Origin of the sequence: Microbacterium sp. P03 (assembly GCF_043556235.1) — a bacterium.
Taxonomy (GTDB): domain Bacteria; phylum Actinomycetota; class Actinomycetes; order Actinomycetales; family Microbacteriaceae; genus Microbacterium.
On the sequence record NZ_JBIGIM010000001.1, the window covers coordinates 619,313 to 731,039 of the forward strand.

104 protein-coding genes, 2 tRNA genes and 1 riboswitch (2 of these 107 cut by a window edge) are annotated in these 111,727 nt (G+C 67.3%); of the genes, 58 read left to right on the top strand and 48 right to left on the bottom strand.

Annotation, left to right across the window (positions count from 1 at the left end; translation table 11 throughout):
• Together ACFXOO_RS02990 and ACFXOO_RS02995 are read left to right on the top strand one after the other, a co-directional pair.
• Positions 1 to 535: the 3' portion of a M23 family metallopeptidase gene (locus ACFXOO_RS02990; protein ID WP_394562724.1), read on the top strand. 404 nt of this gene lie to the left of the window's left edge; 535 of the gene's 939 nt are visible here — the last part of the coding sequence; its start codon lies off the left edge, out of view; its stop codon occupies positions 533 to 535.
• A gap of 349 nt (positions 536 to 884) precedes the next feature.
• The gene (locus ACFXOO_RS02995) at positions 885 to 1,382 is read left to right on the top strand and encodes an HNH endonuclease (protein WP_378837846.1); all 498 of its coding nucleotides are present in this window, start codon (positions 885 to 887) and stop codon (positions 1,380 to 1,382) included.
• Between the two features lie 15 nt (positions 1,383 to 1,397).
• Here the strand turns inward: ACFXOO_RS02995 and ACFXOO_RS03000 are convergent, their stop codons facing one another.
• Genes ACFXOO_RS03000 through msrB form a run of 3 tightly spaced genes read right to left on the bottom strand, consistent with a single transcriptional unit; the run spans position 1,398 to position 3,155 of the window.
• Positions 1,398 to 2,102, bottom strand: coding sequence for a spermidine synthase (locus ACFXOO_RS03000; protein WP_378837849.1), 705 nt, complete (start codon positions 2,100 to 2,102; stop codon positions 1,398 to 1,400).
• Positions 2,103 to 2,112: 10 nt separating this feature from the next.
• Positions 2,113 to 2,670 (bottom strand): peptide-methionine (S)-S-oxide reductase MsrA, encoded by a 558-nt coding sequence (gene msrA / locus ACFXOO_RS03005; protein WP_378837851.1) that lies wholly within the window; start codon positions 2,668 to 2,670, stop codon positions 2,113 to 2,115.
• Complete coding sequence (gene msrB / locus ACFXOO_RS03010; protein WP_394562725.1) at positions 2,667 to 3,155, bottom strand: peptide-methionine (R)-S-oxide reductase MsrB; 489 nt, start codon at positions 3,153 to 3,155, stop codon at positions 2,667 to 2,669. Before msrB ends, msrA begins: the two co-directional genes overlap by 4 nt.
• Before the next feature lie 225 nt (positions 3,156 to 3,380).
• Between msrB and ACFXOO_RS03015 the strand changes: the two genes are divergently transcribed.
• From ACFXOO_RS03015 to ACFXOO_RS03025, 3 genes are all read left to right on the top strand, one after another.
• Positions 3,381 to 4,172, top strand: coding sequence for a hypothetical protein (locus ACFXOO_RS03015; protein WP_394563185.1), 792 nt, complete (start codon positions 3,381 to 3,383; stop codon positions 4,170 to 4,172).
• Between the two features lies 1 nt (position 4,173).
• Complete coding sequence (locus ACFXOO_RS03020) at positions 4,174 to 5,874, top strand: DNA polymerase Y family protein (RefSeq protein WP_378837857.1); 1,701 nt, start codon at positions 4,174 to 4,176, stop codon at positions 5,872 to 5,874.
• Positions 5,875 to 5,982: 108 nt separating this feature from the next.
• Positions 5,983 to 9,423: an error-prone DNA polymerase gene (locus ACFXOO_RS03025; RefSeq protein WP_394562726.1), complete on the top strand. Its 3,441-nt coding sequence runs from the start codon at positions 5,983 to 5,985 to the stop codon at positions 9,421 to 9,423.
• 2 nt (positions 9,424 to 9,425) lie between these two features.
• On the opposite strand, the gene ACFXOO_RS03030 is transcribed toward ACFXOO_RS03025, so the two are convergent.
• Together ACFXOO_RS03030 and ACFXOO_RS03035 are read right to left on the bottom strand one after the other, a co-directional pair.
• Positions 9,426 to 10,400 carry a zinc-binding dehydrogenase gene (locus ACFXOO_RS03030; protein WP_378851705.1) on the bottom strand — a complete coding sequence of 325 codons (975 nt, stop codon included), beginning with the start codon at positions 10,398 to 10,400 and terminating at the stop codon, positions 9,426 to 9,428.
• Between the two features lie 124 nt (positions 10,401 to 10,524).
• Positions 10,525 to 10,992 (bottom strand): MarR family winged helix-turn-helix transcriptional regulator, encoded by a 468-nt coding sequence (locus ACFXOO_RS03035; protein WP_378837865.1) that lies wholly within the window; start codon positions 10,990 to 10,992, stop codon positions 10,525 to 10,527.
• A 158-nt stretch (positions 10,993 to 11,150) separates the two neighbouring features.
• Between ACFXOO_RS03035 and poxB the strand changes: the two genes are divergently transcribed.
• The 3 genes from poxB to msuE are packed head-to-tail and all read left to right on the top strand — an operon-like array spanning position 11,151 to position 14,464.
• Positions 11,151 to 12,884, top strand: a complete 1,734-nt coding sequence (gene poxB, locus ACFXOO_RS03040; RefSeq protein WP_378851700.1) for a ubiquinone-dependent pyruvate dehydrogenase — start codon at positions 11,151 to 11,153, stop codon at positions 12,882 to 12,884.
• Positions 12,885 to 12,888: 4 nt separating this feature from the next.
• Complete coding sequence (locus ACFXOO_RS03045) at positions 12,889 to 13,779, top strand: sulfurtransferase (protein ID WP_394562727.1); 891 nt, start codon at positions 12,889 to 12,891, stop codon at positions 13,777 to 13,779.
• 55 nt (positions 13,780 to 13,834) lie between these two features.
• The gene (gene msuE / locus ACFXOO_RS03050; protein WP_378837873.1) at positions 13,835 to 14,464 is read left to right on the top strand and encodes an FMN reductase; all 630 of its coding nucleotides are present in this window, start codon (positions 13,835 to 13,837) and stop codon (positions 14,462 to 14,464) included.
• Between the two features lie 13 nt (positions 14,465 to 14,477).
• Here the strand turns inward: msuE and ACFXOO_RS03055 are convergent, their stop codons facing one another.
• Positions 14,478 to 15,182: a TIGR00266 family protein gene (locus ACFXOO_RS03055; RefSeq protein ID WP_394562728.1), complete on the bottom strand. Its 705-nt coding sequence runs from the start codon at positions 15,180 to 15,182 to the stop codon at positions 14,478 to 14,480.
• Between the two features lie 144 nt (positions 15,183 to 15,326).
• Between ACFXOO_RS03055 and ACFXOO_RS03060 the strand changes: the two genes are divergently transcribed.
• The 4 genes from ACFXOO_RS03060 to ACFXOO_RS03075 are packed head-to-tail and all read left to right on the top strand — an operon-like array spanning position 15,327 to position 17,642.
• Positions 15,327 to 15,656 carry a PadR family transcriptional regulator gene (locus ACFXOO_RS03060; RefSeq protein ID WP_378837878.1) on the top strand — a complete coding sequence of 110 codons (330 nt, stop codon included), beginning with the start codon at positions 15,327 to 15,329 and terminating at the stop codon, positions 15,654 to 15,656.
• A 2-nt stretch (positions 15,657 to 15,658) separates the two neighbouring features.
• Positions 15,659 to 16,033, top strand: a complete 375-nt coding sequence (locus ACFXOO_RS03065) for a DUF1048 domain-containing protein (protein WP_394562729.1) — start codon at positions 15,659 to 15,661, stop codon at positions 16,031 to 16,033.
• Entirely contained in the window at positions 16,030 to 16,851 is an 822-nt protein-coding gene (locus ACFXOO_RS03070) for an ABC transporter ATP-binding protein (RefSeq protein WP_394562730.1), read from the top strand. Before ACFXOO_RS03065 ends, ACFXOO_RS03070 begins: the two co-directional genes overlap by 4 nt.
• On the top strand, positions 16,848 to 17,642 hold the full coding sequence (locus tag ACFXOO_RS03075) for an ABC transporter permease (RefSeq protein WP_394562731.1): 795 nt from the start codon (positions 16,848 to 16,850) through the stop codon (positions 17,640 to 17,642). The genes ACFXOO_RS03070 and ACFXOO_RS03075 overlap by 4 nt, the downstream gene beginning before the upstream one ends.
• A 97-nt stretch (positions 17,643 to 17,739) precedes the next feature.
• Here ACFXOO_RS03075 and ACFXOO_RS03080 read toward each other — a convergent pair whose 3' ends face one another.
• Entirely contained in the window at positions 17,740 to 19,020 is a 1,281-nt protein-coding gene (locus tag ACFXOO_RS03080; RefSeq protein WP_394562732.1) for an MFS transporter, read from the bottom strand.
• A gap of 70 nt (positions 19,021 to 19,090) precedes the next feature.
• On the opposite strand from ACFXOO_RS03080, the gene ACFXOO_RS03085 reads away from it, so the two are divergent.
• Both ACFXOO_RS03085 and ACFXOO_RS03090 read left to right on the top strand, forming a co-directional pair.
• Positions 19,091 to 19,705 carry a TetR/AcrR family transcriptional regulator gene (locus tag ACFXOO_RS03085; protein WP_394562733.1) on the top strand — a complete coding sequence of 205 codons (615 nt, stop codon included), beginning with the start codon at positions 19,091 to 19,093 and terminating at the stop codon, positions 19,703 to 19,705.
• A 1-nt stretch (position 19,706) separates the two neighbouring features.
• Complete coding sequence (locus ACFXOO_RS03090) at positions 19,707 to 20,132, top strand: bleomycin resistance protein (RefSeq protein WP_394562734.1); 426 nt, start codon at positions 19,707 to 19,709, stop codon at positions 20,130 to 20,132.
• A gap of 72 nt (positions 20,133 to 20,204) precedes the next feature.
• Here the strand turns inward: ACFXOO_RS03090 and ACFXOO_RS03095 are convergent, their stop codons facing one another.
• Both ACFXOO_RS03095 and ACFXOO_RS03100 read right to left on the bottom strand, forming a co-directional pair.
• The gene (locus ACFXOO_RS03095; protein ID WP_394562735.1) at positions 20,205 to 20,933 is read right to left on the bottom strand and encodes a hypothetical protein; all 729 of its coding nucleotides are present in this window, start codon (positions 20,931 to 20,933) and stop codon (positions 20,205 to 20,207) included.
• Positions 20,920 to 21,444: a sigma-70 family RNA polymerase sigma factor gene (locus tag ACFXOO_RS03100; protein WP_378837898.1), complete on the bottom strand. Its 525-nt coding sequence runs from the start codon at positions 21,442 to 21,444 to the stop codon at positions 20,920 to 20,922. The genes ACFXOO_RS03095 and ACFXOO_RS03100 overlap by 14 nt, the downstream gene beginning before the upstream one ends.
• Before the next feature lie 229 nt (positions 21,445 to 21,673).
• Here ACFXOO_RS03100 and ACFXOO_RS03105 point away from each other — a divergent pair, with 229 nt between their 5' ends.
• The 3 genes from ACFXOO_RS03105 to ACFXOO_RS03115 all read left to right on the top strand — a co-directional run bounded on the left by ACFXOO_RS03105 (position 21,674) and on the right by ACFXOO_RS03115 (position 23,165).
• Complete coding sequence (locus tag ACFXOO_RS03105; protein ID WP_394562736.1) at positions 21,674 to 22,384, top strand: CHRD domain-containing protein; 711 nt, start codon at positions 21,674 to 21,676, stop codon at positions 22,382 to 22,384.
• 44 nt (positions 22,385 to 22,428) lie between these two features.
• Positions 22,429 to 23,043 carry a class F sortase gene (locus ACFXOO_RS03110; protein WP_394562737.1) on the top strand — a complete coding sequence of 205 codons (615 nt, stop codon included), beginning with the start codon at positions 22,429 to 22,431 and terminating at the stop codon, positions 23,041 to 23,043.
• 50 nt (positions 23,044 to 23,093) lie between these two features.
• Positions 23,094 to 23,165: transfer RNA gene (locus ACFXOO_RS03115), tRNA-Arg, on the top strand.
• Positions 23,166 to 23,374: 209 nt separating this feature from the next.
• On the opposite strand, the gene ACFXOO_RS03120 is transcribed toward ACFXOO_RS03115, so the two are convergent.
• Complete coding sequence (locus ACFXOO_RS03120; RefSeq protein WP_394562738.1) at positions 23,375 to 24,505, bottom strand: tyrosine-type recombinase/integrase; 1,131 nt, start codon at positions 24,503 to 24,505, stop codon at positions 23,375 to 23,377.
• Between the two features lie 591 nt (positions 24,506 to 25,096).
• Between ACFXOO_RS03120 and ACFXOO_RS03125 the strand changes: the two genes are divergently transcribed.
• A complete protein-coding gene (locus ACFXOO_RS03125) occupies positions 25,097 to 26,383 on the top strand; it encodes a hypothetical protein (protein ID WP_394562739.1) in 1,287 nt (428 codons plus the stop codon).
• Here the strand turns inward: ACFXOO_RS03125 and ACFXOO_RS03130 are convergent.
• The 4 genes from ACFXOO_RS03130 to ACFXOO_RS03145 form a co-directional block, all read right to left on the bottom strand.
• The gene (locus ACFXOO_RS03130; protein ID WP_394562740.1) at positions 26,380 to 27,267 is read right to left on the bottom strand and encodes a phospholipid scramblase-related protein; all 888 of its coding nucleotides are present in this window, start codon (positions 27,265 to 27,267) and stop codon (positions 26,380 to 26,382) included. The two genes, ACFXOO_RS03125 and ACFXOO_RS03130, sit on opposite strands and share 4 nt — an antisense overlap.
• 164 nt (positions 27,268 to 27,431) lie before the next feature.
• A complete protein-coding gene (locus tag ACFXOO_RS03135; protein WP_394562741.1) occupies positions 27,432 to 27,941 on the bottom strand; it encodes a hypothetical protein in 510 nt (169 codons plus the stop codon).
• Between the two features lie 58 nt (positions 27,942 to 27,999).
• Entirely contained in the window at positions 28,000 to 28,515 is a 516-nt protein-coding gene (locus ACFXOO_RS03140) for a hypothetical protein (RefSeq protein ID WP_394562742.1), read from the bottom strand.
• Complete coding sequence (locus ACFXOO_RS03145) at positions 28,512 to 29,573, bottom strand: sigma factor-like helix-turn-helix DNA-binding protein (RefSeq protein WP_394562743.1); 1,062 nt, start codon at positions 29,571 to 29,573, stop codon at positions 28,512 to 28,514. The genes ACFXOO_RS03140 and ACFXOO_RS03145 overlap by 4 nt, the downstream gene beginning before the upstream one ends.
• Before the next feature lie 283 nt (positions 29,574 to 29,856).
• On the opposite strand from ACFXOO_RS03145, the gene ACFXOO_RS03150 reads away from it, so the two are divergent.
• From ACFXOO_RS03150 to ACFXOO_RS03180, 7 genes are all read left to right on the top strand, one after another.
• Entirely contained in the window at positions 29,857 to 31,260 is a 1,404-nt protein-coding gene (locus ACFXOO_RS03150; protein ID WP_394562744.1) for a hypothetical protein, read from the top strand.
• Positions 31,260 to 31,856 carry a hypothetical protein gene (locus ACFXOO_RS03155; RefSeq protein WP_394562745.1) on the top strand — a complete coding sequence of 199 codons (597 nt, stop codon included), beginning with the start codon at positions 31,260 to 31,262 and terminating at the stop codon, positions 31,854 to 31,856. The genes ACFXOO_RS03150 and ACFXOO_RS03155 overlap by 1 nt, the downstream gene beginning before the upstream one ends.
• Positions 31,856 to 32,992 carry a hypothetical protein gene (locus tag ACFXOO_RS03160; protein WP_394562746.1) on the top strand — a complete coding sequence of 379 codons (1,137 nt, stop codon included), beginning with the start codon at positions 31,856 to 31,858 and terminating at the stop codon, positions 32,990 to 32,992. Before ACFXOO_RS03155 ends, ACFXOO_RS03160 begins: the two co-directional genes overlap by 1 nt.
• 15 nt (positions 32,993 to 33,007) lie before the next feature.
• Positions 33,008 to 37,036: an Eco57I restriction-modification methylase domain-containing protein gene (locus ACFXOO_RS03165; protein WP_394562747.1), complete on the top strand. Its 4,029-nt coding sequence runs from the start codon at positions 33,008 to 33,010 to the stop codon at positions 37,034 to 37,036.
• 44 nt (positions 37,037 to 37,080) lie between these two features.
• Positions 37,081 to 40,476 (top strand): SNF2-related protein, encoded by a 3,396-nt coding sequence (locus ACFXOO_RS03170; RefSeq protein WP_394562748.1) that lies wholly within the window; start codon positions 37,081 to 37,083, stop codon positions 40,474 to 40,476.
• Positions 40,473 to 47,150 (top strand): DUF4011 domain-containing protein, encoded by a 6,678-nt coding sequence (locus ACFXOO_RS03175; protein ID WP_394562749.1) that lies wholly within the window; start codon positions 40,473 to 40,475, stop codon positions 47,148 to 47,150. The genes ACFXOO_RS03170 and ACFXOO_RS03175 overlap by 4 nt, the downstream gene beginning before the upstream one ends.
• Positions 47,151 to 47,241: 91 nt before the next feature.
• Positions 47,242 to 48,531, top strand: a complete 1,290-nt coding sequence (locus tag ACFXOO_RS03180) for a VWA domain-containing protein (protein WP_394562750.1) — start codon at positions 47,242 to 47,244, stop codon at positions 48,529 to 48,531.
• 8 nt (positions 48,532 to 48,539) lie between these two features.
• Here ACFXOO_RS03180 and ACFXOO_RS03185 read toward each other — a convergent pair whose 3' ends face one another.
• Positions 48,540 to 48,983, bottom strand: coding sequence for a helix-turn-helix domain-containing protein (locus ACFXOO_RS03185; protein ID WP_394562751.1), 444 nt, complete (start codon positions 48,981 to 48,983; stop codon positions 48,540 to 48,542).
• Positions 48,984 to 49,121: 138 nt separating this feature from the next.
• Between ACFXOO_RS03185 and ACFXOO_RS03190 the strand changes: the two genes are divergently transcribed.
• From ACFXOO_RS03190 to ACFXOO_RS03205, 4 genes are all read left to right on the top strand, one after another.
• Complete coding sequence (locus ACFXOO_RS03190) at positions 49,122 to 50,321, top strand: DUF2130 domain-containing protein (RefSeq protein ID WP_394562752.1); 1,200 nt, start codon at positions 49,122 to 49,124, stop codon at positions 50,319 to 50,321.
• 1,349 nt (positions 50,322 to 51,670) lie between these two features.
• Positions 51,671 to 54,415 (top strand): AAA family ATPase, encoded by a 2,745-nt coding sequence (locus ACFXOO_RS03195; RefSeq protein WP_394562753.1) that lies wholly within the window; start codon positions 51,671 to 51,673, stop codon positions 54,413 to 54,415.
• Positions 54,416 to 54,733: 318 nt separating this feature from the next.
• The gene (locus tag ACFXOO_RS03200; RefSeq protein WP_394562754.1) at positions 54,734 to 55,165 is read left to right on the top strand and encodes a Pycsar system effector family protein; all 432 of its coding nucleotides are present in this window, start codon (positions 54,734 to 54,736) and stop codon (positions 55,163 to 55,165) included.
• 1 nt (position 55,166) lies between these two features.
• On the top strand, positions 55,167 to 55,895 hold the full coding sequence (locus tag ACFXOO_RS03205; protein ID WP_394562755.1) for an adenylate/guanylate cyclase domain-containing protein: 729 nt from the start codon (positions 55,167 to 55,169) through the stop codon (positions 55,893 to 55,895).
• Between the two features lie 26 nt (positions 55,896 to 55,921).
• Here the strand turns inward: ACFXOO_RS03205 and ACFXOO_RS03210 are convergent, their stop codons facing one another.
• From ACFXOO_RS03210 to ACFXOO_RS03220, 3 genes are all read right to left on the bottom strand, one after another.
• Positions 55,922 to 56,830 (bottom strand): hypothetical protein, encoded by a 909-nt coding sequence (locus ACFXOO_RS03210; RefSeq protein ID WP_394562756.1) that lies wholly within the window; start codon positions 56,828 to 56,830, stop codon positions 55,922 to 55,924.
• A 14-nt stretch (positions 56,831 to 56,844) separates the two neighbouring features.
• Positions 56,845 to 58,599, bottom strand: a complete 1,755-nt coding sequence (locus tag ACFXOO_RS03215) for an AAA family ATPase (RefSeq protein WP_394562757.1) — start codon at positions 58,597 to 58,599, stop codon at positions 56,845 to 56,847.
• 418 nt (positions 58,600 to 59,017) lie between these two features.
• On the bottom strand, positions 59,018 to 59,197 hold the full coding sequence (locus ACFXOO_RS03220; protein WP_394562758.1) for a helix-turn-helix domain-containing protein: 180 nt from the start codon (positions 59,195 to 59,197) through the stop codon (positions 59,018 to 59,020).
• A 112-nt stretch (positions 59,198 to 59,309) separates the two neighbouring features.
• Between ACFXOO_RS03220 and ACFXOO_RS03225 the strand changes: the two genes are divergently transcribed.
• Positions 59,310 to 59,924 carry a hypothetical protein gene (locus ACFXOO_RS03225; RefSeq protein ID WP_394562759.1) on the top strand — a complete coding sequence of 205 codons (615 nt, stop codon included), beginning with the start codon at positions 59,310 to 59,312 and terminating at the stop codon, positions 59,922 to 59,924.
• A gap of 469 nt (positions 59,925 to 60,393) precedes the next feature.
• Here ACFXOO_RS03225 and ACFXOO_RS03230 read toward each other — a convergent pair whose 3' ends face one another.
• Entirely contained in the window at positions 60,394 to 62,049 is a 1,656-nt protein-coding gene (locus ACFXOO_RS03230) for a phage tail sheath family protein (protein WP_394562760.1), read from the bottom strand.
• A gap of 158 nt (positions 62,050 to 62,207) precedes the next feature.
• Between ACFXOO_RS03230 and ACFXOO_RS03235 the strand changes: the two genes are divergently transcribed.
• A complete protein-coding gene (locus ACFXOO_RS03235; RefSeq protein WP_394562761.1) occupies positions 62,208 to 62,879 on the top strand; it encodes a hypothetical protein in 672 nt (223 codons plus the stop codon).
• 121 nt (positions 62,880 to 63,000) lie between these two features.
• On the top strand, positions 63,001 to 64,053 hold the full coding sequence (locus tag ACFXOO_RS03240; RefSeq protein ID WP_394562762.1) for an alpha/beta hydrolase: 1,053 nt from the start codon (positions 63,001 to 63,003) through the stop codon (positions 64,051 to 64,053).
• A gap of 12 nt (positions 64,054 to 64,065) precedes the next feature.
• On the opposite strand, the gene ACFXOO_RS03245 is transcribed toward ACFXOO_RS03240, so the two are convergent.
• On the bottom strand, positions 64,066 to 64,413 hold the full coding sequence (locus ACFXOO_RS03245; protein ID WP_378837962.1) for a hypothetical protein: 348 nt from the start codon (positions 64,411 to 64,413) through the stop codon (positions 64,066 to 64,068).
• Positions 64,414 to 64,527: 114 nt separating this feature from the next.
• Here ACFXOO_RS03245 and ACFXOO_RS03250 point away from each other — a divergent pair, with 114 nt between their 5' ends.
• From ACFXOO_RS03250 to ACFXOO_RS03265, 4 genes are all read left to right on the top strand, one after another.
• Entirely contained in the window at positions 64,528 to 65,223 is a 696-nt protein-coding gene (locus tag ACFXOO_RS03250; protein ID WP_378837965.1) for a GAF and ANTAR domain-containing protein, read from the top strand.
• Positions 65,224 to 65,245: 22 nt separating this feature from the next.
• Positions 65,246 to 65,953 (top strand): GAF domain-containing protein, encoded by a 708-nt coding sequence (locus tag ACFXOO_RS03255; RefSeq protein ID WP_378837968.1) that lies wholly within the window; start codon positions 65,246 to 65,248, stop codon positions 65,951 to 65,953.
• A 177-nt stretch (positions 65,954 to 66,130) separates the two neighbouring features.
• A complete protein-coding gene (locus ACFXOO_RS03260; protein WP_394562763.1) occupies positions 66,131 to 66,400 on the top strand; it encodes a hypothetical protein in 270 nt (89 codons plus the stop codon).
• 134 nt (positions 66,401 to 66,534) lie between these two features.
• Positions 66,535 to 66,885, top strand: coding sequence for a hypothetical protein (locus ACFXOO_RS03265; RefSeq protein WP_378851588.1), 351 nt, complete (start codon positions 66,535 to 66,537; stop codon positions 66,883 to 66,885).
• On the opposite strand, the gene ACFXOO_RS03270 is transcribed toward ACFXOO_RS03265, so the two are convergent.
• From ACFXOO_RS03270 to ACFXOO_RS03285, 4 genes are all read right to left on the bottom strand, one after another.
• Positions 66,886 to 67,677, bottom strand: coding sequence for an SDR family NAD(P)-dependent oxidoreductase (locus ACFXOO_RS03270; protein ID WP_394563187.1), 792 nt, complete (start codon positions 67,675 to 67,677; stop codon positions 66,886 to 66,888). It abuts the gene before it with no gap.
• Positions 67,678 to 67,757: 80 nt separating this feature from the next.
• Positions 67,758 to 68,462, bottom strand: a complete 705-nt coding sequence (locus ACFXOO_RS03275) for an ANTAR domain-containing protein (RefSeq protein ID WP_394562764.1) — start codon at positions 68,460 to 68,462, stop codon at positions 67,758 to 67,760.
• A gap of 230 nt (positions 68,463 to 68,692) precedes the next feature.
• On the bottom strand, positions 68,693 to 69,508 hold the full coding sequence (locus ACFXOO_RS03280; protein ID WP_394562765.1) for a cytochrome c oxidase assembly protein: 816 nt from the start codon (positions 69,506 to 69,508) through the stop codon (positions 68,693 to 68,695).
• Between the two features lie 4 nt (positions 69,509 to 69,512).
• Positions 69,513 to 70,001: a DUF2243 domain-containing protein gene (locus ACFXOO_RS03285; RefSeq protein ID WP_394562766.1), complete on the bottom strand. Its 489-nt coding sequence runs from the start codon at positions 69,999 to 70,001 to the stop codon at positions 69,513 to 69,515.
• Between the two features lie 228 nt (positions 70,002 to 70,229).
• On the opposite strand from ACFXOO_RS03285, the gene ACFXOO_RS03290 reads away from it, so the two are divergent.
• The 4 genes from ACFXOO_RS03290 to ACFXOO_RS03305 all read left to right on the top strand — a co-directional run bounded on the left by ACFXOO_RS03290 (position 70,230) and on the right by ACFXOO_RS03305 (position 74,391).
• Entirely contained in the window at positions 70,230 to 71,807 is a 1,578-nt protein-coding gene (locus tag ACFXOO_RS03290) for a Mur ligase family protein (RefSeq protein ID WP_394562767.1), read from the top strand.
• Between the two features lie 105 nt (positions 71,808 to 71,912).
• Positions 71,913 to 72,173, top strand: a complete 261-nt coding sequence (locus ACFXOO_RS03295; RefSeq protein WP_378837991.1) for a DUF6458 family protein — start codon at positions 71,913 to 71,915, stop codon at positions 72,171 to 72,173.
• Positions 72,157 to 73,614, top strand: coding sequence for a protein kinase (locus tag ACFXOO_RS03300; protein WP_394562768.1), 1,458 nt, complete (start codon positions 72,157 to 72,159; stop codon positions 73,612 to 73,614). The genes ACFXOO_RS03295 and ACFXOO_RS03300 overlap by 17 nt, the downstream gene beginning before the upstream one ends.
• A 66-nt stretch (positions 73,615 to 73,680) precedes the next feature.
• Positions 73,681 to 74,391 (top strand): DUF1345 domain-containing protein, encoded by a 711-nt coding sequence (locus tag ACFXOO_RS03305; protein WP_394562769.1) that lies wholly within the window; start codon positions 73,681 to 73,683, stop codon positions 74,389 to 74,391.
• A gap of 140 nt (positions 74,392 to 74,531) precedes the next feature.
• Here ACFXOO_RS03305 and ACFXOO_RS03310 read toward each other — a convergent pair whose 3' ends face one another.
• The 4 genes from ACFXOO_RS03310 to ACFXOO_RS03325 all read right to left on the bottom strand — a co-directional run bounded on the left by ACFXOO_RS03310 (position 74,532) and on the right by ACFXOO_RS03325 (position 76,552).
• Positions 74,532 to 74,903, bottom strand: coding sequence for a phage baseplate assembly protein V (locus ACFXOO_RS03310; RefSeq protein WP_394562770.1), 372 nt, complete (start codon positions 74,901 to 74,903; stop codon positions 74,532 to 74,534).
• A gap of 43 nt (positions 74,904 to 74,946) precedes the next feature.
• Positions 74,947 to 75,660: a YidC/Oxa1 family membrane protein insertase gene (locus tag ACFXOO_RS03315; RefSeq protein ID WP_394562771.1), complete on the bottom strand. Its 714-nt coding sequence runs from the start codon at positions 75,658 to 75,660 to the stop codon at positions 74,947 to 74,949.
• A gap of 166 nt (positions 75,661 to 75,826) precedes the next feature.
• The gene (locus ACFXOO_RS03320) at positions 75,827 to 76,105 is read right to left on the bottom strand and encodes a DUF6412 domain-containing protein (RefSeq protein WP_378851564.1); all 279 of its coding nucleotides are present in this window, start codon (positions 76,103 to 76,105) and stop codon (positions 75,827 to 75,829) included.
• Positions 76,106 to 76,168: 63 nt separating this feature from the next.
• Positions 76,169 to 76,552: a DUF1801 domain-containing protein gene (locus ACFXOO_RS03325; RefSeq protein WP_378851561.1), complete on the bottom strand. Its 384-nt coding sequence runs from the start codon at positions 76,550 to 76,552 to the stop codon at positions 76,169 to 76,171.
• Between the two features lie 66 nt (positions 76,553 to 76,618).
• Here ACFXOO_RS03325 and ACFXOO_RS03330 point away from each other — a divergent pair, with 66 nt between their 5' ends.
• The gene (locus tag ACFXOO_RS03330; RefSeq protein ID WP_394562772.1) at positions 76,619 to 77,695 is read left to right on the top strand and encodes an AI-2E family transporter; all 1,077 of its coding nucleotides are present in this window, start codon (positions 76,619 to 76,621) and stop codon (positions 77,693 to 77,695) included.
• A 51-nt stretch (positions 77,696 to 77,746) separates the two neighbouring features.
• Entirely contained in the window at positions 77,747 to 78,127 is a 381-nt protein-coding gene (locus ACFXOO_RS03335) for a YciI family protein (RefSeq protein ID WP_378838012.1), read from the top strand.
• Between the two features lie 19 nt (positions 78,128 to 78,146).
• Here the strand turns inward: ACFXOO_RS03335 and ACFXOO_RS03340 are convergent, their stop codons facing one another.
• On the bottom strand, positions 78,147 to 78,467 hold the full coding sequence (locus ACFXOO_RS03340; protein WP_378838628.1) for a DMT family transporter: 321 nt from the start codon (positions 78,465 to 78,467) through the stop codon (positions 78,147 to 78,149).
• Between the two features lie 11 nt (positions 78,468 to 78,478).
• A riboswitch (guanidine-III (ykkC-III) riboswitch) is annotated at positions 78,479 to 78,540 on the bottom strand.
• A 136-nt stretch (positions 78,541 to 78,676) separates the two neighbouring features.
• On the bottom strand, positions 78,677 to 79,537 hold the full coding sequence (locus ACFXOO_RS03345; RefSeq protein ID WP_394562773.1) for a hypothetical protein: 861 nt from the start codon (positions 79,535 to 79,537) through the stop codon (positions 78,677 to 78,679).
• A gap of 237 nt (positions 79,538 to 79,774) precedes the next feature.
• On the opposite strand from ACFXOO_RS03345, the gene ACFXOO_RS03350 reads away from it, so the two are divergent.
• Genes ACFXOO_RS03350 through ACFXOO_RS03360 form a run of 3 tightly spaced genes read left to right on the top strand, consistent with a single transcriptional unit; the run spans position 79,775 to position 82,343 of the window.
• Positions 79,775 to 80,248 (top strand): hypothetical protein, encoded by a 474-nt coding sequence (locus tag ACFXOO_RS03350; RefSeq protein ID WP_394562774.1) that lies wholly within the window; start codon positions 79,775 to 79,777, stop codon positions 80,246 to 80,248.
• Between the two features lie 2 nt (positions 80,249 to 80,250).
• A complete protein-coding gene (locus ACFXOO_RS03355) occupies positions 80,251 to 81,723 on the top strand; it encodes a sensor histidine kinase (protein WP_394562775.1) in 1,473 nt (490 codons plus the stop codon).
• Positions 81,720 to 82,343, top strand: coding sequence for a response regulator (locus ACFXOO_RS03360; RefSeq protein WP_378838021.1), 624 nt, complete (start codon positions 81,720 to 81,722; stop codon positions 82,341 to 82,343). The genes ACFXOO_RS03355 and ACFXOO_RS03360 overlap by 4 nt, the downstream gene beginning before the upstream one ends.
• A gap of 44 nt (positions 82,344 to 82,387) precedes the next feature.
• Here the strand turns inward: ACFXOO_RS03360 and ACFXOO_RS03365 are convergent, their stop codons facing one another.
• Entirely contained in the window at positions 82,388 to 82,735 is a 348-nt protein-coding gene (locus ACFXOO_RS03365) for an Lsr2 family protein (RefSeq protein ID WP_378838024.1), read from the bottom strand.
• Between the two features lie 111 nt (positions 82,736 to 82,846).
• Positions 82,847 to 83,710, bottom strand: coding sequence for a LuxR C-terminal-related transcriptional regulator (locus ACFXOO_RS03370; protein ID WP_394562776.1), 864 nt, complete (start codon positions 83,708 to 83,710; stop codon positions 82,847 to 82,849).
• A gap of 186 nt (positions 83,711 to 83,896) precedes the next feature.
• On the opposite strand from ACFXOO_RS03370, the gene ACFXOO_RS03375 reads away from it, so the two are divergent.
• On the top strand, positions 83,897 to 84,244 hold the full coding sequence (locus ACFXOO_RS03375) for a DUF485 domain-containing protein (protein ID WP_394562777.1): 348 nt from the start codon (positions 83,897 to 83,899) through the stop codon (positions 84,242 to 84,244).
• On the top strand, positions 84,241 to 85,863 hold the full coding sequence (locus tag ACFXOO_RS03380) for a cation acetate symporter (protein ID WP_394562778.1): 1,623 nt from the start codon (positions 84,241 to 84,243) through the stop codon (positions 85,861 to 85,863). The genes ACFXOO_RS03375 and ACFXOO_RS03380 overlap by 4 nt, the downstream gene beginning before the upstream one ends.
• A 110-nt stretch (positions 85,864 to 85,973) precedes the next feature.
• On the opposite strand, the gene ACFXOO_RS03385 is transcribed toward ACFXOO_RS03380, so the two are convergent.
• A complete protein-coding gene (locus tag ACFXOO_RS03385; protein WP_378851539.1) occupies positions 85,974 to 86,543 on the bottom strand; it encodes a methylated-DNA--[protein]-cysteine S-methyltransferase in 570 nt (189 codons plus the stop codon).
• A gap of 177 nt (positions 86,544 to 86,720) precedes the next feature.
• Between ACFXOO_RS03385 and ACFXOO_RS03390 the strand changes: the two genes are divergently transcribed.
• Positions 86,721 to 90,455, top strand: coding sequence for an AAA family ATPase (locus ACFXOO_RS03390; protein WP_378838630.1), 3,735 nt, complete (start codon positions 86,721 to 86,723; stop codon positions 90,453 to 90,455).
• Positions 90,456 to 90,636: 181 nt separating this feature from the next.
• Here ACFXOO_RS03390 and mscL read toward each other — a convergent pair whose 3' ends face one another.
• The 3 genes from mscL to ACFXOO_RS03405 are packed head-to-tail and all read right to left on the bottom strand — an operon-like array spanning position 90,637 to position 92,122.
• Complete coding sequence (gene mscL / locus ACFXOO_RS03395) at positions 90,637 to 91,077, bottom strand: large conductance mechanosensitive channel protein MscL (protein ID WP_378851533.1); 441 nt, start codon at positions 91,075 to 91,077, stop codon at positions 90,637 to 90,639.
• 30 nt (positions 91,078 to 91,107) lie between these two features.
• Entirely contained in the window at positions 91,108 to 91,506 is a 399-nt protein-coding gene (locus tag ACFXOO_RS03400) for an FmdB family zinc ribbon protein (RefSeq protein WP_394562779.1), read from the bottom strand.
• A 19-nt stretch (positions 91,507 to 91,525) separates the two neighbouring features.
• A complete protein-coding gene (locus ACFXOO_RS03405) occupies positions 91,526 to 92,122 on the bottom strand; it encodes a 5-formyltetrahydrofolate cyclo-ligase (RefSeq protein ID WP_394562780.1) in 597 nt (198 codons plus the stop codon).
• A 62-nt stretch (positions 92,123 to 92,184) separates the two neighbouring features.
• On the opposite strand from ACFXOO_RS03405, the gene galU reads away from it, so the two are divergent.
• The 5 genes from galU to ACFXOO_RS03430 all read left to right on the top strand — a co-directional run bounded on the left by galU (position 92,185) and on the right by ACFXOO_RS03430 (position 95,705).
• Positions 92,185 to 93,072 carry a UTP--glucose-1-phosphate uridylyltransferase GalU gene (gene galU, locus ACFXOO_RS03410; RefSeq protein WP_394562781.1) on the top strand — a complete coding sequence of 296 codons (888 nt, stop codon included), beginning with the start codon at positions 92,185 to 92,187 and terminating at the stop codon, positions 93,070 to 93,072.
• 63 nt (positions 93,073 to 93,135) lie between these two features.
• Positions 93,136 to 93,765 carry a GNAT family N-acetyltransferase gene (locus ACFXOO_RS03415; protein WP_378838039.1) on the top strand — a complete coding sequence of 210 codons (630 nt, stop codon included), beginning with the start codon at positions 93,136 to 93,138 and terminating at the stop codon, positions 93,763 to 93,765.
• 144 nt (positions 93,766 to 93,909) lie between these two features.
• Complete coding sequence (locus ACFXOO_RS03420; RefSeq protein WP_394562782.1) at positions 93,910 to 94,779, top strand: large exoprotein; 870 nt, start codon at positions 93,910 to 93,912, stop codon at positions 94,777 to 94,779.
• A gap of 66 nt (positions 94,780 to 94,845) precedes the next feature.
• Positions 94,846 to 94,921: transfer RNA gene (locus ACFXOO_RS03425), tRNA-Ala, on the top strand.
• 100 nt (positions 94,922 to 95,021) lie between these two features.
• Complete coding sequence (locus ACFXOO_RS03430; RefSeq protein ID WP_394562783.1) at positions 95,022 to 95,705, top strand: DUF1345 domain-containing protein; 684 nt, start codon at positions 95,022 to 95,024, stop codon at positions 95,703 to 95,705.
• Between the two features lie 9 nt (positions 95,706 to 95,714).
• Here ACFXOO_RS03430 and ACFXOO_RS03435 read toward each other — a convergent pair whose 3' ends face one another.
• Complete coding sequence (locus ACFXOO_RS03435; protein WP_394562784.1) at positions 95,715 to 97,307, bottom strand: AMP-binding protein; 1,593 nt, start codon at positions 97,305 to 97,307, stop codon at positions 95,715 to 95,717.
• Positions 97,308 to 97,486: 179 nt separating this feature from the next.
• On the bottom strand, positions 97,487 to 98,557 hold the full coding sequence (locus ACFXOO_RS03440) for a Glu/Leu/Phe/Val dehydrogenase dimerization domain-containing protein (RefSeq protein WP_394562785.1): 1,071 nt from the start codon (positions 98,555 to 98,557) through the stop codon (positions 97,487 to 97,489).
• Between the two features lie 441 nt (positions 98,558 to 98,998).
• Between ACFXOO_RS03440 and ACFXOO_RS03445 the strand changes: the two genes are divergently transcribed.
• Positions 98,999 to 99,886 carry a hypothetical protein gene (locus ACFXOO_RS03445; protein ID WP_394562786.1) on the top strand — a complete coding sequence of 296 codons (888 nt, stop codon included), beginning with the start codon at positions 98,999 to 99,001 and terminating at the stop codon, positions 99,884 to 99,886.
• Positions 99,887 to 99,976: 90 nt separating this feature from the next.
• On the opposite strand, the gene ACFXOO_RS03450 is transcribed toward ACFXOO_RS03445, so the two are convergent.
• The gene (locus tag ACFXOO_RS03450; RefSeq protein WP_378838054.1) at positions 99,977 to 100,420 is read right to left on the bottom strand and encodes a pyridoxamine 5'-phosphate oxidase family protein; all 444 of its coding nucleotides are present in this window, start codon (positions 100,418 to 100,420) and stop codon (positions 99,977 to 99,979) included.
• 51 nt (positions 100,421 to 100,471) lie between these two features.
• Between ACFXOO_RS03450 and ACFXOO_RS03455 the strand changes: the two genes are divergently transcribed.
• Positions 100,472 to 100,972: a YbaK/EbsC family protein gene (locus ACFXOO_RS03455; RefSeq protein ID WP_394562787.1), complete on the top strand. Its 501-nt coding sequence runs from the start codon at positions 100,472 to 100,474 to the stop codon at positions 100,970 to 100,972.
• Positions 100,973 to 100,975: 3 nt separating this feature from the next.
• Here ACFXOO_RS03455 and ACFXOO_RS03460 read toward each other — a convergent pair whose 3' ends face one another.
• Genes ACFXOO_RS03460 through ACFXOO_RS03475 form a run of 4 tightly spaced genes read right to left on the bottom strand, consistent with a single transcriptional unit; the run spans position 100,976 to position 106,149 of the window.
• Positions 100,976 to 102,856: a glycogen debranching N-terminal domain-containing protein gene (locus tag ACFXOO_RS03460; protein WP_394562788.1), complete on the bottom strand. Its 1,881-nt coding sequence runs from the start codon at positions 102,854 to 102,856 to the stop codon at positions 100,976 to 100,978.
• Positions 102,853 to 103,767, bottom strand: coding sequence for a carbohydrate ABC transporter permease (locus tag ACFXOO_RS03465; protein ID WP_394562789.1), 915 nt, complete (start codon positions 103,765 to 103,767; stop codon positions 102,853 to 102,855). Before ACFXOO_RS03465 ends, ACFXOO_RS03460 begins: the two co-directional genes overlap by 4 nt.
• A complete protein-coding gene (locus ACFXOO_RS03470) occupies positions 103,764 to 104,885 on the bottom strand; it encodes a carbohydrate ABC transporter permease (RefSeq protein WP_394562790.1) in 1,122 nt (373 codons plus the stop codon). Before ACFXOO_RS03470 ends, ACFXOO_RS03465 begins: the two co-directional genes overlap by 4 nt.
• A 1-nt stretch (position 104,886) precedes the next feature.
• Entirely contained in the window at positions 104,887 to 106,149 is a 1,263-nt protein-coding gene (locus ACFXOO_RS03475) for an extracellular solute-binding protein (protein ID WP_378838066.1), read from the bottom strand.
• 114 nt (positions 106,150 to 106,263) lie between these two features.
• Between ACFXOO_RS03475 and ACFXOO_RS03480 the strand changes: the two genes are divergently transcribed.
• A complete protein-coding gene (locus ACFXOO_RS03480) occupies positions 106,264 to 107,274 on the top strand; it encodes a LacI family DNA-binding transcriptional regulator (protein ID WP_378838632.1) in 1,011 nt (336 codons plus the stop codon).
• A gap of 21 nt (positions 107,275 to 107,295) precedes the next feature.
• Here ACFXOO_RS03480 and ACFXOO_RS03485 read toward each other — a convergent pair whose 3' ends face one another.
• Genes ACFXOO_RS03485 through ACFXOO_RS03495 form a run of 3 tightly spaced genes read right to left on the bottom strand, consistent with a single transcriptional unit; the run spans position 107,296 to position 109,482 of the window.
• The gene (locus tag ACFXOO_RS03485; protein WP_394562791.1) at positions 107,296 to 107,772 is read right to left on the bottom strand and encodes a SixA phosphatase family protein; all 477 of its coding nucleotides are present in this window, start codon (positions 107,770 to 107,772) and stop codon (positions 107,296 to 107,298) included.
• A gap of 41 nt (positions 107,773 to 107,813) precedes the next feature.
• A complete protein-coding gene (locus ACFXOO_RS03490) occupies positions 107,814 to 108,158 on the bottom strand; it encodes a gamma-glutamylcyclotransferase family protein (RefSeq protein ID WP_394562792.1) in 345 nt (114 codons plus the stop codon).
• 31 nt (positions 108,159 to 108,189) lie between these two features.
• The gene (locus ACFXOO_RS03495) at positions 108,190 to 109,482 is read right to left on the bottom strand and encodes a DUF445 domain-containing protein (RefSeq protein WP_394562793.1); all 1,293 of its coding nucleotides are present in this window, start codon (positions 109,480 to 109,482) and stop codon (positions 108,190 to 108,192) included.
• A gap of 69 nt (positions 109,483 to 109,551) precedes the next feature.
• Between ACFXOO_RS03495 and ACFXOO_RS03500 the strand changes: the two genes are divergently transcribed.
• Positions 109,552 to 109,824, top strand: a complete 273-nt coding sequence (locus tag ACFXOO_RS03500; RefSeq protein WP_378838074.1) for a metal-sensitive transcriptional regulator — start codon at positions 109,552 to 109,554, stop codon at positions 109,822 to 109,824.
• Between the two features lie 9 nt (positions 109,825 to 109,833).
• Here the strand turns inward: ACFXOO_RS03500 and ACFXOO_RS03505 are convergent, their stop codons facing one another.
• Positions 109,834 to 110,994 carry an acyl-CoA dehydrogenase family protein gene (locus ACFXOO_RS03505; protein ID WP_378851499.1) on the bottom strand — a complete coding sequence of 387 codons (1,161 nt, stop codon included), beginning with the start codon at positions 110,992 to 110,994 and terminating at the stop codon, positions 109,834 to 109,836.
• A gap of 149 nt (positions 110,995 to 111,143) precedes the next feature.
• Between ACFXOO_RS03505 and ACFXOO_RS03510 the strand changes: the two genes are divergently transcribed.
• Positions 111,144 to 111,566 (top strand): pilus assembly protein CpaE, encoded by a 423-nt coding sequence (locus ACFXOO_RS03510; protein ID WP_378838078.1) that lies wholly within the window; start codon positions 111,144 to 111,146, stop codon positions 111,564 to 111,566.
• A 24-nt stretch (positions 111,567 to 111,590) separates the two neighbouring features.
• Here the strand turns inward: ACFXOO_RS03510 and ACFXOO_RS03515 are convergent, their stop codons facing one another.
• Positions 111,591 to 111,727 carry the 3' portion of an intradiol ring-cleavage dioxygenase gene (locus tag ACFXOO_RS03515; RefSeq protein WP_394562794.1) on the bottom strand. 793 nt of this gene lie beyond the right edge of the window, so only the last 137 of its 930 coding nucleotides appear in the window; its start codon lies off the right edge, out of view; the stop codon is at positions 111,591 to 111,593.

Genomic DNA, 111,727 nt, shown 5'->3' on the forward strand with positions numbered 1-111,727 from the left:
CGAGGCCGCCGCCGCCGCCGCCGAGGCCCGTGCCAAGGCCGCCGCCGCCGCCGCGGCATCCTCAGCCGCGTCCTCCTCCTCGTCTTCCTCCTCCGTCGCAGCCAGCTACAGCGTCGACCTGAACATGGTCTCGCCGGGCACCGGCGAGGTGCGCTGGCCGCTTCTCAACTTCACCAAGGGTCGCGGCCTCTGGGATTCCGGCTACCACCAGGGCGTCGACCTCCTCGCCCCGGCGATGACGCCCATCTACGCGGCCGCGGCCGGCGTCGTGAAGGTCTCGCAGGAGAGCTACGGCGGCTACGGTGTCGCGATCTCGATCGACCACGTGCTCGGCGGCCAGCAGGTCAACACCCTGTACGGCCACATGACCTACGGCACCCGTCAGGTGCAGGTCGGCCAGACCGTCGCCGCCGGCCAGCTCATCGGCTTTGTCGGCAGCACGGGAAGCTCGACGGCGAACCACACCCACTTCGAGGTGCACATCAACGGCGGCGTCGTCGACCCCTGGGCGTGGCTCGAAGCCAACGCCGGCTGATCCGCGCGAGGCGGCATCCGCTCGTCCTCGCCGTCGAGGCTGCGTGTTGGCCGACACGCCACCCGTGATTCACCTCCGAACGGCGCAGGGTCCCTTCGGCGTGCATTACCCTGAAATCCGACGCTGAGAAGAAGGCGGAGGGCGCCGATGGACAGCACACCACGCATCCGAACCATGGATGCGCTCGGCCTGCTCGTCCTTCGGCATCGTGTGATCGGGTGCTGCGACGTAGTCGCGGCGTCCAGGCGCTGTCCATGAGACAGCGCCTTTTTTCATACCCCTCCACCGCTTGATCGTCGTCGAATCGAAGATCCGGGAAGCCGTCCCGGCCATTCGAGAGGATGAGGGAATGCGCACACTGGTGCTCAACGCGGGCTACGAGCCGCTCGCCGTGGTGTCTTACAAGCGAGCGCTCGTGCTCGTGATGAACGACAAAGCCACCGTGATCGAACGCATGGAGGGCGAACCTGTCTGGGCCGCCCGTGGTTCCTACGACAGACCGGCGGTGATCCTGCTCTCGCGCTACGTGCGCGTCCCCGGCGCAGGACACGTGCCCGTGACCCGCCGAGGCGTGCTGCGGCGCGACCTGCACCACTGCGCCTACTGCGGCAAGACCGCCTCGACGATCGACCATGTCCTTCCGCGCTCGCGCGGGGGAGCGGACACGTGGGAGAACCTCGTGGCGTGCTGCCTGCGGTGCAACAACGTCAAGGGCGACCGCACGCCGCAGGAGATGAACTGGAACCTGCTCTTCACTCCGCGACCACCTCGTGGCGCGCAGTGGACCGTGCGCGGCACCGAGCGGGCGGACCCCCGTTGGAGCCCGTACCTGGAGCTGGCCGCGTAGACGCCCGCCGCGGTCTTACGCGGTGGGCCGGCGGCCGATGTAGACGGTGTTGGACGACACGCCCCCGGTGAGCGGATTGTCGAAGTCGACGACGTGTGCGGCAGTGTCGACGAAGACCGATTCGAGGTCGGCCTGGAACGCGGCATCCGGTGGGTCATCCGACCACAGCGCGAAGATGCCGCCATCGACGAGGTGCCGAGCCAGCGACCGGAGGCCGGCGGTCGTATAGAGGTCGGCGTGGCTCGGATCGAGCTGGTGGCGCGGCGAGTGGTCGACGTCGAGCAGGATCGCATCGTAACGGGAGCCCTCCGGCGCACGTCGCACGACGGCGAAGAAGTCGTCGAGGGTGAGTGTCGTGCGGCTGTCGCCGACGAGCTCCGCCGACACCGGCAGCAGCGTGCGCTCGTGCCAGCCGATGACGGCGGGCAGTGCGTCGATCACGGTGAGCGAGCCGACCCGAGGATCGCGCAGCGCGGCGACCGCGGTGTAGCCGAGCCCCAGGCCGCCGACCAGGACGGTCAGGCGTTCGCCCGTCGTCGCCGCGAGCCCCAGTGTGGCGAGGGCCTCTTCCGCGACGGTGAACAGGCTCGACATCAGGTATTCGTCTCCGAGCTTGACCTCGTAGACGTCGTGGGCGACCGCCGGTTCGAAGCGCCGTCGCAGCGTGAGATCCCCCATCGGGGTCGGCTGCCAGTCGAGCTCTTCGAACCGGGCGATCACGGGCGCGGTCCTAGACCGCGGTGGTGGCGTTGCGGCGGGGGAGCACCCAGCCCGCGCGCGGGAAGTGGCACGTGTACCCGTGGGGGTAGCGGATCAGGTAGTCCTGGTGCTCGGGCTCGGCCTCCCAGAAGGGGCCCGCGGGCTCGATCGTGGTGACGGCCTTGCCCGGCCACAGACCCGAGGCGTCGACGTCGGCGATCGTCTCGCGCGCGATCTGCTCCTGCTCGGGCGAGAGCGGGAAGATCGTCGAACGGTAGCTCGATCCGACGTCGTTGCCCTGACGGTTGAGCGTCGACGGGTCGTGGATCTGGAAGAAGAACGCCAGGATGTCGCGGTACGTCGTCTTCGTCGGGTCGAACACGATCTCGACGGACTCGGCGTGCCCGGAGTGGTTCCGGTAGGTGGCGTGGTCGTTCTTGCCGCCGGTGTAGCCGACGCGGGTGCTGAGCACACCGGGCTGGCGGCGGATCAGGTCTTCCATGCCCCAGAAGCAGCCACCGGCGAGCACTGCGGTCTCGGTACCGGGGGTGCGGGTGATGGCTCCGGTGTCGGTCTTTCCACTGGTCATGATGCGGTCTCCTCGTTCATGCGGTCGCTGGGCTGATCGGAGTGGGCGAACAGGGCGCGGTACTCACCGTAACCCTGCTCCTCGAGCTGTGCGACGGGGACGAAGCGCAGCGCGGCGGAATTCATGCAGTAGCGCAGGCCGCCGGCATCCCGCGGACCGTCGTCGAAGACGTGGCCCAGGTGGCTGTCGGCACCGGCGGAACGCACCTCGGTGCGCTTCATCCAGAGCATGCCGTCGATCTTCTCGGTGACGGCGTCGGCGGCCAGCGGACGCGTGAAGCTCGGCCATCCGGTGCCGCTGTCGTACTTGTCGATCGATGAGAACAGCGGCTGACCCGAGACGACGTCGACGTAGATGCCGTCTTCGTGGGTGTTCCAGTACTCGTTGCGGAACGGCGGCTCGGTGCCGTCCTGCTGCGTGACGGTGTACTGGCTGGGGGTGAGGCGACTGAGTGCGTCGGCAGTCGCGCGGTAGTCCTGTGACACGGTTTCCTCCTGGGTCGACCTTCGTCGACATCGGTTGTACGCGGCTGGCTGCAGCGTCATAGAGGAGAACGGCGGAGGGCGGCGTTTTGGTCCCGTCAAGCTGAAAGCGGGCCGTGAGTTTGGTGACGGATGCTACGCCCGGCGATGTCGGAGGTCGGGACTAGTTTCGAATCTCAGGTAGAGGATATAGAACATCTGTTCTAGCCTGAGGGAGTGAGTCCGATCATGCTGCAGAACGCCACCGCCCGTGCGGAGCAGGGTGCAGCGCGCGCGGACGTTCATTCTGAAGCGAGTCGGCTGCGTGCGCAACTGGAGCGGGTGCAGGGCCGTCGGCTCGACGAGCCGGTGCTGCCGACGCATCCCGCGCTCGCCGGCCTGCTCCCCGGCGGGGGGCTGAAGCCCGGTTCGGCGTATTCGCTGCCCGCCTCGGTCTCGCTCCTGCTCGCGCTGCTCGCGCAGCCTTCTCAGCAGGGCTCGTGGTGCGCGGTGATCGGAATGCCCGAACTCGGCGCCGAAGCGGCCGAGAGGCTGGGGGTCGACCTCGACCGGCTCGTCCTCATCCCCGACCCCGGGCCGCGCTGGCTGGCCGTCGCCGCCACCGTCGCCGACGTGCTGCCCATCGTCGCCGTGCGCCCCCAGGGGCGGGCGACCGGGGCAGAAGCGTCACGGCTGGGGGCTCGGCTGCGCGATCGCGGTTCGGTGCTTCTGGTGGAGGGCCCGTGGGCGCAGGCGGAGGCCACGCTGCGCGTCGATCAGCCCGAGTGGACCGGTCTCGGCGACGGGTTCGGCTACCTCGCGGGACGGGCGCTGACGGTCACCGCGTCGAGCAGGAGATGGCCGGTGCCCCGGCGTTCGCGGATGCTGCTGCCCGCCCCCGACGGCACCGTCTCGGTGGTGCCCGACGAGCGGGTGCAGATCTCGGCGGTGCCGAACGCGGTGCCGATCAACGCGATGCCGAAGACGGCGCAGGATCGGTTCGCGGCGGACGATTCCCTCGACATCCGGGCGGTGGGCTGACATGCCGGACATCTCCGAAGACAGGAACGCCCCGGTGCGCAGCATCGTGCTGTGGTTCCCGGACTGGCCGGTCACCGCTCTCGCCCGCGACGGGGAGGCGAGCAGCGAAGGGCGCTCCGTGAGCGATGGTGTGCTCGATCTCCCGGCCGCGGAGCGCCCGATCGCCGTCGTCGAGCACAACGCCGTCGTGGCGTGCTCGGCAGCAGCTCGCGCCGAAGGTGTGCGGCGGGGTCAGCGACGACGTGACGCGCAAGCCCGCTGCCCTCGCCTCGACATCGTCGCGGCCGATCATGCGCGCGACAATCGGGCGTTCGCGCCGGTCGTGTCGCTGCTCGAAGAGCGTGCCCCTGGAGTGCAGATCGTACGCGCGGGTCTGTGCGCGCTGCGGGCGCGAGGACCCGCGCGGTACTACGGCGGCGAGGCCGAGGCCGTGCGCGTGCTGCTGGACGTCCTCGCCGCTCATGGCCTCACCGGCGTGCGTGTCGGTGTCGCCGACGGCCCGTTCACGGCCGAGCAGGCAGCACGCAGCGCCGGCGCGGCGGGCGCCGGACCGCTGCGGATCGTCCCCCCGGGGACGGCCGCCGCGTTCCTTGCCCCGCTGCCCGTCACCGTGCTCGACGACGCTCTGACCGGGCTCGCCACCGGGCTCGACCTTCCCGAGCTGCTCGCCCGACTCGGCGTGCACACGCTGGGGGAGTTCGCGGCGTTGGCCCCGGAACGCGTGCGCGAGCGGTTCGGAGGGCGCGGCATCCGTCTGCACTCCCTGGCCGCCGGTCACGATTCCCGCGCCGTCGAGCCACGGGTGCCGCCCCCGGAACTCCACCGCGAAGTGGCTTTCGAGCCCCCTCTCGAACTGGCCGATCAGGTCGCGTTCGGAATGCGCATCGCCGCCGACGAGTTCCTCACCGGGCTCGCGGCGGAACGGCTCGTCTGCACCGAGCTGCGGGTCGTGCTGGTCGGCGAGCGGGGCGAGCGCAACGAACGGGTGTGGCTGCATCCGGCGTCGTTCGACGCTGCGGCGGTCGTCGACCGTGTGCGCTGGCAGCTGGGCGAGGCGCTGGAGGACGCGCAGAAGAAGGCGCAGCGCGAAGGCTCCCGCGGCGGACGCGAGGGTGACGTGCCGGTGCCCCGCGGACTCGCCAGCGGGGTGGCGCTCGTGCGGATCGAACCGGCGGCGGTGGATGCTGCGTCCCACCACGCTCCGGCCATCTTCGGTTCGGGGCCGGAGGAGCGCGTGCACCACGCCCTCTCGCGCGTGCAGGCGATGCTGGGGCACCGCGGTGTCGTCACCACGGCGATCGGGGGTGGTCGCTGGTTGGCGGAACGGCAGGTGCTCGTGCCGTGGGGCGATCGTGCCGTGGTCGCCAAAGAACGCGCGCGACCGTGGCCGGGGAGCCTGCCCGACCCGCTGCCCACGACGGTCTTCGCCGAGCCGCGCGCGGTCGAAGTGACCGCGGCGGACGGCGCCGCGATCGCGGTCGATGACCGCGGCACCCTCGTGGCCGCACCCGCGATGATGCGCGAAGGGGGTCGTCGGCGCGAGGTGGTGGCGTGGGCGGGCCCGTGGCCCGTGGTCGAGAGGAGCTGGGATGCGGTGCGCCGCCGTCGGGCGCATCGATTCCAGGTCGTCGACGCCGACCAGATCGCCTGGCTGCTGGTGTGCGAAGACGGTGCCTGGCAGGCGGAGGCCCGCTATGACTGAGGGCGGCGTTTCGTCTCGTCGCTGCGCTCCTCGCTCAACGATCGGGGGCGGGGGTCCGGTCGTTGAGCGAGCGCAGCGAGACGGAACGCAGCCGACGGGAGGCACCTGATGGGTTTCCACAACCCCTCGGTGCCGTGGTCGGAGCTCGAGAAGCTGCTCAGCGACACCCGCCGCCCCGGCGACGTGCCGGCGGGGGCCGACGGCGGCGACAGCCCCGCATGGTCCCGCAAACGCGGGCCCTACGTCGCGCCCTCGATCGAGCGTCCGGACGATGTCGTGCCGTACGCCGAGCTGCACGCGCATTCGTCGTACTCCTTCCTCGACGGCGCGTCGTCTCCCGAAGACCTCGCCGAAGAGGCGGAGCGGCTCGGGCTGCACGCGCTGGCGGTCACCGACCACGACGGCTTCTACGGCATCGTGCGCTTCGCCGAAGCAGCCGAGACGCTGCAGCTGAAGACCGTGTTCGGCGCCGAGCTCTCGCTCGAACTGCCCGGGCCCCAGAACGGCGAACCCGATCCCGTCGGTGCGCACCTGTTGGTGCTCGCCCGGGGCGAAGAGGGCTATCACCGTCTCGCCGGCGCGATCACGCATGCCCAGCTCGCCGGTGGGGAGAAGGGGCGTCCCCGCTACGACCTCGAACACCTCGCCGCGCAGGCGGGGGGCCCGCACGACCCGCACTGGGCGATCCTCACCGGGTGCCGCAAGGGAGCGGTGCGTCGGGCATTGGCGGGAGGCGCAGCGGGCGCGGCATCCGCTCTCTCCAACTCCGCGATCCGCGAAGCGGGCGCAGAGCTCGACCGACTCGTGACGCTGTTCGGACCCGATGCGGTGCACGTCGAGTTGATCGACCACGGCGATCCGCTCGACTCGCGCACCAACGACGTGCTCGCCGCTTTCGCCGCCGAACGGGAGCTGCCCGTGATCGCGACGAACAACGTGCACTACGCCGCCCCCGATCGTCAGCTGCTCGCCGCCGCGGTCGCCGCCGTCCGCGCCCAGCGAGGGCTCGACGAGCTCGACGGATGGCTGCCCGCCCACGCCGGAGCGCATCTGCGATCGGGGGCGGAGATGCAGGCGCGGTTCGCCCGCTACCCCGGGGCGGTGGCGCGCACGGTGTCGCTCGCCGACGAACTCGCCTTCCCCCTGCGCCGGGCCAAGCCCGCGCTGCCGAAGCAGGATGTGCCGGAGGGCCACACCCCGATGTCATGGCTGCGTCACCTGGTCTGGGAGGCGGTGCCCCGCAGATACCCCGATGCGACCGACGAGGACCGTGCGCGCATCGAGAAAGAGCTCGGGGTCATCGAGATGAAGGACTTCCCCGGCTACTTCCTGATCGTGCACGGCATCGTGCAGGAGGCCCGGCGTCGCGGCATCCTGTGCCAGGGTCGCGGGTCCGCCGCCAACAGCGCCGTCTGCTACCTGCTCGACATCACCGCCGTCGACTCGATCGCCTACAAGCTGCCGTTCGAGCGGTTCCTCTCGAGCCTGCGCGACGAAGAGCCCGACATCGACGTGGACTTCGACTCGGACCGGCGGGAGGAGATCATCCAGTGGGTCTACGAGAAGTACGGGCGTCATCGGGCCGCCCAGGTCGCCAACGTCATCCAGTACCGGCCGAAGAACGCGATCCGCGACATGGCGAAAGCGCTGGGGCATTCTCCCGGACAGCAGGACGCCTGGTCGAAACAGGTCGAGGGGTGGGGGGCATCGCTCGAGAGCGGTCCGGGCCATGACATCCCCGACCAGGTCATCGAGTTCGCCACCGAGCTGCTCAAAGCGCCCCGGCACCTCGGCATCCACTCCGGCGGAATGGTGCTCACCGACCGGCCGGTGGGCGAAGTCGTGCCGATCGAGCACGCGCGCATGGACAACCGCACGGTGATCCAGTGGGACAAGGACGACGCGGCCTGGATGGGGCTGGTGAAGTTCGATCTGCTGGGGCTCGGGATGCTCGCCGCGCTGCAGTACTGCTTCGATCTGATCCGCGGCGCCACCGGGGAGGAGTGGGAGCTCGCGACGATCCCCAAGGAGGAGAAGGCGGTCTACGACATGCTCTGCCGCGCCGATTCGATCGGGGTGTTCCAGGTCGAGTCCCGCGCCCAGATGGGCTTGCTCCCGCGGCTGCAGCCGCGACGCTACTACGACCTCGTCGTCGAGATCGCCCTGATCCGACCGGGGCCGATCCAGGGCGGGGCGGTGCACCCTTTCGTCCGGCGCAAGCTCGGCCAGGAGGAGGTGACGTACGCGCACCCCAAGCTCAAGCCGGTGCTGGAGCGCACACTGGGCATCCCGATCTTCCAGGAGCAGCTCATGCAGATGGCGGTGGCCGTCGGCGAGTGCACCGGCGAAGATGCCGACCTGCTGCGCAGGGCGATGGGCTCCAAGCGAGGACATGAGCGGATCGACTCGATCCGCGAGAAGCTCTACGCCGGGATGGCGACGAACGGGCTGGTGGGCGCCGAGGCCGACGCGATCTACACGAAGATCCAGGCGTTCGCGAACTTCGGGTTCGCGGAATCGCACTCGCTGTCGTTCGCGCTGCTGGTGTACGCGAGCTCATGGATAAAGCTGCACTACCCGGGAGCGTTCCTCGCGGGACTGCTGCGAGCGCAGCCGATGGGGTTCTACTCGCCGGCGACGCTCGTGGCCGATGCGCGCCGGCACGGCGTCCAGATGCTGCGACCCGACCTGCTGCGCTCCGACGTGCAGGCGACGCTCGAGCCGGTGGGCGACGGCCCACGGGAGGAGGGGATGGATGCCTGCACCCACCGCGTGCAGGCGCCGGTGGGCGACTTCGACATCACCGCCCCCGACGAGTCGCTCGCGCACCGCCGGGACAGCGGGTTCGCGGTGCGTCAGGGGCTGGCGGCGGTGAAGGGCATCGGCATCAAGGTCGCCGAGCGGATCGTCGCCGCGCGGCAGAAGAGCGGCCCGTACCGCGACCTGCGCGATCTCGTGCGTCGCACCGGTGTCACCGCGGCGCAGCTGGAGGCCCTCGCGACCGCCGGCGCGTTCGAGTGTCTCGGGCTCAGCCGGCGCGAGGCGATCTGGCTGGCCGGGTCGGCCGCTCAGGACCGTCCCGAGTTCCTCCCCGACTCGATGGTGTCGGTGCAGCCTCCGCTGTTCACCGACCCCACGAGCTACGAGGTGCTCGCCGCCGACCTGTGGGCGACGGGCGTCTCCACCACCGATCATCCGATGACCCACTACCGGTCACGGCTCGATGCCCGCGGGGTGCTCACCTCCACCGAGCTGCGCACCCACGAGACCGGCAGACGCGTCGAGATCGCGGGACTCGTGACCCACCGGCAACGGCCGGCCACCGCATCCGGCATCACGTTCTTGAACCTCGAAGACGAGCACGGACTGGTCAACGTGATCTGCTCGGTGGGCGTCTGGAACCGGCACAGGGCGGTGCTGCGGGATTCTCCCGCGCTGATCGTGCGGGGGATGCTGGAGCGCTCGGTCGAGGGAGTGACGAACCTGGTGGCCGACAACTGCGAAGACCTGCGGGTGGGGGTGGAGCACCAGTCCCGCGACTTCCGCTGACGCTACGGCCGCAGCAGCACCTTTCCGACCCGGCCGGCGGTCTGACTGGCGAGGACGGCGTCGTGGATGTCGTCGAAGCCGTAGATCCCGGCGACGGGGAGGGTGAGCTCGCCCGCGAGCACGTGGCCCATCAACTGCGAGAAGAGGGCGCCGCGGGTCGCGGCATCCAGGTTCTTGCTCACCTTGCTGCCCCAGAAGCCCTTGATGGTGACCTGCTTGAAGATGACGTCACCCGAGCGGATCTCCATGACCGGCGACTGCATCGCGCCGAAGACGACGAGCGTGCCGTCCTCGGCGATGAGCGACAGGACGTCCTGCGATGACGACCCTCCGACGGAGTCGACGCCCGCGATGATCGGCGCGCCGCCCGTGAGCGCGTCCACCTGGTCGCGCCAGTCATCGGCGTCGGTGGCGACGATGTTCCCGATGCCCTGCTCGGCGAGCTCGGTGACACCCTCCTCACGGCGGACGAGGCCGATCACGTGGAACCCGCGGGCGGCGGCGATCTGCGCGACCATGCGGCCGACCGCGCCGTTGGCCGCGTTCTGCACCAGCCAGTCACCCTCGTGCAGGTCGAGCGAATGCACCAGACTGACGGCACTGAACGGCATCGAGACCAGTTGCGCGGCCACTTCGTCCGACAGGCTGTCGGGCACCGGGATCAGGCCCGCGGCCTTCGCCGTGAAGTACTCCGCCCACGCACCGAACGCACCGCCGGCGACCCGCTGGCCGATCTCGAGGCCGGTCACATCGGGTCCGAGCGCGTCGACGACACCGACGGCTTCGGTGCCCGCACGGGCCGGCAGGTCGGGCACGAAGCCGTAAGTGCCGCGGACCGTCCAGAGGTCGTGGTTGTGGATCGTGGCGAGCACGGTGCGGACGCGCACCTCGCCGGGGCCGGGCTGGGGGAGCGGCCGCTCCTCGACGGTCAGGACCTTCTCGGGCGCGGCGAACGTGGAGTGGATGAGAGCGCGCATGGCGTCCTTTCGATCGGATCGGTTCGGGGTGCGGATGCCGCGGGTGAACGCGGTCCGGTGCGGTGCAGCGGGTTGCGGTGTGGGCGCTGGCCGGCGGCATGCAGCTGAGGGTCGCGCGGCGGCGTCAGCGGGCCGCGGCGTGTGCCGGCTCGAGCGCCCCGGCCGGTGCGGCGGCGTGCATCGCGGCCGTGAGGTTCTGCAGCGTGGCGATCAAGGCATGCGCGGATGCCTCGTCGGAGATGCCCATGCCCGCGGCGATCCGCGCCGGGATGTGGCGGAGTTCCGCCCGGAGCTCGGCCCCGCGGTCGCTGAGGGCGATGGTCACGATGCGCTCGTCCTGCGAGCGGCGGTCCCGATGCACGAGGCCCGACTGCTCCATTCGCCGCAGGAGCGGCGACAGCGTGCCGGAGTCGAGCTGCAGATGCTCGCCGAGCGACGAGACGGTCTGCTGGCCTTCCATCCACAACGTCACCAGTACGAGGTACTGGGGATATGTGAGGCCCCAGGGCTCGAGCAGCGCACGATAGGTCTGCGTGGTCGCGCGCGTCGCCGCATAAAGCGAGAAGCACACCATGTCGTCGGTCACTGCCATTGCTCCAGCATTCCATGCATCTCGATTGTGTACAACTGGGTTGCCGCGACGGGTGGCCGCCTGCCGGGATCAGGCGACCTCCGGACGGCTCTCGCTGAAACGTGGAGGGATGGCGAAGAATGCCGGGGGTGGCTCGCGCCGAGGCATAGCCTGGACGCATGGCTGAGACCGTCGCAGACTTCTTCGTCCACACTCTCAAGCGCGCGGGGGTTAAGCGCATCTGGGGGCTCCCCGGCGATTCGCTCAACGCCTTCACCGACGCCCTGCGCCGCGACAAGGGCATCGAGTGGCTGCACGTGCGCCACGAGGAGGCCGCCGCTTTCGCGGCGGCGGGCGAGGCCGAGATCACCGGCGAACTCGCCGTCGTCGCCGGCAGCTGCGGCCCCGGCAACCTGCACTTCATCAACGGGCTCTTCGACGCCCAGCGCAGCCGCGTCCCGGTGCTCGCGATCGCCTCGCACATCCCGTCGGAGGAGATCGGCAGCGGCTACTTCCAGGAGACCCACCCGCAGGAGCTCTTCCGCGAGTGCAGCGTCTACACCGAGCTCGTCGGCGATCCCGCCCAGCTGCCGTGGGTGCTCGAGATCGCGATGCGCACCGCGATCGAGAAGCGCGGCGTGGCCGTCGTGGTGGTGCCCGGCGACGTCTTCTTCGCGGATGCTCCGAAGCGACGTGACACCGCACCGATCCGCGCGACACGGTCGGTCACCGTCCCGGCCGCGCCCGACCTCGATGCCGCCGCCGCGCTGCTGAACGGCGCGGGCAAGGTCACGATCCTCGCCGGTGCCGGCGTGGCCGGAGCGCACGCCGAGGTGCTCGCGCTCGCCGAGCGGCTGCAGGCGCCCATCGTGCACGCGTTCCGTGGCAAGGAGCACATCGAGTACGACAACCCCTTCGACGTCGGGATGACGGGACTTCTGGGTTTCGCGTCGGGCTACCGGGCCATGGAGAAGTGCGACACGCTCCTCATGCTCGGCACCGACTTCCCGTACCGGCAGTTCTACCCCTCCAAGGCGAAGATCATCCAGGTCGACATCCGCGGTGAGCAGCTGGGGCGCCGCACCCCGATCGACCTCGGCCTCGTCGGGGGAGTGAAGGAGACGGCATCCGCTCTCCTGCCCCTGCTGTCGACCGGTCGCAGCAGCGCGCATCTGACCGACAGCGTGGAGCACTACCGCAAGACGCGGAAGGAGCTCGACGCCTTCGCGAACAACGACGGGCGCGCACCGATCCATCCGCAGTACGTGGGGCGCCTGATCGACGAGCTCGCCGCTCCCGACGCCGTTTTCACCGCGGATGTGGGCACCCCCGTCATCTGGTCGGCGAGGTATCTGCACATGACCGAGAAGCGGCGCCTCATCGGCTCGTTCACGCACGGGTCGATGGCCAACGCGATGCCGCAGGCGCTGGGCGCGCAGGCCGTGGACCGTGAGCGGCAGGTCGTCGCGCTCGCGGGCGACGGGGGTCTGGCGATGCTCATGGGCGATCTGCTCTCGATCCGTCAGAACAACCTGCCGATCAAGATCGTGGTGTTCAACAACTCGTCGCTGGGCTTCGTCGAGGTGGAGATGAAGGCCGCCGGCATCGTCACCTTCGGCACCGACCTGCACAACCCGAATTTCGCGGATGTGGCGGAGTCGGTCGGCGTCACGGGTATCCGCGTCGACGATCCGGGCGAGCTCGAGGGCGCGCTGCGCCGTGCATTCGCCGACCCCGGCCCCGTGCTGGTCGACGTCGTCGTCGCCCGTGAGGAGCTGTCGATCCCGCCGTCCATCACGGCCGCGCAGGCGAAGGGCTTCGCCCTGTACGCCATGCGCACCGTGATGTCGGGTCGCGGAGACGAGCTGCTCGACCTCGCCGACACGAACGTGTGGCGGCGGATCTTCCACTGAGACCATGCCGAACATCCTCATCACCCCCGAAGAGCTCGCCGCGCTGATCGCGCATTCTGCGCCCGACGAGAACCCCGTACGCGTCCTCGATGTGCGGTGGCGGCTCGACCGCCCCGACGGGCGGCCCGACCACCGTGCCGGCCACATCCCGGGCGCGGTCTACGTCGACCTCGACCACGAGCTCGCTGAGCACGGCGTTCCCTCGGACGGGCGGCATCCGCTGCCGTCGGCTTCTGCGCTGCAGGAGGCCGCCCGGCGCTGGGGGGTTGGCAACGGCGACACCGTTGTGGTCTACGACGACCTGAAGTCGCTGTCGGCCGCCCGGGCCTGGTGGGTGCTGAAGGATGCCGGCATCGCCGACGTCCGGATCCTCGACGGGTCGCTCCAGGCGTGGACGAGCGCCGGCTTCGCCCTCGAGACCGGTGACGTCACCGCGGTCCCCGGCAACGTGGTCCTGGGCCGCGGGCACCTGGCCGCGCTCTCCATCGACGAAGCGGCCGACCTCGCGAGCGACGGAGTGCTCATCGATGTGCGGGCGGCGGAGCGGTACCGCGGCGACGTCGAGCCGGTCGACCCACGTGCGGGTCACATCCCCGGGGCGGTCAACCGTCCGACCTCCGAGAACGTCGACGACGATGGACGGTTCCTCGATCCGGCGGTGCTCCGCGAAGCCTTCGCCGAAGTGGGGGCCCGTACCGGTGCCCCGGTCGGCGTCTACTGCGGCTCGGGCGTCACGGCGTCGCACGCCTACGTCGCGCTCACCCTTGCGGGGTTCTCACCGCAGCTCTACGCCGGCTCGTGGAGTCAATGGTCGAATCACCCCGATCGTCCGGTCGCGACCGGACCGCGTCCTGACGACGGCCGGCACGAGGGTCGCGAGCAGACGCCCGTATGACGCTCTGTGTCCGGCCGCGCCCCCGGCCCCGGCTGCGGAGACGTACGGTCGGTGCATGACAAGGATCGCCTCCGACCACGAGTCCGCGACATCCGCTGCGCCCGGCTCGGGGCGCGGCCCGCTGAAGGTCGTCGGAGTCTCGGGGTCGCTGCACGAGGGCAGCAAGACGAGCGCGCTCGTGGCGGCGATCATCGCTTCGGTCGGTAGTCGCGTGGCGATCGAGTCGCGTCAGATCGAGCTGGCCGAGATCGGGCCCTCGTTCGCCGGCGCGCTCACGCGGGAGGATCTTCCTCCTGAGATCGAAGAGGCCCTGCGCGAGATCGAGGGCGCCGACCTCCTCGTCGTGGGCAGCCCGGTCTACCGCGCATCGTTCACCGGGCTCTTCAAGCACCTGTTCGACTTCGTCGGTCAGTACGCGCTCATCGGCCAGCCCGTCCTCCTCGCGGCAACCGGCGGGGGAGAGCGTCACGCGCTCATCATCGAGCACCAGCTGCGGCCGTTGTTCGGATTCTTCCAGTCGACGACCCTGCCGCTCGGCGTGTACGCCAGCGCCTCCGACTTCGACGGCGCGACCCTGCGCGACGGGTCGGTGCAGCAGCGCATCGATCAGGCCGTCACCCGCGGGCTGCCCATGATCGAGCAGGCGGCACTGCTGCGCGTGTCGGAGTACGTCTCGACCTGGTGACGGGCGCGGCGGCTCAGTTGCCGTCGGAGCGCTTGTCGGGCAGGTAGGGCTCGATCGCACCGGCGAGCTTGGCGGCGGTCATCGACTGCAGCCACACGTGCCCGGGGCCGTGCAGCTCCGCAAGGAACAGCGAGTCGCCGAAGAACTTGTTTCGGATGCCCTTCACCGTGGCGAACTGCAGGTCCATGCCCGCGCGGAACATCGCGAGGTGTCCGGGGTGGATCAGCAGCGACTGACCGGCGGCGAGGTCGTACTCGACGATCTCGCCGGCGAGCTGAACCCAGGCGGTGCCCTGCCCCGCGAGCTTCTGGAAGACGACCCCGGCGCCGCCGAAGATGCCCGCGCCGAGTCGCTTCTGCAGGCCGACCGAGACCTCGACGCCGGTGGTGCTGGCGGTGTACGAGCCGGCCTGGATCATGAATTCGTCGGCGGGGTCGATCGTCATCTCGCGGATCGTGCCGGGCAGCTGGGCGGCGAACGCGATCATCGCGCCGTTCTGCGGAGCGGTGTACTTCGTGAGGAACAGCTGCGCGCCACCGAGCACGCGCTTGAGGCCCCCCATGAAGCCGCCGCTGCCGCCGCCGTGGGCGGTGGAGGTGTCCATGTCGAAGCCCGGCGAGAGCCACGCCACGTCACCGCCCTCGGCGACGATGGCCTCTCCGGCGTCGAGTATCAGTTCGAGGATGGGCATCGTGGTGCCGGCGATCGTCGTCTTCATGAGGCCAAACCTAGGGGCGCGGCATCCGTCCTGTACAGACCGATGGCCGCCGCACGGGACCGCGGAACGACCTCTGGACAGGAAGCTATTGAGTGTTACTATGTACCGGTAGGTAGCAACACTGAGTAGCAGGGAATCCAGGCCATGGGCAAACAGGCGACCGAGATGCTGAAGGGTGTGCTCGAAGGCATCGTGCTCGCGATCCTGTCGGCGCGACCCGCGTACGGCTACGAGATCACGGCGTGGCTGCGCGAGCAGGGATTCACCGACATCGCCGAGGGCACGGTCTACGCGCTGCTCGTGCGCATCGAACAGCGCGGGCTCGTCGACGTGGAGAAGGTGCCGTCCGAGAAGGGGCCGCCCCGCAAGGTCTACTCGCTCAACACACAGGGGCGCGCGGCGCTCACCGAATTCTGGGGGACCTGGAGCTTCCTCACAGAACGACTGAACCAGCTCCGCGAAGGAGGACAGTGATCATGGCTGCAGGATGGATCGAGAAGGTCACCGGATCGCTCGAGCAGAAGAAGCAGTACCGGGCCTACAAGGCGCGCATCGAGCGGCTGCCCGCGAACTACCGGACCGCCGCCGACGCGCTCGACCGGTACCTGATGTACTACGGCTCGATCGCGGCGGGCGACACGCTGCTGTCGATGCTCGACGATCTCGCCGACCTGTTCGAGCAGTGCGCGGCCGACCGCACACCGATCCGCGAGATCGTGGGCGATGACCCGGTGGAATTCGCCGAGACGTTCCTGCGCAACTACGCGGGTGGGCAGTGGATCAACAAGGAGCGGGAGCGCCTCACGGCGGCCATCGATCGCGCAGAAGCCGATGAGGCGGGCGCGTCATGAGCGCCGCATCCGCCCCCGCCATCCGCGTGCGCGGACTGCAGAAGTCGTTCGCCGCGCTCGAGGTGCTGCGCGGTGTGGACTTCGACGTCGAGCGCGGCACGATCTTCGCGGTGCTCGGGTCGAACGGCGCCGGCAAGACGACGATCGTCAAGATCCTCTCGACACTGATGAGAGCGGATGCCGGAGCCGCCGTCATCGACGGGTTCGACGTCGCCGACCAGCCGCAGGAGGTGCGGGCGTCGATCAGCCTGACCGGCCAGTTTGCGGCCGTGGACGACGTGCTCACCGGGCGCGAGAACCTCGTGATGGTCGCTCAGTTGCGGCACCTGCGGAACGCCGGGGCCATCGCCGATGACCTGCTGCGGCGATTCGCGCTGTCGGATGCGGGTGGCCGCAAGGTCGCGACGTATTCCGGCGGCATGCGCCGGCGCCTCGACATCGCGATGAGTCTGATCGGGGACCCGCCCGTCATCTTCCTCGACGAGCCCACGACCGGGCTCGATCCGCAGGCGCGGATCGAGGTGTGGAACACGATCACCGAGCTCGCCGGCCGCGGCACGTCGGTGCTGCTGACGACGCAGTACCTCGACGAGGCCGAGCACCTCGCCGACCGCATCGCGATCCTGCACGAGGGGCGCATCCTCGTGAACGGCACGCTCGCCGAGCTCAAAGAGCTGCTGCCGCCCGCCACGGTGCGGTACGTGCAGGAGCAGCCGACGCTCGAGGACGTCTTCCTATCACTGGTCGGGGGAGCGACCCCCGCGGGGGACTCTGCTCGCCGAGACGACCGGAATGGATCCGAGGAGAAGGCATCATGACCGCACTCACCCTGACCCGGCCCGCCGTGAGCGGGCACTTCTTCGGCGACACAGTCGTGCTGCTCGGGCGGTCGCTGCGCCACATCACGCGCAGCCTCGACACGATCATCACGACCGCCGTCATGCCGGTCGCGATCATGCTGCTCTTCGTCTTCGTGTTCGGCGGCGCCATCGACACGGGGTCATCGTCCTACATCGACTACATGCTGCCCGGCATCCTGCTCATCACGATCGCGTCGGGCGTCGCCTACACGGCGTTCCGGCTCTTCCTCGATCTGCAGAGCGGCATCTTCGAGCGGTTCCAATCGATGCCGATCGCACGCTCCAGCATCCTCTGGGCGCACGTGCTCACCTCGCTGGTCGCGAACCTGATCTCACTGGTGATCGTGGTGGGCGCGGCGTTCGCGATGGGGTTCCGCACCGGCGCGGGGGTGTCCGCGTGGCTCGCCGTCGTCGGCATGCTGGTGGTGTTCACGCTCGCGCTCACGTGGATCGCGGTCATCGCGGGGCTCTCCGCCTCGTCGGTGGACGGGGCGAGCGCGTTCTCGTATCCGCTGATCTTCCTGCCGTTCGTCAGCTCGGCCTTCGTGCCGACCGACACGATGCCCGGTCCGGTGCAGTGGTTCGCCGAGAATCAGCCGGTCACCTCGATCGTCGACACGATCCGTGCGCTGTTCGCGCAGCAGCCGGTCGGCGCCGATATCTGGGTCGCCCTGGCCTGGTGCATCGGCATCCTCGTGCTCGCGTACGTGTTCGCGATGGTCGTGTACCGGCGGCGCATGACGGCGTAGTGCCCTTGGGTCGGCCGGTCGCGTCGTCGCCCGGCCCGGTCGTCGAGCGAGAAGCGAAGCGACGAGACGAAACGCCGCGTCGCTCTCACCCGCTCAGTCACCGCGCGAGCGGCGACTCCGCACGCTCATCGGGAACGACCGCCGGCGAGGTGGCCGTGTTCACGATGTGCGCGCGTCCGATGACGATGGCGGCGACGACCATGATGGCCGCCCCGAGCCAGTACGGCGCGGCGTGGCTGACGGTGGCGTAGAGCGCGGCGGCGATGAGCGGGGCGACGGTGGACATCGCCGCGTTGAGCGATTGTGTGGCTCCGCCGAGCCAGCCCTGCTCGTCGTCACCGACGGCGTTCGACATGGCGCCGTCCATCGCGGCCTGTGCGGCGCCCTGACCGGCGGCGAGCGTGAGGGCGCCGACGATGAACAGCCACGGCTGGGCGAAGATCGACGCGACGAGGGCGAGCCCGATGAGGCCGACGGTCTGAGCGACGATGCCGCTGATGATGACGCCGCGCTCGCCGATCCGGGGGAGCAGGATGCCGAGCAGCACGCCCTGGATGAGGATGTCGACGATGCCGACGGATGCGGTGAGCAGCCCGATCGCGGTCGGGCCCCACTGGATCGAGTCCAGCGCGAGGACGCTGAAGTTGTTGACGAAGAAGCCGAAGGGAAGCGCGATCAGGCCGAACCCGATGAGCAGTCCGCGCAGCTCCCTTCGGCGGAACGCGGTCGCGAAGACGGTGAAGGGCTGCACATCTCGCAGGGAGATGGTGCGGATGCGATTCTCCGGCTTGTGGCTCTCGGGGAGCAGGAAGATGCTCAGGATCGCGACGGTGAGGGCGACCCCGGCGGTGACGAAGACGGGGAGTTGCAGGCTGACCGCAGCGAGCAGGCCGCCGACGGCGGGTCCGATCATCATTCCGATGCCGGAGAGCGCTCCGAGGATGCCGAAGCGCCTGGCCCGCTGCTCGGGAGGAGTGATATCGGCGAGGTAGGCGAAGAGCGCGGGAAGATCGCCGGCGGTCAGCCCCTGGATGGCGCGCGCGAGGACGAGCACCCAGATCGCCCCGCCGATGCCGAACAGGGTCATGGCGAAGGCGGCACCGAAGGCCGCCGCGATGATGACCGGTCGGCGGCCGAAGCGGTCGGAGAGTCGGCCGAGGAAGGGGGCGACGAGGAAGGCGCAGAGCCCGTTGATCGACTCGAGCACCCCCACCCAGAGGGCCAGCTCGTTCTCGTGGGAGACGTACTGCAGCACCACGAAGGGGAGGACGGGAAGGACCACGGTCATGCCGACGACGGTGAGCATGGTCAGGACGACGAGCATGACCCAGGCGCGACGGGCGTTGCGCGGCTGAGCGATCGAATTCAGTGAAGTCACACCATGAGTGTAGTCATACCAACTTAAGAGTCAAACCATGATCGTACTGGGTGTTCGATAAGCTTTGTACATGTCGACACCAGAGCCGATCGGGCGCCGTGAACGGAAGAAGGCGGCCACGCGCAAGTCGATCTCCGACGTCGCCACCCTGATGTTCCTCGAGCGCGGCTTCGACAACGTGAGTATTCGAGAGGTCGCGGAGGCGGCCGATGTGTCGCCCACGACGGTGTTCGCGCACTTCTCGCAGAAGGAGGCGCTCGTCTTCGACGAAGACGACGAGCAACGGGATCGCCTCGTCGCCGCAGTGTCGGAGCGGCCTGCGGGCACCACGATCAACCGCGCGCTGCACGACTTCTATGCGGCCGAGGTCGCCCTGAACGTCGGAGAGCACGGCGATGAGGTCGCCCGCACCTTCATGGCCTTCCTGAACAAGACGCCGGCACTTCGCGAGTATGCGGCGAAGATGTGGCTGCGGCACGAGGATGCCCTCGCCGACACGATCGCCGACGAGCTCGGACTCGCCGAACCCACCGCCGAGATCCGCGTGTATGCGCGGTTCGTGCTGCAGATGCAGATTCTCGTATCGGAGAGCAGTAATCCGCCGGCGACGCTCGAAGCCGGGTTCGCCGTGTTCGAGCACGGCTGGGCGCCGATCGAGAAGCGACTCACCGCGGCGGAGAGCTGACGTGTCGTTCCGCGGAGGTCTGTGGCGTGGGTCGGCGAGCGCGATCCTCCCCGTCGCCGACCTCTCGCGCGCAGCGGATTTCTACCGCGCGCTCGGGTTCGAGGTCGAGATCGCCGACGTCGGGGGCTACGCGTTCGTCGAAGCGGGGGAGACGCGCTTCCACCTGTCCGAGAGCGCTGATCTCGACCCGTTCGTCCACGCCGCGATGGTGTACGTCTACGTCGCCGACGTGGATGCGGTCCACGCGTCCGTCACCCTCGAAGACGCGGATGCTCTCAGCCATGATGAGCTCCTCCGTCGATGGCGGACCGGGGAATCGCTGGCCCGCATCCGTCCGGTGCGCGACGAACCGTGGGGAATGCGCGAGTTCTCGTTCGCCGACCCCGACAACAATCTGGTCAGGGTCGGGACTCCCCTCACGCGCTAGCTGTCGATGTCTCGCGTCCCGCCGTCGCCCGAGGGCGGCAGGGCGGTGATCGCACCCCGACAGACGAGCGGGCTACGTCTGCGGCAGGTCGGCGACGGCGGTGGGTGTCTCAGCGCCGACTTCGCGGATCTCCAGACGCACCGTCTCCGCCCGCAGCACCGCCGCGTTGAGTCGGCAGTGGATGGGCACCGCCGAGCCGAGCATCTCGCCGGCTGAGAACTCCGCGCCGTCGCTGCCGATCAAGACGACGGAGTACGTCGCGCCGACGTCGAGACCCGATGCGTCGACAACGGCCTCGGTGCCCCAGGTGTGCGCCACCAGAGCCGCATCGATCTGCGCTCCGGCGGCTTCGGAACGCACGTCGATCTCTTCGATCGCACCGAGGGTGCCCGGTCCACCCGACGGTGGGGCGTCGACCAGGGGAGGGATCGCAAGCCCCACGACGAGGCCGATCGCGAGGCACGCCGCGCTGAGCATCGGGACGAGCCATCGTCGTGATCGACGAGAGTCGGGCGGCGTCGCCGCGACTCGACCTATCGGTACCGGCCCGGGTGACGCGTCCGACGGCACGTTCGTCGACGCGGCGACGCGCTCCCGAAGCGCTTCGCTCGGCGCGACCTCGGTCCACGCGACTTCGGCGAGGGCGAGGCGGTGTGCGAGGTCGCGCATGTTCGCGATCTCTTCGTCCACCCACGGGTGAGTGCGGCGGAACCCGTCGAGTTCCACCTTCTCCTCGGGCGTCAGCTCCTCCGCGACGGCAGCGGCGATGAGTGCGGCGATCCGATCGTCAGGACTGTTCATCGTGTTCCTCCGGTGCATCGAGGTGGCTGCGCAGGGCTCGCAGGGCGTGGAAGGCTCGTGTGCGCAGTGTCGCCATCGGCACACCCGTGGCGATGCTGAGCTCGTGATACGTCCGACCCTCGAGGTGGACGGCCACGACGACCTCGCGGTGGGCATCGCTGAGCTGTGCGAGACCTTCCACGATCCGCAGCCGATCGAGCGGGTCCGCGTGCGGCGAGGGAAGCTGGTCGAGTTGCGCGTCGTCGCCGATCCGCGGCATCCGAGACCGTGCGCGAAGCGCGTCCGCGATCACGTTGCGCGCGATCGAGAACAGCCACGTGCGCTCCGAGGCGACGGCGGGGTCGAAACGCTCGCGTGCCCGCCACGCGCGAAGAAAGGTCTCCTGCACGCAGTCCTCCGCCAGCGGACGGTCGCGCAGCGCGTTGACCGCGAAACCCAGCAGTGCAGACCCGTGCTCGTCGAAGCTGCGACGCGCGTCGAACGCCACGAACTCGCTCGCCCGATGATCCATCACGCTCCCCGAACGCGTCTGCCCCATCGTGCACGCTCACCTTCAGGCTAGGCGATCGAGACCCCTCCGTTTGAGAAGCCGCAGCTCAGAAGCCATCGAGGGATACGCCCACCGAGCGGTCGGCGTTCATCTCGAAGAAAAAATTCGTGGGAGATGAACGCAATCACGATGACGGTCGTAACACCCTGCAACGGAGGCAACCGGCATCCGCATCAAAGAATCGAGCATCATGATGAACAGGACTTCCACCCGCGCGCTGATGATCGGTGCGGTCGCAACCGTCGGAGTACTGGCGTTCGCGGCGCCGGCGCACGCAGAGACCGAGGTCGACGAGCCGGCGTCGTTCACCAGTGCGTTCACGGTGATGGCCACGCCCGATCAGGTCGTCAACACCGACGGAGTGGCGACTGCGGGCGAGGAGGGCGCGACGGGTACGTTCACGTTCCGCATCAACTCCGACCTCGAGATCATCTGCTACGACATCACGCTCGACGGCGTGACGGGCGACTACCAGAGCCCGGCCAAGACCGCGACCCACATCCACCAGGCCGTCGCGGGCAAGCCCGGACCCCCGCGTATCGCCTTCCCAAACCCGTCGCCCGTGGGTGACGGACCGCGGACGAGCTCCGGCTGCCTGCAGGGACCGTTCACCACAGGAGTGCTGGCGAACGGCGTCGACACCGGCGAGGGGTTCAGCCTCGCCCAGATCGAGGCCGACGCGGCGGGATTCGCCGCTGATTCGCACACGGCCAGTTTCAGCGCCGGAGTGGTGCGTGGTCAGTTGACGTCGGTGCCCGTGGGCGGTGTCGACACCGGTGCCGGTGGGGCGGCAGGGCAGTGGGATGCCGCGGGCGTCACGATCGGGGCGCTCGCGCTCGCCGGCGTCGCTGCAGTGGGTGGCGTCGTGCTGCACCGCCGTCGACACGCGGACGCTCGGTGATCACGCGCTCGCGGGCACCGCGGCATTCTGCCAGTGCAGTCAGGATGCCGCGGCCCGCGGGCGTCGTCGTCGTGGGGTTGATGCTGGCCATGGTGGTCGGCGGGTGCGCGGCGTTGCCCGCCGACGTCGGTCCGTCCGTCATCGAGCCCGTGCCCGTTGTCAGTTCGGCCCCCGATGTGCAGCCGCCGGCGGCACCGGAGCCTGCTCCGGTCGCGGCGCTCCCACCCGTATCGGTCGCGATCCCTTCGATCGACCTCGCTGTGCCGCTGATCGATCTGGGCATCACCGCGGAGGGCGGCATGGAGGTGCCGGAGGACTACGCAGAAGTGGGCTGGTTCGCCGGAGGGGGCCGTCCGGGGGGCTTCGGCCCGACGGTCATTGCGGGTCACGTGGATTCGCCGACCGGACCGGCCGTGTTCATCCGGCTCCGCGACGTGCGGGCAGGCGATGCGGTCGAGGTGACCGACGCCGCGGGCACGGTGTTCCACTACGTCGTCACGGCTGTTGAGGACTACCCGAAGTCGTCGTTCCCCACCCAGATCGTTTTCGGCGCTGTCCCGTCCGACGAGCTGCGCCTGATCACGTGCGGGGGAGTGTTCGATCGCGAGGCGGCGTCGTACGTCGACAACCGGGTCGTCTTCGCCAGTCGTGTCGCGTAGCCGGACGACGCGTCGGCCTCGGACGAGCATCGGTAGACTGGATGCCGCCAGCCTCTGTAGCTCAATGGAAGAGCAGTTCCGTCCTAAGGAAACGGTTGGGGGTTCGAGTCCCTCCAGGGGCACAGCCGTTTTTTGCCTCTGACCAGGGATTCCTTCTGTGGTCAGACCATAGAAATTGCGTTTTTGCCCGCTTTTTGCCCGCATTCTACGAATTCGGCACTCCGAAAACAGCCCTCTGCAACGGCCTGCGGACGGCGTCTCAAAACGCCCAAATCGGGCATTTCGGGTGCCCTGCGCCTTGTCGAAAAACTGAGCAATCTGCTCCGTGAGGTCAGTGGGGTCGTGCGTAGCGAGTCTGCGGACCCGACGGAAGAGCCACCAGCGGCATCTGGGCGTTCAGGCGCGTGGCGACTTCATCCAGATCGTCTTCGAAGAGATCGGCGTAGGTGTCCAGCGTCATCGCCGCGGACGCGTGACCAAGCATGCGCTGCACGGCCTTCACATTCGCGCCCGAGCTGATCGCGAGCGACGCCGCGGTGTGACGAAGGTCGTGAGGAGTGACCCGCGGAATCGACGGATCGAACTCCTGCGCACGCCGCACCGCGTTAGCGAACCACCCTTTGTCGCCCGAGTTGCGCATGTGCTTGATCCCGTCTCCGAACAAAAGCCCCTCCGGTCCCTTGCCGGCGCACGCCTGCTCGATCATCGGAACCAGACGGGCGGGGTAGGGGACCGAGCGCTTCTCGTGCGTCTTCGGAGTGCCGACATGGATCTCGTACGCGATCATCACCGCGTTCTCTTCGATGACGAAGCGCCGGCGCAGCCGGTTCACGCTGCGCACCCGTAGCCCCGTCGCCTCGCCCCAGCGCAGGCCCGTATATGCCAACGTGAGGACGAGCGTCGGGTGCGCCGAGCATGCGGCCAACGCCGCGACCTGGTCGTGCGTCAGGTACACGCGACGCTTGCCCGGCCCGTGCCGAGGAAGGTTTCGTACGTGCCTTGCTGGATTGCTCGCGAGGCGCCGATCGTCGATGGCGACATCGAGGATGCCTGCCAGGATTCCCAGTGCGCGAAGGACGACCGTGCGCGACTTCCGCGACGCGAGATCTGACACCCAATCCTGGACTTCGGAGCGCCGTATCGACGAGATTTCCCGGTCGGCCCACACCGGCGCGACGTGGTTGTGCCACGCGCGCTCGAGCGTCGTGTAGTACGAGGGCTTAGACATCGGCGGCTGCTTAGATCGCAGCCAACTGTCCGCGAACATCCGCACCGGAACCCGCGACGAGGACGGGTCGATGTACTCGCCCTTGGACTTCGACACCGTGACCATCGAAAGGTAAAGCTTCGCTTCGCGTATCGTCGTGAAGCCGCGCTTCTCCGCCTCGGTGCGATCCGGCTTGCGATAGCGCACGCGATAGCGGCGGCCCTTCGCCGTCTCGTACGGGGTGATGTAGCCCATCTCAACCTCCGCTCACGCCGGCTCGACCCTCAGTCTTGCCAGTGTCGGACACTGCTCGGATGCCGTCAACGCAGCCGGCGATACATGTGGATAGACGTCGGACGACGTCGTCAACTGGCGTTGGGTCGGGGGCGCCTTCTTCCGACGCCGAAAGTGTAGCGATAGGTCGCGCCTCCGTTCTCGCGGCTCGCTTCTTGCAGACTCCGCGCTGGCGCGCTCCGCTCAGCAGCCGTTCGACAACGAGCACTGCGCCGCGCCCGATCGCTTGACGGCTGATTACCGAAGCGAGGCCAAGACTGTCTGCTGCGAACTCGCGACGCAGGCGGATCGTGCGCTGCAACGCTTGAGCACCACACCGCGCGCGCATCTTGATGTGCCCTCGGTCGAATCGATGTCCCGTGTCGGCGTGCGGGGGCCTTGAGACGATGCGAGAGTTGGCGGCTATCTCAAGTCCTCGGGGAATTCGACTTCGCGGTTGAGCCAGGCTGGCCGGCTGAAACGCCACCGCCGTAGGGCGTCTACCGCCGGGTTCAATGGGTTCAGGTAGCGTGAGGGCGTCACGGGGCCACATCGAACACGGGGACCAATTACATGAGCGACGAGATCGAGTTGATCAGCGACGGCGATGGCCTAGCTGTCATTGGTGACTCGCTCGCCGTTGAGCGGTTCCTGTCTTCCGCCGGAGTCCCGTCCAAGGACCTTCAACTCCATCAGAAGCTCGGAGCGGCCTTGAACGCTGGATCCGGGGCCGCACAGGCCGGATCACAGATCGCCGCCAACTCCGGCCGTTGGGTCAAGCTCACCGAGGAATCGGCGAAGGCGCTCAAGATTGGCAAGGCGATGAAGGGCTCGTCGGACGGCGTCAGTCGCGCGGTGGCCACGACCAGCAAAGGCAAGATCACCAAGATCCTGGAGTTCACAACGACCGGCTCGGTGCGATCGATGCTCACGAACCCAGCGATGCTGGCGGGCGCCGCGGGCATCATGGCGCAGCTGGCTATGGAACAGACGATGGAGGAGATCACCGAGTACCTCGCCGTCATCGATGAGAAGGTCGACGACATCCTCCGCGCTCAGAAGGACGGGGCGATCGCCGAGATGGTGGGCGTGGGCATGGTCATGGACGATGCGATGCTCAGGCGCGAGCATGTCGGTCACGTCTCCGAAGTGACATGGTCAAGCCTGCACGGCGCTGCCCAAACGATCGCAACGACCCAGGCCTACGCCCTTCGACAGCTCGACGCACTAGCCGAGAAAATGGAAAAGAAGTCAAAGGTCGGTGACCTCGCCAAACTCGCCGGGACGGCGGAGTCAACCGTCGAGGAGTGGTTGGCAGTATTGGCGCGATGCTTCCAGCTTCAAGATGGTCTCGCGGTCCTTGAGCTGGACCGCGTGCTCGCTTCCAGCCCCGATGACCTTGAGCGCCACCGCACCGCAGTCAGGGCAGGGCGAAAGAAGCGTCGAGACCTAATCTCTGAGAGCACCGAGCGCTTGCTGAGCCGGATGGATGTCGCAGCGCAAAGCGCCAATGATCAGGTTCTCTTTCATCCACTGAAGTCCGGTACTGTGATCCGCTCCGGAAACGAGGTGGGGGCGGACGTCACGGGCTTCCACGAGCGGCTGGGCATCGAGTCTGGTCGCGAGGCGATCGAGACGAAGCGCTGGCGAGTGGCTGTAGGCGAGGTCAGAGACACTGCTATTCAGACTGGCAGCAAAGGCGTAACCGCCGTCGCGCAGCTCGGTGTGAGGATGTTCGAAGGGGCCAAGTCCGGCGCAGAGAAGCTGACTGAGGCGGTGGCCGAGCGCCTACCGCATCGGGGTGAAGAGGACTCGCCGCCGGACCAGGGGCCTGGGAAGCAGTATTTGCCCAAGGATTAGCGACTGCGCTGTTCGCCGCTGCTCTGGTGGAGAACGGTGTCAACGACTAGTGCGGCCGAAATCACGAGGGTCAGCAGCGGATCTTCCAGTTGTCGGTACATTTCAAGGACGTAGTTGTCTGCCTTGGTGAAGCTTTGTTTGCCTAACCCGGCCCAAGTCTTTGTGATGCGACCGATCTCGTTGCCGCGGGGGTCCTGAACGCTGAAGTCCCAGGCGCGCCAGCTTTCGGCATTGATCGTCCCCAGAATCTCGCCTTCCGATTCCATTCGAAATCGGATGTTGAATCTGCCGCCGAGCATCGACGCCATGACGCCAAAGTTCTCCTGCGCAATCTGCCCCACGGTTGTGCCGTCCTCGCGCATGACGACCACCTTTGACTTCAGCATCGTCGCCGGTCGAGTTAGGGTGAGCACTGGTTGCCCGCGGGCGTCGACGATCTGTAAGCGTTTGGTGGAGTTGTCGCGGCCCGCAACTATTCGCGACATACTTCTGCCGAACTCGCGCACGCCGCCAACCTTGTGTCCTAGCTGATTGAAAACCTCGTACTCAGCCTTCTTCTCAAAGAGCTTCGCCTTCTGGTTGACAACCAGGACTGCTTCGGTGAACAACGTTCCGCCGCCAGTTCGAGAGGCGTCATCGACGCCGAGCTTCTGAATCTGGCGCTGCACCTTCTTGTTTGCCACAGGCGTTTGTATCGCTGCTTGGATGGGCGCGCCGGCCGCAGCCTGCGCTACAACAGGGGCCGGCGGCACCACGATTGGCGCGTCGACCAACTGGCGTCCCTGCGACCCCACATGCTCAGTCCATTGCGAGCCATCCCAATAGCGATGTTCGTGTCGCGCGAACGGATCCGGGAACCAGCCAGCGGGGGCAGGAGAACTCATGAATGGAGGCTAACAGCGCGTTGCATGCCGGGTTCGCAGATGCATGAGCCGCTGCAAGTGCCGGCCGCGACGAGCCTCGAAGGACAATGTCGCGGGCCGCGCCCGGCGACCAGAGCCGCTTCTAGGCATAAAGTGGCGGCGGTTCGCTTGAACATGCTCGCTGCCTAGATGCCGTGCGCCTGCCCACCGATGGCTTCCGCGATCCGCGGAGCGACCTCGGCTGAATTGGCGATTCCTTCGCTTGAGTTGAGCGTGAGGACCGCGTTGCCGTAGGCGATGTAGATGCCGCCGAATGAGTCGCTTGCCTCACCCCAGGTCGCGAGCGTGTCGGCATCAGGGAACACATTGATTCCGGCATCGAAGCCGTTGACCGTGATACCGAATCGTGCTTTCGCACCGGACATGCCGACCTCTGCGCGGACGGGCTCGGAGTGCGCGATCCCGAGCTCATCGAGGGTCGCTATAAACGCCTGGACAGACGCCTCGATGTCCGTCGGCGGCTCCGCGGGCGCCAGCGACTCTACGGGCGCCTGGGATTCCGGAGGACTCGCGGGAATCGATGCTGCTGACGTCTCCGGGGCTGTGTCTTCTGGGCTGCCGGTGCAGCCGACGAGCGCAAGCGCTGCGAACAGAGATACGGACGCAAGCGTGGCGGTCAATTTGCTGTGATTCATGGGTTTCCTTTTGTTGGCGTAGCAGGCGATCGGGATCGGCGTCCTGTTTCGAGGGCTCCTACTCATAGAGCGGCCGCGACATTCCCAGGTCGACGAGGGCGTCGTCCCGCTCGAGAACGATCCCGTCTCTCGCAGGGTCGATCCTCTCGGCCAGCAGGGCGAGTTGCGCGAGAGGGCCGGTGACGGCATCCATGTTTCCGCCCGGTGATCCGCCACCGCATTCGATCTCGCTCAGACCTTCGGGATCTTCGCCCAGGAGGCGCATGACGACGTCGGATGCGGAATCCCATGCCGTGTCGGCGGGGTATTCGCCCGCGTTGCCGTCGCTAAACCACTCCTCATAGTCGAAGTGATCGTCGGGAGACTGTGCGTCCTTATCGGCGTCGCCATTGAATGCGATGAACTGCTCCCAGTCGCCGTCATAGATCACAGCGACGAACTCGCGGAGAGTGGTGGCGCGCGAGAGTGTGCCGAACCGCGCCGCGGCCTCGGCGTCGATGACGATGCCCTCGAACCCCGCGTATGTCGCTGGCCCATATACAAGCCGCCGCGGCGGCAGCACGCTGTCTGTCATGCGGTCCTCTTCTCGCTCTCAATCAAAGTGTCCTCGGCCGACTCGAGTTCAGCAGCCGCGACCGAGCGCGGCGCCTTCCGGAGCGCCATGAGCCACGCGCCGTAATAGTTGCGGATGGAGGCCGGAGACGGGCGCCGGACGCCCAGCCCTGACTCGTTCTTTACCCACTGTCCGTAGCTGGCAAACGTCGGCTCGATGCCGAACTTGGATGCCGCGGAGATGAACTCGACGACCGCCTGCGCATAGTCCTGATCGCTGAAGATCAGAAGACCCTTCTGTCGACCCTTGGTGGCGAGCGAGAGCCCCATGGATTCGAGGGCGTCGTTCCATCCCTCGTAGCGCTTCATGAGGGTCTGGCGAGTGGGTGGCCACGGCTTCGCGCCCTTGGCTGAGGTCAACCCCATAGCGTCGAGTAGCTCCGCCCGCAGCTCGTTGTAGCGGCTCCCGGTCATCGTGAGGGTTGGATCGGCCACGGCCGCTCGTTGCGCTGCTCCGATCATTCCGAGGATCGTCGCGAGCTCGTCGGGGGTGACGGATGCCTTGACCAGGTGGTCGCCCAGCTCGTCAAGCAGATCTTGGGGGAGGTTCGCCGCGGCCCACTCGTAGTCGGGCTTCAGGCGCAGTTCCGACCCAAGCAGGTACCAGACGCCAGCCTCGAGGGCGATGTTAGAGAAGGTGTCGGTGCTGTTGTCTTGGTCGAAGACGATGTCTGACCCCTTCAGTGCATCCTCTGCCAGGTCGGTATTGATCGAGGGGAAGAGAGTCTTGATGCGAGCGATCGTGGCCGGTCGCGTGAAGCCTTGGTGGGCCAGATCTGAAGCCACCGGGCCGAACGACGCGAGGAATGACTCGCGAGCCTGCGTAGCCGCGGCGTCCTTCACTGCTTGACGGGCGGCCCGCGCTACCTTGGCGCCTGGTCCGCCAGCTTGCTCCCCGATCTGGCGGACCCGCTCCCGGGTGAGCCCCTCCTCGAGACCGATCGCTTCAAGGGTCGCGCCCTCGGTGTAGCGGGCGACGATGCGCTGGTCGCGCTCGCTCAGCTGTTTCTTCTCGTGCATTGTCTCTCATTCTCCGGAGTGGTCGTTTAACAACGTAGCCTATGCGCTAAGCAAAATACTACTGGTGCATAGAGCGACTCTTGTGGCATGCTCACTATGTCGGGCCGAAACGCTCGACGGAAGCACGACAACCTGCAGCCCTGGATGGGGGCGGCATTCAGTACACACAAGAAACCCGGCAGGGCTTCTGGAGGATCGCTGGTCGATCTGCAGCAGCACAAGCCGGCCTCGGGCCGGCTTTTCTGTTCCCAGAGGCTCCTTCTCGACAGAATGAGGAAGAGCAATGAATCAGAACATCAACGACGCAGCATCCTTCTCCGCGTTCCACGTGGTGATCAAGTTCGACAAGCTCGTCGAGCAGACCGTCGAGCGCATCACCCGCTTCTCGGGCTTCGTTCCCGCTCGGCACTTCGTGCCCGTGATCGACGTTCTCGACCTGGAAGCGAATCCGCGTTCTTCCAAGGTCGGTCAGGTGACGACGGCCATCCGTGAGTCGATCGAGAACACCCCGAACGATTTCCCCTTCAAGACGAAAGGGATCCTGCTCGGCGCATCGCAGTACCGCAAGCTCGATCGTGACCGCATCGGTGTGAACTTCGAGAAACGCAAGGTCGAGGGCATCCTCGATGGCGGCCACAACACGCTCGCGATCGGACTCCACGTCCTCGCGCTGGCGGGAGTGGCGGAGCCGAGGATCAAAAAGGTCAAGGTGTGGGACGACTTCCGCACGCTGTGGCATGAGCAGGCGGAGGCCGTCGATCAGCTGCGGGCGCGGGTGCGGGACGGAGAGACCACCGACCTCGACTTCCTCATTCCGGTGGAGCTCATCGTTCCGTCCGACCCCGATGACGAGGTCGTGACCGAAGAATTTGAGGCATCTCTGCTCGACATCTGCGCCGCACGCAACAACAACGTGCAGCTCAGGGTCGAGGCGAAGGCCAACAAGCGCGGCTACTTCGACGATCTCAAGCTGACGCTCCCCGCCTACATCAGCGAGCGCGTCGAGTGGCAGCAGGGCGACCCGAAGCCCGTGAAAGTCGCCGACATCGTCGCGCTGTCGTGGATTCCCCTGGCGATGCTTGACCCGATGCCGGCCGCCGACGACGGCAAGCCCGTGGTCGCCCCGCTGCCGCAGAACCTCTATCGCAACAAGGGCGACTGCGTCGTGCGCTTCGAGCGGCTCATGAGTTCGCCGGTGGTGACGACGGAGCGCGGCGCGATCGCCGAGCTGCGCAACGTTCCGGTCTTCAGCGCTCTGGCGATCGCCGGGCAGTTTCCCGAGCTCTACGAGCTGATCTACCGCAAGTTTCCCGAGGCGTACAACAAGAACGACGGCAAGTACGGCCGCATTACCGCCGTCAGCAAGATGAATCCCGCGAATGCGAAGACCAAGCCGCGCACTCGCTACACAGATCAGGAGGCGTCGTACGCGAGCCCCGAGGGCTACATCATTCCACTCGTCTACGGCCTGACGGCCCTGCTTGAGCGCCGCGACGACGGCACGATCGCGTGGAAGACCGACCCTACGACGTTCCTCAACGACAACCTCATTGAGATCGCAAAGAAGTACAAGGGGATCATGCAGATGATGGACTTCGACCCGCAGAAGATCGGCAAGTCGGGGGCGGCGTACGACGTGGTGCGGGATGCCTTCACGACACTCCTGCTCGCGGGGGCGGCAGCCTGATGCATGACGACATCGAGTTCAACGTCGGTCTTGTCGCGATCGCCATGCGTTCCGAGGACGTGAGCTTCCGTGGAGTCTCAGTATCGGCCGGCCGGGGCGGCGCTGAGCAAGACGGAAAGCTCCGGGAGGCCGTCATCGAGTCGAGCGACGGTCTCCGGATGACGATCGGATGCGCGATCTGGGAGGACGGATCGGCCGACGTACAGCCACTCGACTTTCTTGCCGGTCCGAACGAGTACCGCAGGCTGGAGGCAGCGGGCCGCATGACGCTCAACGAGACGACACCGGGCACGCGTGTTGCCCTGCTCCGGGCGCTGAAGTACGGCGAACGCGGCTACCCGAGTCTTGCCTCCGTGTCGTGGGGAGACCTCGATGAGTTGGCCGGTGCAGATGCTGCAGACCTGCTCGCTTCGCACGGCGCCCGGACCGGTGACTACGTCGTGCTCAGGCCTGAGGCGGGCAAGTATCGCGAGCACCCCGCTTTAGCGGTCACCGCCGAGGGGATTGAAGCGGTGTTCGCGGCGTTCGCGATCACGCGCGTGCTCCCGATCATGAAGGGCTTCGGCCGCGGCAGTGCGATGGAGGTGTTGCACTGATGAGCGGAGAAGCGTTCGTTATGGAGTATCCCGAAGGCAATACCTATGGAGAGGTCATGAAGGGGTACTTCTCCCTCATGCGGGGCTTCGGGATCGAGTTTGCCAACCGGAGCGACCGCGTGTTGGTGCCCGATCTGGGATCCCGTTGGTTTGATGAGTACGTGCAGCGCCGCAATGCAGAAGATCCTGCCCACGTCCGTCGACGCCAGTCGCCGGAGGACCCGAGTTTCTTCTTGGGGGAGTACCTTCGTGCGCCCGAGACCGTCTACCGACAGATCATTCCCAACACAGGAGATCTTCGAGTGGTCTCCAAGAAAATCGTCGACACGCGCAACACCTGGCTTCACTTCAGTGATGAGCCCTCAGTCTCGCAACTCAGGGACGCCGCTGACCTTGTCCGGCTGTTTGGAGTCAAGACGTCGATGGGCGTCGAGGCGCCCGCGGCGCGGATGATCAAGCGCATCGACCGCATTCGAACGGGTCAGTACCCTCCGACCGCTCCGGCACAGTCCGTCGCACCAGCTGCGGCGGTTGCCGCTCAGCCGACGGGTGGTGACGACGAGCCCCCGATTGAGATCCCTCTGGAGAAGATCGACCGCGCAAGCAGGCCTCCAATCGGTGCCATCTGGCGTGGGGATGTGCCTGAGAGGCGAGTCCGCGTTACTCGTACGCGCGATGTCGTCGACGTGGCGACCGGACGCTCTGTACGAACTGAGGTCGACGGCCCTCTCGCCGACAAGCTTCGGCAGTGGACGGCTGCGCGTCCGATGGGCGACCTCTGGATCGACGATGACGGCGCGGTCGGGGGGTTCATCGAGGGCCGGGAGCGCCTGCTGGGCTACACCGGACCCGATCCCGAGAGCGAGATCGCGCGAGGCTTCTTGGTGCGCCGCTACTACGACGTCGTGGCCGGACGACTTGTCGATATCGATTCGGGGTCGGCGCTCTCCGATATGGTCGCCAAGGGGGAAGTTGAGCAGGCGAAAGAGATCGAAGAAGCGATCACGGCAGCGGCTCAGCCGGGTGGCACCATCCGCGTGACCAACTACGGAGACGTGCTGTACATCGACGAGCAGGGGATGACGCGGGTTGCGGTGGCGACACCGCAGACCTGGTTTCCCGGACACCTGGGCTAGAGGACGAGAAGACGAATGACGCAGACGGACCAGCTCGAGCTCAGCGGCGCCAACACGATCTCGTGGAGCGCCTCTCTGCCCGAAGGCATCACGCCGATCGAGGTCGTCTTCGGCCACGACGATACGGGTGTCGGTGAAGTGCAGATCGCAGTGGCCACGGCAACGGTGCGGCCGACGAAGGCGATGATGGATGCCGCGTGGAAGACGCGTGGTCTCAACACCGCCATGCCGGTGCTCGTTGCGGCGGCGCACCGGGACGGGGTGTGGATCTACGACGGCAAGACGCTGCCGCGCGGCCCGTACTCTCGCGCCCAGGCGGAACGCCAGTTGCAGTCCGTGCTCGATGAACGTGACGTGCTTGCCGCACAGCAGCGCATCGTCGCGATCGAGCGTGCCTTCACCACGGATGGCGCGGCCGGATACTCGAACCACTTCCTCTTCGCGAGCTATCACCTGAGGGTGAACGTGCCTCGCCGCCCCGATTGGGCGACGGCGCAGGAAGCGGCTCAACCCATGCTGGCGACGCAGGGCAAGGCGCTCATCACGGCGCTCGGCTTCACCGCTGAGCCGGTCACCAACGCCTCGGGCTCTGCGCTGGTTCTGCGTGCTGAGTCGGGCTCGCGGCGAGCGATCGCGGTTCTGCTCGACGAGACTGAGCATTTCGACCAGAAGAGCCCGACCTATCAGTTGTCACCGGTGGCGCACGGACTCGAGCTCGCGGGGCGTGAAGAGGTGCCGTGGCTTATCGTGCTTCGCCAATCGACACTCCGCCTTTATCCGGGGCGCGATGGCGTGGGGGTCGGTCAGCGGGGACAGTCCGAGACGTACTTCGAACTCGATCTCTCATTGCTCGACCCCGATATTGCGGGGCTGTTGCCCCTGATCTTCTCGGCGGCTGCTCTGGAGAAGGGCGGCTCGGCCGACGAGATCCTCGATGGCTCGGGGCGGTACGCGGCCGAGCTCGGCGCGAACCTTCGAGACAGGGTCTACGAGCGTGTGGTGCCCCAGGTCGCGATTGCGATCGCTCAGCGTCTGCCGCAGCTGGGTGTCACGATCGACGCCGAGGGGCTCAAGGTTGCCTATGCGCTGACACTTCGCATCCTGTTCCGCATTCTGTTCCAGGCGTACGGCGAAGACAGCGAACTGCTACCGGCCGGTCGCAACGAGAACTACGACGCGAACTCGCTCCAGGCGTTCGTGAAACGGGCGATCACGACGGATGCCGCCGACTTCAGCAGCACCGCCTCGTCGATCTGGCTCGACCTCGTGCAGGTGTGGGACGCGATCTTCAACGGCAACGCGCAGTGGGAAGTGCCTGCCTACGGCGGCACCCTGTTCGACCCGGCGACAGACGAAGGAACGCTTCTCAAGAAGCTCGAGCTGCCCGACAGCGTGCTTGGGCCGGCGCTGCAGGCGATGCTCACCGAGATCACGGAGGACGGCACACCCGGCCCGGTGGATTTCCGCTCGCTGCAGGTGCGCGAGTTCGGCACGATCTATGAGGGACTCCTCGAGTCGTCTTTGTCGCTCGCCGATGGCGATCTGTCTCTCGATGCAAACGGCTCGTACGTTCCCGCCAAGGAGGGCGCTGAGATCGCCGCGCCCGCGGGCACTCCGTACTTTCATTCGGCATCGGGGGAAAGAAAGGCGACCGGCTCGTACTTCACGCCCAAGATCGTTGTTGACCACCTCATCGAGCGCTCCGTTGAGCCGTCACTCGCCGCGCATCTCGAGAAAGTGAAAGAGCTCGTCGAGGCCGGCAAGGAACGCGCTGCGGCGAGCCTGTTCTGGGACTTCCGGGTCGGAGATCTCGCCATGGGCTCGGCGCACTTCCTCGTTGCCGCGGTCGACAAGATCGAACGCGGAATGCGCGACTTTCTCACCATCACCGACATGCCGACCGTGCGCGCTGAGCTGGCACGACTGGCGAGCAAAGCTCGTGAGGCGCTCGGTGCCGATGTCGAAGCCGCCGATATGATCACCGAGGCGCAGTTGCTGCGCCGGCAGATCGCTCGCCGCTGCATCTACGGACTCGACATCAATCCTCTTGCGGTCGAGCTGTCGCGCCTGGCCCTGTGGATCCACACGTTCGTGCCGGGCCTGCCGATGTCGAGCCTCGACCACGGCCTCGTGCTCGGCAACTCGCTGACAGGCATCGGAACGATCGAGGAGGCTTTGGATGCGCTCGACCCGAAGCGCGCACCCGGGCAGGGCACCTTCTTTGACGACGTCATTCTGGACGAACTAGCCCGTGCGAAGACGCGTCTGGTCGATTTCGCCGCGGCGAGCGAAGCTGACAAGTCGGAGGTTGAAGCGGGAGCCAAGCTCCTCGCGGAGGCGAAGGCGGAAAGCGAGACCGTGCGTCGGATCTTCGACGCGGCAGTGGCCATGCGGATCGGGGATATTCCCGGTCGCGCAATTCTGACCGCGGAAGATCTTGAGGAGTTGGTCGATAGCCCGGCGGTAGCTGAGGCCGCGGAGCGGCTCACTCCGGCGCACATGCCTTACCTCTTCCCGGAGGTGTTTCTTCGCGAAAACTCTGGTTTCGACGTCCTCCTTGGGAACCCGCCGTGGGAGAAAGTGAAGATCGAAGAACATCAGTGGTGGGGTCTTCGGCTCCCCGGACTTCGAGCGATGTCGCAGGCAGAGAAGAAGTTGAAGCTCACCGCGTTCCAAGACGCTCGTCCTGATCTGATGGCGCAATACCTCGCCGACGTCGTGTCGACGGACGCGTTCCGTGCTGTCCTGGTCAAGGGACCTTACCCAGGGCTCGGCTCGGGCGGCGACCCGGATCTGTACCAGGCGTTCGCATGGAGATTCTGGCGCCTCACTCGGACGGGTGGCCGCGCCGCCAACGTACTTCCCCGCGGCGCACTGTCTGGATCCGCCCTCGCTGAGTGGCGGCGCGATGTGCTCGACAACGGTGCGTTCGCTGATGTTTGCTTTCTCGAAAACAGGGGCGAGTGGGTCTTCAAGCTCCCAAATGGCACCCGCCTCACTGTGGGGCTCACGGTAGTAGAGCGCGGAGGAGAGCACGTGGCGCGCTTCTGCGGACCCTTTTCGAGCGAACAGGAGTTCCTACGCGGCTCAGGCGACCTCTCTGAAGTTGACGCGAAGGAGTTCTTGTCGTGGTCGTCAACAGCTGCCTTCCCACTCATCCCGGACCCGACCTCAGCGGTCGTCTTCGCTCAGATGAAGGAGTCTCCTCGGTTCGACGCCGTCCGCGAGGACTGGGAGTTCCGGCCGACTACAGAGCTTCACTCCACCGCCGACAAGCGGTTCTACGATTTCAACGTCGCCGCGCCCCGGACGACTCAGGTGAAGGTGCTCGCTGGAGCTGCGTTCAACCTTTGGCAACCAGACTTCGCGACTGATCCGTACGCTCTCGCGGATCGTCACACGATTCGCGCGTATCTCACGGCGAAGGTCGTGAAGGCTGTGAAGTCGAATCGCTCGCCCTACCTCGGTCAAGTCTTTGTCGATGGCAAGCTACCGATGGACGCCGCGCGGATTGCGTTTCGCGACATCTCCCGGGCGACGGACACTAGAACCACGATCGTGGCACTGATGCCACCTGGTGTTGCCTTCACCGAGATGGCTCCTCTGGTCGTCAGGCGAAGAGGTGGCTACGACGCGGAAGCATTCTTGCTTGGCGTAATGTCAAGCATCCCGTTTGACTGGGCGAGCCGGCGATGGGTGGAGATGCACCTGAAGTACAACATCCTGAACGCGCTTCCCGTGCCGGTCTACTCCAATAGGGATCTTCTGCCCAGTCGCGTCGTCAAGATCGCTGGCCGTCTCGCAGCCGTCGACGAGCGCTACCGCGAGTGGGCCAAAGAGGTCGGCGTCGAAGTTGGTACCGCGAATGATGAACCGACGAAGTCCGATCTCATCGCCGAGCTCGACGCGCTGGTCTCGCTGCTATACGGGCTCAGCGAGGACCAAGTCGAGCACATCTTCGCGACGTTCCACCGCGGGTGGGACTACCAACCCCGCCTCGACGCCGTGCTTGCGCATTACGCCGCATGGAAGGACCAAGCATGACAGAGCAGCTCCCCGCGTTCGCAACCAACCGCATCGCACCGCCGATGACGGTCGCCGCCGAGATCAACCGGCTCTTCCGGGTGAACCGGGCGGCTCTCGCGGTGCCGCCGAGCGCCGCTATTGCCACGGCCTATCTCAACCCGGGCGGCTTTTTGCTTCTCGCCGACGAGCTGGAGAAGCTGCCGCGCATCCGGATCCTTCTCGGGGCCGAACCGATCCCCGACCCGCAGATCCGGCTCGAGACCGATCGCACGGCGACTGAGCGACTGCGGGCGGCGCTTTCCGACCACGACAGCTGGCTCAAAGCCGAGCGTGATTCGCTGGGCTTCGACTATAAGGCCACAGAATCAGCTCGGAGGCTCGTGGCCTGGCTGCGCGCCGCCGACGAGGCCGGAGAGCCGACGATCGAGATCCGGCGGTACACCCAAGGCTTCCTTCACGGCAAAGCCTTTATCAGCCACCACCCCACGCATCCGGCCTTCCTCGCGGGCTCGAGCAATCTCACTCTCGCGGGACTGACGCGCAACGCCGAACTCAATGTCGGCGACTCCGGCACGAACGGCTCAACCCCGCAGGTGATCGACTGGTTCGAGGAGTGCTGGGCCGATGGTGAGTTCTACGACCTCGCGGCGCTGTATGAACCTCTCTGGGGTGAGCACACGCCGTGGACGATCTTTCTGCGGATGCTGTGGGAGCGATACGGCGCGAACCTCGACGATGAGAAGGCCGGGCCAACCCGATTCGAGCTCACCCGATTTCAGGCCGACGGCGTCAAGCGCATGCGACGGCTCCTGGATGAAATCGGCGGGGTTCTCGTCGCCGACGAAGTCGGTCTCGGCAAGACCTTCCTTGCACTGGAGGTGATCGCCGCCGCGACCGAGGAGCGTCGCCAACGTGTGGTGATTGCGGCGCCCGCCGCGTTGAAGTCGAGCGTGTGGGAGCCGATCCTTGAGCAGTACGACATGAGCCGACGCGTGAAGGTGTACTCCTACGAGGAAATCCGCAACCGGATGAACCCGGAGCACCCGCACCACAACGAATTTTATGACAATGCCGAAGATGCGGCGCTCATCATCGTGGACGAGGCGCACAACCTGCGAAACGCCAGCGCTGCGCGATCGGAGGCGCTGGACAAGATCATCCTCGCGGGCAAGCACCCCAAGAAAGTCGTACTGCTCACTGCCACCCCCGTCAACAACTCCCTGATCGACCTCGAGACGCTCGTGAAGTACTTCGTGCGTGACGACGCGCGGTTCGCCGCGATCGGCATTCCGTCGATCCGTCAGTACATCCGCGAGGCGCAGAAGCTCGATCCCGACGCACTGACACCCGGGCACCTCTTCGACCTCATGGATCAGGTCTCGGTTCGCCGCACTCGCCGCTTCGTGAAAGAGAATTATCGGGGCGAGACCGTGCCCGGCCCCGGCGGCAAGCGGATCCTCGTCGAGTTCCCCGACGCCAGCGTGCGACGGGTGGACTACGAGCTGGATGAAGTCGGCGAAGCGCTCGTCGACGCGGTGACGTACGGCCTGCACATTCCCGAGGAGGAGGCGCACGCAGCGTCCTTCACTGTTCGACGAGAAGATGAGCGTCGTCTCCTTCTCGCGCGGTACGCGCCGAGCGCGTACCTGAAGAGCGCGCGGCTTGACGGCACCCAGGTGACCAACATGGGTCTGCTTCGATCGGCGCTCTTGAAGCGTCTGGAATCATCTCCGCGCGCACTGGCAAGCACCCTCGGAGTGCTGATCTCCACGCATGAGGCCTTCGTGTCTGCACTCGGAAACGGGTACGTGCTGATCGGCGGCGCGCTTCGCGACTATGTCAACTCTGAGTCGGAAGAGCTCGACGAGATCGTCGAGGGCCTTGATCACGACACCGAGCATCAAGCGACGCCGGTGAGCGAGTACCACGCCGACCTGCTGCGATACGACGTCGAGCGCGACCTGGTTCTCCTGCGCTATATGCAGACCCTCGCGATCGCGGCAGCGCATGGTGACGAACCCAAAGCGAAGACGCTGATCACCGAACTCGGCGTGATTGCGACGGCGGCGGCTCCCGTGAGCCCGAGGGGAATCTCGTCTTCTGATCGACGAAAGGTCATCGTCTTCTCGACCTACGCGGACACCATTCGCGAAGTTCACGAACGGCTGACGGCGGCCCTCGATGCGGCGGGCGAGGACCACCCGCTCGCGCCGTATCGAGGCCGACTCGCACCGGCGATTATCGGTGAGTACGCGTCGGGTAAGACCGGCGGGGTCAGTCAGGCATCGCGTGCGGCGGCCATCGCCGCGTTCGCCCCGCGCACGGCCGGGCGCCTGGACAGTGACGGCAAACCGATGGTGGCGGATGAGTACGACATTCTCCTCACGACCGACGTTCTCGCCGAGGGCGTCAACCTGCAGCAGGCCGCGGAAATCATCAACTACGACCTGCCGTGGAACCCGATGCGTATCGTTCAGCGACACGGACGCGTCGACCGCATCGGCAGTGAACATCCAGAGATCCACCTCGGGGTGTTCTTCCCGACGGAGCATCTCGATGAGTTCCTGCATCTTGAGCGGACCCTCACGCGGAAGCTCAAGCAGGCGGATGCCGCCGTGGGTACGGGCGTAGTTCTGCCCGGCGTGTCAGCCTTTCCACCTCAGGACCATTACGACCCCGACCTCATCGCCCACGAGATCCAGATCCTGGTCAACGAGGGCGGGGGATCGGCCGCCGGATCGGGCGAGGAGTATCGTCGGCGGCTCGCCAACGCGCTTGCCGATGACAACAATCTTCGGACCAGCCTCGAGGAATTGCCTCATGGAGTGGGCAGCGGGTTCGAGAGCCAGACTGTGCAGGGAAATGTCTACGTTCTCTGCATGCGCATGGGCGAAGGCCCCGACGCCAAGGTCTGGTTCCGCAATGTCTACGCGGACGCGCAGTGGAATGTGGTGCTCGGCGAAGACGGCCGGGCGATCGTCGAGGACGACACGTTGGGGTCGCTCGTCGCCGCCGACCCGGGGCGACCCGATCGCGAACGAGCGCTTTCAGATCAGGCGTTCCGGAGTGCATACGATGCGTGGGATGTGGCGCGCGCGCACGCTCACGCGGAGTGGATGAGGAGCACCGACCCGAACGCGATGACCGCAGCATTGCCGCGTGCATTTCGCGATGCTGCCGATATTGTCTTCGCGCACGGAGCGTACCTCGGCGGGCCTAAGCAGGGAGAGCTGCTTCGCCGGCTCAAGTCTGTTCCGAGCACAAAGGCGAAGAACGCCGTCCGCCACGCGCTGCTCGAGGAAGGGTCGCCGAAAGAGCAGGTCGAGAGAATCATTGCTGTGCTCGACAGATTCGGGATCCAACCCGCTGCGAAGGTTGAGCCCCTCCCGGTGATCAGTCCGGATGACGTCAGACTGATCGCGTGGTTGGCGGTAACGGGCACAAAGGGGAGCGAGTGACTAACCTGGATGGAACGCGGGCGGAGCTGAACACGGAGCTGGCGCTGCGGGTCTTCGAGTTCAGCGCGACCAGGCAGGGGCGAGTCGACCTCGTCAGCGACCAATCGCGCGGCTGGCTCGCACTCGAGGAGCCTCAGAGCACTTTCGCGTTCGCGGAAGTGGACGGCGATGAGTTGCGGATCCTTCCCTTCCTTGGTGACACTGCGCTTGCCCTCACGCAGCCGTATGTGCGCTCGGTCGAACCGTCGTGGCTCGAGGGCGCTAACGAGATCGTTATCGACGGAACTGTTGCTTTCGGCGTTGCGGACGTCAGCGAGATCGAGCGTTACCTCGACGAGGCGCTCGACTACTGGCACGGAACAGTGCAACCTATACCTCTGTCGGTGGAACAATCGGCGGATCAGCCCGTGGAGCTCGAGCCCAGCGTGGACCCGGGTTTTACCGATGTGCTTGAGGAACAGATGGGCGCTGCTGACTCCACGCCGCCGCAGCCGATGATCGTCGCGCACCTTCGCGCCGACGTCAGCCCGCAGTGGTCGTGGGCGTCGGCGAACGCCCGGATTCCTCAGATCACTGACATCGTGGTCGAGCTCGCAGAACCCGTCGAACGCGCTCGCATCACCGTCACGCTTCGCGATGCCGACATCGTGTTCGGAACCAGGGTGGTGCACGACGGGCCCTTGCCCGCCGGCGTCAGCCGCATGAAGGAAGTCCACGTTCCCCTTTCTGCTCGCGTGATGTCGCAAGTTGACGACCGCCGGGGCGCAATGTGCGTAACAGTGCTGGAGATTGACTCGCATCCGGTGGCGCGCGCCGACGAAGCCGTCGACGTTCAGCCGCGAGACCTCTGGAACATGATCGGTGACCCGCTCAGGTCGGCTCAGGGTCGAGTGCGCGGCGGAGACCTTGCGCGGTCGCTCCTTGCGTCGTTTGTGCGTCCGAACCATCCCGCCGTGAAAGAGATCGCGCGTGAGGCAGCCGATATGCGCGGAAAGCTGTTCGGCGAGGCCTCTTTCCACGCGTTCCAGATGGCCGACGATCAATCGCCTCAAGCCGTCGAGGCATCCATCACCTCGATATACGAGGCAATCCGCGCACGCAAGATTGCTTATTCCGATCCGCCACCCGGATGGGATTATCAGGATGTCGGCCAGCGAATTCGTGACCACGGTGACGTCGCGGGTGGCGGGCTAGCCACCTGCCTCGATACGACGGTGCTGACGGCGGCGGTCATCGAAGATGTCGGCCTCCTCCCCGTCCTCCTGCTCATTCCCGGTCACATCTTCATCGGATACTGGCGGAACGATCCGGGCAAGAGCGGAACCGCCGAAGCGAGCGACGCCACGGATTGGTACCCGCGGCGGGCGGTCGTCACCGATGTGACCCGAATAGCAAACCTCGTCGCGGCCGGGCGTCTCGGGCTGATCGAAACGACCGCACTCACGGTTGATAAGAACGGCAACGCTGATAGGGCCCGCGCAGAAGCAAAAAACGATCGGTTCGCGGGTGCTGTAGCTGAAGGCGATGTCACCCTGATCGATGTCGCGGCGGCTCGCAGGCTCGGAGTGTCACCTCTCCCTGCCGTGACAGAACGGCCGGACGGCGTCACCGAGATCTTCGAGTACCGCGTCGACGCACCCGCTGCCGTCACCGTGGTCGATTCGGAGGCGCCTGAAGCTGTCGTGCGCGAGCGCCGAGTCGATATGCATCCGCCTCGCTATCGCACGTGGAAGTCGTCGTTGTTCAGCCCGACCGCGACGAATGCGCTGCTCAATCTCGGAAGTAACGCGCGGGTTCAACCGCTCGTATTGCCGTCGAAGAGTCTGGGCGAGCTGGAAGACATGCTCAATCAGGACAAGACGTTCAGCGTCCACAGCGCCTTCGATCTGCCCGAAGTCTGGGCAGCGCGCGGACCGGTCAACGCACGGCAGCTTCTCGAGTCAGGCGACCCCGAGGACGAGGCGAGCCTTGAGGCCGCCCTGCGAGACCGCATGGTCTACGTTCAGCGAATCGGGCGCGCCGAAGACGAGTTGAGAGCGATCTCTGAATCCGTCACCATTCGCGAGCTCCGCTCCATGGCGCACAACGCGAAGACCGCGCGCGAAGAGCGCGGAATGAATCCGCTGTACCTCTGTCTCGGTATCCTTCGATGGACACACTCACCCGGCAAGCTGGCCGATGCGCCTCTGATCCTCGTGCCCGTCAATCTCGTCGGTGTGCGTGGGGGCAAGGAGTTCTCGCTGTCGTTGGACGCGACGCAGCAGACCACGACCAACGCCGCCCTGATCGAGTGGTTGCGCCGCGAGCACGGCGTGACGATTCCCGGACTCGTCGAACCGATCTCTGACCGAGCGGGTATTGACGTCGACGCCGTCATCACCGAGGTCCGCAACGCCCTCATCGGTCATCAGGGCACGCTCGACGCCCAGGTGCTCGCCGAGGCGCGGCTCGCCACGCTCGATCTGTCGGCGTTCCGCATGTGGCAAGACCTCAACGCCCACGCAGACGGGTTCCTCGAGCGACCCCTCGTTCGCCACTTGGTCGAGACACCGACTGAAGAGTTCCAGGATGCCGCGGCCGCGGCATCCGCTGAGTTGACGGCTGACGAGATTGAGATTCTCGAGACCCCGATTCCCGCCGACTCGACACAAAAGCGTGCAGTGATGTGGGCCAAGCAAGGCCGCACGTTCGTGCTGCAGGGCCCACCCGGAACGGGCAAGTCACAGACGATCACAAACATGGTCGCCGAGTGCGTTCTCGAGGGGATGCGGGTGCTTTTCGTCGCGGAGAAGGGCACCGCGCTCGCCGTCGTGCAGCGGCGGCTGGAGTCGATCGGTCTCAGCCCGTTCACGCTTAATCTGCATCACGAGGGCTCGAACTCCGTCGAGGTGCGGGCATCGCTACAGCGTGCGCTGACGGCCAGCGTCACCCCCGACGCGATCGCGATCGAGAGCGCCCGCCGGCGACTACGGAACGCGCGATTCGAACTGACGCAATACCCGACCTCACTGCACTCCCGCAACGCCGCTGGACACTCCGCGTACAGCGCGCACGACGAGCTGATCGTTCTCGGCGACGGGCCTGTGATTTCGGTGCCCGTCGAGTCCGTCGCCCACCATGCTGAGAGCCTCGCCGCGGTTCGCAGCACGTTCGAAGACCTCCAGAGGTGGACCAGTGCCGCGGGGGTGCGGCGCGATCACCCCTGGCGTCTCGCTGGAGTCGGCGCGAACGATCCGATCGATGTCGAGGTGGTACGCGCCGCAATCGCCGCCATTCAAGATGGCTTGCGCTGGGCAGAAACTGCGCCGGCGGAGTTGAAGGCGGCACTGGCCGACGTCACGCATCCGCGTCAACTCGATGCGCTTGTGCGCGCGGCGAACCCAGTCTTGCCTCGCGGTGTGGAGCTGGGGCAAGTCCTTGACTCGCAGTGGGTGCAGGGCGCGCCCGGTACCGTCACCGCCTGCGAGAAGTCCGCCGAGGGGTGGCGGCCGCGGCTGCGCGGATTCCCGCACAGCGTGATTGACCTCGACCTGCCTTCGATCGCCGCCGCGTTCGACGCTGCGACCGAATCGGGTTTCCTGGGTCGAAAGGGTCGCGTGGAAGCCGCGCTCGCGCCGCTGGCCGCGCTCGCCCCCGCAGAACTGGATGTGACTGCAGCATCCGCGCCGGCGCTGCTCGGCGACCTCACCGCCGTGCGCGACGCCGCGGCGCAGATCCGCGCATCGATTGCCTCCGTGCCTGGCCTCGCCGGCGCCGTCCCCACCAACCCCTTCGCGCCGGATGCGCTGGCATCCGCTCGTGCGCGCGTTGCCGAGCTCGCTGCCGCGGCATCCGGTCTTCGAAGCTCAGACGAGTGGACGCCGCGGGTGACGGCCCTCGCGGCGGCCGGTCACCTCGATGGGCAGCTCGCCCGCATCGTCGCATTCGCGGAGGCCTGGAGCACACTGCTTCGCGAGCTCGCCGTGCAAGACGACGACTACGCCGTGTGGCTCGCGGGCCGATCTCTCATCCAGGCAGCCGAACACCACGCGGACGACTGGAAGCGGGATGCCGAATACCAGCGCCTGCTGGGACTGCAGCAGTGGTGCGCCCTCGCGCGCCGGCTGGAGTGCATGCACGACGCCCGGCTGGGTGACGCCCGCGCGCAGCTTCTCGGGGGCGTCATGTCGCCGGATGTCGCCGAAGACGCCCTGGCCCGCGGAGTTGCGCAGGCCTCGCTGAGCGAGCGCATCCGATCTGCCGGACTCGACCGTTTTGACGCGGTCGCCCATGACCAGCGGGTTGAGGCGTACGCCGAAGCGCAGTCGGAGGTGCGCACCCAATGGATCACGGATGCTCCCTCGCGTCTGCTGGAGCGCCGCGGTGGATCAGGGCAGGGTGCGCGCACCGGAGGCCTTGCCCGCGAACTCGAGAAGACGACGCGTCGCCTCGGAACCCGCGCGATCCTGCGCAAATTCGGTGATGCCGTTCAAGAGCTGACCCCGCTCGTGCTCGCCAGCCCCGCGTCGGTCGTCGACCTGATCGATCCCGAGCTGATGGAGTTCGATCTCGTGATCTTCGACGAAGCATCGCAGATCACCGTGCCGGAAGCGATCGGCGCTCTCGGCCGCGCACGGGCGGCGATCATCGTCGGCGACAGCAAGCAGATGCCCCCGACCCGTCGTGTCGGCGGCGGCGCACACGACGAGGAGATCGACGACGCGCAGGCCGACGAGATCCTCGAAGATCAAGAGTCGATCCTGTCAGAGTGCGAACTCGCGCGCGTTGCCACGCTCAGTCTCAACTGGCATTACCGCAGCCAGGACGAGCAGCTCATCGCCTTCAGCAATCGCAAGTACTACAAGGGCGATCTGAGCAGCTTCCCCACTCCGACGCTTCTCTCCTCGGAGACCGGCATTGAGTTCCGTCGCGTGGCGATGCCCGACGCAGACGCGCACCGGTCTGCTGAGGGGTACAAGCGAAAGCCCGACGGCTATGTTGACGGTCGCTACTTGCGTGCGGGAAGCACGGGGATTGATCTCGGCAACGACATCCGGGCAGGCGCGAACACCAATCCGGCCGAGGCGATCGCGATCGTGAAGGCCGTGGGCGAGCTCATTGCGGAGGCGGGAGACAACCCGCCCTCGATAGGCATTGTGACGTTCAATGAACCGCAGCGCGAGTTGATCGAGGATCTGCTTATCGCGAGCGGCGACCGCGGCATCGCGGCGGCCATGGACGAGAACAAGACTGGGCGCAGCGACGTCCTGTTCGTGAAGGCGCTCGAACAGGTGCAGGGCGACGAGCGCGACATCATCGTCTTCTCCGTCGCCTTCTCGAAGCAGGCCAACGGCAAGATCCCCACCAACTTCGGACCACTGTCCAACAGTGGAGGCGAACGTCGACTCAATGTCGCGATCACCCGTGCCCGCCGCAAAGACATCGTGTTCTGCAGCTTCGACCCATCAGAGCTCGACGTGGCGGGCTCGGCGTACGACGGGCCCAAGCACTTCAAGGAGTTCCTTCTCGACGCGGCGCGCGGCACTGCCGTCGGGGTCGACACTCCCGGTCGGGTCGCGATTCGAGATCGACACCGAGACGACATCGCCGAGGCATTGCGGGCCGCAGGGCTTCACGTGATGACGGACGTGGGGATGTCGAACTTCCGCCTCGACCTCGTGTTGGCACGGGCAGAGCCCCCGACGCGACCGATTCTCCCGGTGCTGCTTGACGGCGAGAGCTGGACCCGGCGAACGACCGTTTCCGACCGCGACGTGCTGCCCCTCGAAGTGCTCGAAGGCCTGATGGGATGGCCCGCGGTCGCTCGCATCTGGTGGCCGATGTGGATGCAGAATCGCGACCTCGTCGTCTCGCAGGTGCTCGAGCAGGTCGCGGCTGCCGAATCGGCCTTCGCGGTGCCCGTGATAGTGCCGGAGGTGTCGCCGGCGGTGGTTGCGGATGCCGTTCCAGCGGTGGTCGGGGATGCCGTGGCGGTTGCTTCTTCGGCTCGCGTGCTCGCCGATCACGCGCCGTCGGCTTCGGCATCCGATGTCTCGTCCACGCCGTTCGTCCCCGCAGTCCCCGAGTTCGATCTGCCACCGGTCGTGCCCGCAGGATCCGAGATGGACTCGCACCCGGCCGTGCCCGCCGCATCCGCACATCCTGCCCGCGCGGGGACTTTCGTGCCTGCGCATACGAGCGTCGTGGGTGCGCGTGACACGCTGGACGAGCTGGCGCGGCGCTCTGCGGTGGCGAAGGTGCGCGAACAGATCGCCGACGTGATCGAGGCCGAGGGGCCGGTGGAGTTGGGGCGGCTCACTCGAATCGTCGCTCGACGCTTCGGTCTCAACGCGGTGCGCACCGCACGCGCGGAAGAGATCTCAAAGCTCGTTCCTCGTGACCGGGTGAAAAAGGACCGACTCGGAGTCTTCGCCTGGCCGGAAGGGCTCGACCCTCAGACGTGGACCGGGTATCGGTCCGTCGACAAGGCCGGCTCTCGGTCGTTGGAAGAGATCGCGCCGGAAGAGATCGCGAACGCGATGCAGGCGGTGCGCCGACTCGCGCCGCGGCTCGACGAGGAAGCGGTCCTTCGTCGCACGGCCGAGATCTTCGGAATTGTTCGGCTTGGCGCGCATGTCAAGTCCCGTCTCACTGCGGTGTATCAGCGACTGCCTGACGCCCCCTTCGACGAGTAGTATGCGTTACGCATAGCCGATTGCTTGCGCAAAGCGCGGCACTGGCGTATGCTGAGCGCATAACCAATGCTCTACTGTACGAAGGAATGCCATGAAGATCACCACCCAGTTGGACATTAATGTTGTCGCGGTCGACCTCGATGATGAGGTGACGATCATGCTCGACCTGGAGGCGCCGGCCACTGATGCTGACCAGCAACGTCCGCCAGCTTCGCTCGAGATCGTCCTCGATCGCAGTGGATCGATGACCGGAGCGCCGCTCGAAGGCGCGAAGGATGCGTTGATCGCGTTGGTGCGTCGACTCGAGCCGACCGACAACTTCGGTCTCGTGACGTTCGACCACACCGCGCAGGTGGTGGTGCCCGCGGGCCCCATTTCCGACAAAGAAGAAGTGATCGCGCAGATTCGCCGCGTCACGACGGGCGGAAGCACCGATCTCGGAGCGGGGCTCCTGCGCGGTCTTCGCGAACTGAAGCGCGCTGCGCGCGGTGGGGGCACGTTGCTCGTGGTGTCTGACGGGCATGTCAATGCGGGGCTCCGCGACGTGAACGACTTCGCTGGCGTCGCTGAGAAGGCGCACATGGACGGCATTGTCATCTCCACGCTCGGCTATGGCGAGCACTACGACGAAACCCTCCTGACAGCGCTCGCGCGCTCGGGCTCGGGTAACCACGTGTTCGCGAATGATCCGGATGCCGCGATCGCCGCGATCGCCGGTGAGGTCGCGGGTCTGCTGGCGAAGGCGCTCCAGGCGGTCACGCTCACACTCGTGCTCCGGCCGGCGGTCGAGATGATGCGCCTTTACAACGATCTGCCCGGCCACGCGCTGCCGGACGGTCGCATCATGATCGAGATCGGCGACCTGTATGCCTCCGAGAAGCGGCGACTGCTGATGAAGCTGAAAGTGCCCGCGATGGCTGATCTCGGATCCGTCGAGGTGGCAACACTCGAGCTCGAGTACATCGAACTGCCCAGACTCATCCAGCACGCCGCGAAGCTGCCGGTCGGGGTGAACATCGTTCCGGGAACGGATGCCGCACGCCGCCTCGTTCATCCTGTCGTCGAGTCGGAGAAGCTCTTCCAGGAAGCTCAGCACGCGAAGAAGCAAGCCTCAGAGGCGTTCGAGCGCCACGAGGTCGGATCGGCCCGCGCCCACCTGGTCGAGGCGAAGTCACACCTCAGCCGTGCGCTCTCGCTCGTGCCGGTCGAAGCCGCTGCAGAGTTCGAGAAGGAGATCGCATCCGTCGATCGGATGACTGATATAGCTTCGGAGCGCTCCACCGAGTACATGTCGAAGCTCAGCCGGTCGTCGTACCACCAGATGAACCGCAAGCGCGGTCGTACTGACGACTCCGGAATCGATGGGTCCAGCGCGGTCTGACGGCGGGGTCAGCTGGTGGAGCGGCTGCGGTCTTCGACGACGCCGGCCATGACCTGCATCTGCACACGGGAGAGGGCTTCCATGCGGACAGAGGCGGGCAGCGTCTCGAGTTCTTGAACGGCCCGCTCGATCGCCTCATCGATGGAGGGGCGTGCGCTTCGGGCGGGCGCCCCTGCTGACCTGAGCGCGGGGAGCTTCTCGGCGGTGGCGAAGAGGTCATCCAGCGACATTCCCAGGACTCGGGAAAGGGTCATCTGGTGCTTTGCCGACGGGAGCCGGTACCCCGTCTCAAGCTGTGCGATGTACGGATACGACAGGTCAGTGGCGCTGGCCAGATCTTTGCGACTCATGCCGAGCTCCTCCCGGCGGGCAGCGATGCGCTTGCCGAGCGCGAGGTCGCCGGTTCGCGGTGACGAACCGACCACGCGAGGATTCTGGCTTTCCGGAGGCATGCTTCTATGCTCTCAGAACAATCAGCTCCATGCAATCGGCACCGAAAGTTTGCGTAAAGCATAGAAATGGGGTTGCGAACAGCGGAGCAGCGAGGGTATGCTGAGCGCATAGGAAAATATCCGCCAACAGGAGAAGTCATGAACGAGATCAAGTGCCCGCACTGCGCCACCGTGTTCAACATCGATGGGGCCCAGTACGCAGACATCGCCCAGCAGATTCGTAACGTGGAGTTCGAGAAGGATCTCCACGCGCGGCTTGCCGAGGCTGAACGCGCCAAGCTGACCGAGATCGCCCTCGCTGAGGCACGCGTTGCCCAACAGGCGCAGACGGCCGCAGTGGCCAAGGATGTGCAGATCCAGACGCTGAAGGCCGAACTCGACAAGGCCGCCACCGTCCAACAGCTTGCCGTCACGACGGCAGTCTCGGCGACCGAGAAGCAGCTCATGGAGGCGAAGAGCCGGCTGGCGCTGCAGAAGGCAGAGCAGGATGCTCGGGATGCCGCGCTCAGCGCATTGCACTCCAAGGAGCTTGCGCTCAAGGACGAACTCATTGAGCGCTATAAGGACATGAAGGCCCGGCTGTCCGTGAAGCTGCTGGGCGAAACCCTCGAGCAGCACTGCGAGACCGACTTCAATCGCATGCGATCGCTCGCATTCCCGAATGCCGAGTTCTGCAAGGACAACGACGCTTCCGGTGGCACGAAGGGCGACTACGTTTTCCGTGACTTCAACGAGGACGGCATCGAGTATGTCTCCATCATGTTCGAGATGAAGAACGAGTCTGACCTTTCGTCGACGAAGAAGAAGAACGTCGATTTTCTCGCCAAGTTGGACAAAGACCGCAACGACAAGGGCTGCGAGTACGCGGTGCTCGTGTCGATGCTCGAAGAGGACTCCGAGCTCTACACCGGCATCACAGATGTGTCACATCTGTATCCGAGAATGTTCGTCGTCCGCCCCCAGTTCTTCCTTGCCATTGTCGCGCTGCTGCGGAATGCGGCCCAGGACACCATCCTGGTCAAGGCCGAGCTGGAGCAGGTGAAGAGGCAGAACATCGACATCACCGATTTTGAGTCGGAGCTCGAAGGCTTCAAGTCGGCGTTCGGCAAGAACTACGATCTTGCCAAGCGCAGGTTCGACGTTGCGATCAAGGACATCGATGTCGTCATCGATCGCCTTCAGAAGGTCAAGGATGCCCTGCTCGGATCGGAGAACAACCTCCGCCTCGCCAACGACAAGGCGGTGAGCCTCAGCATCAAGAAGCTCACCAAGGGCAACCCGACGATGCAGGCGAAGTTCGCCGAGCTCGAGGCGCTCGACAATGAAGAGGCGGCGTGACTGATCAGGGCGGGCCCTCGATGGGTAGCCTTCACAGAATGACCTGGAAGAAGGGGAGTCCGCGGTGGAGAAAGCACAGCTCGGAGATTTAGCGCTTGACACGCTCGTCGGTATGCGGGGCGCCCGACTGTACCTGTTGACGCGCGAACGGAATGCTTGGCACAGCACAACGAGTCGCCGCTACAGGGGCCCCACAAGCCTCACACCCAGCATCGACGGAGCAAAGCGCGAGGCTGAAAGGTGGAGAGCATCGGGCTCATCATTCACCGTCCAACAAGTTCCGAGTCTTGTGCTCATCGGTGAGGTCTACACCGTGGCCATCACAGAGTTTCATTCCAACGACGCGTTCGCCGGCTGGGACACTGCCAACGAGCCCCTGCTGGTGCGCGGCACTCAGTTGAGTCGGGTGCACCACGCATTAGGTGCCAAGAGTGCTTGGGGTGACATCCGCCCTAGCGAGCACTCCTGGGTCTCGGGGATCTTGGCACGCGAGACGAAGGTTGAGCCCCTGCCCGCGCGTGGATACAAACAGTGGCATTCGACCTCGTGGGGCTCGGAGTATCTCCTCGGTTGGATCGAGGGCCCTGGTCGCCACGAGTCACGCGGCGTGCGTCGAGTTCTTCGTCACTACAAGCACGCGAATGGGGATGGGTCGGGGGCGACGGGTACTCGCCCGCCCGCCTAGCGAGGGGAGCGCCCGGCTACGCCCTCACCGATCATGCAGGAGAGGGGCAGGCTCCGGTGCTCGGCGCAGCGCGTTGCAATTCCGTGGGCAACTATCGGTGTCTTCAATCGTGCGGCTTGTGTGGCGCTCGGGATGAAGTCCATCGTCAGCCGGGCGCTCGAGTCGTGGGGACGCATGTGCCCATCTTGGCGCGTGCGCCGAATGTGTTGAGTGACTGGTCGATGTCTCGCGCAACGAAGTCGCTCGATGATTTTCTGCGGTTGAGATCGCCACAAATATTCACCGAGTTGCTGTGATCTAGGGTCAGCCGTGCTCGGCCGTCTGTGTGCTCATGGCGTTCGGATCAGGGAGCAGTGGAGCAACAGAGCCAACAGGATTCAAGCCCAGACGCGCGGTCACGTTGCGGCGCAGTTCTGACGATCCCAGGTCAAGGTGCTTCCCATGGCCGCCGCGGGGGCGAAGCGAAGAAGCTACCTCCACCACAGCACCTTCTCCGCGGAACGACCGAAGAGCTTTGCGACCCAGACCATCCGACGCGAAAAAGAGAAGGCAATGCACGCAGGCACCAAGGGTGGGCGACGCCCTTTGAAACCACTCTGCGACAGTTTCCTGCATCGCGTAAAAATCCCTGGATAACTGTGAAAACCTGGCCTACTCTGGCGCCATGCGAGGAGGCCTGGAGCGATGGAAGAGGGGCGCTGAATCCCGCGGAGTTCGGCAAGCGATCTCGTACGCGCTCGAGGGCACGTGCGACGCCCATGTGCACAACTCGACGGGCGCCGAAGCGCTCGAGGCATACGGTGCAGCATCCGACTCGACTGTCTCTCGGTTCATCGTCGACAACGGCGTCATCACGACGGACCAACTCACGGCAGGGAGCCTCCGAGTCTGGCTTACCGGATACGACCCGATCACGGGGGAGGAGCGAGGTCACCAGCGCCTGAGCCCCGACGCCGATCTTCTGCTCGACGGAACGCTCAATCACCCGAAGACCTACAGCCTCGCCGCGTTGCTACAGCCCAAGCTCGCTGCCGAGCTTGAAGCGCTTCAGGACCGTTTGCGTGACCGCATTGTGCTCACGTGGCAGACCGAGATCAACGCGCGGCGCGGGCATGGCGGGCTCGTCCGCGAGGGCGTCACCCGCATCGAGGTCGTCGAGCTACAGCACCGCCGATCCCGGGCGCTCGACCCGCACATCCACCGCCACCTCTGGCTGAACATCAAAGTGCTCGGCGCGGACGGCAAGTGGTCGAACCTCGACTCGCGAGTGGCGATGAAGCTGCACACGGTCATCAACGCCGAGGGCGAACTCGCCGCCCGCACAGACCCCGCGTGGATCGCTGCGCTTGCGCGTCACGGATACACACTCGACGACTCGGGCGAGATCGCCGAACTTGTCGGCGCCGTCCGCCCGCTCTCGCGCCGGTCGGCACAGATCGAGGCGAACCGCGCACGCCTGATCGGGGAGTGGTCGGCAGCGCACGGAGGATCCGCGCCGAGCGTCGACGTGCTCCATCAAATCGACCGGCGCGCGTGGGCGGTCGCGCGACCGAACAAGCCGGCCGACCTCGATGAAATCTCGTGGGAGTCGCGCGTCCGCGACGAAATCGCGGCGATCGATCCGAATCTGATCACCGCGCGGGCACCAACAGCCGTGGCCGCAACAGACCTGCATGCCCTCGATCTGGATCTACTCGCTGCTGCGGCGGTTGTGGACGCGGACGAACGGTCCACATCGAGCGGCGGGCGGTTCAGTACCTTCGACATCCGTGCCGGCGCAACGCGCGTGCTCTCACGCACCGGGATCGTTGCGCCGCGCGATCAGCTCGACGGCGTGATCGTCGCGATCACGACGCGTGCCGCGAAGGCCGTCTATCGGCTCGTTGCGGAGGTTCCGTCCGCGCACGTGAAGGCCTACATGGCCACCGAGACAGTGCGCGCGAAAGTGCGCCTCGCTGGACGCCTTGACGTGCTCGCCAGGCTGGGGCGCTCGCTTCTGCCCGATGAGTTGCATTGGTTCGCGGCCAACGAGGACATCTCGACACTGGATGCTTCGCAAAGCGTGGCGGCGTGCGCGATCGCCGGGAGCGACGGGCTCGTGACGGTCACCGGCCCCGCTGGCACAGGCAAGACGACGATGCTGCGTGTTGCGTTCGCAGCGCTCGCGGCGCAACGGCGGCGGATGCTCGTCGTCGCTCCGACCCGGAAGGCGGCGTCGGTGGCGTCCCGCGAGGTCGGGGCTGCGGCATCCAGTATTCATGCACTCCTCCTGGACCACGGTTTCCGGTGGAGTGCCGACCAGGCTGGCGCGATGGCATGGACACGACTGCGCGTCGGGGAGATCGATCCCGGCACGGGTGCCGCATATCGCGGGCCGGCGCAGTACGTGTTGAGTGCTCGCGATCGGATTGTGGTCGATGAAGCGGGCATGGTCGATCTGCAGACCGCGACCGTCCTCGTCGACCTCGCGATAGAACAGGGGGTCGGGATTGCATTCGTCGGGGATCCGCACCAGGCGCTGCCGGTCGGGCACGCGGGTGCGATGGGTTCGGCAATTCGGCACGCGAATGCGGCGGTCGAGCTCGATACGGTGCATCGGTTCCGCGATCCCGAGTACGCGGCGCTCACGCTGCGGCTGCGCAACACGGGTGATCGCGACCACGCGCTGGCGGTCGCTGGTGAACTCGCGGAACGCGGTCACGTCGAGCGGGTCGATCATCATGACGCAGCCCGTGAGCGGATGATCGACGCCTACTTCGAGTGGCACGCGCGCGGCAGACGGGTGACGTTGGTCTCAGGTACCAACGCTGAGGCTGATGCCATCAACGATGCGATCCAGCAGCGGCGAGTCGACCAGGGCGAGCTAGATCCCGGCGCGGTCGCGTGGGGGATGGGGGAGCAGCGCATCCTCGTCGGCGACACCGTCCAAACCCGCCGCAACGACCGGCTCACAGGTGTCGAAAATCGTGCGCAGTGGATCGTGCGCTGCATCCGAGACGACTTCGTCCATCTTGTGTCGGGCGGCGACAGCGGCGAGTTGCGGCGAGTGCCTAACGAGTATGCGCGGGAGCACCTGCAGCTCGCTTACGCGTCGACGGTGCATGGCGTGCAGGGCGACACAGCCGATGCCTCCGTGGTCGGGCCGGATGTAGACGCGGCCGGCCTGTACGTCGGCCTCACCCGCGGCCGGGTGCACAACGCCGCGATCGTAGTTGCCCGAACGGATGCTGCCGCCCGCGAGTGCCTCGCCGAGTCGATGCAGCGCGGTACGCCGGAGCTGACGATGCAGGATGCTGTGCGCGCGGCTCAGGCGGAGATGCGGCGCGCAGCGCGAGCGCGGGACATGGCGGCGATGGGGACTGGTCCGGTTACCGGGGCGCCGAGTTCGGGACGTGGGATGGGGATGTAGTGGCGTTCGGATCGCGGGAGCGTAGCGGGCAGACTCTCGAGCCGGCCATCGGGCGGGGCGTACTGGGGCATAAGTTTCTTCGTGTCATTGGGTGTTCGATTCGAGATCGCCGACCGAACAACCCGTGGCTACCGGAACCTCGGCGTGACTGTCACCCGAGCTATGTACGGTAGCCCTTGTGAGAGGGGCACCATGAGACTTATCTGGGGTCGATCCGGTTCGCCAGCGCCTGACCATGCGTGGCGGGCATTGTCTACCACGAACGAGTGGATCCGACACGCAGACGCCAAGACCGCGATTGTCGTAGCGTTCATCGGGGTGACTGCTGGCATGCTTGTCGCGGTTGGGCGAGATGTCGACGCCTGGACACCTAATCTGCGAGGACTCGTGATCCTCGATGGGGTCGCGCTCCTTTTAGCACTCGCCTTTGCCGCGGCTGGCCTCTTCCCGCGCACCAGGGCCGGACGAAAGTCCGGCGAGAAGATTTCGGAGGCAGACGTCGAGGCTAACCTCCTCTTCTTTGGCGACGTTTCCCGCATCTACAAGCAACGTCAACCGAGTTATCGCGACGTACTGGCATCGTTGACTTCGAACCCCGCGGAACTAACGGCCCAGATCGCCGACCAGATCTACGCAAACTCTAAGATCGCGAGCACTAAGTTTTTCTGTGTCAACTGGGCGATACGACTAGAACTGAGCGGCGCGTTATTACTCTCAGCTGTAGTGGTCGTAGATATCGCAGGGGTGTGAGATGGACGGAAACCACAAGCCTTATGACTGGGCGGCGAGCTTCGCGCGTATCGAGGACATCCTTGACCAGCCGCCAGGTCAATTTGAGGAGACGGACGCCCTACCCGACCGCGACCGACTCACATTCACCAATGGTTTCAATGCGCCCTGCTCCGCGCTGTTTGTCGATATCCGTGACTCCTCAGGGCTCACCGCTGAGTACACCCGTCCAGAACTGGCAAAGCTTTACCGCGCGTTTATTTCCGAGATGGTTGCCGTCTTGAACGGCCACCCTCGGGTGCGAGAAGTGAATATCGTCGGTGATTGCGTATGGGCGGTTTACAACACACCGCAGAAGACGAACCTGCGCGAGGTTTTCTCAGTCGCAGCTCGCGCGAATAGTCTTATGAAGATGCTCAACAAGGCGCTGACCGCGCGGGGATACGAGCAGGTTCGCGTCGGGATGGGTGTGGACTATGGACGCGCCCTCATGATAAAGGCGGGGTACAGCGGGAGCGGACTTAACGACGTCGTTTACATGGGCGACGTCGTCAATCGAGCGTCGCACCTCGCCCATGAGGCTGGGCGCGACGGGCGTCCGCCGGTATTCATCGGCCCCGTCTTTCACCGCAACCTCGACGACCATCGCAAAAGCCTCACTCATGAACGGACAATCTCAGGACTCGGAAAAGTTTTTGCGAGCAACCCGATTCGGTCCGAGATCGAAGAATGGATGGACAGCAATCTGTAGGTCTACTGCTCGTCGCAACTCGCGCGTTAGGTCGTCAGATGATCAACGATCGTTCCAACTATGACTCGACCTTCTTGAACAGTAAAGTGCACGCGGCCCTCGGTTGGGGTGATTTTCGTGTGCCACTCGCATGTGACGGTTACTCCGTCGACCACGAACTTGCGCTCATCCATAGCCGCCTTGTTCTTGTGGGTCGACGGGCTGTCCAGCGAAGCCTCTATTCCGAGTGATCCGAGTTGTTGTTCGCGCATGCGTGTGTCCACGTGATCTCGCCAAATCCGCTGAGCGTGATCGTTAAGGACACCGATGTGGTGGAGGAGAACGGCGGGACTCATGCCACGGGGCAGGGCATCCGCAGCACGCGTCCATGCACCAGTTGCGAAGTGGACGCGTGGGAAGAGCTTTTCCGCGTGGGCTTCCATCTCGGGCAAGCCCCAAGACTGACGACTCAGCCAGGCGCGCCATGCGAGCGACGGATCATCACTAGGCGTCCCGAGAAGCTGACTGGGTGCTGTCGCGCACGCGCTGCACGCAGGATCTGATAACTTGCCCGGCCACGCACGCAAATCGGTCGCGAGAGCCAGTTCTGCCGTGGCGTCGGCCGAACCAATATCCAAGGCAAGGCGCGCGACATTGTCCGGATGGCCCCAGAACGGGCTGTACCCCGCTGCGAAGTGAGGCTCGCAAATTGCCCGCGCTGGGTCGGAGATTGGTGCCGGACGCGAAACTATCCGACCCGTGATTCGGTAGAGATCGTGTTTCGGCAGCCCGTTTATAGCCGGCATGCTGCCGAGAAGCTCTCCAAGGGCTTCGAGGGTTTGCAATCCGATGTACTGGTCTCGACGAGCCGTCCAAGCGTCGAGGCGTCTCCAAAACTCCAGACTTGAGACGTTGCGCTCGGAGGGAATTACGAGTTCGGGGTCGAGAATCGACAACACTCCACTCGTCATTAGGGCTTGCCGCTCATGCGCTTGACGTTTGCTTCGAGGATCGCAGATGTGTCATCGTCTGGTGAAGTCAAGAATCCTGCTGGCCACTCGGACAGATCACCATATTCGTTGAAAGTTAGTTCCCGCGTTTCGGTGCCCTCCTCCGAGGGCTCGACAAAGACCACCTGTACTTGGCCTTTGTCAATCGAACCTTCGGCGACGCGGCGGCGTACTCGTGTGATCAGCGCCTCGCTATGAGTCTCAACGACGACGGTGATGTCATGTCTGGCATTGGCGAGGAAGTCGGCGAGGCGAGCTTGCACCGCCGGATGCAGGTGGAGCTCCGGTTGTTCGACTATGAACAACGACGACTGTGGTGCAGACAGCATTCCCACGACGAGTGGTAGGGCTTGGCTAACGCCGACACCGACAGCTGTGAGATCGCGCTTTTGACCCGACAGCGTGACTTCCAGCCCAACACCGAGCTTGCCATGATTACTAGTAGTAATGCTCTCACCGATGTCCAGAAACCGAAGCCAGTCATCGACTGCGACATCGAGACGCTCTTGGCGTACTTCACCCGTCGGGTCGGTGTAGCGCACGATGTCATCGCGAGATCGTGCCAACACTGCGGCGCTGTACTCGCCTCTAGTTCCTACCGGAAGGCCACGCGTCAGCTCGTTCCACTGATTCCAGACCACTCGGGGCTCGTCCCGGAGAGGGCCGAGGTACTGCACTCGGTCTGCCAAATCAATGAGCTCGCGGGAAAGACCTCGAAGTACGGTCAAAGTGGGGCCGAGAGTGTCTTCGAGAAGTGCTTCGAGCAGTCCACGTGGACGTAGCGAGGCGCGCCGTGCTCGATCGAAAAGAGGGGTGACAACCTGCGGATTGGATGCTCGCTGTCCGCTGGCGTGCGAGATCGCGAGCGCCCGGGCATCATCGTCGAGCGCATTCCACGCGTCGCGGAATCTGTTGGGAGACCACGACCGATCGAACAGAAGTCCACGGAGGCGAGGGTCGATTGAGTCGGCCGCTCTCATCGACTCGGTCAAGAGGCGCGAAAACTCGCGAAACAGCGTGTAGAAGTCGAGTTCGGTTACGGCATCGAGGAGTATGCGACTGGGCGCGACTCCACGCACCATCTGGTCAAGCAATGGCTGGATCGCGCGCCGATAGGCCAGCGCGATTTCACTCGGACGACGAAGCTGAACGAGATATTGGGGCAGGATGCCGCTAAACAAGACGTATGTCCGAAGGACTCTAGCGTCCGAGGAGAAGAGCGACTTCGCGTGAACTGCATCGGTGAGTCCCCCGGGCACGGAGTCGAGTGCACTCGAGCTGTCCTGTGAACGCGCCCACTCGTGATCTAAGACGAGTGGCACAGTGACTCCAGCGCCAGCAAGGTCTGACGCGACGAGGCGTTGAACGACCAGCGATGCACCGTCCGGGCTGGGAACAAGACGGATCTCTGCCCGCAGCGACCGGCTCTCGTCGTCCGGATGCTGGTAGTCGCTTAGGCGGTAGTCGATTGATAGACCAATAGTTTCGCTTGAGGAATCCGTTCGAACAAGGTCGCCAGCCTCACCCAGCCGCACCAAGGGCCCGTTCAATACGACGGGGCCCTCGTGATACAAACTTTGCGCGCTCATTAGGAGCGATTGGACGATCGACGACTTACCGCTGCTGTTCACTCCTGCAAGGATTGTGAGCGTACCCGGCTCGAGATTCAGCTCGGCGCGTCGCAACCCCTTAAAGTCTCTGATACTCCAGCGCATCTCGCCCCATCCATCGCCAACGCTCCAAGGAGACACTATCGAGTATGGTCCGCGTGCCCGGAAAGGCGGCGGGCACGCGCCGGCACCTGACCGACCCCGCTCGTGAAGCACCGAGCAATTCCCTGCCCGCCGCGTCCATGTGCCACTGCCGCGACTACTCATCCAGCGCATTGCCGCGAGCGCCCCCGCTGACAAGCGTCGACACTCGACATCTTGCGGCAGTCGCGGGTCGCATAGCTCCCGGCGCACGATGCGTACCGGGCTACACACGTGTTGCTGCAGTACTGGCCGGCCCTCCCACTGGAAGCCAAGGTGAGGGGCTAGCGAGGAACGCAACCTGTTCAATTAGCGTGCGCTCGTTTGAGGCCACGAGCGGGAGAGCCGATCAGTTGATCAGATGTGCAGCACGCAAGTGGATCTAGGCGTTAATCCCGAAAACCCGCAGCAACGGGACGCGAGGGATCATCCGGCGCGGGCCAAGCTGAATCGTGGGTATCGTCCCGCTTTCGATGCCGAGCTTGATCGTGCGGTAGTCGACGCCGACGAGTTTCGCCGCGTCCTTCATGGTCAGCGCGAGTGAGGTGGGTGACGTGCTCATGACATTCTCCTTCGGTGGGCAACTAATGACATCACTTGCTCACGCACTGTACACCCATGAACGATTGATGTCATTGCTTGCTCAGAGTTGGACGAACTGACAAACTCGCAGCATGCCCGAACTCGTCATTGAACAGGTGGACGCGGACATCATCGCTGCGGGGGACGGCATCCACATTCCGCGCTCGTGGCGCGCAGTCGTCACGGGTCTCCCCGAGATTCCGGGCGCGGTCCATGCGCGCATCGTGTACGACCCGATACTGCGGCGCGCGGTGGCTGAGTCGGTTCGGGTCGACCGCAATGGGGCGGGTGATGAGGTGACCACGACGCTGTTGCGCGATATTCGTGTGCAGGCGATGGTGAAATGGGCTGCGAGTCGCGTCGTCCGCATCGACCGTGAGGGGGGAGACACCGAGTCGTATGGCGACTACATCAGGCGCCTCCGCCGGGAGGAAGAGCGCTCGGAGGAGCAGAACCTGCGCGAAGCGGTCAAGCTGTATCGACTCGGATCGGTGATCAACGACGGCCCCCTCAAGGTGGTCTCCGAGGAGCTCGGAGTCAGTATCAGCACGGCAACCCGGATGATGAATCGAGCCCGCGTCGCCGGTCTCGTCGACGAGCAGACCGGTCACGAGGTCTACCTCCAGGCCCGAGAACAGCAGCTTCGCGAGCAGTTCACCGGGCCTGTCGTCGGCCCGGGGTCATCCGGTCCGTCGATCGGCCGCTGAACGCAACGTTTCTATGATTCGTCCGCGCAATGTTGGCGTGGGAGGTGCCGCACCGTGATTTCTCGAGTTTGTGCACTTCTGGTCTTCCAGCACTGATGGGCTGGTCAATGTGCGCAGGATTATCGGTGTTCACGGATGCGGGCAAAAGCGGGTCTCGAGAATGCCCCATCTAGCCCCGGAAACACGCGGGTTTTCTTGCCCGCAATTTGCCCGTATCTCATCTGCAGCTCGGTGTTTCTGCATGTTCCGCGATGTGGTCGCACTCTCGAAAACCCGCGTAATTCCGCGGAAGTTGCACCTAGATGCAGCGAAGTGCAGCTCGCGAAAACGCGCATTTTCGGATTCGAGTCCCTCCAGGGGTCTCGCACCCTCTGCCTCCTTATGTTGGCCGTCGTCAGCGCGACGTATCCCCGTCGCGCGTGGACTTCGTTGAAGGCTACTGGCCCCCTCACTTCGTAACGCGCGCCACCTACTTCCCGTCCAACTCCACCCGGAACTTGAATTTCTTGTAGGGGTCGGCCCGGCGCGCATTGACGCCGGACGGCGCCACTTTCCGTTCCCTTGCTTCGGCGGACGTCCCGCCTGCCTTCTGCTGAACTCGAATGATGACGAACTCGGCTGGTTTGAGCGGCGCGAATCCGACCTGGATGTTGACGACGCCGGCGTCGATGTCTGACTGCATCGTCGTCTCGTTGTCGCACTTCACGAAGTAGGCCTCGCGCGGTGTGGTGCCCTGGAACGCCCCCTGGCGGAAGAGGTCGTTGAGGAAAGCGCCCACGCTGGTCCGGATCTGCGCCCACAGCCGCTCGTCGTTGGGCTCGAACACGGCCCACGCCGTACCGCGGGATAGCGACTCTTCTATGTAGACGGCGGTACGACGGACCGCCAGGTACTTCCACTCGCTCGCGAGGTGGTCGGCGCCCTCGAGGGTGCGCGCACCCCAGACCACAGGGTTGCCGTCCGGGAGCAGGCGCAACGAGTTCACCCCGGTCGCATTGAGTTGACCGATCTCGCCGTCCGTCAGAGGAATCGATAGTTGTGGCACGCCATTCAGCACTGCCTCCTGACCGGCCGGCGCCTTCCACACTCCGCGCGTGGCATCCGTGCGAGCGATCACACCGGCGACAGCACCCGACGGCGCGAAAGCCTCGAGCTCGTTGTTCCGCAACGGGTTCGGCTGCATGAGTCGCGGGAAGTAGACGGCGGCGTTCCTGCTCGTAGGGAGGTTTGCGACGCCGGCCGCCGCGGCAGACGCCGACGTCCACCCACTCGGGGCGTCGACGACGAACAGGGCGCGCCACTGCGCGGCGTAGGCGGCGACTTCGTCGATGATGTCGATGTCGCCCGCTGCGCTGTATGGCGGAATCACAAGGAGATTCACCATGTCGGCGTCCTCGAGCGCGTAAAAACCCTTCTTGCCTGCCTGGAAGTCCGTGCCTCCGATGTAGTCCTCCCGCACCAGGGCCGCGCCGTCCGAGCCTCCCGCGAACGGCTTGCTGGTCGCGTCGTCCGTCCATATCCGGTCGGCCAGGACGGCGGGCCCGGTCTCGCTCGGGCGCTCCGGCGAGAGCCTCTGCACGCGAGCAAGCCCGGACTCGCTCTCCAGAACGCGGTCGAGGCGACGGGGGTGGTCCTCAGGGCTGACAGCGACGTCACGGTGCGTCTCGATGAGCCCGGTGGCGCCATCGCGGATCGTGACGTTGAAGAGCTGACTGTCGGCGGGGTCCTGCGTCTGGTGGTCGTAGCGGACCCGAAGCTGGTCGCCCCATTCGCCGACACTGGCTGCCTCCAGCGTGAGCGAGTCGAGCGTCACCTGCGCCTTCTCCGCGGCCACCGAGGTGTCCTCACCGGCCTGCTCACCGTGCACGAGGCGCACGATCACGGCGGTGCTGCCCCCATTGAAGAAGAAGTCACGGACGGCGAAGCCGAGAGCAGACTCCCGCCACAGTCCGCCGAACGTGCGCTCGAAGTCGCCGAAGCTCGTCACGGTGACGGGCGATTCAATCGGTCCGCGCGAGGCCCGGCCGACGAACGCGGCCACGGACGTCGAGACCCCGGCGATCGGGCGGAATCCGCCCGGCACCTCCTCGACGTACACACCGGGGTACGTAGGTTCTGATGGCATGACGACCTCCGGGCGGGGCAGCAGTCGGCGGGGTACGGCTCCAACGCGGAGTCAATCCCTCGGGAGGTGAGCTGTCAAGCGGATGCCTATTGCGAGAGCGCTGGAGGCTGCCGGGGCGCTCGACGCTTCTGGGCCGCCCCGAAGCCTAAAGTGGGGCCATGTCGGAGAAATCGTCGGTCGAGTGGCTCGGCGTTCTCGTCCCCCGAAGTGAATACAACCCGGGTCTAGTGAAGGCTCGCGACCGATTGGCCGACTCTGCGAAGGCAGGGGATTGGCCGGCGGTGTTGGCCGTCCTCGATGGCGACGGAGCGTTCAAACCGGGGCCGAATGACTGGCGCGTGGAAGGCTCAAGCTGGTTCGGGCCGCTCCATCAGGCTGCGTGGCTCGGCGCCTCGGAGGACGTCGTGCGGGCTTTGATCGATCGGGGCGTCTGGCGGACGCTTCGCGATGCGGACGGCCGTCGACCAGTCGAGATCGCTCGCGAACGCGGCAACTCCGCACTGGTCGATGCGCTGACACCCACCTGCCAAGTCGCCCTCACCGCGGAAGGCGCGCACTCGATGAGTCGACGCCTTGCAACGCTCGTGGAGGATGCTGTGGCTCGGGCGGTCACGGCGCCGGTGTCAATTCGACACCTCGACGTGGAGTGCATCGCCGAGCGAGATGACAGCGTCTGGTTTCCGGTCCCCGGGATGTACGGAGGCTTCGCCGTGGAACTGGTCAAGCACAGGCTCCACGTCGAAAGCTGGAGTCGGGTCGTCGGCGGCTCGGGCCGCGCCTACGTGATCACGGCTGACCGGACCACGCTCGTCGACGAAGGATTCGTGTAGGCGAGGCCGTCGAGCCCGTCTGTCGCGAAGCACGCCGGCGAGCGCGAAGCACGCCGACGAGCGCGAACCACGCCGGCGAAGGCGAAAACTCAGATGGCCCCGCCTGCCAGACTGATCAACCATGAGCACGACCGACGCTGCCGCTCCCGCACCGGCCAAGCGGCAGCATCCGTGGCGTGGCACCAAGATCACGCTGGGAATCCTGCTCGCCGTGATCCTGGCGGTCGTCGGCGCGATGACGCTCACACCGTGGCCGTCCGCCATGCTCATCCGGGGCGTGTTCGAGCAGGGGGGCGCCGCGACGGTGGCCGAGATGACCCCGTACGTGCCCGACGTCGACCTGCACGTCGACCAGGCGATCCCTTACGCGGACGGCGGGGACCCCGCGACCACGATGGATGTGTTCAGCATCGCCGACGCCGGGGAGAAGCTGCCCGCGGTCGTCTGGATTCACGGGGGAGCGTGGATCTCGGGCTCCAGCGCGAACGTCGACCCCTACCTCCGCATCCTCGCCGCCCAGGGCTACACGACGATCGGCGTCAACTACAGCATCGGCCCCGAGCAGACGTATCCGACCGCCGTCACCCAGCTGAACGAGGCGCTCGCCTACATCTCGGCGCACGCCGACGAATTGAGGGTGGATGCCTCGCGCATCGTGCTCGCCGGAGACTCGGCCGGTGCCCAGCTCGCCAGTCAGATCGCGACCATGACCACCAGCCCCGACTACGCCGACCTGCTCGGCATCGCTCCGGCGCTCACCCCCGACCAGCTCGACGGCGTCATCCTGAATTGCGGCGTCTCCGACCTGGCGAACATGGCCGAGCTGCAAGGCCTGCCGGCCTGGGGGTTCAAGGTCGCACTGTGGGCCTACACGGGGAGCAAGGACTGGTCCGAGAAGGCCGCCGGCACGACGATGTCGACCATCGAGTTCGTCACCGAGGACTTCCCGCCGACCTACATCAGCGGCGGCAACGGTGACGGACTCACCTGGCTGCAGTCGATCCCGATGTCGCAGCGGCTCGAAGAGCTCGACGTGCCCGTCACCACGCTGTTCTGGCCCGCCTCGCACGAGCCGCAACTGCCGCACGAGTACCAGTTCCACCTCGACCTCGCCGACGCGCAGGACGCCCTTGCGCAGACGATTGACTGGCTCGACGCGACCACGGCGCCGTAACGGCGCCCCCGCTCAGTCGCCGTCGATCAGCTCCAGCAGAGCCCGCAACTGGTCGCGGATCTCGTCATGGTCGTACTGCCCGGCGCGGCTCTCACCCGAGATCACACCCGAACGGTGCACCTTGCGGAAGTCGCCGTACGGGAACGTGTAGGCGCCCTTCGTCTCGCGATTGGCGCTCTTGTCGATTCCGAGATGCCAGTGCGAGTACTCGGTCCAGCCGTTCTTGTCGATGAAGGCGTTCTCGTCGGCGGTCGAGGGCGCCGCTTCCGACCAGTCATCGCGCTCATCGCGCACGACATCGCCATCGCGGATGAGGGCGCGCGCATACGCGAGTGCGGGCTTGTTCAATTCGAGGGCCATGGTCAGGATGCTAGATCCTGGGCCGCGGCGTCACCCAGGGTCTTGACACGACCGTCCGATGACAATCACCAGGCTGGTGGCCTCCGCGCTCGGACCCGACTAATATCCATTCCTGTGTCATTACCGGGCGATGATCGCGAACATTTCACTGCCGCGCTCACGCGGCTGAGTGTCGCTCGGCGCCACGACTCGCTCTGCAGCCCCTTCGTATCGGCAGTCGGCGTGTCGGGCGCGGTCATCTCCACCCTGGGTGAACCCCTCGGCAGTCAGACCGTGTGCGCCAGCAGCCTCACCGCCGCACGCATCGACGAGATCCAGATCGACCTGGGCGAGGGCCCGTGCTGGGACGCCGCGCGCACCCGCCGTCCGGTGCTCGAACCCGATCTGCAGCGCGGCGGCAAGGAGTGGCCGGGCGCGCGTGAGGCCTTCCGCTCGCTCGAGATCGGGTCGCTGTACGCCTTCCCGCTGTACGTCGGCCACCTCAGCGTGGGCGCAGTCGACCTCTACTCCGACGAGCCCCGCCGGCTGCGCGACAGCGATGTCGACGACATCAGGGTGCTGGCCGCCATCGCGGCACGCCACCTCCTCAAGCGGGCGCTGGAAGACATCGACACCGCAGAACAGGGGATGGACGACGGACCTCATTCCCGCCGCGAGATGCACCAGGCCTCGGGCATGGTCGCCGCGCAACTGCGCGTCGGCGTGAACGAGGCGCTTCTGGTCATCCGAGCGCGGGCGTTCTCCTCCGGCCGGTCCGTCAGCGAGGTCGCCGCTGACGTGATCGCACGACGACTCACCTTCGAACCGTGACCGGTCAGTCCTACACTCAACTATGAGCACTCGCGAAGATCAGCTGCTCCAGACAGTCGGCAAGCTCGCCGACTCGCTCGTCGATGACTTCGATGTCGTCGAACTCCTGCAGGTGCTCGTCGATGAATGCGCACTGATCTTCGACGCGACCGCTGCCGGTATCCTGCTCGCGGATCCCTCCGGAGTGCTCGAAGTCATCGTCTCCACGAGCGAGCGCAGCGAGTTCGTCGGGCTCATGCAGCTGCGTGCCGGCGAAGGTCCCTGCGTGGAAGCGGTTGCGACCGGACGAGTCGTCTCGGTCGAAGACCTCAGTCACGTCACGGACCGGTGGCCGAAATTCGCCGCAGACGCGAGCCGCTCGGGGTTCTCGTCGGTGCACGCCATCCCGATGCGCATCCGCGACACCATCATCGGGTCCTTGAACCTCTTCAGCGACCACACGGGCAAACTCAACGATGACGACGCGACGGCCGCGAGGACCCTCGCCGACATCGCCACGATCAGCATCCTCCAGCAGCGCCTCGTCGAAGAGACCCACGTCGCTCAGGGTCAACTGCAGCGCGCGCTCAACAGCCGGGTGCTCATCGAGCAGGCGAAGGGGTACGTCGCGCAGAGTCGCGGCATCGACACCGACGCGGCCTTCCAGCTGGTGCGCGACCATGCCCGGGCGACGCAGACCCGGCTCGGACTCGTCGCCACCGAGATCGTCGCCGGACGTCTGACGCTGTAGCCGCCGCCGGCGCAGAGCGACTCGACCCGACAGGTCGTGACGGATGCTGCGCCCCCGTCGTCCGCAGCCAGCCGGCCCCTCGCGCATACGCGCAACGACCGCGCAGGTCAAGGGTGCTGTTTCCGGAGTGCTCTCCGCGCGAAGGTGACCCGCAACGTTCGCGAACCGGGAGCTGCGATGACCCTTCGAGTGGTGATGCGCCGAGAGGTGCCGCGCAAGACGGCGCGTCGGACGATGTGGCGCATGTGGAGTATGCGCGGCTACTCCAGTCGCCCGTGCCCGCACGAGCCCGCGCAGGTCGGGTGGGTGGCGCTCGAATTCTGGGTCGAGGCGCCCATCGCGTCTCGCGAGATCCTCGCCTCGTACGAGTGGGAGTTGGACGACGCGCTGCTCAGCCGAGAGGTGCGAGCGGAATTCGTCGGAAGCGGTTCACGGCTCGAGGCCTGACGGTCGAAACCCGGCGCGATGTGTTGCGCAGGCGTTGTGATGGGGGCGACCGGGGCGTATGGTCGAAGGACGTTGCCCCAGACCCTGGTCGACTCCGCCGCACGCCGCGTGAATCAACAGACCGGGAGAAGATCATGGGCACTCTGGAATACGTCACCTCTCAGCACATCGCCGAGATCGACGATCGCACCCTCGCGCACCTGCAGCTCGTCATCTGCAACAAACTGCGCCGAGACGAGCGCTTCACGCTCAGGCTCTCGCCGGAAGACGGGATCAGTGGTCCGGTGCGGGTACTGTGGATGACCTCCGCACTTCCGATCGTGTTCACCTACAGCGTCCCCGCGCGCCACGTCTACAACACGGCCTGGCTGCACCTGCTCGCGGACGCCGCCTCCAGCAGCGGCGGACTGTGGGTGGTGCCCGAGCCGGTCATGCCCGGGGCGCCCGCCCCCGCACCCGCGCGGCGGGAAGCGGTCATGGCCTGATCACGGAAGGATGCTGTCGACATACCCGCCGTCGACCCGCAGCGCCCCGCCCGTGGTCGCCGAAGCGAGAGGCGAGGCCAGGTAGGCGACCATGTTGGCGATCTCCTCCGGTTCGATCAGGCGGCCGATGAGGGACTGCGGACGGGCCGTCTTCATGAACTCGCGCTGCGCCTCATCCCATGGCAGATCTCGGTCCACCAGCTCGTAGACGAAATCCTCCACGCCCTCGGTGTGCGTGGGACCGGCGATCACGGAGTTGACGGTGACGCCCGTCCGGGCGGCCGCCTTCGCGTAGCCGCGTGACATCGCGAGCAGGGCGCTCTTGGACGCACCGTAGTGGATCATCTCCTCGGGGATGACGATGGCCGAGTCGCTGGCGATGTTCAGCACGCGCCCCCAGCCGCGCGCCATCATGCCGGGCAGCACGAGGCGCGTGAGGCGGGCGGCGGAGACGACGTTGGTGTCGAGGAAGCGACGCCACTCCTCATCGTCGATCTCGAGGGCGGGTGTCGACCCGAAGATGCCGAGATTGTTCACGAGCACGTCGATGGTTCCGACATCCGTCACCAGCGTCTCTGCGCCTTCGGCCGTGGTCACGTCTGCGGCGATTCCGCGGACGGTCCCCGACAACTGCTCGTTGAGCGTGGCGACGACATCGTCGACACGACCGGCGTTGCGCCCGTTGACCACGACGTCGGCTCCCGCTTCGCTCAGCCGACGCGCGATGGCCAAACCGATACCCTGCGTCGACCCGGTGACCACGGCCGTCTTCCCGTTGAGATCGATCCCGATCGCCTCTGTCATCCGACTCTCCTGTCGCTCATGGCTCTGCGTCGACGCTAACCGCTGTCGTCCCGTGAGCGACAGCCCGGCTAGGCGCGACCCGCCTCCTCGATGACCTCGCGGGCGACATCGGAGAGTTTGCGGCGCGACGTGCGGGCGATGCGTCGGAGGATCTCGAAGGCCTGCTCCGGGGTGATGCGCTCTGTCTGCGCGAGCACCCCCTTCGCCTGTTCGATGATGACTCTGCTGTCGAGCGCGAACTGCAGTTGCTCTCTCGCACTGTTGGACTCGCGCAGCGCGCGCTCGTGCAGGATGCCGATGGTCGCGATGTCGGCGAGACCCTGTGCCACGAGGGCGTCCTCGGCCGAAAGCGGGCCCGGGGTGTCACCGAACAGGTTGAGGGAACCGATGGTCTGCTCGCGGAGTCGGAGAGGGATCGCGTGCATCGTCTGGTATCCCTGGGCGCCCGCGGCCTCGACGAACGCGGGCCACCGGCTGCGCATGTCGGCGATGTTGTCGACCGTGACGATGTGCCCGGTGCGGTAGGCCCCGACGCACGGACCTTGGCTCTCGTCCAGCTGCAGCAGACCGATCAGCATGCTGCGCTCACTCGTCGATGCGACGACCTCGAGTGTGCCGTCGGCTCGCGCGAGGAGGATGCCCGCGTCTGCGGCGTTGAGGGTGCGCGCGCACCGCGTCACCAGTCGGTAGAGCAGATCGACGATGTCGTACCCGGCCACGAGAGTGTCCGCCAGTTCGACGAACGTGCGGACCAGCTCCCTCTCGCGCGTCATGAGAGACGTTCCCTGCGGGAGTTCGGCGAACGGGAGGCCATGGGCTCGTACCTGATGTGCGGCATCCCGACCTCTCTGGCTCGCTGAACGGAGTCAGCGCTCGAGGTCTGGGAACGCTTGCCTCACCCTAACAGGGCGAACCCTCAGCTCGCGGGGCTATCCGTGCCCCTCGAGCCCGGCGTCCCGCGCCACCGCAGCGTCTCTTCCGATCGACGTGGCGTCGGTCCCGATCAGGGCGCGCCCGCGACACCGTCGACGACGAGTGGCGCTGCGCGCGAGCGCAGCATCCGGCGTCCGGCCGCCCGGTACCATTGCGCGCACAGGACCGTGATGATGACGGCGTCGACGATGTCGCCGCCGTAGTACATCAGCAGGGCGCCCGACTGCCCGTCGGCGCTCGTCGTGCCCGCGGGGGGAGAGGCGTAGATCACCTTGGCGAGGATGTTGTGCGCCGCCAGGGCGACCACCAGCACGACCATCCGCATCGGGTACGGCGCGCGGTGCGGCGACGGGTCGCACGGGATCACGGCCGCCGTGAACAGCACGCCTGCGACGAGGAAGTGCGTCATCACCGCCAGGTGCACGAGCAGGCTCTGCAGCATCATCCCGTACAGATCCGTCGCGTAAAGCAGCCACATGCCGCCCACGCTCAGAATCGCCGCGGTGATCGGATGCGCGATCACCCGCGCCGGCCCGCTGTTCAGCACGCGCGAGATCTGGCGGGCACGGCGGACGTGCAGAGACCGCAGCGCCAGAGTGACGGGGCACGCGACGACCAGAAGCACCGGGGCGACCATGCCGACCAGCAGGTGCGTCCACATGTGCGCGACGAAGCCCGGATCGACCGGCACGATGAGCGGGCCCGCGGTGGCGATGCCCGCCATCGCCACACCCGCAAGCCAGGCCAGCGTACGCGGCCATGGCCAGGGACGTCCGCGTCGCGTTTCGACGACCACCCCGCCGCCGTACAGCAGCGCTGCGAGCACGAAGGGCGCCGCGAAGAGCAGGGTGATGCCCCACGATCCGGTCGTGCCGTGATCGTGCACGTCGTCAGGCGGTGACGCTCGGGCGTGTGCGCACGGCGAGGATGACGCCGACGACGAGGAAGACGATCGCGGTGACGTTCCACAGCACGTCGTACACGAGGAGGTCGGGCACGTACCGGATCTGATGGATGCCGAACAGCTTGTGCTGCACCAGGCCGTCGTACAGCTGGAAGGCGCCGGCCCCGATCAGGACGCCTCCCCACCACCGGGTCTGCCGGAACGCGTTCCTCCGGCGCAGATCGGCCAGCAGGAAGAGGCCGCCGACGGTCGCCGTCCAGCTCAGCGCGTGGAAGAAGCCGTCCGAGACGAGGCCGATGTCGGGGGTCGCCAGATCGTAGAAGTGGTGCCAGTGCAGGAGCTGATGGAACACGGTCTCGTCGATGAAGGCGATGAGACCGATGCCGAACAGGATGCCCGACCACAGGTTGCGCGCAGAGAATCGCGCTCGCGCACCGGGGTCGATGCCCGATGGTGCGCTCGTCTCGGCGGTCATGTGTTCCCCGTTCCGTGCGTGCAGTGGCACACACCGTGGCATGGGGACGGCGTTCCGCGGGCGCCCCTTGACAGGTCCGCATCAGGCGGGGGTGCGGTGCGGCGCCATCGGGGTGCGCCCATGCACGGACGGCGTGCGGGCGCAAGATGCTGGGAAAGATCCGGTCGCGCGTCTAGCGTCGGGCGTTCCGGAAAGGGCGCCATGTTCGATTCCATCTCACCTCCGACCGTGATCCGCGACGACTCGGCGCGGGCACGACCGGCGTTGCTGCGTCCTGCTCGGCGCGCACGACGGACACTTCGCGACTTCGAGCGCACGTTCGGGGCGGAACGGATCCACGACGAAGCAATGGTCCGTGATCGTGAGGTGGTGCTCAACGGCCTGGCGTGCGCGTCGCTGGACGTCGCGCGCGGCGACCTCTTCGTCGCGCTGCCGGGCGCCCACGCGCATGGCGCGCGCTACGCGGCGGCCGCGGCGGCGGCGGGCGCATCCGCGATCGTCACCGACCTGGCCGGAGCAGATCTCGCATGCGAGACGGGATTGCCGACGCTCGTCGTGGACGACCCGCGAGGCATGCTCGCCATGTTCTCGGCGTGGCTGTACGGCTCCGATGCCGACGCGCCGACGCTGCTCGGCGTCACCGGCACGAACGGAAAGACGTCGACGGTGCACATGCTGCACGGCATCCTGAGCCAGATGGGCGTGCACGCCGGGCTCAGCACGACCGTGGAACGGCGCATCGGCGGTCGCGCGGTGGCGAGCAGACTGACGACGCCGGAGGCGCCCGAGCTGCACGCGCTGCTGGAGAGCATGCGCGAGGCGGGCGCTTCGGCGGTGGCGCTCGAGGTGAGCGCGCACGGAGTGAGCCGGGGCCGGGTCGACGGGCTGATGTTCGACGTCGTCGGGTTCACCAATCTCACGCACGATCATCTCGACGAGTACGGCGGCATGGAGGACTACTTTGACGCGAAGGTGGCGCTGTTCCGGCCCGAGCACGCCCGGCGCGCGGTCGTCTCGGTCGACACGGAGTACGGCGAACGTCTTCGTCGGCTGTCGGGCATCCCCGTGACGACCATCACGACGCAGCCCGACATCCCTGCCGACTGGCGTGTCAGAGTGACCCGCGAGACACCCGAATCGACGTGGTTCACGCTCTCGTCGACGGACGGACGGATGCTGCAGACCCGCGTCAGCCTGATGGGTGTGCACATGGCGGCCGACGCGGGCCTGGCCATCGTCATGCTTCTCGAGGCCGGCTTCAGCCTGCAATCGGTATCCACGGCGCTCGAATCGACCGGACTGCACGTGCATGTGCCCGGACGGGGTGAAAGAGTGTCGGGCGACCGAGGTCCGCTCGTCCTCCTCGACTTCTCGCACAACGGGGATGCCTTCGAGAAGACGCTGCTCGCACTGCGGCGCGTCACGGGCGGCTCGGTCGTCATGGTGGTCGGCGCGGACGGCGACAAGGACCCGACCAAACGCGCGCACATGGGGCGAGTCAGCGCCGCGTGCGCCGACATCCTGATCATCACCGACCACCATCCGCGCCATGAGGATCCGGCGGCGATCCGAGCGGCCCTGCGCGACGGGGCCGCGTCGGTCCCAGGCGCCGACTCTGCCGACGTCTACGAGATCGCGAACCCCCGCGACGCCATTCGAGCGGCGATCGCGCTCGCCGGACCGGGCGACTCGATCCTCTGGGCGGGACCGGGTCTGACCGACTATCGCATCGTCGGCGCCGACCGCGTGCCGTACTCGCCCCATCGCGACACCCGCGTGGCCTTGCGCGAAGCGGGGTGGCTGTAACCCACCCCAAGGGGTGAACTGGTTCATCCGCTGCAGGTGTTCGGCGTCGATGACCGTATTGTGGTCGGTGGCTCGCAGGTGCGGGTGTCCTAGGAAGGATCGATCATGGGTCTTGGCAGTGGCATTGCACTCTTCGTCATCGGAGCGATCCTGGCGTTCGCCGTCAACTTCGACACGGGCGGGGTCGTCGACCTGCACCTGATCGGGTACATCCTGATGGGCGCGGGTGCGATCGTGTTCCTCATCAGCCTGATCCTCATGCTGCGCCGACGTCAGACGGAGTCGACCACCCGTCAGTCGGTCGACCCGGCCACCGGCGAGCGTGTGACGCGAAGAAGCGTCCGCGACAATGACCCGCTCGCCTGAGCCCGACACCTCACCGCCCGCCGAGCCGAGCGCCCGGCGGACGAAAGATCTGCTCGGCGGTCGGTACGCCCTGGGTCCGAAGCTCGGCGAGGGCGGGATGGGCGTCGTCTACCGGGCTCGCGACACCGTGCTCGGCCGACCCGTGGCCGTCAAAGTCTTCCGCGACGGGATGCCGGAGTCCGAAAGGACCGTCACAGAAACGCACATCCTCGCGGGGCTGAACCATCCGGCGCTCGTGACCGTCTTCGACGCCCACGTCGGCGAGGAGCCACCTCGCTACCTCGTGATGGAGTACGTGCCCGGCGCCACACTCCGTGAGCGCATCGTCGGCGGACCCATCGCCGGGCACCTCGTCGCCGCCATGGCTCGAGATCTGGCCAGTGCGCTCCACGTCGTGCACGACGCCGGTATCGTGCACCGCGACATCAAGCCGTCCAACGTCCTGGTGCAGCCCTCGACGGTGCCGCGCGAGGAGTTCCGCGCGAAGCTCGCCGACTTCGGTATCGCTCATCTCATCGATTCCACACGGCTGACCACCCCCGGCCTGGTCGTCGGCTCGGCTGCGTATCTCAGCCCCGAGCAGCTTCAGGGGGCCAGCCCGGCGACGTCTTCCGACATCTACGCGCTCGGGCTCGTGCTGCTGGAGTCGCTCACAGGCAAACGCGCATTCCCGGGGACGGCCCCCACGGAATCCGTCATCGTCCGTCTGACGCAGGATCCGGTCGTCCCCGCCTCGCTGGGGAGCGGGTGGTCGCACCTGCTCACGGCGATGACGGCGCGCGACCCGCTCGATCGGCCGACGGCGCTCGCCATCGTCGACGCGATCGACCGATTCGGGGCCGGCGACGAATCGACCGCCCCGGTCGTGACGGCCTATCTGGACGCGGAAAGCCAGGGCGACGAGATGACCTCGCCGACGCTCGTTGCCCCGGGCGAAGCACGCCCGTTCGCATCCGCGAGTGACCAGACGACACGGCTGATCCCGCGTGAGCCGCAGGGCCTTCCGCGGTCAGGTCCCGAAGGACGCCGTCCGCGCCGGAGAAAAGGGTGGGTGGGTGTCCTCACGGTGCTCGCCGTTCTCCTCGTCGGGGGAGCGACAGTGGCCGGCTTCCTCAGCGCCAACCGCCTGACGGGCCCGGAACCCGCAGTCTCGACGGCGCCCAGCGGAACGACAGTACCTGCAGAGTCGACCGCACCGTCGGAGTCGCCCGCAGCTCCCGAGTCGACGCCGCTCCCGGCGGACGACACCGTCGTGGAGCCCGACCCCGCGCCGGTCGTCGACACCCCGGCTCCCGCGCCCGTCCCGGCGTCGACCCCGGGCAACGGCAACGGGAACGGCAACGGCGGGGGGAACGGCGGCGGCAACGGCGGGAACGGCAACGGCAACGGCAACGGCAACGGCAACGGCAACGGCAATGGGAACGGCAACGGGAACGGCTGAGAGCGGCCGTCGCGAGACCCTCATGCCTGCCGGATCGCACGCGCACCCTGTGCCAGCATGGGACGCATGGCCGCCCGATATGTGAGCGACGTCGCCCGCGCGAACTGGAGCGTGCTGGTGGCGGGGGCTGCCGGGTTCGGCGCGGCGACCCTGTTCGCGTTCACGCGCACCGACGGGTCCGCACGTGATCTCTCCGGCATCCTGATCCTGTTCTACCTCGTCACGTGGCCGACGTTCGTGTTCATGTACCTGCTGTGGACGCACCTCGTCTACGCGCGGCAGGGGCCGCGCAGACTCGAAGCGGCGGCGCGGCGGGAGACGCTCAACCTGCGCCGCTGGTGGATGAAGGTCTTCGGGTACGGGGGCGCCTCCACCTGGACGCTGACGGGCGCGCTCGCGGCGGTGCTGCTCACGATCGTCGTCGCACAGAACCAGACATTCCGTGAAGACGCGCTGTTCGTCGTGTTCGGGCTGCTGACGGTGGCCGGCTCCTGGGCGCTCATGGTGTATTCGTTCGCCCTCGAATACCTGCGTCTGGTCCTGACCGTCGACGACAAGAGCGCGCACATCGAGCTCAGCGTGCCGGGCGACCCCCACTTCGCGGACTACCTCACGCTGTCGATCCTGCTGTCGACGATGGCCGCGACGGTCTCGGCAACCATCCGCTCACGCGAGGCCTGGTCGCTGGTGCGCGTGAATGTCCTCTTCGCCTTCGCGTTCAACTCGGTCATCGTCGCGATGATGGTGTCGCTGCTGTTCGGTGGACTCGTGGCATGAGGGGAGCCGCCGAAGTGGCTCTGCCGCGGGAGCGCGTGAGGTAGTGTTGTTAGCGATAGGCGGATTTCTCATCCGTCTCGCCCCGGCCGCGTGGTAACGGTCGGGGCTTTTTCATGCCCGCGGGCAGGTGTTCGCCCCTGTCAGCGGTAGGGATTCGGTGTCGCGTCGCCGGATGCGTCGGCTCTCCCCGCCGCATGACCCTGGTCCCACGCATCTCCCAGCGCCTCGAGATCTCGCGCAAGCGCCGCCGCGCGCGAAGGCGGGTCGACGAGACCGAGCACCACCGGAAGCTCGGCATCGTCGTCCTCGTGCGCGATCCACACCTGTGTGCCCACCGCCACATGGTGTGCCGTGAAGGCGGCGATCGGGATCACGCGGGTCGCCCAGGCCGACCCGCCCGAGGCGACCGAGACCTGCAACCGGCCCTCCCCGAGGGGGTCTTGGTCACCGACGACGGTTGCGCGCTGAATTCCCACGCGCTCACCGTACAGCGCGGCGTCGCGCTCGGCCATGCTCCGTCCCGGCGGGCCGGAGCGCGACAGGAGATGTCTTGTGTCAGGCAGGCCCTGGAGAGCCGGCGTGCGGGGGAGAGGTGAGCGGGTACCGGCGTCTGAGGAGGAGCCGCTGGCCGAGCGTCCAGGTGACGGTCGTCAGCAGGTAGAGCCCGGCGGCCAGCGGAATGAAGACGGCCGACACCGCCGAGGCGAACTGCAGAGCGCCGAGGAGTCGTGCCGAGCCTGCCCCTCCGAGGGGAGAATCCTCTGTGGCCGGCTGGGGCCGGAAGCACCTGCGCGTGACCTCGGCGACGACCGCGATCGCGGCGATCAGACCGGCGAACACCGCGCCGGATGCGAGGGTCATGCCTCCGCTCCCGACCAGCCCGGTGACACTCGCCCCGAGCGGAACACCCAGCAGGTGTTCGGTGAGGAGAGCGTTCGGATGCCCCGAGATCGACCCGTGCAGGAACAGGGCATAGACGAGTCCGACGATGGGCGCCTGGATGAGGACGGGAGCACAGCCGGTGAGAGGAGAGGCCTTCTCGTCGGCGTAGAGCTGCATGGTCTCGCGCTGCAGACGTTCGCGGTCACCCCGGTACTTCTTCTGCAGGGCGCGGAGCTTGGGGGCGAGCCGCGCGCGGGTTTGGTCGGCTTTGGCCTGCGCCACACCGGTGGGGAGGAGAACGGTGCGAACCAGCAGGGTGAGGAGGATGACGGCGACGGCAGCCGACGCGGGCCCGACCACAGGGTGCACGAAGGTTGTGATGCTCATCAGGAATGCGTAGACGCCGTCGAGGGTGGCGGCTATCGGGGGGAAGGAGAAGAGATCCATGAATGGTCCGTTCATCGATGAGGCAAGTGGGTCGCTGAGCGGCCACGACGACATCGACGGACACCGGCATCACCCCACGGTGCGGGGCGGATTCGGGCGTCGAGGGTTACGCGGCCAGGGCGGCGTCACCGGGCGCCCGCGAGCGGGGGTGGCCCGCGGCATCCGGATCACTCTGCGACAAGGGCGCGGAGACATCGATCTGCCGGGCGGGACGCGCCTGAACGGCGCTCTCGAACCACGATGTGGAGGCCGCCAGCAGCAGAACGAGGAGCACGGCCGTCGCGACGGCTGCGGCGAACAGTGCCACCGACCCGGCATCGACGCCCGTGACCATCCCCAGCGAGGTGAGCAGGAGTCGCGCGAAGGACGCGATCGCATCGATCATCGTTCGGCTCCCCTCATCGCTCGTCGGCACCACGCTAACATCCGCGTCGTGGTGCCGCAGGGGTCAGAGCTGGGCGACCCAGTCGCGGACGAGGGTTTCGAAAGCGGGCAGCGCGGCCGCGGCATCCGTCGCCGACGTGAAGGTGACGACAGCCCTGTTGCGGTCCGCCCAGCGGAGCCGCCCACCGAGATCGTCGACGCTGATCTGGGGCGACCCGGGCTTCGGCTTCGCGCCGGTGTGCAGGATGACCTGCACCTGGCCGGGTCGGCGCAGACTGAACGTGGCGAAGTCGTCGGCGAGGGCGAAGTTGGGGGCCTTCCACTTGATGCTCTCGGTCGCCTCGGGCGCAGCCCGCAGGATCGCTTCGCGCAACGAGCGTGCCGTCTCGACCAGATCATGCGTCTGGTCGTCGAACCACCGGTCGACGTCGTCTTCACCTGCTGTCATCCGTCAATGATGGCGAAAATGCCGCCGTCAGCAAACGGATTCGTCGGCTGCGCCTAACCTGACATCGTGAAGCGCGTCGATCCCACACCCCGGCCAGCACCCGCTCTTCCCCCGTCGGTGGTGGTGTTGACGGGGCTCGCGGCGGGGGTGATCGCGCTCGCCGGCCTGTACTTCGCGCGGGAACTCGTCGGTCCGCTGGTGCTGGCGGCGGTCATCGTCATCATCTGCCATCCGCTGCGGCACCCGCTCGAGCGGCGGGGCTGGCCGTCCTGGACGGCCACGACGGCAGTGATCGTGCTCGCCTACCTCATCCTCGCGGTGATGGTCGCGCTGCTGTGGTTCGCGGGCACGCAGTTCGTGCGGCTGGTGGCGGACTACTCCGACGAGCTCCAGGCGACGGCGCAGAACGTCGCCGCCTGGCTGCAGTCGACCGGACTCGACGGTGACGCGGCCGACGCGGCCGGCGCCGTGCTCAAGCCCGCGACGATCGCGTCGTTCGCGGCATCCGTCGGCGGCACGGTCCTCAACGTCCTGACCGCATTCTTCTTCGTCCTCGCGTACGTCATCTTCATGGCGGCGGACGGCTCGCGGTACTCACGCGCGGAGGCGGCCTTCGGCGCGAGCATCCGGCCGACCGTGCGCCGGTTCCAGGCTTTCAACACCGGTGTACGCCGCTACTACGTCGTGAATGCGGCGTTCGGGGCGGTGGTCGCCGTCATCGACGGTCTTGCGCTGTGGGCGCTGGGAGTGCCCGTTCCCGTCGTCTGGGCGATCCTGGCGTTCGTGACGAACTTCGTGCCCAACATCGGATTCGTGCTGGGGGTGATCCCGCCGGCGCTGCTCGCGCTCGTGGTCGGGGGCTGGCCGATGATGCTCACCGTCATCGCGATCTACTGCGTCGTCAACGTGACGCTCCAGGTGCTGATCCAGCCGAAGTTCGTCAGCGACGCGGTGGATCTGAGTCTCACGCTGAGCTTCTTCTCCGTCATCTTCTGGACGTTCATCATCGGGCCCCTCGGCGCGATCCTCTCGATCCCGCTGACGCTGCTGGTACGCGCGCTGGTGTTCGGGGGAGACGACGGCGCCCGCTGGATCCGCTGGCTGTCGGGCGAGTCGGCGGCCGCGCGCGCGTCGCGACCTTGAGCTCCCGGCGCCGACCGCCCATCATGGGGGGAAGGCGACGGAGGAGCGACGGTGAAGTATCAGATCTTGATCTACAACAACCCGTCGGTCATCGAGATGTTCGCGCGCATGACGGACGCCGAGCGGACGGCCGCGTTCCAGCTCTACTGGGATGTCGAAAGCGATCTCGAGGCATCCGGCGAACTCGTCGACAGCAAGGCGGTCGACGATCGGACGCAGCGCGCCGTGCGACGGGGTCCCGATGGCCCGATGGTGACGGATGCCCCCACCCCCGACACGGGGGACGTGGTGAGCGGCTACTACCTCGTGGACGTGCCCGATGCGGCGCGCGCGTACGAGATCGCGGCGCGGTTTCCCGAGGCTGCGGTGGACGGCGGCATCCGCGTCGCTCGCGCTCTGACTCAGGAGGACTTCGACGCGATGACGTCGTAGGGCCACCGGCCTCGACGCGCTACTCGTGACCGACGAGCTTGAGCCCGACCACGCATCCCACGAGGCCGAGGATGAGGAGGAGGCGCACGATGGAGAACGGCTCGGCACCGGTGACCATCGCGTACCCGACGGTGAGTGCGGCGCCGATTCCCACCCACACCGCGTAGGCGGTGCCGGTGGAGATGTCGCGCATGGCCCACGCCAACCCGCCCATGCTCGCGATGAGCGCCACACCGAACACGACGGTCGGCCACAGTTTGGTGAACCCCTCGGACTTGCCGAGGGCGGTCGCCCAGACCGCCTCGAGCACACCGGAAACAACAAGGATGACCCACGACATGGCACTGCCTCCATGGCCAGTCTTGTCGCTCACCGGGTACTGTCCGTCGTCCGGGGTCCTGTTCAGGATCCGCCACCAGGATAGCGACCTGTCCTGTGCACGCCCTGGGCAGAGCACGAGGGAATGCGCGCGCTTCCTTCCGGTCTGCGCATCACACGCCGACACCGCAGCCCCCGGATGGACACGGGGGCTGCGGGGGGATGACGTGATCAGCCGCCGATCGGCGTGGGGTTGGTCGGGTCGGGCGGGACGGGCAGGGAGCCGTTGATGCGGTTCTGCGCCTGGCACTGACTCGTGCAGTTCGTCGCCCCCGCCGAGAGTTCGATCGCGTCCTCGCCGAGCACACCGCCGAGCCGACCGCCGGGCTGGACGATCCATTTCGTGACCGTGCCGCTCTGGAACGTCTTGGTGGCGACCTGGGGGCTGTCCTTGCCGAGCAGCATCTGGTGTGCGCTCGGGCCTGAAGTGACAGCATTCGTGCCGTTCCCGAAGTTGATCTTGCCGGTGTACTGGTTCACGAAGTAGAAGAGGCCGGCGCCGAGCGTGTGGGTCAGCTCGACGGGTGCGGCGAACTCGGGCTCCATCTGGAAGATCCCGCCCTGTGCGCCGTCCTTGGCCTGGATCTTCAGCTTGCCGCCACCGGTCGTGAAGATCGCCACGAGCGAGTCGTCCTTCACCTCGAGCTTCGACAGCCGGATCCCCGAGCGCTGTGCTGCCGTCAGCGTCGGAACCTTCGACGCGAACACGACGGTCGGCGCGGTGACCATGCGCTGCGTGTCCGCGGCGCCGGTGAGTGTGTAGTTGTACACCCCGAGCGTGCTCGGGTCGATCGTGAAGCCGTTGTTGCGGCCGGTGACCGTGATCTTGCCCGTGACGGCGAGGTTCTCGAGCTTGAGGTCCTTGCCGGACGCCGGGTTGTAGGTGGTGCCGTTCACGGTGATCGCGTAATCACCTCCCGCGGAGGTGGTCTTCGCTTCGGCGGCGCCGGCACCGGCCAACACGACGGCGGTGGCGGCGATGACGGTGGCCGCGGCGAGTGCGCCGCGACGAACCAGGGAGATGCTGCTCATGGGTTCCTCTTTCTCGGAAATGGTCTGGGGAGCAGCACTCACTGTGGTTCGCCGGGCCGAGACCCGGCAATCAGACCTTGGTACTAGTACCGACGGGTTCGCGGCCTTCGGGCGGGGGTACTAAGACCAATGTGCAATGGCGGATGCTAGGCCCTGCGCCGAGGCTGAGAACAACGGATCAGCGACCTCGGTGCGGCAAAGCCCGCCGGCAGGCCACAATTGCGGAAGGTGAGACACATGAAGAATCGACTGTTGATCGGCGGAGCAGCGCTGGTGCTGGTCGCCGCGCCCGCCGTCATCGGACTGTGGGGCAACGCGTCCTTCGCACAGTCGGTGCCGGTGCGCGTGCCGGTCTCGGGTCAGGTGCAGACGGCGACCCCGTCACCCAGCGTCTCGCCATCGGCTTCCCCTTCGCCGTCCGCGACGGTGGACGACCACGGCGGTGACGTCCCGCGCGACCAGCGCGTCGAGCCCGGCGACGACCGCGGTGCGGGTTCGGGAACGGATGACTCGGGTTCGGGGTCGGATTCCTCCGGCTCGGGCTCTTCGGGTTCGTCTGATTCCGGTTCGTCCGGTTCGTCCGGGTCGGACGACCACGGCGGTTCGGGTTCTTCGGGTTCGGACGACCACGGCGGTTCGGGTTCGTCGGGTTCGTCGGGTTCCGACGATCACGGCGGCGACGACCACGGCGGATCCGGGGGCGACGACTGAGCGTGGATTCCGGTGTCCCCGGCGCAGCCCCGATCGACGTCTCGACGATCGGGGATGCTGGCGCGCCGGCATCCGTCCCGTCTACGCCCGTGCCGTGGGTCCGGATCGTCGCGGGACGCGAGCAGGATGTGCGCGCCCGCCGGTCTCCCCGCGCGCGATCCGTCATGGTGCGCCTGGCGGTGGGTCTGGCCGCCGTGCTCGTCGTCGTCGGTGTGCTCGGTGCGTTCGCCGCGCAATGGCTCGCCGAACGCGAAGCGGTCAATGACGCGGCCACCGTCGCGGACGTGCTCGCCGAAGCGGTCGTGCAGCCGGCGATCACCGACGCGCTCGCCGACGGGGAGGCGACGGCGGTGGAGGAGTTCGACGCCATCATGCGTGAACGGGTGCTCAGCGAGGAGATCGTCCGCGTGAAGATCTGGAGCCCCGACGGCGTCGTGCTCTACGCCGACGAGCCACAGCTGATCGGCCGCACCTTCGCCCTGGACGATGCGCAGCGGGAGGCGCTGTCGAACCCGCAGACGCGCGTCGACATCAGCGACCTGTCGGAGGCCGAGAACGAGTTCGAGAGCGGCACCCGGCTTCTCGAGGTGTACCGGCCGGTGTGGGCGCCCGACGGTCGTGAGCTGCTGTTCGAGATCTACTTCCCGTACGAACCCGTCGCCGCGCGATCGGCCGACCTGTGGCGCGGCTTCGCCGGCGTCACGACGAGCAGCCTGCTGCTGCTCGTCGTGCTGACCGCCCCCATCGTCTGGCGGCTGCTCGCCGGTCTGCGCACCGAGGAACGCCGGCGCACCGCGCTGCTCGAGCACGCGGTGGACGCCTCCGACGCGGAGCGCCGGCGGATCGCCGGGTCGCTGCACGACGGTCCGGTGCAGGAGCTGATCGCCACGACCTTCGCCGCGGAGGGTGCGGCGGAAGCGGCCGCGCGGCGGGGCGACGAGCACACAGCCAGTCAGCTGCGTGAGGTCGCAGCATCCGTCCGAGGGAACATCCGCGTGCTGCGATCGCTGCTCGTGGACATCTACCCGCCCGGTCTGGCGGCGGCCGGACTCGGCCACGCGCTGGACGATCTCGCGGCCACGACCCGGTCGCGCGGGGTCACCGTGCACGTCGACGTCGACCCCGACGTCACGCACCTGGACGAGGCCGACGAGCGCCTCATCCACCGTGTCGCCCAGGAGGTCCTGCGCAATACCGCCACTCATGCCGCGCCCTGCTCGGCGTGGGTCGCGCTGCGGCGCGATGCCGTTGCGGGGGATCTGGTGCTCGACGTGAGTGACGACGGCCCCGGATTCGACGCCGACGGACTGCGCACGCGCGAGACTCCGGGACACCTCGGCACGCAGGTTCTGGTCGATCTGGCGGAAGAGGCCGGCGCCGAACTGTCGCTGGCCACCGCTCCGGGGCGTGGGGTCGCGTGGCGGTTGCGGGTTCCGGCCGCCGGGCGAGCGTCGGCGCCTGAGGCCGGGTCATGATCCGGGTGCTGGTGGTCGATGACCACGCCATGGTGCGGGAGGGGCTGTCGGCCGTGCTCGCCGGGGACGGCGACATCGAGGTGATCGCGTCCGCGGCCAATGGCGCAGAGGCGATCACGGCGGCAAAGACCCACGCACCGGATGTGGTCGTCATGGACCTGTCGATGCCTGTGATGGACGGCATCGAGGCGACGCGTGCACTCCGCCTTCAGGCGCCCCCTGTCCGTGTGCTCGTGCTCACGTCGTTCTCGGATCGCGTGCGCGTGCGACAGGCCATCGACGCGGGCGCCACCGGGTATCAGTTGAAGGACGCCGAGCCGTCCGACCTCCGGGCCGCCGTTCGCGCCGTCGCAGCCGGTCACGCGCCGCTCGACCCGCGCATCGCCGGCATCCTGCTGCCGACAGCCATCCCCGAAGACGGCCTGAGCCCGCGTGAGCGCGAAGTCTTGCGCCTGGTGGCCCGAGGTCTCGCGAACAAGCAGATCGCCGCTCACCTCGGAATCGCGGAGCGCACGGTGAAGGCCCATCTCGGTCGCGTCTTCCGCCAGATCGGCGTGGGCGACCGTACGAGCGCGGCCATCTGGGCGCGGGACCACCTGGAGTCTCTCGGCGACGAGTGACGGCCGGCCGAAGCCCGTAGGCGACGGGCCCTGCGGGGCTCAAGTCAGTGGGCGGCTTCGTACGCCTCGATGATGGTCGCCGGAACGCGACCGCGCTCCGATACCGTGTAGCCGTTCTCGGCGGCCCACGAGCGGATGGCCGAGTAGTCCTGCTGGCCGGTGCGCCGCCGGGGACGGGATCCGGATGCTGCAGCCCCACGCGCCCCGGAGATCGAGCGCCCCGCCGCGAGGAACGGCTCGAACGCGTCTCGCAGCCGGGCCGCGTTCTCGTCGGTCAGGTCGATCTCGTACGCGACGCCGTCGAGCGAGAACAACACGGTCTCGCCGGTGCCGACTTCCATCTCGGTGCCATCGAGGTCGTCGACGAGTTGATGCACAATTCTGCGAGCCATGAATTCAGACTATTCGCCCTTTCGGGCGAATAGTCGTTTTCGCCTCGAATTCGGGTCACCATTCCCGTGCGGTGGAGAAGTGAGCCACCGCGACCACCATTCCGCAAATGGTCAGGGAAGAATGCCGACGCGGCGCGCTTTGGTGACGGCGGAATGGCGCGTCGAGGCATCCAATTTCGACATGGCAGAAGAGAGATAGGACTTGACGGTGCCCTCTTTCAAGGAAAGCGAAGCCGCGATCTCGCTGTTCGTCGATCCGAGCGCCGCGCACGCGAGCACGTCCACTTCACGCGGAGAGAGGTGGACGTCGTCGAGCGAAAGAATCGGCGCCCGGCCGTCGGCGCTGAGTGCCGCGAGGCGGTCCTCGACGGTGGCGAGACGGGCTCGCAGACCGGCGTCGCTGACGGTGGCGGCGATGCGACGCAATTCCACATAGCTTTCTCGCAATTCCTCCTGTGCGAAGGGCGCGAGAGCGGGCGGATCCGACACCGCGGGTGAGATCTCTTCGAGCCGACGCTCCACTTCGTCGCGGATGCGCAATTCGGTCGCGAACTCTTCAGCGACCCGGAATGCCGGACCGAGGACGGCGTCACCGACACCGCCGACGGTTCGCGAACCCGCGTAGAGGACCGCGCGGCATTCCCCGCCGACCATGACGGGGACGGCGAGGAGCGTGCCGATGCCTTCGCCCAGGACCGCCCGGTCGTAATCATGCGTGATGCTCTGCGCAGCACCGTAATCGCCGGTCAGCCGCGGCCGCTTCTCGACCAGCGCTTTGCCGCCGAGTCCTCGCATCGAGCGCACGACCAGGCCGTCGAGGCTGCGGGTGCGGGCGCCGGCGATCGACAGCACATCGACGGTGCCGTTGCGGTGCATTCCCGCGAACGACACCGGGAAACTGGTCCGACGGGTGATGTCGCCGACGGCGCGACTCAGCAGTTGCGCGTCGCTCTGCGTCCGGGTGAGTGCCACCATGCACTACCTACTTCCGGGGGTGACGGCCCCCTTGCCGCGTTTGTAGCGTCGACGTTACCACCGGGCTCGGGCGTGACGACCGACGCATCCCGGTGCGGCGCCTTCGCGGAAGAGGGCGGCCAAGACCGGCGAAATCGACTCTGACGCAGCCGCGTCAGCTGTTTCCACACGAGGCAAGGAGGCCCCATGTCAGACCCCCGCACCGATCGAGCGCCCACCGACGGGATCGACTACGTCGCCGTCGAGCGCTCGCCCGAGTTCGTCGAACTCAAACGCACGCAGCGCAGCTTCGTCTTCCCGCTCGCGATCGCATTCCTGCTCTGGTACTTCGTCTACGTCCTGCTGTCGTCGTTCGCGGTCGAATTCATGTCGCAGCGCGTCTGGGGAGACATCACCGTCGGCCTGCTGTTCGGGCTCGGTCAGTTCGTGACGACGTTCGCGATCACCATGGCCTACGTGTCGTTCGCCAACCGCAAGCTCGATCCGAAAGCCGAAGCCCTGCGCGCCCGGCTGGAGCAGGAGGCATCGTCATGAACGAGGTCCTCGGTGCGGTCAAGACGGCCGTGGACGAGGTGGAGAACAACCCCGTCCTCAATATCTCCATCTTCGCGGCCTTCGTCGCGGTGACGCTCTTCATCGTCATCCGCGCGAGCCGCAACAACAAGACCGCGGCCGACTACTACGCCGCCGGTCGCTCGTTCACCGGCCCGCAGAACGGGTTCGCCATCTCCGGGGACTACCTGTCCGCCGCGTCGTTCCTCGGCATCACCGGGGCCATCGCGATCAACGGCTACGACGGGTTCCTCTACTCGATCGGCTTCCTCGTCGCCTGGCTCGTGGCGCTGCTGCTGGTGGCCGAGCTCATGCGCAACACCGGCAAGTTCACCATGGCCGACGTCCTGTCGTTCCGCCTGAAAGAGCGACCCGTGCGGATGGCGGCGGCCATCACCACTCTGGCGGTCTGCTTCTTCTACCTGCTCGCCCAGATGGCGGGCGCCGGTGGGCTGGTCTCGCTTCTCCTCGGCATCAACGACAGGATCGGCCAGTCGCTCATCGTCGCGGTGGTCGGGCTGCTGATGATCGTCTATGTGCTGATCGGGGGCATGAAGGGCACCACGTGGGTGCAGATCGTCAAGGCCTTCCTGCTGATCGGCGGGGCGCTCGTCATGACGATCTGGGTGCTCGCGATCAACGGGTTCAACCTGAACACGCTGCTGGAGAGTGCCGTGGCGGCGTCGACGACCGACCCGAAGGACGCAATCCTCGGCCCGGGCCTGCAGTACGGCAAGAACCCGTGGGACTTCATCTCGCTGGCGATCGCTCTGGTGCTCGGTACCGCGGGTCTGCCGCACGTGCTGATGCGCTTCTACACCGTGCCCACGGCCAAAGAGGCGCGTCGTTCGGTGGTGTGGGCGATCTGGCTGATCGGCCTGTTCTACCTGCTCACGCTCGTCCTGGGCTACGGCGCCGGAGCCCTCGTCGGCCCCGACGCGATCAAGGCCGCACCGGGTGGCGTCAATTCGGCGGCCCCGCTGCTCGCCCTCGAGCTCGGCGGCCCGCTGCTCCTCGGATTCATCTCGGCGGTGGCCTTCGCGACGATCCTCGCGGTGGTCGCGGGTCTCACCATCACGGCTGCCGCATCGTTCGCGCACGACATCTACGCGAGCGTGCTGCGCAAGGGCAACGTCCCCGCGGACGGTGAGGTCAAGGTCGCCCGTCGCACGGTGATCGTCATCGGCATCCTCGCGATCATCGGCGGAATCGGCGTGCAGGGACAGAACATCGCGTTCCTCGTGGCGCTGGCCTTCGCGGTGGCCGCGTCGGCGAACCTGCCGACGATCCTCTACTCGCTGTTCTGGCGTCGCTTCTCCACCCGCGGCGCGGTGTGGAGCATGTACGGCGGGCTCGCGTCGGCGATCATCCTCATCCTCCTGTCCCCGGTCTTCTGGGGCACCGAGACGAGCGTGTTCAAGAACGTCGGCGTCGCGATCTGGCCCCTCAACAATCCGGGAATCGTCTCGATCCCGCTCGGCTTCTTCCTCGGATGGCTGGGGTCGATGTTCCCGGGCAAGGCGGAGGACCCGAAGAAGGCGGCCGAGATGGACGTGCGTTCGCTCACCGGCTTCGGGGCCGAGAAGGCCACGGAGCACTGATCGCCACGCGATGATCGACTGCCGGTGGCCCGCACGTGCGCCGGCAGTCGGTGATCGGATGCCCCGGGACGCTCGGTCGTCCCGGGGCATCCGCGTGCGTCGCAGACGGCCTACACGTCTGCGACCTCGTCGGCGTCCTGCTTCTCGAGGTCGAGCAGGAACCGCTTCACCTCCGGGTGGCCGCCGTATTCGCCGATCGAGCCGTCGGAGCGGATGACGCGGTGCACCGGCACGACGATGGAAAATGGCGTGACCGAGCACGCTGTGCCCACCGCGCGAGCCGCACGCGGGGTGCCGGCCATGACGGCCACCTCGCCGTAGGACGCCGTCTCTCCGTAGGGGATCTCGCAGACCGCCTCCAGGGCGGCCCGGGTGAACCCGCGCACCCCGCGCCAGTCGAGGGCGAGGTCGAACGTGTCGCGTCGCCCCGCGAAGTACTCCTCGAGCTGTTCCGCCGCGTGCGACGCGACGGACTCGTCGGGTTCGATCGGCCCCGCCAGCACCCGCGCGGCGCGTTCGACCGCGTACGCGGCCGGACCGTCGAACGGGTGCAGCAGCGCGATGGTGTCGCGGCTCTGTCGCGGCCTTCCGGCGGCGTGGAGATCATCCTCGAGCCCCGCCGCGACGACGAGGATCGGACCGATGGGCGAGGGGAGGATGCGGTAGCGGAGGTCGCTCATGGGTCCATCCTCGCGCGCCGCGGCAGGCCGCCCCCGACCGTCGCCGGGGTCGGTGAAGAACGCCTCCGATCCACCGCTGAGGCGTGGTGGGGGAGGAACGGCTGATCACCCGGCGTGTCGGTCAATCTGCCGAAAACCCGGCTCGGATGCGGGGCAAGGACGGACCGCGCGCTTATGGTGGCACGTGTGTGGCGAGCAGAAGGCAACGCCGTGGTCGGCGAGCAGGACTCCGCGATCGCGGACTCCATAGACCCCAGTCACCTGGGCGTTTCAGAGCCGGGGGTGACGGTCGTGCATGTCGCTGAACCTGAGAGGGAGCGGTTGCGCGTCCAGGGCGCGGACCTGGGCGGCCGTTCCACCCTGATGCACTACACCGATGCGGGCGACGCCGGCATCGAGATCACCGGCGCGCATCCCGGCAGTCTTCCCCAGTTCATCACCGGCCGCTCGACCCTGCTGTCGGGTCTGTTCCGTGACGAGGTCGCGTTGCGCAACGCCCGGCTCGCGGCCGAGCGCATCACGGCGAAGAACGTCGAGCTGCGCACCGCGCGCGGCATCGAGACCGTCCACCTCGCGGTCGGTCTGGCCTCATGGACGCTCGGGGGCACCTCGTTCACCGCGCCGGTGCTGCTGCGACCGCTGGCGATCCGCCGGCACCACGCCGACTTCGAGCTCAAGCTGCACGGCGCGTTCTCGGTCAACCCCGAACTCGTCCGCGCCCTGCGCACGCACTTCGGCATCGCCCTGGACGGGGCGGCCATGGTCGCCCTCGCCTCCGACGGCGGGGTGTTCAAGCCCCAGCCCGTCATCGACCACGTGCGCGCGCTCACCTCCCAGATCGAGACGTTCACCGTCCACCCCCGCCTGGTCGTGTCGACGTTCGCCGACGTCGGATCGTTGATGGAACGGGATGCCTCGAACCTGGATCACCCGATCCTCAATGCCCTCGCGGGCCATGTCGACGATCGCGCGACGCTCATGCAGCGCCCGACGGTGCACCCTCTCGCGAACCCCGACGAGCGCCCTCCCGGTGCCGACAATCTGCTGCTCGACGCCGACGCCGAACAGGAGGCCGTGCTCGCGCGCATCATCGCCGGCCACTCGCTCGCCGTGCACACGCTCCCCGGCACCGGCGGCACGCAGACCGTGATCAACGCGGTCGGGGCACTCGTCCGCGACGGCAAGCGGGTGCTCGTGGTCAGCGCGCGGCGCTCGACCCTCGAGGGCGTGCGCCACCGTCTCTCGGGCATCGGCCTCAACGGCCTCGCCGTGTCGCCACGTCACCTGCAACGCGACCTGATCAGGGCGATCGGCCGCAACGAGAAAGCCGAGCAGCCCCGCGTCTCCGACGTCGACGACGCGCTCGTGCGTCTTCGCGGCGTGCTGCGCGACTATCGCGCCGCCGTCACCGACGTGCACCCCAGCCTCGGAGTGTCTGCGCTCGAGATCCTCGGCACGCTGACGCAGCTCGCCGGGCGCACCCCCGCCCCCTCGACGGCCGCCCGCCTCGACCTGCAGACGCTCGCTCGCCTCGCGGCCGACCGCTCCTCCGCCGCCGCGAAGCTCGCGGCGGCCGCCCGCCTCGGCGAGTTCCGCTTCGGCCCCGACGATTCGCCCTGGTACGGCGTCTCGTTCGCCACGACCGAGTCCGCCCGCGCCGCGCATGCGCTCGCCGGGCGCCTGCACCGCCAGGACGTGCCGTCGCTGCTGTCCCGCGGCTACGAGCTCATCGCCCAGACGCACATGCGTCCGTTCCGCACGATCGCAGAGCTCGGCGAGTACCTGCAGCTTCTGCGCGGCATCCGCGACTCCCTCGATCGATTCAGCCCCACCGTCTTCGAGCGGCCCCTGGCCGAGCTGATCCAGGCGCACGGTCCACGCCGGGATGCACCCGAGATGAACGGGGCGAACCGCCGCCGGCTGAAGCGACTCTCGCGCGAATACGTGCGGCCCGGCGTGCACATCGCCGACATGTACGAGGGTCTCGTCCGGGTGCAGCAGCAGCGCACGCAGTGGCAGCGCTACGTCGACGCGGGCGCCACCCCCGATGTGCCCGTCGGCCTCGCGGACGTGCACGTGGCATGGCAGCGCGTCGACGCCGAGCTGCGTGAGCTCACCCAGATCCTCGGGCGTCCCGACTCGGCGCAGCTGTCGACCCTGGCGGTCAAACCGCTCGTCCGCACGTTGGCCGGACTCGCCGCCGACTCCGACGTGTTCGACAACCTCGTGGAGCGCGCCACCCTGCGTACCCAGCTCGCCGAACTGGGACTCGAACCACTGCTGGCCGAGCTCTCGGTGCGCCACGTCCCCGAAGACCGCGTCGGCGCCGAGCTCGAATTCGCATGGTGGCAGTCGGCGCTCGAGCATCTGCTGCGCACCGACCGTGCACTCCTCGGCGCGAACACGACGGTCGTCGACCGGCTGGAGCGTGACTTCCGGCTCGTCGACGAAGCCCATGCCGCGGCATCCGGTCCCCTTCTCGCGGCCCAGCTCGCCACCCAGTGGCGCATCGGCATCGTCGATCGACAGAGCGAGGCGACTGCCCTCAAGGCCGCGCTGAAGCGGGGTGTGTCGAGTCCGGCCGAGGCCCTCGAGGCCGCCCCGTCGCTGTTGCGCACCCTCGCCCCGGTGTGGCTGGCGTCGCCCTACGACGTGCCGCTGATCCCCGACACTTACGGGTTCGACGTCGTCGTGATCGCGGATGCCGCGGCCCTGTGTCTCGCGGAGGCCGCGCCGGCTCTGCGACGGGCTCAGCAGGTCGTCGCGTTCGGCGACCCGGTGACCCAGAAGCCGACACCGTTCCATCTCAGCGCGGGCACGCCGGCAGATCCCGACGACTTCGACGAGCCCTTCGACCCGACGTCGGTGTTCGAGCGCCTCGCCGAGCTGCTGCCGGTCGAGACGCTCACCCGCAGCTACCGCGCCGGTGGAGAGGATCTCGCGGAGCTCGTCAACGACGCCTTCTACGGCGGCGAGATCGTGTCGCTGCCGTGGGCGGGGTCCTACCTCGGTCGCGGAAGCCTCGGCGTGGACTATGTCGAGGGCGGCATGGGAGTGCCCGACCCGATCACCGGCGCCGTCGAGAGCCCGGAAGCCGAAGTGAAGCGCGTCGTGACCCTCGTGGTCGAGCACGCCGTCAACCGCGGGAGCGAGTCGCTCATGGTGGTGACGGCGAGCACCAAGCACGCCGAGCGGGTGCGGGCGGCCGTCGAGGCCGCCTTCCAGGGACGAGCGGATGTCGCGGACTTCGTCTCGCGCGACACGGCAGAGCCGTTCGCCGTCCTCAGCCTCGAGGACGCCGTGGCGGAGAGCCGCGACCGCGTGATCTTCTCCCTCGGTTTCGGACTCACCAAGCACGGTCGGGTGCTCAGCGACTTCGGCGACCTGTCGACGCCCGACGGCGAACGCCTGCTCACCGTCGGCATGACCCGTGCCCGCCGTTCGATGGTGATCGTGTCGTCGATCCGGCCTTCGGCCTTCGACGACGGCCGGCTCGAATACGGTGCGGCGACGCTCATGTCGATCCTCGGCGGCATCGCGGCGCGTGCCCGCGAGTCGCGGCTGGAAGACCTCGCCGACCCGCTCACCCTCGCCCTGGCGCGCGAACTGCGGCGACTCGGGGTCGCCGTCGACGTGCAGTACCGCGGGCTGCTGCCGCTCGTCGCTCAGCACGGCGGCAAGGCCGTCGTCGCGGAGAGCGATCCCGAGACGGTGGGGGAGTCGCTGCGCGAGTCGCTCAGACTGCGTCCGCAGATCCTGCGACGACTCGGCTGGCACTACGTGCGTGTGCACGCCTTCGATCTGTACAGCGACCCGGCGGCGGTGGCGACGCGTATCGCGGCGATGCTCGGCATCCAGCCCGAGACCCCGCGTGCGAACGCGGAGACGCAGCCGATCGATGTCGCCGAGTGAGCGTCAGCGCGTAGAGAAGGTGCCTGGCGCCCGGCGGGCGAAGCTCACGCCGGCGCCCGACACGACGGATGCGCCGCTGCCCGCGGACGAGGAAAGACCGGACGCCCCGCCCACGACGGGCGAGGCATCCGGTCCGAATGATGACCGCATGCGGCGGGAGAAGCCGCCGCACTACTGAGTCCTAGGGCGCGGGTGGCGTCGAGCTGACCGACGAGCCGGTCTGCTTCTCGAGCAGATCGCGGATCTGCATCAGCAGCTCGGACTCGGTGGGGAGCTTCGACTCGGGGTTCTCCACGACGCCGGCCTTCTCGGCCGCGCGCTCCTTGAAGTGGTTCATCGGCACGACGAAGACGAAGTAGACCACGACGGCCACAGCGAAGAAGCTGATGATCGCGCTCACCAGATCGCCGATCGGGAACGTCACGGTGCCGCCATAGAGGTCGGGCACGGGGATGCCGGCGACGCCGTTGGCATCCTTCTTCCAGAAGATCTCGATGAGCGGTGTGATGATGCTCGCCACGATCGCGTTGACGACGGCGGTGAACGCGGCGCCGATGACGACGGCGACGGCGAGGTCGATGACGTTGCCCCGCATGATGAAGTCTTTGAAGCCTTTGATCATGGGATGTTCCTCACTGTCTGCGGCGTCCGGTCACGAACCCGTTGCGGCGGGAGAAGACTTCGCTCCCGGTTTCGATGATGCCGAAGATGACCCGGAGCCGCCACCCGACGACCCGCTCGACGAGTCCTTCGAACCCCCCCACGACTCCTTCGACCCCCCGGAGACCGTGGAGCCTGCGGACTCCTTCGAGCTGCCGGACTCCTTCGCACCGGACGACTCCTTCGCACCGGACGCGCCGCCCTGGGACTCGCCGGCGCGGGAGTCGGTGCGGTAGAAGCCGGAGCCGTTGAAGGTGACGCCGATGGAGCCGTACTCCTTGCGGAGCGGTCCGCCGCATTCGGGGCATTCGGTGAGCGTCGGGTCGGCGAAGGACTGGACGGCGTCGAAACGGTGGCCGCAGGACTTGCAGGCATAGGCGTAGGTGGGCATGTGCTCTTTCGGTGCGAGGTCAGCGCCGGGCGGGCGCCAGGGTGATCGTCTGCGTGGGCGTGACGACGCCGGTGACGGGTTGGTCGTGGATCTCGCGCGGCACGCTCTCGAGGATCTCGGTGTCGTAGATGACCGCGTACACGGGCGGACAGCGCTCCATCGAGCCGATGGTCTTGTCGAAATAGCCGCGGCCCCATCCGAGCCGCATGCCGCCACGATCCACGGCTGCGGCCGGGATGATCAGCAGATCGACGTCGTTCACCGCGATGGGTCCGAGCAGCTCGCCCACCGGTTCGGGGAGGCCGAAGAGGCCCTCGGCGATGTCGCCGTCCGCCGTGGCGACCGCCCAGTCGAGCAGTCCGTCGTTGCGCGTGATCGGAAGGAGGACGCGGATGCCTCTGGCCACGGCATCCGCAATGAATCGGCGAGTGTCGGGCTCGGTCTGCGTCGAGAGGAAGCAGGAGAGGGAACGCGCCCCCACGGATCGCACGAGCTCGTCGAGCTGGGCGTGCACGCCCGAGGCCGCGGCATCCCGAGCCGATTCGGACAGCATGCTGCGACGCTCGCGGAGTTCGGCGCGGAGGGCGCGCTTCTCGTGACCGACGTCATCAGACATACCCACGATTCTAGGCGTGGCGTGCTTGCGGGTCGCTCGCCCGCGGTCGGTAGAGTGGCGGAATGCCCCATAAGCCCTTCAAAGCCGTCATTCCTGCGGCCGGACTCGGTACGCGCTTCCTCCCCGCCACCAAGGCGATGCCGAAGGAGATGCTGCCGGTCGTCGACAAGCCCGCGATCCAGTACGTGGTCGAAGAGGCGGTCGCGGCGGGCATCGAAGATGTGCTCATCATCATCGGGCGCAACAAGAACAACTTGTCGAACCACTTCGACTCGGTGCCGGAGCTCGAAGAGAAGCTCAAGGCGAAGGGCGACGAGGACAAGCTGCGACGCGTGCAGAAGTCCAGCGACCTGGCCGACATCCACTTCGTGCGCCAGGGCGAGCCGAAGGGCCTCGGGCACGCCGTGCTGCGCGCCAAGGCGCACGTCGGCGACTCCCCGTTCGCCGTGATGCTGGGTGATGACCTGATCGATGAGCGCGACCCTCTTCTGCCGACGATGATCGACGAGTACGAGCGCCGCGGAGCCACGATCGTCGCCCTCATGGAGGTCGAACCCGACGCCATCCACCTGTACGGCGCAGCCGCGGTCGAGGCGACGGAGAATCCCGACGTCGTCAAGGTGACCGGACTGGTCGAGAAGCCGAAGAAGGAGGAGGCGCCGTCGAACCTGGCCATCATCGGACGGTATGTGCTGAGTCCCGGAATCTTCGAGATCCTCGAGCACACCGAGCCCGGCAAGGGCGGCGAGATCCAGTTGACGGATGCCCTCGAGGTGCTGGCCGCCGACCCCGACGGCCCCGGCGTCTACGGCGTCGTCTTCCGGGGTCGTCGCTACGACACCGGCGATAGAGTGGACTACATCAAGGCGATCGTGCAGCTCGCCGCCGACCGCGACGATCTGGGCCCCGAACTGCGTCCCTGGTTCAAGGAATTCGCCGCGACGCTGTGAGGGCTCGTCGTCCTCGTTCGATGACATTCCGGCAGTGAAGCGGCCCGTTCGAAGGGGGATCCCGTGGAGGTGACAGCCCCCCGCCAGCACGGCGCGATCGGTCTGCGCCTCGTCAAACCCCGCGATGCCCGAGCGCTGCAGAACGAGTTGCTCTCCAACCGCGGCTGGTTGCGACCGTGGGAGGCCACGAGCCCCGACGGGCCGGTCTCGTTCGACATGCGTCTGGGCGTGCGACGACTGCTGCAGCAGTACCGCGACGGCGCCGGAGTGCCGTTCGTCATGGAGTACAACGGCGAGGTCGCCGGGCAGCTCAACGTCTGGGGCATCTCACGCGGGTCGCTGGCCTCGGCCACGATCGGCTACTGGGTGGGCGAGCGGTTCGCCGGTCGCGGGATCACCCCCACCTCCGTCGCCATGGCCACCGACATCGCGTTCGAGGATCTGCGCCTGCACCGCATGGAGATCTGCATCCGCCCCGAGAACGTCGCGAGCCTGCGCGTGGTCGAGAAGCTCGGGTTCCGGTACGAGGGACTGCGGCGTCGGTTCATCCACATCAACGGGGACTGGCGCGACCACTACGCGTTCGCCCTCGTGCGCGAGGACGTGCCGGAAGGTGTCCTGGCGCGGTGGGTGGCGGGCAAGGCTCCGCAGGACGCGGCCGCGATTCCCCCGGCCGACCGCCTGACCGAGTGACGCCTCCGGCGCCGCGCGGGTTTCGGCACGGGTGCGGGGTTTGCGCACGGGTCCGGGCTGACCTTGAAGTTCATGTTGAAGTTGCTCGTCCGACACGCGGTCGGCTGAGGGTGACCGGAGACATCGTCCCTTACCGTGGGACCCATGGGCGGACAGGTATTGGGTGGGGGCGTGATCGTCCTCGTCGCGGCGTTGCTGTGGCTCGTCTATCTCTTGCCGTCCTGGCATAGCCGCCACCAGTACAACGCGGCTGAGCGCAACGCGGTGCGCCTCAATCAGGCCCTCCGTGTTCTCGCCGAGACGAGCGAGACGCCTGCCGAAGTGCGGCTCGAGCTGTCTGCGCGCACGGTCATGGCTCAGCAGAAGCTGGCCCGCCGCGCGCAGGCCGAGCGCGAGCACGCCGACCTCGAGCAGGCCCGCCGAGATCTGGTCGAAGCACGGTCCCAGCCCGCCGCCCGCCGCGCCCGCGCCCGCCGGCGCGCCCGCATCGTGACGACGACGGTGGGGGTCCTCGCCGTGGCTCTCGCCGTCTGGGGCGGCCTTCAGGTCGTGCAGACGGGGTCGCAGATCATGCTGTGGTCGGCTGTCGCCCTCGCCGCGGTGTGCGGCGGACTTCTGCGTCGGATGTCGCGGGTCGGTGCACGCATTCCCGTCGCGGTGGTGTCCCACGAAGCTGCACCGCGTGCCGAGGCGTCCATGCAGGATCTCGTCCTCAGCAGCGATCGTCAGGCGTGGACTCCGCGGGAGCTGCCCAAGCCGCTCGCATCATCGGCGGGGTCGCGCGCCGCCGCCGAGCTCGATGCGCTGGCCGCTCGCGAAGCGCTCCGGCAGGCTGCGCAGGAGGAGACGCTGCGTGCCCGCGAGGAGGCCCTGCGTCCGGCATCCATCGAACGTGCCCGTCGCGCACGAGACGAGCAGGAGGCCGCTCGGTTCGCGTCACGCGGTCCGGTCGACGACGCCGAGATCGAGGCTCACGTGCGGCAGTTGCTGTCGCGCCGCGCCTCCGGCGAATGAGCGTTCCCCCGCCGTGCGTCGGTTTCAAGACGCATGATCGCTCGTGATAACCTGACGGAGGTTCACGGGCCTATGGCGCAGTTGGTAGCGCGCCTCGTTCGCATCGAGGAGGTCAGGGGTTCAAATCCCCTTAGGTCCACCATCCCGCAAGAAGCCCCGTTGATCGGGGCTTCTCGCGTTTCCACGGCGGTTGCGCCGACGGACCACGGCTCGCCTCGACCCCGATTCGCTAGCGTGTGCACATGAGTGCTTCCCCGACGTCGGCGCCGTGGCAGCGCGCCGATGTCGCCCTCGTGACGGCCGCCGTCGTCGACGTGCTGTTCCAGATCGCCCTGATCGCCGTCGGGCTCTGGCTGCTGATCTACGACGGAAGCCATGAGGGCACGGTCTCTCTGCTCGTGCTCTGGTGCGTAATCGCGTCGCTCTACTGGGCGCTGGCGGCCGCGGCCATCGCCGTCGCCGTCCGGCGTCCCGCCCCACCGTCGAGGGTATTCGGGTGGTTCGAGCGCATACCGGCCGTCCGCGGCACCATCACGGCTGCGACGTTCCTGTCGAGCATCGTCGGTCTCGTCGCGGCGGTGGAGCTTCTCGTGCTCCGCCACGACGCGGACTGGAGCGGTCTCATCGAAGGCGTCGCCGTGTGGGCCATGCTGCTGTCGTGGGCGCTGTTCCACTGGGGGTTCGCGCGCATCTACGACCGCCGGTGTCGCAGCGCGGTCCAGAAGCAGCTGAGCTTCCCCGGCACCGACGAGCCGCGGCTGGCCGACTTCGTCTACTTCTCGTTCACCAACGCGACCGCGTTCTCCGTCTCGGACGTCACCGTGCTGACGACCCGTATGCGCTTCACGGTGGTGTGGCACACGACCCTGTCGTTCTTCTTCAACGCGCTCATCATCGTGCTGGCGGTCAACACGATCATCAGCTGAGGCCGCGCGTCAGACGGCGGCGGTCTCCCGGGCGCGGAGGTCCTTGCGCAGGATCTTGCCGGCGGTCGACTTCGGGATCGCGTCGATGAACTCCACGCGACGCACTTTCTTGTGCGGCGCGACGTTCTCGGCCACGAAGGTCATGACCTCGTCCTCGGTCAGTCCGGAGTCGGGGGCGGCGACGATGAAGGCCTTCGGGATCTCCTGCTTGTCTTCGTCGTTCACGCCGATGACCGCGGCGTCCATGATCTTCGGATGCGACAGCAGCAGAGCCTCGAGCTCGGCGGGAGCGATCTGGTAGCCCTTGTACTTGATGAGCTCCTTCACCCGGTCGACGATCGAGAAGTAGCCGCCCTCGTGGTAGACCCCGACATCGCCGGTGTGCAGGAACCCGTCGGCGTCGAGCGTCTCGGCCGTGGCGTCCGGACGATTCAGGTAGCCGAGCATGACGTTCGGACCTTTGACCCAGATCTCGCCGGGCGCCGTCCTGCCGTCCTCCCCGATCTCGGTGATCTCGGCGCCGGTCTCGGTGTCGACGAGCTTGCACTCGCTGTTCGGCAGCAGTGTCCCCACGGAGCTGACCGGGATGTCGTCGCGCGTGTACGGCATCGCGTGCGAGACCGGGCTGAGCTCGCTCATGCCGTAGCCCTGCAGCATGCGGGCGTTGATGCGCCGACCCGCGATCTCGGCGGTCTCGCCGTCGAGCGGGGCGGCGCCGGAGAACACCGAGTGCACGCTGGTGATGTCGAACTGGTCGACGATCGGATGCTTCGCCAGAGCGACGGCGATCGGCGGCGCGATGTAGAGGTAGGTGCAGTGGTGGTTCTGGATGATCGTGAGGAACTCGACCAGGTCGAACTTGGGCATGGTCACGAGGCTCGCGCGCTGACGCAGGGCGAGGTTCAGCAGGACGGTCATGCCGTAGATGTGGAAGAACGGCAGCACCGCCAGAACGCGGTCGGTGTCGCGCAGATCGATGTTCGACCGGCACTGCTGCACGTTGGCGACGAGGTTGCGGTGCGAGAGCATCACGCCCTTGGGGTTGCCGGTCGTACCGCTGGAATAGGGGAGCACCGCGACGTGGGTCGCGGGGTCGAAGCTCACGTCGGGGGCGGGGCTCTGCTCGGTCAGCAGTTCCCGCAGGTTCAGGTGGCCCTCCGCGCCGTCGAGCACGATCAGATGGTCATCGGGGATACCCGACGCCGACGCCGCGGTCTTCGCCTGGGGGAGCAGCGGTGTGACGGTGACGAGCCACGTGGCCGCGGCATCCTTCAGCTGCTTCTCGATCTCGCCCGGTGTGTAGAGCGAATTGATCGTCGTCACGGTCGCGCCCGCGCGCAGGATGCCGTGGAACACCGTCGCGAACGCCGGCACGTTCGGGCACAGCAGGGCGACCACGGTATCGGTGCCGACGCCGCGGGCGGCCAGCGCCCCCGCGAACGCCAGCACCTGCGCCCGCAGCGCTCCGTAGGTGGTCTCCGCACCGGACGCGGGATCGATCAGCGCGACACGCTGCGCGTCGTCGTCGGTGAGGGACGCGAAGAGGAAGTCGTAGATGCTGATCTCGGGGATCTCGACATCGGGCATGGGACTGGTGAACATGCTGTCTCCTTTGACTTCTCCATCCTGTCACGCGGGGGTCGCCGGTGGTGCGACCTGGTCTCACAGGATGTGGAACCCGGTCTCGCGGCGGGGACCGGGCGGTCCCGTGCGCGGGCTGGTCGCAGGCGAAAGGACCGGACGCCGCGGGTCGCGGCATCCGGTCATTTCATCTCGGTGTCTCAGACCAGGGCGGGTCGGCGACCGCGGGTGAGGCGCTCCTCGGCCAGCGCCTCCGCGGCGGCGAGCGGGGTGACCCCGCGCTCCTCGGCATCGTCGAAGAGGCGGCGGACGGTGTCGCCGATGGCGCCGACGCGCGCCATGATCTCGGCCCGCGAACCGAGCTGCTTCGCCACGAGGTCGAGGTAGATCACGCCACCCGCGTTCACCACGAAGTCGGGGGCGTAGAGGATGCCGCGCGCGGCCAATCGGTCGGCGCCGTCGTGCGCGGCCAAGGGGTTGTTCGCCGGGCCGCAGACGGCTCGGGCGTCGAGCGCGTCGATGACCGCGTCGGTGAGGAGACCCCCGATGCCCGCGGGCACGAAGACATCGGCGGCGACGAGGTGCTCTTCGCCCGGGGTGACCCACGCCGCCTGGAGGTCGAGGGCCAGTTCCCGCTTGGCGGGATTGACGTCGGTCACGGTGAGGAGCGCGCCTTCGGCGGACAGACGCACCGCGAGGCGGCTGCCCACCTGTCCGAGTCCCGAGATCGTGAGGCGTCGCCCGGCGACATCGGCGGTGCCGGAGAGGCGCTCCAGCGTGGCACGGATCGACTCGTACACGCCGAGGCTCGTGGGTCCGGCCGGCTCGCCCGAGCCGCCGACGGCGTCGGGCAGCCCGACCACGTGGGCGGTGCGCTCACTGACGGTGAGCATGTCCTCGGTGGTCGAGCCGACGTCCTCGGCGGTCCGGTACAGGCCGTCCAGGCTCTCCACCGCGTCTCCGAGGTCGAGGAAGGCGGCCCGGCGTCGCTCGGCGTCGAGCATCGTGCCGGGCGGGAGCGCGATGACGGCCTTGCCGCCGCCCGCGTCGAGCCCGGCGGCCGCGTTCTTCAGCGTCATCGCCGCCGAGAGGCGCAAGGCGTCGCCGAGGGCGTCGCTCCAGTGCGGGTAGGACCACAGGCGGGCGCCACCGAGGGCGGAGCCGAGGACGGAGGAGTGGAGGGCGACGGCGATGAACAGTCCGCTTTGCCGTCCCGTGACCACCTCCACTCGTTCGTGGTGGATATCGGGCAGGGGCAGGGCGTGGGTCATCGCATCCTCTTTCGGCCGGCCTTGTGGGCTGGGCTCTCCCGGACCCGCGGCGTTGCGGGTCCTGCCTCCCATTCTGCCGCGCCGCTGCCGATCCGGCCACGGGGACCCCGCGCGTCGCCGGCCCGGCGCGTCGGTGCCGGTGCCGAGCGCAACGGCGTCGCCGCCGGCGCTGCGTCGCCGCCCCGCCCCTGCTGCGGCGTCGCCGCCCCGGCCTGCGCGTCCCGGGCTTCTGCGGGGTGGTGTGAGTGTCGCGCCCTGGGGTGGGATCCCGACCGTGCGCCGCCGATTCGCAGAAGCTGAGGACGGGCGCTGCGGGCTGCAGCCGGCGACGGGAGCTGCACGCTTCCTCCCCAGCACTGACTGACCGTGCGCACTCGGGCGCCATCCACGGTTTCGATCATGTCCGCGCACACGCGTCGCCCCCGCGAGCACGGTATGACCATGACCATCGCTCCGCACGTATCGCTCGATCTCGATCCCGCTCAGGTCACGCACCGCCTGTACACGACTCTCGATCTGCACCGGATGGGCATGACGAAACGGCAGATCCGCGACGCGGTCATCGGCGGCACCCTTCTGCGGGCCCGCCGTGGCGCCTACCTCGTTCCCGGCGTGCCCCTCGCCGTGGCCGAGGCCGCATCCGACGGAGGTCGACTCGCGTGCATCTCGGCCCTCGCCGAGTGGGGTGTGTTCGTGCTGGCAGCCACGCGACTGCATGTGCACCTCGACCGCGCCGCACACAAGGAGAGTGCGGGTCGCCGCAACACCTGGCACTGGGGAGCCCTGATCCGCACGCCGCACCCGCGAGCGACCACGGTGCACCCCATCGATGCGGTCGCCCAGGCCGTTGCCTGCCAGAGCGCGCGAGCCGCCATCGCCACCCTGGATTCCGCGCTTCACCTCGGTCTCATCGACGAGGGCGATCTCGACGCGATCTTCGACCGGCTGCCGGCCCGACGGCGGGTCCTTCGTGGGTTCATCGACGGCCGTAGCGAGGCGGGGTCCGAGACACTGGTGCGGCTCATGGCGCTCAGCCTCGGATTCCGTGTCGACGTCCAGGTCGTGGTGCCAGGAGTGGGAAGGGTCGATCTCGTTCTTGACGGATGGCTCGTCGTCGAGTGCGACAGCGAGCAGTTCCACTCGGGGTGGGCGTCCCAGAAGCGCGACCGACGCCGGGACCTCGCGCTGGCGGTCCTGGGGATGACATCCATCAGGCCGATCGCGGAAGACGTGTTCCACCACCCCGAGGTGATCATCGCCGCGCTCATCGGCCTGCGCGAAGCCCGCCCTGCCGCGCAGCGTGCGTCCCGCCGTTCTGCAGCGAGGTGACGATGGTGGCCTGTGAGGCGCGCCGCCGGTCGTCTCCCGCCAGCGCGCAGAAGAGGGGGACGCTGGAGCGACGAAGCACCGCCCGGCGGCCTACCAGGTCTGGACGCGCGCCGGCGTGAAGACGATCAGCGACGAGAACACGCCCGGGAGCTGGTCGGCCGGGGTGCCGTAGTCCTCGATCGCCGCCGCGTACTTCTGCCCGTAGGTGTCGCCGTGCGTGGCGAACCATTCCGCGGTCGGCTGCGGTGAGATCTCCGCCGAGCCGTGCAGGATGACGACGTCGTCGCCGAACTCGCCGCCGGCCTGCAGGTGCACCAGCACCGGAGAGCCCCGGCGGATGTGCGCGACCTTGCCGGCGGTGGGCTCGCTCATGATGAACACCCGGCCGTCCTGCCAGAGGAACCACACCGGGACGGCACGCGGGGTGCCGTCCTTGCCGATCGTCGTGATCCAGGCGATGAGGTCGTGCTCCAGCATCCTCAGCGCCTTCTCGTGCTCGGGGTTCGCAGGATCGAGGGCTGTCGTCGTCGCCATGCGCCGAGGCTACGTCAGATCGCGCGCGCTGGGCACCCCTAGGCTGACGGGATGACCGAGCACCCGGCTTCCTCCGACCTTGCCGCCCTGCCCGCCCGCAGCCGTCTCGTGCACGATGCGCTGCGCGCGGCGGGGATCCCCGGCGAGATCGTCGTCCTGCCGGATGCCGCGGCCACCGCCGCCGCGGCGGCTGCGGCCCTGGGGGTCGAGGTGGGCGCCATCGCGAACAGTCTCGTCTTCTGGTCGGACGGCGAGCCGCTGCTGGTCATGACGAGCGGCGCGCACCGCGTCGACACGACGGCCCTCGCCGCGCGATGGGGACGGGGCGGGATCGCCCGCGCGAGCGCGGATCAGGTGCGGGAGGCCACCGGCCAGGTCATCGGCGGGGTGGCCCCCACGGGGCACCCGACCCGACTGCAGACGGTCGTCGACGAGGCGCTCGCCGCCTTCCCGCAGATCTGGGCGGCCGGCGGCACCCCGCACACCGTGTTCCCGCTGACCTTCGACGAACTGGTCGACCTCACGGGGGGAACGGTGCTGCCCGTCGTCTGACCGTCAGCTCCGCGCGATCTCCAGGCAGGTGATGGCGGCGGCGGCGGACCAGGCCTGGGGACGACACGCGGCAGGGTACGGCGCGGGCGCCGCCCGCTCGGAGCGGTCGTCTCCCGCGTACAGCTCGGGCATGCGGTAAGCGAAGGTCTCCGCGGCGTCGATCAGTTCGGCGACCACCGTCGCCGCCTCGTTGCGAAGGCCGGCGCGCGCCATACCGTGCGCCGCGATCGCGGTGTCGTGGGCCCACACCGCGCCGCGGTGGTATCCGAGCGGCCAATAGCCCGCGGCATCCGTCGACATCGTCCGGATGCCGAAGCCCGAGCTCATCGTGGGTCCGAGGAGCAAGGCGGCCACCGCGACCTCGTCGTCGTGGTCGAGAAGTCCCGTGCCGATCAGGTGGCCGATGTTGGAGGTGAGGGTGTCGACGGGTGCGCCGTCGCGATCGAGCGCGATCGCCGGGTAGCGGCCTTCCGGCGTCCGCACCCAGAAGTGGTCGGCGAATCGCCGCCGCAGGTCCGAGGCCCAGGTGCGGAGGTCCTCAGCGCCCGGTTCACCGAGCCGGTCGAGCAGGTCGGCCGCTCCGACGCACGCCTCGTAGGCGTAGCCCTGCACTTCGCAGAGTGCGATGGGCCCTTCGGCGAGGCGTCCGTCGCGCCATTGGACGGAGTCTCCGGAGTCCTTCCACCCCTGGTTGGCGAGGCCGTGTCCGGTGCGATCGATGTACGAGAGAAAGCCGTCGGCGGGAGTGCTGCGGTCGATCCAGGCCAGCGCCGCGCGCAGTGCGGGCAGGAGCGCGCGGACATCGGATTCCGCCATCCCGGCGCGGTGCGCATCGACGAGGACGCACACCCACAGCGCCGTCGCGTCGACCGTGCCGTAGTACAGCGGAGGCAGCACGATGCCCTCGCCCGGCATCTGCAGCTCGCCCGCGCGCAGTTCGTGCGGGATCTTGCCCGGCTCCTCCTCGGTCGCGGGGTTGTCGACCGAGCCCTGCAGTCTCGCCAGCACCCGGAGAGTGGATGCCGCGAGCCCGATGTCGACCGGAAGCATCATGCGTGCGGCCCACAGCGAGTCGCGACCGAAGAGCGTGAAGAACCAGGGCGCTCCCGCGGCGAGGAACGTGTCTTCGGGGTGCTCGGGGAGCGCCAGCCGCAGCGCCGCGAGGTCGTCGAGGGCGACATCGGCCCATTGCGCCAGCCGTCGATCGACGCCCCCGGTGGGGGTCGTCCAGTCGGAGGGACCCGTCGGGCCGGTCACGACGAGACCGGGGTCGGCGAGGTCGGCGATCCAGGTGACGGATGCCTCGGTCCCGGGCTCTGCGCGGACGTCCCAGGTGAGGGTCACGGCGTCGTGGTCGATGCGCCAGCGCGCATCCGCGGCGGTGAGGGCGATCGACGGACTACCGCTCACCCCGACGCCGTCGATGCGGACGCCGTCCGCGCGGTGCGCGGCGTGCCACGCCTCGGCGTGGCCCGTCCCGGATTTGACATCGCTGAGCTGCCGGAAGTCCGGCACCAGCCGGACCTCCACCGTGGTGTGCAGGGCGGACGGCAGCACGGAGCGGATGCGCAGGGTCTCTGTCATGCGACCGGCCACGACCTCGCGGTCCCGCGTCACGCGCACGTGGGGATCGGGTGTGGGGTCGTCCGAGCTGCGCAGGAGGCTGTCGAAGCCCGTGCGACCCGCGTGGGACGGGGCCGCGCCGATCGGCTCGGCCCGGCCCGAGGCCCAGGTCACGGCGACGTCGCTCAGCATCCGCCGATCGCCGTGGTAGACCCCGTCGATGGCGGCGCTCATGTCGCCGGAGGCGCGCGACCACACCTGGGTGGGAGCGCAGAGGGTGATGGTGGCATCGTGCAGGAACGGCTGGAGTCCGGTCGTCATCCCTTGACGGCCCCTTCCGTGGTGTTCATGATGCGCTTCTGGAAGATGAAGAACAGCACGGCGACGGGAATCGTCATCAGCGCCGCCGCGGCGAGCTTGAGCGGGTACTGCGTCCCCTGACTCAGCTGTCCCGACGCCAGCGACGCCACGCCCTTCGTCAGAGTCGTGAGCTCGGGCGACTGCGTCGAGACGATGAAGTGGCTCAGCTCGTTCCACGATCCCTGGAACGACAGGATGATGATCGTGATCAGCGCGGGTCGGGCCATCGGGAGCACGACCGACCAGAACACGCGGAACGAGCCCGCTCCGTCGATGCGTGCCTGCTCCTCGACCGAGACGGGGATCGACTCGAAGAAGTTCTTCATGATGAAGACGCCGGCGGCGTCCACGAGCAGCGGGATGATCATGCCGGCATAGGAGTTGTAGAGCCCGAGCTGATTGAGCACGAGGAACTTCGGGATCAGCAGCACGACGCCCGGAACGGCCATGACCGCGACGACCAGCGCGAAGATCACTCCGCGCCCGCGGAAGTTGAGGCGGGCGAGCGCGTAGCCGGCGAGCGACACGAAGAACACCCTGCCCAGCGTCACCACGATCGTGACGATGGCGGAGTTCGCGAACCAGAGCGGGAAGTCGCTGTTCGCGAACAGCCGCTCGTACGCGGCGAACGTGAGGGTCTGCGGGAACAGCGAGATCGGATCGGCTGCCGCCTCGGCGTCGCTCTTGAACGACGTCGCGACCTGCACCAGGAACGGATAGATGTAGATGAGCGCCAGCAGGGCGAGCGTTCCGTAGAGCAGCACCTGGCCGCCCACGCTCTTCACCGTCAGCCTTCGCCGCCGGTGCGGGGGAGTGCGGACGGAGTTGTCGGGTCGAAGGGTCTCGACGCGACCGATCGCGGTTCCGGTCATGACCGTGCCCCCTTCGGCTGATACGCGCGGATGCGTCGACGGGAGACGGCCCGTTCGCGCAGCACCCATCGCTGGAAGATCGTGAAGACGATGATGATGAGGAAGAGGATGAACGCGATTGCCGCGCCGTTGCCCCACTTCTGCTCCTGGAATGCCGTCTGGTACGACAGGAACGCGGGTGTCAGCGTGGTCTTGCCGGGCGCGCCCTGCGTGCCGGTGTAGATCTGGTCGAAGACCTGCCAGCACCCGATCAGCCCGAGCGTCAGCACGGTGAACAGAGTCGGACGCAGCTGGGGGAGGGTGATCCGCCAGAAGCGCTGCCAGGCGTTGGCGCCGTCCATCACCGCGGCCTCGCCGAGCTCGCCGCCGATGTTCTGCAGCGCGGCGACGAAGAGCAGCATGAATGTGCCGCTGGTGGTGAAGACCGCCATCAGGATGAATGCACTCATGGCGACGGACGGGCCTGCCAGCCACTCCCACCACGAGATGCCCATGAAGCCGGCGCCGGTGAGCGACTCGGGGCCGTCGGTGATGCCGACCGCCCCCAGGGCGATGTGCACGATGCCGCGCGGGTCGTTGAACCAGTTGGGTCCGGTACCGCCGAGGGCGCCGAGCACCTCGTTCACGACGCCGGTCGTGGAGAACAGGAAGAGCCAGAGCACCGTGATGGCGACGGAGCTCGTCACGGAGGGGAAGTAGAACGCCGTGCGGAAGAATCCGCGCCCACGGAGGATCGCCCGACTGACCAGGACTGCGAGGAAGAGCGACAGCGCGGTCTGCACCGGAACGACCAGCACGACGTACCACGCGTTGTTGCGCAAGGAGATGCCGAAGTTGCGCTCCGCGAGTCCGCCACCGCTCGTCACGTCGGCGTAGTTCTGTCCGCCGATGAAGCTGACGTCCGAGGAGAGCGGTGAGCCGCGTCCCGACCAGTCGGAGAAGCTCACCCACAGCGCCATGAGAACGGGGACGAGCAGGAAGACGCCCAGGATGACGATGACGGGGAGCGTGAAGAGCCACCCCGCCACCCCCTCCCCGCCGCGGATGCCGCCGGAGCGGGCCCGCTTGCGGGGAGAGGCGGGGGCCGACGAGGGCGTCGGCGTGGCGGTGGTGGTCATGTCAGCCGACGACGCTCTCGAGGTTGGCCTGCACCGACTCGAGGATGGTGTTCGGATCCGCCGTCTTCAGCGTCTCGAGCTGGGAGTTGAAGTCGCCGATGACGTCGGTGACACCCGCATTGGTCGGCACGCCCTGCGCATAGTCGGCACCCGTGAGGAACGGGACCAGATTCGGGTTGGCGGATGACCAGTCGTCGGCCGCGGACTGCACCGACGGCATCGGTCCGAAGGCCTTCGAGAACGCGAGCTGCTGCTCGGACGAGGTCATGTACTCGGCCAGGTCGAGCGCCGCCTCCTGGTTGGGGCTGTCCGCTGCCATGCCCCAGCAGTTGGTGAACTGCAGCGTGCCCTTGCCGGCGGGGCCGGCGGGGAGCTCTGCGATCGTGTAGTTGACGTCGGGGTAGTCGGCCGAAAGAGCGCCGGTGATCCAGTTGCCCTCGATCGTCATCGCACCGAGCTGCTTACCGAAGGCCTCGCCGCCCCACCCCGCGCCGACATCCTTCGCGTAGGCGAACGAACCGTCGTTGAGGTGCTCCTGCACATAGGTCAGCGCTTCGACGTTCGCGTCGCTGGTGGCTTCCGCCGTCGTCCCGTCCTCCGAGACGAGGCGTCCCCCGGCCTGCGCCATGAAGGCTCCGAGCCGGGCGTACTCGCCGCTGATGACGAGACCCTTCGTGGTGCCGTTCGTCAGCTTCTGCGCGTCGGCTGCCAGCTGATCCCACGACGTCGGGATGTCGGCATCCGTCAGTCCTGCCTGGGTCCACAGGTCGGTGTTGATCACGAGCTGGAGCGTCGAGAAGTCCTTCGGCGCGCAGTAGAACGTGTCGTCGACGGTGAAGTTCTGCACGAGGGAGGGGTAGAAGTCGTCCTTGTTGGCGAGCATGTCGCCGTACGCCTTCAGCGAGCCGTTGCCCGCGTACGACGCGATCGAGTCCGCGGCCAGATAGAACAGGTCGGGCGGGGAGCCCGCGGCGAAGCCCTGGGACAGCTGCTGCGAGAGATTGGTGGCGACGGTGACCGAGGCCTCCACTCCCGAGTCCGCCGACCACGCCGCGACGGCGTCTTCGACGGCCTTGGTCTCGGCGTCGCCGCTCGAGCCGATCATCACCGTGAGCGCCGAGTCCGAGGAGGTGAGCTCGCCGGACGCCGTATCGCTGCTGCTCCCGCCTCCGCTGAACCCCTGGCCGCACCCGCTGAGGGTGAGTGCGGCGACCGCCGCGATCCCACCGATTCCGAGGGCCGCGCGTGCTGTGTATCGCGTCATGACATCTCCTTCGATTCCATCAGACTAGGAATTTGATCGTTCAAATTGCCGTGTAGTGCCAAGCTTGAGTGTCGATGACGGTGATGTCAAGGGGTGGCGAGGAGCGAAATGACCATGCAGAGGGCCGCCACGATCGAGGACGTGGCACGACAGGCGGGGGTCTCGCGACAGACGGTCAGCAACGTGCTGAATTCGCCCGAGGTCGTGCGCGACGGCACCCGCGAACGTGTGCGCGCGGCGATCTCCGCGCTCGGGTACGCCCCGCACGCGTCGGCACGTCGCCTCCGCACGCAGCGCAGCTCCACCATCGGCGTGCACCTCGATCCGTACGCGGGCGGCATCTCGGGCGTCGTGCTCGACCGGTTCGTGCACGCTCTTGCCGAGCACGCCAGCGATCGCGGGATGCGGGTGCTGCTCTACGCCGCGCGGAGCCCCGAGGAGGAGATCGCGCGCATGGGAGAGCTCGTGGACGGCGGAGACGTCGACGCGGTGCTCATCACGGGAACGTTCCACGGCGACCCGCGCACGGGATGGCTGACGCAGCGCGGGCTGCCCTTCGTGTCGTTCGGCCGCCCCTGGGGTCTCGACGACATCGACGACCCGCAGCACCTCTGGGTCGACGTCGACGGGGCGGCCGGAACACGCGCCGCCACCGATCACCTGCGTGCCGCCTCCGGGGAACGTGTCGCGTTCCTGGGCTGGCCCGCGGGGTCCGGCACGGGCGACGACCGCGAACGCGGGTGGCGTGAGGCGATGGGCGAGGCGGCGGGCACGGATGCTGCGCCACGCCTGGTCGCGGTGGAGAACGTCGCCGCGGCTCGGCAGGTGGTCGAGCGCGTCCTCGTCGACAGGGCCATCGACGCGATCGTGTGCGCGAGCGACTCGCTCGCCATCGGGGCGCACCTCGCCGCGGTGGCGGGTGGCCGTGCGGACCTGCCCATCATCGGATTCGACAACACCCCTGCGGCGGAGGCCCTGGGCCTGTCGAGCGTCGAGCAGCTGCCCGAACGCGTCGCCGCCGGGGCCATGGACCTCCTGATGGGGGAGGGGCTCTCGATCGCTCCGCGCTCGACGACGCCCGGCCACGCCCACGTCCTGGTCGAGCCGCTGCTCGTGGTGCGCTGAGGACCCCGCCGGATCGACGACTCAGGCGAGGCCGGGGGCGTCGAACGTCCAGTCATCCGGGGCCAGGGCGTCCACGGTGTCCCACTGGGCATCTGTCCAGGTGAACGTGGCGACCGCGCACGTCGGCATCCGGCTCACCCCGTCGCCGGACAGATCGCCCGCGAGGGTCGACATGCCGGGGTCGTGCGCGACGAGCACGACCGACCGCGCCCTGGTGGCGGCCGCGACCGCGAGCAGCGTCCGGGGCGGGGCGCCGTAGAGGATCGGCTCGAGGTCGACCGCGGTGCCGAGTTCCGCACCGAATGCTTCGGCGGTCGTGCGTGCCCGCACGGCCGTGCTCGACACGATCACGTCGGGCCGGAATCCGGTGTCTGCCAGCCTGCGGGCCATCACCGGGGCATCCCTCAGGCCGCGGGCGTTCAGGGGTCGATCGTGATCGTCGAGATCGGGGTCGCCCCAATCCGACTTCGCGTGGCGGACGAGCACAAGCCGGATCATGTCCGCACCATCTTTCCTCGAAGCAGCCGTCCCACGTTCACTCATCGCACGCTCACGTAGACCCAGGCGGTGCGCCCGCTGCTCAGCGTGGCCGCGGTGCGCACGTAGAGCGCGACCTCGTACTCGTCGGCCGCTTCCAGCTCATCGTCGCTGATCAGCAGCACGGAGCCCGTCACCTTGTCGCGCGGGTCGCCGGTCGCCGTGACGATCGGGTGCACCGCGAGTCCCGACACCTCGACCACCCGAGGGTCGTCGATCTCGGCGTAGGACACGCGGTAGCCGGGCAGCGCATCGGCCTCGGCGAGGGGCAGGCGACCGAAAGTGTCGAGCTGCACCTCGGACTGCTGCAGCGTCCCGTACGTGAAGAGGAGCTGATCGGCGGCCACGCGTTCAGGCTAGCCGTTGCGGGCGCTCCGGTCAGCCGAGAAACGCATGTGCGATCGTGAAGATCGCCAGCCCGGCCAGCGCGCCCACGATGGTGCCGTTCAAGCGGATGTACTGCAGGTCTCGACCGACCATGAGCTCGATCTTCTCCGTCGTCTCGGCCGGATCCCAGCGCTCGACGGTGTCGGTGATGATGGAGGCGATGTCGTGGCGGTAGCGACTCACGAGGAACACCGCTCCCTGGCCGACCCAGTCGTCCACGCGACGTTGGAGCGCAGCGTCCGTCCGCAATCTCCCGCCCACGTCGACGAGTGCCGCTGTGGCGCGCGTGCGCAAGCCGCTGTCGGGGTCGGCGAGGGCGGTCAGCAGTCCGGTCTTGGCCGTGTTCCAGGCGGCGGCGGCGAGCTCGCGCACGCGCGGGCTGTCGAACACGGCGATCTTGCTGTCCTCGAGTCGGCCGATCGTGGCGGGGTCGTGCTGCAGACCGTCGGCCAGTCGTTCGAGGTAGGCGTCGATCGCGTGGCGGGCCGGGTGATCAGGATCGGCCCGCACCGCGGCGACGAACCTCACGGCCTCGTTGTAGATCGTGTCGTCGACGAGGCGGTGCGCCAGCGAGGGCACCCACGTCGGCAGTCGTCGAGACACCAGCCCGTCGAAGGCGGCGTGGTTGCCCTCGAGCCACGCCGCGACGTTCTCGGCGGCCATGTCGACGGCGCCGTGATGCGCTCCGGATGCCACGATCCGCTCGAGCCATCCGCCGAGCGGCGGGCCCCACTCGGGCATGATCAGATGCGTGCGTGCGAGGTCCTCGATGATGCCGTTCACGTCGTCGTCGCTGAGGGCGTTCAGCACCCCCGTCGCCATGGTGGCGCCTTCGGAGAGGACGCGCTGGGCGTGGGTCTGCCCCTGCGCAGAAGGCTCCGGGTCGGTGAGCCATCTGCCGACACTCATGGCGATCGACAGGGAATCGAGCTTGGTGCGCACGACCTCCTCGGAGAGGAAGTTCGTCTCGACGAACTCTCCGAGTGTGCGGCCGATCTCGTCCTTGCGATTCGGGATGATCGCGGTGTGCGGAATCGGGATGCCGAGCGGATGCCGGAAGAGCGCGGTGACCGCGAACCAGTCCGCGAGCGCGCCCACCATGCCGCCCTCCGCGGCGGCGCGGACGTAGTCCAGCCACGGGTAGCGTTCCTGCAGCGTGAACGCGACGACGAAAAGCACGGCCATGAACACGAGCGCGCCGAGCGCGACGGTCTTCATCAGACTCAGGGCACGACGCCGCTCCTGGTCCGCGGGACTGAGCAGAGCAGGGGGAGTGCGGGCCATGCGGCCCATCCTCGCACGAGGGCGGCACGCGGGCCGCGGCGAGGAGAGCCTCGGCGGTAGCCTTGCGGCGTGATCGACGACATCAAGAAGCGCGCCCTGCACCGCACCAGCATCCTGGAGGGGCAGCTCCGGGGCCTCGCCAAGATGATCGAGGGCGAGGACTACTGCATGGACATCATCGCCCAGTCCCGAGCCATCGAGCGGGCGCTGGAGTCGCTGAACCGGCTGCTGCTCGAGAACCACCTGCGCACCCACGTGACCGAGATGTTCGACGCGGGCGGCGAGCAGCGCGACCAGGCCGTCGCCGAACTGCTGAAGGCGTTCGACTTCGACCGGCGCTAGGTCGGACTTCTACGGCTGGAGCGGACCGAGCCATGCGCCGGCCACGGTGGAGTGGACCGACTCGGGGTCGGACGGATGGAACATCCCGGCCAGGACGTCTCGGTAGAGCCGGCTCAACTCGGAGCGCGAGAAGTAGGAAGACCCGCCGCTGACGAGGATCGCTTCGTCGACGACCTGCTTGGCCGTGACGACCGCGCGGTGCTTCAGGCCCGACAGCTGTGCGAACCACTGCGATCCGCGGTCCGCGCCCTGATCGATATCGCGGGCGAGCGAAGCGATCTGCGGGGGAAGGGCGTCGTAGGCGAGCGCCATGTCGGCGATGCGCCAGCGGATGTCGGGATCCTGGCTGTACGCCTTGCCGGTCTTCTTCGATCGCCGTGCGCCGGCCGTCTCGACGGCGACCTCGAGCGCTCGCCGGGCGATGCCCGTGTACACCGATGCGATCAGCACCTCGAAGACGCTGAAGATCCCGAACACGATCGGGTCGGGGTTCGGACCCGGAGCCACCCGGCGCACGACGCGATCGGAGGGGGCGACGGCGCCGTGCAGCTCGGTGGTGCGACTCTGCGTCGCGCGCATGCCCAGGGTGTCCCAGTCATCGCGCGTCACGACCGCGTCGCTGCGTGGGACGAAGGCGTAGATCATCTGAGGCGCATCCGGCGACGTGGTGTCCAGGCCGTGCATCCCCAGCTGCGTCCAGACCGGCGACAGGGTCGTGAAGATCTTGGTCCCGGTGAACGTATACGCCCCATCGGCCCGGGGCGCGGCATCCGTCTCGCTCCCGAACAGCACGAGGTCGTTGCCGGCCTCGCTGATCCCGAACGCGAAGATCTCGCCGGCGGCGGCGCCCGTCTGCACGAATGCGAGGTCGTCGATACCGCGGTCCTGCATCACTTTGGCGACCCCGGTCCACACGAGGTGCATGTTGATCGCCAGGGCGGTCGCCGGTGCCGCCGTCGCGAGGCGCTGCTGCAGGACGGATGCCTCGACCAGGCTCAGCCCGGATCCGCCGCGATCGACCGGCACGAGGATCGCGAGGTATCCGGCGGCCTGAAGCTCGGCGAGGTCGTCGTGTGGAAAGGTGTTCTCGCGGTCATGGACGACCGCGCGCTCACGGAAGCGGGCGAGCAGGTCGTCGGGCAGGAGCGCCGCGGGATCGAAGGAGGTCACCGCACCATTCTCGTCCGCTCGGCCGCCGTCGGCGTCAGCTCGCGGCATCCGGAGAACCTCGAGGGCGCGCGGGCGGGGCGACGGGGACGGGCGAGTGCTCGCTCGAGGAGCGGCCCGCGGTCGCCGCATACCGGGCCATGATTGTCTTCATGATCTCTACGGAATCCGCTGCGGCTCTGCGCCAAGCCGGACTGGTCTGGCGCCCGGCATCGGGTGATCGGTTCCAGTTGAACGAGCCGGAGTTCGACGCGGACGTCTTCACCGTGAGCGACATGACGATCGAGCCACGGTCGTATTCCACGGGAAGCATATTGGCGTTCAACGGAACCACCGAATGGGCCCTGGATTCGGTCGCCCTCGAGGACGCCCTGTGGCTGCCCCATGAAAGCCAGCTGCGGGAGATGCTGCGCACCGCGTTCCGCGCCCTACGGCGTCTCCCCGACACGTACGAGGTCGAGATCGCGGTGCGTCGGCCCGAGGGCACGGGGGAAGACGTGTTCGCCTTCCAGCATCCGGAGCCCGCGGATGCGTACGCGCTCGCTGTGCTCGAGCTGCTGCGCCGCATCGCCTGACGCGAGCGGGGAGGGGGACGGTCCTCAGACACCCACCGTCAACGTCGCGGAGTAGCCCGTGGACACCGAACCCGACATCGTGGCCATCTGGTGGATCCCGCCGTCATCGCCGAACACCATGTCGGACTGCAGTGAGGTCTGCGCGAGGTTGCGGACACTCT

Coding starts and splice junctions, on each gene's coding strand:
- ACFXOO_RS02995 (WP_378837846.1), top strand. CDS start 885: ATGCGCACACTGGTGCTCAACGCGGGCTACGAGCCGCTCGCCGTGGTG.
- msrA (WP_378837851.1), bottom strand. CDS start 2,670: ATGACCAGTGGAAAGACCGACACCGGAGCCATCACCCGCACCCCCGGT.
- ACFXOO_RS03015 (WP_394563185.1), top strand. CDS start 3,381: ATGCTGCAGAACGCCACCGCCCGTGCGGAGCAGGGTGCAGCGCGCGCG.
- ACFXOO_RS03020 (WP_378837857.1), top strand. CDS start 4,174: ATGCCGGACATCTCCGAAGACAGGAACGCCCCGGTGCGCAGCATCGTG.
- ACFXOO_RS03025 (WP_394562726.1), top strand. CDS start 5,983: ATGGGTTTCCACAACCCCTCGGTGCCGTGGTCGGAGCTCGAGAAGCTG.
- ACFXOO_RS03030 (WP_378851705.1), bottom strand. CDS start 10,400: ATGCGCGCTCTCATCCACTCCACGTTCGCCGCGCCCGAGAAGGTCCTG.
- ACFXOO_RS03035 (WP_378837865.1), bottom strand. CDS start 10,992: ATGGCAGTGACCGACGACATGGTGTGCTTCTCGCTTTATGCGGCGACG.
- poxB (WP_378851700.1), top strand. CDS start 11,151: ATGGCTGAGACCGTCGCAGACTTCTTCGTCCACACTCTCAAGCGCGCG.
- ACFXOO_RS03045 (WP_394562727.1), top strand. CDS start 12,889: ATGCCGAACATCCTCATCACCCCCGAAGAGCTCGCCGCGCTGATCGCG.
- msuE (WP_378837873.1), top strand. CDS start 13,835: ATGACAAGGATCGCCTCCGACCACGAGTCCGCGACATCCGCTGCGCCC.
- ACFXOO_RS03055 (WP_394562728.1), bottom strand. CDS start 15,182: ATGAAGACGACGATCGCCGGCACCACGATGCCCATCCTCGAACTGATA.
- ACFXOO_RS03060 (WP_378837878.1), top strand. CDS start 15,327: ATGGGCAAACAGGCGACCGAGATGCTGAAGGGTGTGCTCGAAGGCATC.
- ACFXOO_RS03065 (WP_394562729.1), top strand. CDS start 15,659: ATGGCTGCAGGATGGATCGAGAAGGTCACCGGATCGCTCGAGCAGAAG.
- ACFXOO_RS03070 (WP_394562730.1), top strand. CDS start 16,030: ATGAGCGCCGCATCCGCCCCCGCCATCCGCGTGCGCGGACTGCAGAAG.
- ACFXOO_RS03075 (WP_394562731.1), top strand. CDS start 16,848: ATGACCGCACTCACCCTGACCCGGCCCGCCGTGAGCGGGCACTTCTTC.
- ACFXOO_RS03085 (WP_394562733.1), top strand. CDS start 19,091: ATGTCGACACCAGAGCCGATCGGGCGCCGTGAACGGAAGAAGGCGGCC.
- ACFXOO_RS03095 (WP_394562735.1), bottom strand. CDS start 20,933: ATGAACAGTCCTGACGATCGGATCGCCGCACTCATCGCCGCTGCCGTC.
- ACFXOO_RS03100 (WP_378837898.1), bottom strand. CDS start 21,444: ATGGATCATCGGGCGAGCGAGTTCGTGGCGTTCGACGCGCGTCGCAGC.
- ACFXOO_RS03105 (WP_394562736.1), top strand. CDS start 21,674: ATGATGAACAGGACTTCCACCCGCGCGCTGATGATCGGTGCGGTCGCA.
- ACFXOO_RS03110 (WP_394562737.1), top strand. CDS start 22,429: ATGCCGCGGCCCGCGGGCGTCGTCGTCGTGGGGTTGATGCTGGCCATG.
- ACFXOO_RS03120 (WP_394562738.1), bottom strand. CDS start 24,505: ATGGGCTACATCACCCCGTACGAGACGGCGAAGGGCCGCCGCTATCGC.
- ACFXOO_RS03125 (WP_394562739.1), top strand. CDS start 25,097: ATGAGCGACGAGATCGAGTTGATCAGCGACGGCGATGGCCTAGCTGTC.
- ACFXOO_RS03130 (WP_394562740.1), bottom strand. CDS start 27,267: ATGAGTTCTCCTGCCCCCGCTGGCTGGTTCCCGGATCCGTTCGCGCGA.
- ACFXOO_RS03135 (WP_394562741.1), bottom strand. CDS start 27,941: ATGAATCACAGCAAATTGACCGCCACGCTTGCGTCCGTATCTCTGTTC.
- ACFXOO_RS03140 (WP_394562742.1), bottom strand. CDS start 28,515: ATGACAGACAGCGTGCTGCCGCCGCGGCGGCTTGTATATGGGCCAGCG.
- ACFXOO_RS03145 (WP_394562743.1), bottom strand. CDS start 29,573: ATGCACGAGAAGAAACAGCTGAGCGAGCGCGACCAGCGCATCGTCGCC.
- ACFXOO_RS03150 (WP_394562744.1), top strand. CDS start 29,857: ATGAATCAGAACATCAACGACGCAGCATCCTTCTCCGCGTTCCACGTG.
- ACFXOO_RS03155 (WP_394562745.1), top strand. CDS start 31,260: ATGCATGACGACATCGAGTTCAACGTCGGTCTTGTCGCGATCGCCATG.
- ACFXOO_RS03160 (WP_394562746.1), top strand. CDS start 31,856: ATGAGCGGAGAAGCGTTCGTTATGGAGTATCCCGAAGGCAATACCTAT.
- ACFXOO_RS03165 (WP_394562747.1), top strand. CDS start 33,008: ATGACGCAGACGGACCAGCTCGAGCTCAGCGGCGCCAACACGATCTCG.
- ACFXOO_RS03170 (WP_394562748.1), top strand. CDS start 37,081: ATGACGGTCGCCGCCGAGATCAACCGGCTCTTCCGGGTGAACCGGGCG.
- ACFXOO_RS03180 (WP_394562750.1), top strand. CDS start 47,242: ATGAAGATCACCACCCAGTTGGACATTAATGTTGTCGCGGTCGACCTC.
- ACFXOO_RS03185 (WP_394562751.1), bottom strand. CDS start 48,983: ATGCCTCCGGAAAGCCAGAATCCTCGCGTGGTCGGTTCGTCACCGCGA.
- ACFXOO_RS03190 (WP_394562752.1), top strand. CDS start 49,122: ATGAACGAGATCAAGTGCCCGCACTGCGCCACCGTGTTCAACATCGAT.
- ACFXOO_RS03195 (WP_394562753.1), top strand. CDS start 51,671: ATGCGAGGAGGCCTGGAGCGATGGAAGAGGGGCGCTGAATCCCGCGGA.
- ACFXOO_RS03205 (WP_394562755.1), top strand. CDS start 55,167: ATGGACGGAAACCACAAGCCTTATGACTGGGCGGCGAGCTTCGCGCGT.
- ACFXOO_RS03215 (WP_394562757.1), bottom strand. CDS start 58,599: ATGCGCTGGAGTATCAGAGACTTTAAGGGGTTGCGACGCGCCGAGCTG.
- ACFXOO_RS03220 (WP_394562758.1), bottom strand. CDS start 59,197: ATGAGCACGTCACCCACCTCACTCGCGCTGACCATGAAGGACGCGGCG.
- ACFXOO_RS03225 (WP_394562759.1), top strand. CDS start 59,310: ATGCCCGAACTCGTCATTGAACAGGTGGACGCGGACATCATCGCTGCG.
- ACFXOO_RS03230 (WP_394562760.1), bottom strand. CDS start 62,049: ATGCCATCAGAACCTACGTACCCCGGTGTGTACGTCGAGGAGGTGCCG.
- ACFXOO_RS03235 (WP_394562761.1), top strand. CDS start 62,208: ATGTCGGAGAAATCGTCGGTCGAGTGGCTCGGCGTTCTCGTCCCCCGA.
- ACFXOO_RS03240 (WP_394562762.1), top strand. CDS start 63,001: ATGAGCACGACCGACGCTGCCGCTCCCGCACCGGCCAAGCGGCAGCAT.
- ACFXOO_RS03245 (WP_378837962.1), bottom strand. CDS start 64,413: ATGGCCCTCGAATTGAACAAGCCCGCACTCGCGTATGCGCGCGCCCTC.
- ACFXOO_RS03255 (WP_378837968.1), top strand. CDS start 65,246: ATGAGCACTCGCGAAGATCAGCTGCTCCAGACAGTCGGCAAGCTCGCC.
- ACFXOO_RS03260 (WP_394562763.1), top strand. CDS start 66,131: ATGACCCTTCGAGTGGTGATGCGCCGAGAGGTGCCGCGCAAGACGGCG.
- ACFXOO_RS03265 (WP_378851588.1), top strand. CDS start 66,535: ATGGGCACTCTGGAATACGTCACCTCTCAGCACATCGCCGAGATCGAC.
- ACFXOO_RS03275 (WP_394562764.1), bottom strand. CDS start 68,462: ATGACGCGCGAGAGGGAGCTGGTCCGCACGTTCGTCGAACTGGCGGAC.
- ACFXOO_RS03285 (WP_394562766.1), bottom strand. CDS start 70,001: ATGACCGCCGAGACGAGCGCACCATCGGGCATCGACCCCGGTGCGCGA.
- ACFXOO_RS03295 (WP_378837991.1), top strand. CDS start 71,913: ATGGGTCTTGGCAGTGGCATTGCACTCTTCGTCATCGGAGCGATCCTG.
- ACFXOO_RS03300 (WP_394562768.1), top strand. CDS start 72,157: ATGACCCGCTCGCCTGAGCCCGACACCTCACCGCCCGCCGAGCCGAGC.
- ACFXOO_RS03305 (WP_394562769.1), top strand. CDS start 73,681: ATGGCCGCCCGATATGTGAGCGACGTCGCCCGCGCGAACTGGAGCGTG.
- ACFXOO_RS03310 (WP_394562770.1), bottom strand. CDS start 74,903: ATGGCCGAGCGCGACGCCGCGCTGTACGGTGAGCGCGTGGGAATTCAG.
- ACFXOO_RS03315 (WP_394562771.1), bottom strand. CDS start 75,660: ATGAGCATCACAACCTTCGTGCACCCTGTGGTCGGGCCCGCGTCGGCT.
- ACFXOO_RS03320 (WP_378851564.1), bottom strand. CDS start 76,105: ATGATCGATGCGATCGCGTCCTTCGCGCGACTCCTGCTCACCTCGCTG.
- ACFXOO_RS03325 (WP_378851561.1), bottom strand. CDS start 76,552: ATGACAGCAGGTGAAGACGACGTCGACCGGTGGTTCGACGACCAGACG.
- ACFXOO_RS03340 (WP_378838628.1), bottom strand. CDS start 78,467: ATGTCGTGGGTCATCCTTGTTGTTTCCGGTGTGCTCGAGGCGGTCTGG.
- ACFXOO_RS03345 (WP_394562773.1), bottom strand. CDS start 79,537: ATGAGCAGCATCTCCCTGGTTCGTCGCGGCGCACTCGCCGCGGCCACC.
- ACFXOO_RS03350 (WP_394562774.1), top strand. CDS start 79,775: ATGAAGAATCGACTGTTGATCGGCGGAGCAGCGCTGGTGCTGGTCGCC.
- ACFXOO_RS03360 (WP_378838021.1), top strand. CDS start 81,720: ATGATCCGGGTGCTGGTGGTCGATGACCACGCCATGGTGCGGGAGGGG.
- ACFXOO_RS03365 (WP_378838024.1), bottom strand. CDS start 82,735: ATGGCTCGCAGAATTGTGCATCAACTCGTCGACGACCTCGATGGCACC.
- ACFXOO_RS03370 (WP_394562776.1), bottom strand. CDS start 83,710: ATGGTGGCACTCACCCGGACGCAGAGCGACGCGCAACTGCTGAGTCGC.
- ACFXOO_RS03375 (WP_394562777.1), top strand. CDS start 83,897: ATGTCAGACCCCCGCACCGATCGAGCGCCCACCGACGGGATCGACTAC.
- ACFXOO_RS03380 (WP_394562778.1), top strand. CDS start 84,241: ATGAACGAGGTCCTCGGTGCGGTCAAGACGGCCGTGGACGAGGTGGAG.
- ACFXOO_RS03385 (WP_378851539.1), bottom strand. CDS start 86,543: ATGAGCGACCTCCGCTACCGCATCCTCCCCTCGCCCATCGGTCCGATC.
- mscL (WP_378851533.1), bottom strand. CDS start 91,077: ATGATCAAAGGCTTCAAAGACTTCATCATGCGGGGCAACGTCATCGAC.
- ACFXOO_RS03400 (WP_394562779.1), bottom strand. CDS start 91,506: ATGCCCACCTACGCCTATGCCTGCAAGTCCTGCGGCCACCGTTTCGAC.
- ACFXOO_RS03405 (WP_394562780.1), bottom strand. CDS start 92,122: ATGTCTGATGACGTCGGTCACGAGAAGCGCGCCCTCCGCGCCGAACTC.
- galU (WP_394562781.1), top strand. CDS start 92,185: ATGCCCCATAAGCCCTTCAAAGCCGTCATTCCTGCGGCCGGACTCGGT.
- ACFXOO_RS03420 (WP_394562782.1), top strand. CDS start 93,910: ATGGGCGGACAGGTATTGGGTGGGGGCGTGATCGTCCTCGTCGCGGCG.
- ACFXOO_RS03430 (WP_394562783.1), top strand. CDS start 95,022: ATGAGTGCTTCCCCGACGTCGGCGCCGTGGCAGCGCGCCGATGTCGCC.
- ACFXOO_RS03435 (WP_394562784.1), bottom strand. CDS start 97,307: ATGTTCACCAGTCCCATGCCCGATGTCGAGATCCCCGAGATCAGCATC.
- ACFXOO_RS03440 (WP_394562785.1), bottom strand. CDS start 98,557: ATGACCCACGCCCTGCCCCTGCCCGATATCCACCACGAACGAGTGGAG.
- ACFXOO_RS03445 (WP_394562786.1), top strand. CDS start 98,999: ATGACCATCGCTCCGCACGTATCGCTCGATCTCGATCCCGCTCAGGTC.
- ACFXOO_RS03450 (WP_378838054.1), bottom strand. CDS start 100,420: ATGGCGACGACGACAGCCCTCGATCCTGCGAACCCCGAGCACGAGAAG.
- ACFXOO_RS03455 (WP_394562787.1), top strand. CDS start 100,472: ATGACCGAGCACCCGGCTTCCTCCGACCTTGCCGCCCTGCCCGCCCGC.
- ACFXOO_RS03460 (WP_394562788.1), bottom strand. CDS start 102,856: ATGACGACCGGACTCCAGCCGTTCCTGCACGATGCCACCATCACCCTC.
- ACFXOO_RS03465 (WP_394562789.1), bottom strand. CDS start 103,767: ATGACCGGAACCGCGATCGGTCGCGTCGAGACCCTTCGACCCGACAAC.
- ACFXOO_RS03470 (WP_394562790.1), bottom strand. CDS start 104,885: ATGACCACCACCGCCACGCCGACGCCCTCGTCGGCCCCCGCCTCTCCC.
- ACFXOO_RS03475 (WP_378838066.1), bottom strand. CDS start 106,149: ATGACGCGATACACAGCACGCGCGGCCCTCGGAATCGGTGGGATCGCG.
- ACFXOO_RS03480 (WP_378838632.1), top strand. CDS start 106,264: ATGCAGAGGGCCGCCACGATCGAGGACGTGGCACGACAGGCGGGGGTC.
- ACFXOO_RS03485 (WP_394562791.1), bottom strand. CDS start 107,772: ATGATCCGGCTTGTGCTCGTCCGCCACGCGAAGTCGGATTGGGGCGAC.
- ACFXOO_RS03495 (WP_394562793.1), bottom strand. CDS start 109,482: ATGGCCCGCACTCCCCCTGCTCTGCTCAGTCCCGCGGACCAGGAGCGG.
- ACFXOO_RS03510 (WP_378838078.1), top strand. CDS start 111,144: ATGATCTCTACGGAATCCGCTGCGGCTCTGCGCCAAGCCGGACTGGTC.